Annotated in this window: 110 protein-coding genes, 1 tRNA gene and 1 other RNA gene (2 of these 112 cut by a window edge); 54 read left to right on the forward strand and 58 right to left on the reverse strand. The window is 43.0% G+C overall.

The genetic code is table 11. The features are described 5' to 3' along the window. Nucleotides 1-1,808 carry the 5' portion of a carbamoyltransferase HypF gene (gene hypF / locus LDO51_RS02790; RefSeq protein ID WP_225576261.1) on the reverse strand. Its footprint begins 475 nt before the window's first position, so only the first 1,808 of its 2,283 coding nucleotides appear in the window; the start codon lies at nt 1,806-1,808; its stop codon lies beyond the left edge, outside the window. Nucleotides 1,809-2,132: 324 nt separating this feature from the next. Here hypF and LDO51_RS02795 point away from each other — a divergent pair, with 324 nt between their 5' ends. Continuing rightward, a complete protein-coding gene (locus LDO51_RS02795) occupies nt 2,133-6,008 on the forward strand; it encodes an Ig-like domain-containing protein (RefSeq protein ID WP_225576262.1) in 3,876 nt (1,291 codons plus the stop codon). Between the two features lie 88 nt (nt 6,009-6,096). Here the strand turns inward: LDO51_RS02795 and LDO51_RS02800 are convergent, their stop codons facing one another. The 8 genes from LDO51_RS02800 to yiaA all read right to left on the reverse strand — a co-directional run bounded on the left by LDO51_RS02800 (nt 6,097) and on the right by yiaA (nt 13,756). Beyond that, nucleotides 6,097-6,951 carry a hypothetical protein gene (locus LDO51_RS02800; protein ID WP_225576263.1) on the reverse strand — a complete coding sequence of 285 codons (855 nt, stop codon included), beginning with the start codon at nt 6,949-6,951 and terminating at the stop codon, nt 6,097-6,099. 19 nt (nt 6,952-6,970) lie between these two features. Next, complete coding sequence (locus LDO51_RS02805) at nt 6,971-7,360, reverse strand: fimbrial protein (RefSeq protein ID WP_263869886.1); 390 nt, start codon at nt 7,358-7,360, stop codon at nt 6,971-6,973. 119 nt (nt 7,361-7,479) lie between these two features. Continuing rightward, nucleotides 7,480-7,983, reverse strand: coding sequence for a fimbrial protein (locus LDO51_RS02810; protein WP_225576265.1), 504 nt, complete (start codon nt 7,981-7,983; stop codon nt 7,480-7,482). Nucleotides 7,984-7,994: 11 nt separating this feature from the next. Next, a complete protein-coding gene (locus tag LDO51_RS02815; RefSeq protein WP_225576266.1) occupies nt 7,995-8,477 on the reverse strand; it encodes a fimbrial protein in 483 nt (160 codons plus the stop codon). 34 nt (nt 8,478-8,511) lie between these two features. After that, nucleotides 8,512-9,252, reverse strand: coding sequence for a fimbria/pilus periplasmic chaperone (locus tag LDO51_RS02820; RefSeq protein WP_225576267.1), 741 nt, complete (start codon nt 9,250-9,252; stop codon nt 8,512-8,514). Nucleotides 9,253-9,278: 26 nt separating this feature from the next. Beyond that, nucleotides 9,279-11,684 (reverse strand): fimbria/pilus outer membrane usher protein, encoded by a 2,406-nt coding sequence (locus LDO51_RS02825; protein WP_225576268.1) that lies wholly within the window; start codon nt 11,682-11,684, stop codon nt 9,279-9,281. A 221-nt stretch (nt 11,685-11,905) separates the two neighbouring features. Next, entirely contained in the window at nt 11,906-12,472 is a 567-nt protein-coding gene (locus LDO51_RS02830; protein ID WP_225576269.1) for a fimbrial protein, read from the reverse strand. A gap of 795 nt (nt 12,473-13,267) precedes the next feature. Beyond that, on the reverse strand, nt 13,268-13,756 hold the full coding sequence (gene yiaA / locus LDO51_RS02835) for an inner membrane protein YiaA (RefSeq protein ID WP_225576270.1): 489 nt from the start codon (nt 13,754-13,756) through the stop codon (nt 13,268-13,270). 412 nt (nt 13,757-14,168) lie between these two features. On the opposite strand from yiaA, the gene LDO51_RS02840 reads away from it, so the two are divergent. Continuing rightward, a complete protein-coding gene (locus tag LDO51_RS02840; RefSeq protein ID WP_225576271.1) occupies nt 14,169-14,399 on the forward strand; it encodes an alpha/beta hydrolase in 231 nt (76 codons plus the stop codon). Nucleotides 14,400-14,476: 77 nt separating this feature from the next. On the opposite strand, the gene LDO51_RS02845 is transcribed toward LDO51_RS02840, so the two are convergent. Continuing rightward, a tRNA-Ile gene (locus LDO51_RS02845) sits at nt 14,477-14,553 on the reverse strand. A gap of 355 nt (nt 14,554-14,908) precedes the next feature. On the opposite strand from LDO51_RS02845, the gene LDO51_RS02850 reads away from it, so the two are divergent. Further along, nucleotides 14,909-15,982 carry a dihydrodipicolinate reductase gene (locus LDO51_RS02850; RefSeq protein ID WP_225576272.1) on the forward strand — a complete coding sequence of 358 codons (1,074 nt, stop codon included), beginning with the start codon at nt 14,909-14,911 and terminating at the stop codon, nt 15,980-15,982. Nucleotides 15,983-16,041: 59 nt separating this feature from the next. Here LDO51_RS02850 and LDO51_RS02855 read toward each other — a convergent pair whose 3' ends face one another. After that, entirely contained in the window at nt 16,042-16,638 is a 597-nt protein-coding gene (locus LDO51_RS02855; RefSeq protein ID WP_225576273.1) for a GNAT family N-acetyltransferase, read from the reverse strand. Between the two features lie 257 nt (nt 16,639-16,895). On the opposite strand from LDO51_RS02855, the gene LDO51_RS02860 reads away from it, so the two are divergent. Beyond that, nucleotides 16,896-18,917, forward strand: coding sequence for an NADPH-dependent 2,4-dienoyl-CoA reductase (locus LDO51_RS02860; protein ID WP_225576274.1), 2,022 nt, complete (start codon nt 16,896-16,898; stop codon nt 18,915-18,917). 224 nt (nt 18,918-19,141) lie between these two features. Here the strand turns inward: LDO51_RS02860 and sstT are convergent, their stop codons facing one another. The 3 genes from sstT to LDO51_RS02875 all read right to left on the reverse strand — a co-directional run bounded on the left by sstT (nt 19,142) and on the right by LDO51_RS02875 (nt 22,617). Further along, nucleotides 19,142-20,398 (reverse strand): serine/threonine transporter SstT, encoded by a 1,257-nt coding sequence (sstT, locus tag LDO51_RS02865; protein ID WP_225576275.1) that lies wholly within the window; start codon nt 20,396-20,398, stop codon nt 19,142-19,144. A gap of 282 nt (nt 20,399-20,680) precedes the next feature. Then, entirely contained in the window at nt 20,681-21,550 is an 870-nt protein-coding gene (locus LDO51_RS02870) for a hypothetical protein (RefSeq protein ID WP_225576276.1), read from the reverse strand. 95 nt (nt 21,551-21,645) lie between these two features. After that, nucleotides 21,646-22,617, reverse strand: a complete 972-nt coding sequence (locus LDO51_RS02875) for a TerC family protein (RefSeq protein WP_225576277.1) — start codon at nt 22,615-22,617, stop codon at nt 21,646-21,648. Nucleotides 22,618-23,227: 610 nt separating this feature from the next. On the opposite strand from LDO51_RS02875, the gene LDO51_RS02880 reads away from it, so the two are divergent. The 5 genes from LDO51_RS02880 (at nt 23,228) to LDO51_RS02900 (ending at nt 25,737) form a co-directional block, all read left to right on the forward strand. Next, complete coding sequence (locus tag LDO51_RS02880; RefSeq protein ID WP_225576278.1) at nt 23,228-23,887, forward strand: DedA family protein; 660 nt, start codon at nt 23,228-23,230, stop codon at nt 23,885-23,887. 183 nt (nt 23,888-24,070) lie between these two features. Then, nucleotides 24,071-24,376, forward strand: a complete 306-nt coding sequence (locus LDO51_RS02885; protein WP_225576279.1) for a DUF883 family protein — start codon at nt 24,071-24,073, stop codon at nt 24,374-24,376. 9 nt (nt 24,377-24,385) lie between these two features. Then, a complete protein-coding gene (locus LDO51_RS02890; protein ID WP_225576280.1) occupies nt 24,386-24,790 on the forward strand; it encodes a phage holin family protein in 405 nt (134 codons plus the stop codon). Then, on the forward strand, nt 24,777-25,079 hold the full coding sequence (locus LDO51_RS02895) for a YqjK-like family protein (protein ID WP_225576281.1): 303 nt from the start codon (nt 24,777-24,779) through the stop codon (nt 25,077-25,079). The genes LDO51_RS02890 and LDO51_RS02895 overlap by 14 nt, the downstream gene beginning before the upstream one ends. Nucleotides 25,080-25,341: 262 nt before the next feature. Continuing rightward, nucleotides 25,342-25,737, forward strand: a complete 396-nt coding sequence (locus LDO51_RS02900) for a DoxX family protein (protein ID WP_132496578.1) — start codon at nt 25,342-25,344, stop codon at nt 25,735-25,737. Nucleotides 25,738-26,062: 325 nt separating this feature from the next. Here LDO51_RS02900 and LDO51_RS02905 read toward each other — a convergent pair whose 3' ends face one another. Beyond that, nucleotides 26,063-26,956, reverse strand: a complete 894-nt coding sequence (locus LDO51_RS02905) for a LysR family transcriptional regulator (RefSeq protein WP_225576282.1) — start codon at nt 26,954-26,956, stop codon at nt 26,063-26,065. 122 nt (nt 26,957-27,078) lie between these two features. Here LDO51_RS02905 and LDO51_RS02910 point away from each other — a divergent pair, with 122 nt between their 5' ends. From LDO51_RS02910 to dagF, 10 genes are all read left to right on the forward strand, one after another. After that, nucleotides 27,079-27,786, forward strand: a complete 708-nt coding sequence (locus LDO51_RS02910) for a pirin family protein (RefSeq protein ID WP_225576283.1) — start codon at nt 27,079-27,081, stop codon at nt 27,784-27,786. 188 nt (nt 27,787-27,974) lie between these two features. Beyond that, nucleotides 27,975-29,912, forward strand: coding sequence for a BglG family transcription antiterminator (locus tag LDO51_RS02915; RefSeq protein WP_225576284.1), 1,938 nt, complete (start codon nt 27,975-27,977; stop codon nt 29,910-29,912). 505 nt (nt 29,913-30,417) lie between these two features. Continuing rightward, the gene (locus LDO51_RS02920; protein WP_225576285.1) at nt 30,418-30,756 is read left to right on the forward strand and encodes a transcriptional antiterminator; all 339 of its coding nucleotides are present in this window, start codon (nt 30,418-30,420) and stop codon (nt 30,754-30,756) included. A gap of 44 nt (nt 30,757-30,800) precedes the next feature. Then, complete coding sequence (locus LDO51_RS02925; protein WP_225576286.1) at nt 30,801-31,166, forward strand: glycine-rich SFCGS family protein; 366 nt, start codon at nt 30,801-30,803, stop codon at nt 31,164-31,166. Next, nucleotides 31,166-31,462 carry a DUF4312 family protein gene (locus LDO51_RS02930; RefSeq protein WP_006659132.1) on the forward strand — a complete coding sequence of 99 codons (297 nt, stop codon included), beginning with the start codon at nt 31,166-31,168 and terminating at the stop codon, nt 31,460-31,462. Before LDO51_RS02925 ends, LDO51_RS02930 begins: the two co-directional genes overlap by 1 nt. 26 nt (nt 31,463-31,488) lie before the next feature. After that, nucleotides 31,489-32,280: a DUF4311 domain-containing protein gene (locus LDO51_RS02935; protein ID WP_006659131.1), complete on the forward strand. Its 792-nt coding sequence runs from the start codon at nt 31,489-31,491 to the stop codon at nt 32,278-32,280. Nucleotides 32,281-32,282: 2 nt separating this feature from the next. Further along, nucleotides 32,283-32,933, forward strand: a complete 651-nt coding sequence (locus tag LDO51_RS02940; RefSeq protein ID WP_036956154.1) for a DUF4310 family protein — start codon at nt 32,283-32,285, stop codon at nt 32,931-32,933. Nucleotides 32,934-32,985: 52 nt separating this feature from the next. Then, nucleotides 32,986-34,125, forward strand: a complete 1,140-nt coding sequence (locus LDO51_RS02945; protein WP_225576287.1) for an amidohydrolase/deacetylase family metallohydrolase — start codon at nt 32,986-32,988, stop codon at nt 34,123-34,125. Continuing rightward, complete coding sequence (locus LDO51_RS02950) at nt 34,109-35,221, forward strand: DgaE family pyridoxal phosphate-dependent ammonia lyase (protein ID WP_225576288.1); 1,113 nt, start codon at nt 34,109-34,111, stop codon at nt 35,219-35,221. The genes LDO51_RS02945 and LDO51_RS02950 overlap by 17 nt, the downstream gene beginning before the upstream one ends. 1 nt (nt 35,222) lies before the next feature. Further along, on the forward strand, nt 35,223-35,963 hold the full coding sequence (gene dagF / locus LDO51_RS02955) for a 2-dehydro-3-deoxy-phosphogluconate aldolase (RefSeq protein WP_225576289.1): 741 nt from the start codon (nt 35,223-35,225) through the stop codon (nt 35,961-35,963). Nucleotides 35,964-36,122: 159 nt separating this feature from the next. Here the strand turns inward: dagF and LDO51_RS02960 are convergent, their stop codons facing one another. The 3 genes from LDO51_RS02960 to rsmI all read right to left on the reverse strand — a co-directional run bounded on the left by LDO51_RS02960 (nt 36,123) and on the right by rsmI (nt 38,974). Beyond that, complete coding sequence (locus tag LDO51_RS02960; RefSeq protein WP_225576290.1) at nt 36,123-37,193, reverse strand: 4Fe-4S binding protein; 1,071 nt, start codon at nt 37,191-37,193, stop codon at nt 36,123-36,125. Between the two features lie 451 nt (nt 37,194-37,644). Further along, nucleotides 37,645-38,018, reverse strand: an RNA gene (gene rnpB, locus LDO51_RS02965) — RNase P RNA component class A. An 83-nt stretch (nt 38,019-38,101) separates the two neighbouring features. Continuing rightward, complete coding sequence (gene rsmI, locus LDO51_RS02970) at nt 38,102-38,974, reverse strand: 16S rRNA (cytidine(1402)-2'-O)-methyltransferase (protein ID WP_225576291.1); 873 nt, start codon at nt 38,972-38,974, stop codon at nt 38,102-38,104. Between the two features lie 61 nt (nt 38,975-39,035). Here rsmI and LDO51_RS02975 point away from each other — a divergent pair, with 61 nt between their 5' ends. Genes LDO51_RS02975 through dolP form a run of 4 tightly spaced genes read left to right on the forward strand, consistent with a single transcriptional unit; the run spans nt 39,036 to nt 42,320 of the window. Next, entirely contained in the window at nt 39,036-40,715 is a 1,680-nt protein-coding gene (locus LDO51_RS02975; RefSeq protein ID WP_225576292.1) for a penicillin-binding protein activator, read from the forward strand. Nucleotides 40,716-40,757: 42 nt separating this feature from the next. Continuing rightward, nucleotides 40,758-41,144, forward strand: coding sequence for a YraN family protein (locus LDO51_RS02980; RefSeq protein ID WP_154603437.1), 387 nt, complete (start codon nt 40,758-40,760; stop codon nt 41,142-41,144). Next, nucleotides 41,145-41,735 (forward strand): DnaA initiator-associating protein DiaA, encoded by a 591-nt coding sequence (gene diaA, locus LDO51_RS02985; protein WP_006659121.1) that lies wholly within the window; start codon nt 41,145-41,147, stop codon nt 41,733-41,735. A gap of 9 nt (nt 41,736-41,744) precedes the next feature. Next, a complete protein-coding gene (dolP, locus tag LDO51_RS02990; RefSeq protein ID WP_225576293.1) occupies nt 41,745-42,320 on the forward strand; it encodes a division/outer membrane stress-associated lipid-binding lipoprotein in 576 nt (191 codons plus the stop codon). A 63-nt stretch (nt 42,321-42,383) separates the two neighbouring features. Here dolP and mtgA read toward each other — a convergent pair whose 3' ends face one another. The 3 genes from mtgA to arcB all read right to left on the reverse strand — a co-directional run bounded on the left by mtgA (nt 42,384) and on the right by arcB (nt 46,341). After that, a complete protein-coding gene (gene mtgA, locus LDO51_RS02995; RefSeq protein WP_225576294.1) occupies nt 42,384-43,106 on the reverse strand; it encodes a monofunctional biosynthetic peptidoglycan transglycosylase in 723 nt (240 codons plus the stop codon). A gap of 8 nt (nt 43,107-43,114) precedes the next feature. Further along, complete coding sequence (gene elbB / locus LDO51_RS03000) at nt 43,115-43,765, reverse strand: isoprenoid biosynthesis glyoxalase ElbB (protein ID WP_225576295.1); 651 nt, start codon at nt 43,763-43,765, stop codon at nt 43,115-43,117. 230 nt (nt 43,766-43,995) lie between these two features. After that, nucleotides 43,996-46,341 carry an aerobic respiration two-component sensor histidine kinase ArcB gene (gene arcB, locus LDO51_RS03005; protein WP_225576296.1) on the reverse strand — a complete coding sequence of 782 codons (2,346 nt, stop codon included), beginning with the start codon at nt 46,339-46,341 and terminating at the stop codon, nt 43,996-43,998. A gap of 225 nt (nt 46,342-46,566) precedes the next feature. Here arcB and LDO51_RS03010 point away from each other — a divergent pair, with 225 nt between their 5' ends. Next, nucleotides 46,567-47,943 carry an FAD-dependent oxidoreductase gene (locus tag LDO51_RS03010; protein WP_225576297.1) on the forward strand — a complete coding sequence of 459 codons (1,377 nt, stop codon included), beginning with the start codon at nt 46,567-46,569 and terminating at the stop codon, nt 47,941-47,943. 65 nt (nt 47,944-48,008) lie between these two features. On the opposite strand, the gene sspB is transcribed toward LDO51_RS03010, so the two are convergent. The 5 genes from sspB to zapE all read right to left on the reverse strand — a co-directional run bounded on the left by sspB (nt 48,009) and on the right by zapE (nt 51,933). Continuing rightward, entirely contained in the window at nt 48,009-48,503 is a 495-nt protein-coding gene (gene sspB / locus LDO51_RS03015) for a ClpXP protease specificity-enhancing factor (protein WP_423810956.1), read from the reverse strand. 5 nt (nt 48,504-48,508) lie between these two features. After that, nucleotides 48,509-49,150, reverse strand: coding sequence for a stringent starvation protein SspA (gene sspA, locus LDO51_RS03020; RefSeq protein ID WP_036956125.1), 642 nt, complete (start codon nt 49,148-49,150; stop codon nt 48,509-48,511). Nucleotides 49,151-49,651: 501 nt separating this feature from the next. Beyond that, the gene (gene rpsI, locus LDO51_RS03025; RefSeq protein ID WP_004258235.1) at nt 49,652-50,044 is read right to left on the reverse strand and encodes a 30S ribosomal protein S9; all 393 of its coding nucleotides are present in this window, start codon (nt 50,042-50,044) and stop codon (nt 49,652-49,654) included. 14 nt (nt 50,045-50,058) lie between these two features. Then, nucleotides 50,059-50,487 carry a 50S ribosomal protein L13 gene (rplM, locus tag LDO51_RS03030; RefSeq protein ID WP_006659112.1) on the reverse strand — a complete coding sequence of 143 codons (429 nt, stop codon included), beginning with the start codon at nt 50,485-50,487 and terminating at the stop codon, nt 50,059-50,061. 315 nt (nt 50,488-50,802) lie between these two features. After that, nucleotides 50,803-51,933, reverse strand: a complete 1,131-nt coding sequence (gene zapE / locus LDO51_RS03035; RefSeq protein WP_225576298.1) for a cell division protein ZapE — start codon at nt 51,931-51,933, stop codon at nt 50,803-50,805. A 249-nt stretch (nt 51,934-52,182) separates the two neighbouring features. On the opposite strand from zapE, the gene zapG reads away from it, so the two are divergent. The 3 genes from zapG to degS all read left to right on the forward strand — a co-directional run bounded on the left by zapG (nt 52,183) and on the right by degS (nt 55,493). Beyond that, nucleotides 52,183-52,581, forward strand: coding sequence for a Z-ring associated protein ZapG (gene zapG / locus LDO51_RS03040; protein WP_006659109.1), 399 nt, complete (start codon nt 52,183-52,185; stop codon nt 52,579-52,581). A 321-nt stretch (nt 52,582-52,902) separates the two neighbouring features. Next, complete coding sequence (locus LDO51_RS03045) at nt 52,903-54,297, forward strand: Do family serine endopeptidase (RefSeq protein WP_225577205.1); 1,395 nt, start codon at nt 52,903-52,905, stop codon at nt 54,295-54,297. Nucleotides 54,298-54,428: 131 nt separating this feature from the next. Continuing rightward, entirely contained in the window at nt 54,429-55,493 is a 1,065-nt protein-coding gene (degS, locus tag LDO51_RS03050) for an outer membrane-stress sensor serine endopeptidase DegS (RefSeq protein WP_225576299.1), read from the forward strand. Between the two features lie 127 nt (nt 55,494-55,620). Here the strand turns inward: degS and murA are convergent, their stop codons facing one another. From murA to mlaF, 7 genes are all read right to left on the reverse strand, one after another. Beyond that, nucleotides 55,621-56,883, reverse strand: a complete 1,263-nt coding sequence (gene murA / locus LDO51_RS03055) for a UDP-N-acetylglucosamine 1-carboxyvinyltransferase (protein ID WP_225576300.1) — start codon at nt 56,881-56,883, stop codon at nt 55,621-55,623. 54 nt (nt 56,884-56,937) lie between these two features. Beyond that, nucleotides 56,938-57,192, reverse strand: coding sequence for a BolA family iron metabolism protein IbaG (gene ibaG, locus LDO51_RS03060; RefSeq protein WP_225576301.1), 255 nt, complete (start codon nt 57,190-57,192; stop codon nt 56,938-56,940). A 137-nt stretch (nt 57,193-57,329) separates the two neighbouring features. Next, entirely contained in the window at nt 57,330-57,620 is a 291-nt protein-coding gene (gene mlaB, locus LDO51_RS03065; protein WP_225576302.1) for a lipid asymmetry maintenance protein MlaB, read from the reverse strand. A 1-nt stretch (nt 57,621) separates the two neighbouring features. Further along, nucleotides 57,622-58,251 carry a phospholipid-binding protein MlaC gene (gene mlaC / locus LDO51_RS03070; RefSeq protein ID WP_225576303.1) on the reverse strand — a complete coding sequence of 210 codons (630 nt, stop codon included), beginning with the start codon at nt 58,249-58,251 and terminating at the stop codon, nt 57,622-57,624. Nucleotides 58,252-58,286: 35 nt separating this feature from the next. Next, complete coding sequence (mlaD, locus tag LDO51_RS03075; RefSeq protein ID WP_225576304.1) at nt 58,287-58,814, reverse strand: outer membrane lipid asymmetry maintenance protein MlaD; 528 nt, start codon at nt 58,812-58,814, stop codon at nt 58,287-58,289. A 3-nt stretch (nt 58,815-58,817) separates the two neighbouring features. Continuing rightward, nucleotides 58,818-59,600 (reverse strand): lipid asymmetry maintenance ABC transporter permease subunit MlaE, encoded by a 783-nt coding sequence (mlaE, locus tag LDO51_RS03080; protein WP_225576305.1) that lies wholly within the window; start codon nt 59,598-59,600, stop codon nt 58,818-58,820. A gap of 6 nt (nt 59,601-59,606) precedes the next feature. Further along, on the reverse strand, nt 59,607-60,410 hold the full coding sequence (gene mlaF, locus LDO51_RS03085) for a phospholipid ABC transporter ATP-binding protein MlaF (RefSeq protein WP_006659099.1): 804 nt from the start codon (nt 60,408-60,410) through the stop codon (nt 59,607-59,609). A 383-nt stretch (nt 60,411-60,793) separates the two neighbouring features. Between mlaF and kdsD the strand changes: the two genes are divergently transcribed. From kdsD to rnk, 11 genes are all read left to right on the forward strand, one after another. Continuing rightward, on the forward strand, nt 60,794-61,762 hold the full coding sequence (kdsD, locus tag LDO51_RS03090; protein ID WP_036956114.1) for an arabinose-5-phosphate isomerase KdsD: 969 nt from the start codon (nt 60,794-60,796) through the stop codon (nt 61,760-61,762). 28 nt (nt 61,763-61,790) lie between these two features. Next, complete coding sequence (gene kdsC / locus LDO51_RS03095) at nt 61,791-62,351, forward strand: 3-deoxy-manno-octulosonate-8-phosphatase KdsC (protein ID WP_225576306.1); 561 nt, start codon at nt 61,791-61,793, stop codon at nt 62,349-62,351. Between the two features lie 16 nt (nt 62,352-62,367). Continuing rightward, nucleotides 62,368-62,961, forward strand: a complete 594-nt coding sequence (gene lptC, locus LDO51_RS03100; RefSeq protein ID WP_225576307.1) for an LPS export ABC transporter periplasmic protein LptC — start codon at nt 62,368-62,370, stop codon at nt 62,959-62,961. Next, a complete protein-coding gene (lptA, locus tag LDO51_RS03105; RefSeq protein ID WP_036956111.1) occupies nt 62,945-63,502 on the forward strand; it encodes a lipopolysaccharide ABC transporter substrate-binding protein LptA in 558 nt (185 codons plus the stop codon). The genes lptC and lptA overlap by 17 nt, the downstream gene beginning before the upstream one ends. 5 nt (nt 63,503-63,507) lie before the next feature. Next, on the forward strand, nt 63,508-64,233 hold the full coding sequence (gene lptB / locus LDO51_RS03110) for an LPS export ABC transporter ATP-binding protein (protein ID WP_036956110.1): 726 nt from the start codon (nt 63,508-63,510) through the stop codon (nt 64,231-64,233). Between the two features lie 133 nt (nt 64,234-64,366). Then, the gene (gene rpoN / locus LDO51_RS03115; protein ID WP_225576308.1) at nt 64,367-65,812 is read left to right on the forward strand and encodes an RNA polymerase factor sigma-54; all 1,446 of its coding nucleotides are present in this window, start codon (nt 64,367-64,369) and stop codon (nt 65,810-65,812) included. Nucleotides 65,813-65,835: 23 nt separating this feature from the next. Next, nucleotides 65,836-66,123, forward strand: coding sequence for a ribosome hibernation promoting factor (gene hpf / locus LDO51_RS03120; RefSeq protein WP_006659090.1), 288 nt, complete (start codon nt 65,836-65,838; stop codon nt 66,121-66,123). 88 nt (nt 66,124-66,211) lie between these two features. Further along, entirely contained in the window at nt 66,212-66,679 is a 468-nt protein-coding gene (gene ptsN / locus LDO51_RS03125; protein WP_225576309.1) for a PTS IIA-like nitrogen regulatory protein PtsN, read from the forward strand. A gap of 162 nt (nt 66,680-66,841) precedes the next feature. Further along, a complete protein-coding gene (rapZ, locus tag LDO51_RS03130; protein WP_036956106.1) occupies nt 66,842-67,696 on the forward strand; it encodes an RNase adapter RapZ in 855 nt (284 codons plus the stop codon). Further along, nucleotides 67,693-67,965 carry a PTS phosphocarrier protein NPr gene (gene npr, locus LDO51_RS03135; protein ID WP_225576310.1) on the forward strand — a complete coding sequence of 91 codons (273 nt, stop codon included), beginning with the start codon at nt 67,693-67,695 and terminating at the stop codon, nt 67,963-67,965. The genes rapZ and npr overlap by 4 nt, the downstream gene beginning before the upstream one ends. Nucleotides 67,966-68,165: 200 nt before the next feature. Beyond that, entirely contained in the window at nt 68,166-68,576 is a 411-nt protein-coding gene (gene rnk, locus LDO51_RS03140) for a nucleoside diphosphate kinase regulator (RefSeq protein ID WP_006659086.1), read from the forward strand. A gap of 117 nt (nt 68,577-68,693) precedes the next feature. Here rnk and pmbA read toward each other — a convergent pair whose 3' ends face one another. Next, the gene (gene pmbA, locus LDO51_RS03145) at nt 68,694-70,034 is read right to left on the reverse strand and encodes a metalloprotease PmbA (protein WP_225576311.1); all 1,341 of its coding nucleotides are present in this window, start codon (nt 70,032-70,034) and stop codon (nt 68,694-68,696) included. 183 nt (nt 70,035-70,217) lie between these two features. Here pmbA and yjgA point away from each other — a divergent pair, with 183 nt between their 5' ends. Then, on the forward strand, nt 70,218-70,763 hold the full coding sequence (gene yjgA / locus LDO51_RS03150) for a ribosome biogenesis factor YjgA (protein WP_036956102.1): 546 nt from the start codon (nt 70,218-70,220) through the stop codon (nt 70,761-70,763). Between the two features lie 72 nt (nt 70,764-70,835). Here yjgA and LDO51_RS03155 read toward each other — a convergent pair whose 3' ends face one another. From LDO51_RS03155 to LDO51_RS03205, 11 genes are all read right to left on the reverse strand, one after another. Further along, on the reverse strand, nt 70,836-71,399 hold the full coding sequence (locus LDO51_RS03155) for an RBBP9/YdeN family alpha/beta hydrolase (RefSeq protein ID WP_225576312.1): 564 nt from the start codon (nt 71,397-71,399) through the stop codon (nt 70,836-70,838). A 62-nt stretch (nt 71,400-71,461) separates the two neighbouring features. Next, complete coding sequence (locus LDO51_RS03160; protein ID WP_225576313.1) at nt 71,462-71,770, reverse strand: barstar family protein; 309 nt, start codon at nt 71,768-71,770, stop codon at nt 71,462-71,464. A 12-nt stretch (nt 71,771-71,782) separates the two neighbouring features. Then, entirely contained in the window at nt 71,783-72,313 is a 531-nt protein-coding gene (locus tag LDO51_RS03165; protein ID WP_225576314.1) for a ribonuclease domain-containing protein, read from the reverse strand. 93 nt (nt 72,314-72,406) lie between these two features. Next, nucleotides 72,407-73,852, reverse strand: coding sequence for a metalloprotease TldD (gene tldD, locus LDO51_RS03170; protein WP_225576315.1), 1,446 nt, complete (start codon nt 73,850-73,852; stop codon nt 72,407-72,409). Between the two features lie 20 nt (nt 73,853-73,872). Further along, nucleotides 73,873-74,712, reverse strand: a complete 840-nt coding sequence (gene nit1, locus LDO51_RS03175; RefSeq protein ID WP_225576316.1) for a deaminated glutathione amidase — start codon at nt 74,710-74,712, stop codon at nt 73,873-73,875. Beyond that, nucleotides 74,712-78,509, reverse strand: a complete 3,798-nt coding sequence (yhdP, locus tag LDO51_RS03180; RefSeq protein WP_225576317.1) for an AsmA2 domain-containing protein YhdP — start codon at nt 78,507-78,509, stop codon at nt 74,712-74,714. Before yhdP ends, nit1 begins: the two co-directional genes overlap by 1 nt. A gap of 23 nt (nt 78,510-78,532) precedes the next feature. Continuing rightward, a complete protein-coding gene (gene rng / locus LDO51_RS03185; RefSeq protein ID WP_225576318.1) occupies nt 78,533-80,002 on the reverse strand; it encodes a ribonuclease G in 1,470 nt (489 codons plus the stop codon). Continuing rightward, nucleotides 79,999-80,586: a Maf family protein gene (locus LDO51_RS03190; RefSeq protein WP_225576319.1), complete on the reverse strand. Its 588-nt coding sequence runs from the start codon at nt 80,584-80,586 to the stop codon at nt 79,999-80,001. Before LDO51_RS03190 ends, rng begins: the two co-directional genes overlap by 4 nt. A gap of 36 nt (nt 80,587-80,622) precedes the next feature. After that, nucleotides 80,623-81,111, reverse strand: coding sequence for a rod shape-determining protein MreD (mreD, locus tag LDO51_RS03195; RefSeq protein WP_225576320.1), 489 nt, complete (start codon nt 81,109-81,111; stop codon nt 80,623-80,625). Nucleotides 81,112-81,159: 48 nt separating this feature from the next. Further along, nucleotides 81,160-82,137, reverse strand: coding sequence for a rod shape-determining protein MreC (mreC, locus tag LDO51_RS03200; protein WP_225576321.1), 978 nt, complete (start codon nt 82,135-82,137; stop codon nt 81,160-81,162). An 86-nt stretch (nt 82,138-82,223) separates the two neighbouring features. Next, the gene (locus LDO51_RS03205; RefSeq protein WP_004908213.1) at nt 82,224-83,267 is read right to left on the reverse strand and encodes a rod shape-determining protein; all 1,044 of its coding nucleotides are present in this window, start codon (nt 83,265-83,267) and stop codon (nt 82,224-82,226) included. A 614-nt stretch (nt 83,268-83,881) separates the two neighbouring features. Between LDO51_RS03205 and LDO51_RS03210 the strand changes: the two genes are divergently transcribed. From LDO51_RS03210 to LDO51_RS03265, 12 genes are all read left to right on the forward strand, one after another. After that, nucleotides 83,882-84,862, forward strand: coding sequence for an oxidoreductase (locus LDO51_RS03210; protein ID WP_225576322.1), 981 nt, complete (start codon nt 83,882-83,884; stop codon nt 84,860-84,862). Nucleotides 84,863-85,096: 234 nt separating this feature from the next. After that, nucleotides 85,097-85,561 (forward strand): type II 3-dehydroquinate dehydratase, encoded by a 465-nt coding sequence (aroQ, locus tag LDO51_RS03215; protein WP_225576323.1) that lies wholly within the window; start codon nt 85,097-85,099, stop codon nt 85,559-85,561. 18 nt (nt 85,562-85,579) lie between these two features. Then, the gene (gene accB / locus LDO51_RS03220) at nt 85,580-86,050 is read left to right on the forward strand and encodes an acetyl-CoA carboxylase biotin carboxyl carrier protein (protein WP_225576324.1); all 471 of its coding nucleotides are present in this window, start codon (nt 85,580-85,582) and stop codon (nt 86,048-86,050) included. A gap of 12 nt (nt 86,051-86,062) precedes the next feature. Further along, nucleotides 86,063-87,409: an acetyl-CoA carboxylase biotin carboxylase subunit gene (gene accC, locus LDO51_RS03225; RefSeq protein WP_225576325.1), complete on the forward strand. Its 1,347-nt coding sequence runs from the start codon at nt 86,063-86,065 to the stop codon at nt 87,407-87,409. 176 nt (nt 87,410-87,585) lie between these two features. Further along, nucleotides 87,586-87,828 (forward strand): DUF997 family protein, encoded by a 243-nt coding sequence (locus LDO51_RS03230; RefSeq protein ID WP_108478429.1) that lies wholly within the window; start codon nt 87,586-87,588, stop codon nt 87,826-87,828. Next, the gene (gene panF / locus LDO51_RS03235) at nt 87,818-89,278 is read left to right on the forward strand and encodes a sodium/pantothenate symporter (RefSeq protein ID WP_225576326.1); all 1,461 of its coding nucleotides are present in this window, start codon (nt 87,818-87,820) and stop codon (nt 89,276-89,278) included. The genes LDO51_RS03230 and panF overlap by 11 nt, the downstream gene beginning before the upstream one ends. 217 nt (nt 89,279-89,495) lie before the next feature. Then, the gene (gene prmA, locus LDO51_RS03240) at nt 89,496-90,380 is read left to right on the forward strand and encodes a 50S ribosomal protein L11 methyltransferase (RefSeq protein ID WP_225577206.1); all 885 of its coding nucleotides are present in this window, start codon (nt 89,496-89,498) and stop codon (nt 90,378-90,380) included. A gap of 329 nt (nt 90,381-90,709) precedes the next feature. After that, nucleotides 90,710-91,687 carry a tRNA dihydrouridine synthase DusB gene (gene dusB / locus LDO51_RS03245; RefSeq protein ID WP_036956067.1) on the forward strand — a complete coding sequence of 326 codons (978 nt, stop codon included), beginning with the start codon at nt 90,710-90,712 and terminating at the stop codon, nt 91,685-91,687. Nucleotides 91,688-91,701: 14 nt separating this feature from the next. After that, the gene (gene fis / locus LDO51_RS03250; protein WP_004258438.1) at nt 91,702-91,998 is read left to right on the forward strand and encodes a DNA-binding transcriptional regulator Fis; all 297 of its coding nucleotides are present in this window, start codon (nt 91,702-91,704) and stop codon (nt 91,996-91,998) included. 288 nt (nt 91,999-92,286) lie between these two features. After that, entirely contained in the window at nt 92,287-93,321 is a 1,035-nt protein-coding gene (locus LDO51_RS03255; protein ID WP_225576327.1) for a threonine aldolase family protein, read from the forward strand. After that, nucleotides 93,311-94,477, forward strand: coding sequence for an MFS transporter (locus tag LDO51_RS03260; RefSeq protein WP_225576328.1), 1,167 nt, complete (start codon nt 93,311-93,313; stop codon nt 94,475-94,477). Before LDO51_RS03255 ends, LDO51_RS03260 begins: the two co-directional genes overlap by 11 nt. Further along, nucleotides 94,449-95,657 carry an ATP-grasp domain-containing protein gene (locus tag LDO51_RS03265; RefSeq protein WP_225576329.1) on the forward strand — a complete coding sequence of 403 codons (1,209 nt, stop codon included), beginning with the start codon at nt 94,449-94,451 and terminating at the stop codon, nt 95,655-95,657. The genes LDO51_RS03260 and LDO51_RS03265 overlap by 29 nt, the downstream gene beginning before the upstream one ends. Before the next feature lie 68 nt (nt 95,658-95,725). On the opposite strand, the gene LDO51_RS03270 is transcribed toward LDO51_RS03265, so the two are convergent. Then, on the reverse strand, nt 95,726-97,306 hold the full coding sequence (locus tag LDO51_RS03270) for a methyl-accepting chemotaxis protein (protein ID WP_225576330.1): 1,581 nt from the start codon (nt 97,304-97,306) through the stop codon (nt 95,726-95,728). Nucleotides 97,307-97,755: 449 nt separating this feature from the next. Here LDO51_RS03270 and LDO51_RS03275 point away from each other — a divergent pair, with 449 nt between their 5' ends. Next, nucleotides 97,756-98,193 (forward strand): DUF411 domain-containing protein, encoded by a 438-nt coding sequence (locus tag LDO51_RS03275; RefSeq protein ID WP_225576331.1) that lies wholly within the window; start codon nt 97,756-97,758, stop codon nt 98,191-98,193. Nucleotides 98,194-98,287: 94 nt separating this feature from the next. On the opposite strand, the gene LDO51_RS03280 is transcribed toward LDO51_RS03275, so the two are convergent. From LDO51_RS03280 to LDO51_RS03290, 3 genes are all read right to left on the reverse strand, one after another. Continuing rightward, on the reverse strand, nt 98,288-99,535 hold the full coding sequence (locus tag LDO51_RS03280) for an aromatic amino acid transporter (RefSeq protein WP_225576332.1): 1,248 nt from the start codon (nt 99,533-99,535) through the stop codon (nt 98,288-98,290). A 63-nt stretch (nt 99,536-99,598) separates the two neighbouring features. After that, the gene (locus LDO51_RS03285; protein ID WP_036956054.1) at nt 99,599-101,002 is read right to left on the reverse strand and encodes a tryptophanase; all 1,404 of its coding nucleotides are present in this window, start codon (nt 101,000-101,002) and stop codon (nt 99,599-99,601) included. A gap of 537 nt (nt 101,003-101,539) precedes the next feature. Further along, nucleotides 101,540-101,896, reverse strand: a complete 357-nt coding sequence (locus LDO51_RS03290; RefSeq protein ID WP_225576333.1) for a YcgJ family protein — start codon at nt 101,894-101,896, stop codon at nt 101,540-101,542. Nucleotides 101,897-102,154: 258 nt separating this feature from the next. On the opposite strand from LDO51_RS03290, the gene LDO51_RS03295 reads away from it, so the two are divergent. Further along, on the forward strand, nt 102,155-103,447 hold the full coding sequence (locus LDO51_RS03295; protein WP_225576334.1) for an MFS transporter: 1,293 nt from the start codon (nt 102,155-102,157) through the stop codon (nt 103,445-103,447). 66 nt (nt 103,448-103,513) lie between these two features. On the opposite strand, the gene LDO51_RS03300 is transcribed toward LDO51_RS03295, so the two are convergent. Both LDO51_RS03300 and LDO51_RS03305 read right to left on the reverse strand, forming a co-directional pair. Then, nucleotides 103,514-104,644, reverse strand: a complete 1,131-nt coding sequence (locus LDO51_RS03300; RefSeq protein ID WP_225576335.1) for a hypothetical protein — start codon at nt 104,642-104,644, stop codon at nt 103,514-103,516. Further along, nucleotides 104,644-105,816, reverse strand: coding sequence for a hypothetical protein (locus tag LDO51_RS03305; RefSeq protein ID WP_225576336.1), 1,173 nt, complete (start codon nt 105,814-105,816; stop codon nt 104,644-104,646). The genes LDO51_RS03300 and LDO51_RS03305 overlap by 1 nt, the downstream gene beginning before the upstream one ends. A gap of 362 nt (nt 105,817-106,178) precedes the next feature. Here LDO51_RS03305 and LDO51_RS03310 point away from each other — a divergent pair, with 362 nt between their 5' ends. After that, on the forward strand, nt 106,179-106,892 hold the full coding sequence (locus LDO51_RS03310) for a UTRA domain-containing protein (RefSeq protein WP_225576337.1): 714 nt from the start codon (nt 106,179-106,181) through the stop codon (nt 106,890-106,892). A 164-nt stretch (nt 106,893-107,056) separates the two neighbouring features. On the opposite strand, the gene LDO51_RS03315 is transcribed toward LDO51_RS03310, so the two are convergent. The 7 genes from LDO51_RS03315 to hutU form a co-directional block, all read right to left on the reverse strand. After that, the gene (locus LDO51_RS03315; protein WP_225576338.1) at nt 107,057-108,739 is read right to left on the reverse strand and encodes an electron transfer flavoprotein-ubiquinone oxidoreductase; all 1,683 of its coding nucleotides are present in this window, start codon (nt 108,737-108,739) and stop codon (nt 107,057-107,059) included. A gap of 11 nt (nt 108,740-108,750) precedes the next feature. Next, on the reverse strand, nt 108,751-109,701 hold the full coding sequence (locus LDO51_RS03320; RefSeq protein ID WP_225576339.1) for an electron transfer flavoprotein subunit alpha/FixB family protein: 951 nt from the start codon (nt 109,699-109,701) through the stop codon (nt 108,751-108,753). Between the two features lie 14 nt (nt 109,702-109,715). After that, entirely contained in the window at nt 109,716-110,471 is a 756-nt protein-coding gene (locus LDO51_RS03325) for an electron transfer flavoprotein subunit beta/FixA family protein (protein WP_225576340.1), read from the reverse strand. A gap of 137 nt (nt 110,472-110,608) precedes the next feature. Further along, nucleotides 110,609-112,048 (reverse strand): purine-cytosine permease family protein, encoded by a 1,440-nt coding sequence (locus LDO51_RS03330; protein WP_225576341.1) that lies wholly within the window; start codon nt 112,046-112,048, stop codon nt 110,609-110,611. Nucleotides 112,049-112,331: 283 nt separating this feature from the next. Next, nucleotides 112,332-113,468 (reverse strand): acyl-CoA dehydrogenase family protein, encoded by a 1,137-nt coding sequence (locus LDO51_RS03335; RefSeq protein ID WP_225576342.1) that lies wholly within the window; start codon nt 113,466-113,468, stop codon nt 112,332-112,334. Then, nucleotides 113,465-114,667, reverse strand: a complete 1,203-nt coding sequence (locus LDO51_RS03340) for a CaiB/BaiF CoA transferase family protein (RefSeq protein WP_225576343.1) — start codon at nt 114,665-114,667, stop codon at nt 113,465-113,467. The genes LDO51_RS03335 and LDO51_RS03340 overlap by 4 nt, the downstream gene beginning before the upstream one ends. Nucleotides 114,668-114,724: 57 nt before the next feature. Next, nucleotides 114,725-115,343 carry the final stretch of a urocanate hydratase gene (hutU, locus tag LDO51_RS03345; protein ID WP_225576344.1) on the reverse strand. The gene runs 1,049 nt beyond the window's last position, so 619 of the gene's 1,668 nt are visible here — the last part of the coding sequence; the start codon falls outside the window, past its right edge; it ends in the stop codon at nt 114,725-114,727.

Below are 115,343 nucleotides of genomic sequence, written 5' to 3' on the forward strand. Positions count from 1 at the left end.
GGGCAGTTAAGCCCCCGGCTAATCGCTTTTTGTAATAGTGGATAAGCAAAAGGAGCGAGTACCGAAGCAATCGGATTTGTTTGCCAATCAGGAACAAATTTTTCTAGATGAGCCAATAAGTTACGCCACGGTTGGCGAGATGCCAAATCGCCCCCCGGCATAGCAACTGGTGGTAATCCACCAAGGTGTTGGCTAGAGGCGTAATCGACGAGTAAGCACTCACCGCCCCACAATCGGTTATCATCGCCAAAACCGAGACCATCCAGTGCCAAACCAATCACTTTTTCATCACCTAACGGGATGCCGTGTTCCGCCATCGCCGCCGCAATATGGGCATGATGATGCTGAACGTGGATCATCGGAATATTAAGCTGCTCACTGAATGTTTTGCCGTAACGGTGGCTAACATAATTGGGGTGCATATCCCCCACTAAATATTCCGGTTTGAATCGATAGATGGATTCAAATAGTGTAATAGCCTGCTGATATTGTTGATAAATATCGACATCGTCTAAATCACCTAAATGCTGGCTCATCACCGCACTTTTATCTCTAAGTAAACAAAAGGTATTTTTTAAATCCGCACCTAACGCCAAAATGGACGGTGAGCTTTCAAAGCCCGCCGGAAGGTCAATGGCATCCGGCACATAACCTCTAGCTCGGCGTAACATTTCTGCTTTTCCGGCATGGTAGCGCACTAAAGAGTCATCAGCCCGTTGAACAATATCGCGATTATGCATCAGCCAAATGTCTGCAATGTTCGCTAAATCGGTAAAAGCCGCTTGCTCCGTTAATACGGGTGGTTTGCCAGATGCATTTCCAGAGGTCATCACTAATGGCTTATTCACCTGCGCCATCAATAAGTGTTGCAGTGGGTTGGAAGGTAGCATCACCCCCACCTCCCGCAAATGTGGCGCAATATTTTCACTTAATACGCTATTTTTCCATCTGTGAATAAGGACAATCGGGGCGGCTGCACTTTCAAGTAATGCACTTAGACCTTCAGTGACATCGACTCCTTGGTTTTTTAGCCAGTCTAGGGATGGGATCATCACCGCCAGAGGTTTGCTGGGACGGTGTTTGCGTTGACGCAGTTGTTCGACTGCATGGAAATGAGTGGCATCACAGGCAAGATGAAAACCGCCGAGCCCTTTAATAGCAGCGATTTTGCCATTCAATAAATCAGTCGCCGTTTGTTCTAAGGCGTGATGGTGAATCGCTAGAATCTTGCCATTCTTGTCACACAGCTGGATTTCCGGACCACAGGTTGCACAAGCATTTGGCTGTGCATGGAAACGTCTGTCTGCCGGGTTTTCATATTCTTGCTGACATTTAGGGCATAAAGGAAATGCCGCCATTGAGGTATTTGGTCGGTCATAGGGCATTTGACGAATGATAGTAAAGCGGGGGCCGCAATGGGTGCAGTTTGCAAATGGGTAATGATAGCGACGATTCGTAGGGTCAAACAGTTCGTCACGGCAGGCTTTGCAGGTTGCAGCATCAGGGATAACTTGAGTATCCATGCGCCCAGCGCCACTATGGCGAATAGTGAATTTTTTTGGTAACTCATCCCATTGAAAAGGCTGGGGTTGTACAGATTCAATATGCGCAAGCGGCGGGCAGTGTTGATATAAAAGTTGGGTAAATAAAGGGATATCCGCTGTCTCTAATAGGCGCACTAGTACACCTTCGCCATCATTACAGACATCGCCGTTCAAGGCACATTGATGGGCGAGTTGCCAGACATATGGCCGAAATCCAACCCCTTGAACCTTTCCTTTGATACGTAACTGTATGCCGTTTTTCACTCGAATACCCTCTGGTGATTGAGACTCTATTCTCGCGCTTCTACGTATAAATAACCTGAGTTCAGATCAAAAAATAAAGCGTTTTTAAGTTTTCTCATGAAATATGAGCTCTAAGCTTTATTTTAAAAAAAACATATTATTCATTTTTAAATAATCAATTAAAAGATAAAAATAAATTAAACATTATTCCATCAATAAAAACAAATGTACCCTATAATTAAAAATCAAAAATAAAATTTTAAAAAACAAAATCATCCCAGACAAATAAATAACATCGCCATTTGATTATCATTAATATAAATATAGACAATGAAAATGAACGCAATGAATAAAAAAACCACATCATTAATTTTACTTCAAATCTATTTTTTTATTTTCTGGAGTTTTTTTCCTATTGGTAATGCAAATGAAAACAAACAAGAACATTGGCTTATATTAGAAAACACATCAGAGCAATCTATTAATGACCTTCCTGAACTGCCAATGGAATCAATAAATAAGCAAGATATCAATCAGAAATTTATTGCCGAAAAAGGAAGCCAGCTAGGTACAATTCTGAGCAGTGAAAATAGCACCAATATTGCCCGAAATATGTTAGGAAACGCCTTAATACAGAAGATTAACCGTGATATTAATAATTGGTTTAATCAGGTTGCTTATGCCCGCATTCAATTTAACACTGATAAAAACGGTAATGCCGCTATCCTCTATCCCTTATATGATAAAGATAGCCATATTGTCTTCACCCAATTGGGATTACAAATTAATGAAGATCGTACAACAACGAATATAGGATTCGGTTATCGTCAGCTTAATATTGATTGGATGTGGGGGGTTAACTCGTTTTATGATTCAACATCTTCAAATAGACGTTTAGGTTTAGGTGCTGAAGCATCCGCTGATTTTATTAAACTATCAAGCAACGGTTATTTTCGCTTGAGTGATTGGCATGGTTCTAAATTAGACAATTGGCGTGATTTTGATGAGCGCCCAGCTAATGGTTTTGATGTTCGATTCGAAGGATTTCTTCCAGATTATCCTCAATTTGGGGCAAATTTAAAATACGAGCATTATTATGGAAAGAACGTAAATATAAACAATGGTTTATATTTACGAGACTTAAAAAATAATCCAAGTCTTTATAGTGTTGGCGTTTCTTATACACCAATACCGCTTGTAACGATGAGATTAAATCAGTCCGTAGGCAGCTCCAGTGATACATCCGCCATGCTCCAAATTAATTATCGTTTTGATCTTCCACTGAATCGCCAATTATCTGCTGACTCAGTCAAAAGTATGCGTTCTCTTACAGGATTACGTTACGACTTTGTCGACCGAAACTACGACATCGTCATGCAATATAAGAAGCAAGAATTGCTTACTATTTCATTACCTAATGAATTAGAGGTGCAATCAAAACAACGGATCAATCTAACCGCAACAATTATAAAGTCTAAATATGGCGTCAAAGACATTCAATGGTCAGCCCCTGAGCTGATTGCTGATGGAGGAAGCTTTATTAAAACCTCCGTAAACAGTATCGAAATTGTTTTACCTCCCATTCAAAACAACCCTAAAATCTATACGCTAACGGCTATTGCAATCGATAATAATGGGAATAAATCGAATACCGCGACAACCCGTTTAAATGTAAAACCGATGTCAGGAATGATTTCTATTTTTACCGTCTTTCCTCAAGGCTCTGTCACAGCCAATGATTCAGATAACTATGAAGCAACTGTGACAGTCACAGATACAGCCGGAAAAGCGCTCACAAATACCAATGTCGAATTTACGTTATCAGGTTTCTCGCCATTATCCGCATTTACTTTATCTGGCAATAATATTTCCAGTGCTTCTCCGCTCACATTGCCAACGGACAGTAAAGGGCAAATTATTATCAATATTCGGGGACAAAAAGCCCAACAAGGATTATTGATTGCTAAATTAGAAGATGGCTATCAATCCAGCAAGCCTCTCCAATTTATCGCTGATAGTTCCACCGCCCAGATCATGCCATCTGATATTGTCGTTATTGAAGATAATGCCGTCGCCAATAACAAAGCGACTAACCGCATTTCTGTACACATCACAGATAAATTTGGAAATCCATTAGAAAATCAATTAATTAGTGTATCCGCAAATAATGGCGCAACAGTGGGTAACATTACCCCTACCGATGCAAATGGCGATATGATTTTCTCTTTAACCAGTTTTAACGCGGGTAATAGTGAAATCACAATAACATTTAATGGCAGTCGCCATACCGTCAACGTGATGTTTATGCCCGATAAGAGCACGGCGCAAATTGATAGTGCCAATATGATTTTGGTGAGGAATAACGCGACGGCTAATGGTATTGATACAAATAGAATTAAAGTTATCGTTACCGATGCCCATAATAACCCGCTTCCAGGTCAAGTGATTACAGTAACGGCAGAAAATGGCGCGACGGTAAGCGCAATCTCACCAACCAATAGTCAGGGAGAAACAGAGTTTACGCTCACAAGTCTCAAAGCGGCCCAATATCAAGTAACCGCTGAAATTAATGGCAGTACTCAATCCCTAAACGTGACATTTGTTGGGGATAACAACTCTGCGAAAATTGATAAAAATGACATGGTAATCACCAAAAATAACGCTAAAGCCGATGGTGTTGATACCGATCGCGTCAAGGTTATCGTAACGGATAAAAATGGCAATCCACTTGCAGGTCAAATCATCACAGTGAGTACCGATACGGGCGTGATTTTAGGGACTATTTCGCCAACTAATACTGCGGGGGAAACTGAATTCTCCATCACAAGCACCGAAGCTAAGCAATACAAAATAACGGCAGAGATCAACGGCAGCTCACAATCTGTTTCAGTTGATTTTATTGCAGATACCAGTACAGCCCAATTAGATAAAAGCGCGATTACTGTCGTCAAAAATGATGCTAAAGCCGATAAAATCGAAATTAATCAAATAAAAGTCAAAATCATCGATGCCAATAATAACCCTATAAAAGGTCAAAAAGTCACTGTGACTGCGGATCCCCATATTAGCATTGGTCCAATTCCAGAAACCGATATTAATGGTGAAGCCATTATTTCCTTAACCAGTAGGCTGCCGGGACCCAGTGTAATTACCCTGTCGATTAATAATAGTACCCAAAATGTCACCGTCACATTTACCAGTGCTATTGACCCGAGCAAATCAACTCTCACGTTAGATAAAACACGTATCGTCAATTCATCGGGTGCAACAGAGGATGGAAAAGCCACGATCACGCTCACTATGATCGATAAGAATAATCAGCCGATTACAGGGGTTAAAAATGATGTGGCGTTTACTGCCAATAATAATGAGCTGAAGATAGGTAATGTGACAGAAACAGCTCCCGGTCAATATACGGCGGTTGTCACCTCTTCTACCATTGGTGATTACCAGATCACCGCAACAGTGCTGTATTCAACCTATACGGCTCAGTCACCAACCATTAGCGTGTATACCTATATATTCAGGCTCAGCAATTTAGATCATAAAATAGGTGTGACCGCCCTATATGATTATCAATTATTTGTTAAATCCAGCGATGGTGTAGAAAGTGAAATTCAATTAAATGCTAACCAAGTCAATTGGATATCCAGTAATACCAGTGTGGCGACACCGATATCTCCAGGGAAAATTCAAGGTCGACAAAAAGGGGTCGTCAATATTAGTGTTAGCAGTACTGGTACGGGTTATAAAGGTGTTCCAGTCACCGTCATACCTGCAAAATTGACTGTCAGTGAATTGAAAATATCACCAATATATGGTGATTCCACCAGCAAACCTAATTCAGCCTCTGAATACTTGATTGAGCCTCCTGGATATACGTTAACGGGTCAAGGGGATTGGGTCGTGGACTCTATCGGGAATTCCGGGGGAACGGGAGGAACCACCACAACCATAACTAACACAGATTCGGTGACTAAAATTGATGTTATTGTGTGCCGCTTCCAAGGTGTGCTGGTCATCGGTCGATTAACTTTCTACAAGCCTACAACTAACCAAGTGATTGGAGAAGCGCATAATACCTGCACTAATCCACAAACTTATGTCTACCAAATCCCATCGGGAGAACAATTTATCGGGTTTACAGGATGGAATAGTCAAACCTCGTCTACCAATAGTGTTTTCTTGGGCGCAATTCGTTTTATTACCATTGATAGATAAAAATACACTACGCTTAGTACATAAAATGGCAGGATTTCAGTCTCGATATATTGACCAAAATCCTGCCATTACCTTTTATGTTTAGATACTAAGGGAGCTCAACCGATAACAGGAAAATACCTGAATACTCATCCGGAACGAGATCTTTAGTTTTTCTCAATGTACTGGTGACGTTAAAGGTTTGCTTTACAAACGAATCTACCGAAAGCACTGTCGATGGATCTCCATTTACCTTAATTTCCGACTCTAAGCCATCGGCCATAAAGATAAAGTTATCATTATCTAAACCCGCGACTGCCGAAATTTTAACATCTGTTGGACTTGTGCAACTGATAGTAAAGTTTTCGTTCACCGTATGCCCATTCATGGAGCTATTGGATAATGTTCCGTGGTCAATATAGTCTGGTCCTTCAATATCACAGTTTGTAATTGCAGGATCTAGCGGAGAGCAGAGAATAATTGGGTTATCCGCAGTTTGCTCCCTTTGCATATGGCCGGTGTAGTGAATACCTAAGTTAAAACAAAATCCAACACCAGGACGTCTAGGATAGAATTCCCAGTTCCCCGGGATTTGTTTGTTTAATATTCCACCTTTATCCAAAGCTCGTGCAACTTCACTAAAAGTTACTGGTTTTTCTTCCCATGTACTTCTTTCTGTTAATCCAACAGTTTGAGTATCGAAGTTAACGGTGTGGGATGACCCGGATCCGTATCCACCATCAGCATAACTTCCCCAAGAACCGAGAAAAATATTACAAGGGCACGAGCCTGATGTTTGAATTGCCATTGGTCTATTATCATGAACCAAGTCGCCACGTAAGATATATTGAGCAAGTATCCAAGCACCATAGTCAGCAACCATCTCACCCTGCGCCGCAAATTCAGCCCGTGCAAATTGAAAGGGCGATATAGCCAGTAAACAGATAAGAATAAATTTTTTCATAATATCCTTAACAACCGAGTTATTCATAATAGATATTAAAAGTGGTGGTGGCGCTAAAATCCCCGAGTTTAATACTTTTATTTTTGATAGCGTCTTGTTCCCCCAAGATTGAGGCTTTGAGCGGGATCACGCTAGGGAATTTATTGCCATTCATTCCAACAATAGGGTATTGGCTATTAATATCCACATTGCCATTATCGCTACTTAACACGATGGCATAACCCAGATCACCAGGGTCACCATCAATTTGTAACGAACCTTCAATTTTCGGGTTACTGATTCCCGTAAATGACATCGAAAATGAAAAATCAGGTAAATATTCGCACTCAGAGAGTGTAATTTCAAAGACTTCGGAAATATCTCTTTGACGATAAAGGTCTTTATCATTGACCTCATAAAATGGTACCACAAGCTCCTCGCCACCATTAACTATACAAGGAATGGCGTGCCTCAATACTCCAGAAAAATTAACCTCATCCGAGAACGCATTCCCAGAGAAATAAAGTAATAGAGTAAAGAAGATTATCCTCATGGATAAGCAACCGTTAATGTTGCGCTAGAGGTAAACTCGCCCGGATCGACACGAGCAGAACTGGAGCTACTTTTCACTAATGCAGCCTTCAGATCAGGTGTTCTAGAGTCAGATTCATAGGTGTATACAAACGTATCGTTCACTCTTAATGTGTTTGAATCATAATAAATTTGCAGTGCAATGTCTCTTTGCTCAGTAATTTCTAATAAATCATTATCAAAGTAAGAACGTTTACCTTCAAAACTAAAAACCACATCCGTTCCAGAGGAAATATTGTCACATACCCATTCAAAATCGATATCTTCTATGTATTTTGTACCACCTTTTGTGGGTACTAGAGAAACCACTAAATCATCACCAAAATCCACCTCAATTGGGCGATTATTATTGATGACGCAAGGCGTTCCCTCTACCAAGTTTCCTCTAAAGTTTACTTTGACAGCCTGTGCCGTACTTGTGTATGCCAGAAATAAAACGAATGATAACAAGAGCTTTTTCATAAGATAATACCTTAATGATATCCTACAGTTAGTGTTGCAGCAGTAGAAAACTCACCTCCAACAGGTCTTATCCCATTAGCCAGTGCCAGTTCTGCAGTTAAAGAAGGTAAATATTGGATATTATCAATCTCATATTGAGAACCGATATCCATAGGCTTGTTATCAATATACAGTTTGATATTCAAACCCGGTGTATCCGCAACTTTCAGGCTGTTTGAGGTTTCCCCTTTAACACCTTCAAAAGCAATATACAGCTCGTCAAATCGCGAATCACAACTTAAACTATAAGGAATTGCCTCTGTGTATTTACCTGACTCAATTTGTCCAATAACGATGTCATCACCAAAGTCCACATAGATATCTTCGTTATCATTCAACACACATCCGCCAGATAAAACATTCACTCTGACCGTCACAAATTTCCCATCTGCAAATGCAGTCACAGATAAAAAAAACAGTAAACTAAGACAAAATAGGTTCTTAAATTTAAACATTCGATTTATCCATTTCTCTCATTTGCTTATGGGATTAGTTAGCCGCTTGCGCGTGGCACTCTGTTGCAGAACAGACAAACGGAACATCGACCTGACCACCGTAGTCATTAATGTAGTTAATGACGGGTGATGAACCTAATTGATCAGCAGTCATTGACAGTTTTTGTTCCGCAAATGGAGCAACGTCTACAGCAACAAAGCTTTTTGCTTTCTCTGCGTTGGCACTTTTTCTAATGTTGTTTAATACCACGTAGTAAGCCGTTGGATTTTTGGCATAAATGGCGCCATCTTTTTTAACTAACACTAATTTATTCTGCCACGGTGCATTTTTCATTTGAGTGGAATCAACCGCTAAAGAAGCTGGGCGATAGAAAAATTTCACACGTGTTTGTAATGCAATTTGCAGTACGTTAGATTTTTTACTTGTTGGTGGAATTTCTCTTAAATTAAAGAAAAACAAGCTTTCTCTATCTTGAGGCAATTTCACTACGTCTGGTAAAGCTTCAATACGCAATTGACTTGTTTGCCCCGCATTAATTCTTTGGATTGGTGGCAAAATCGTAAAATAAGAGGTTAGTTTTTCGCCTTTCTCATCTTGAAACCAACCTTGCGCCAAATAAGGAAGTTGATTATTTTTATTACTTACCGTTAATGAGACAGAATTGCTATCGCCATTATAAATAATACGCGTTCTGTCCATTGAAATTGCAGAATACGCATTCGCAGTCACGAAACAGCTAAGTAATAATACTGATAATTTTTTCATCATAAACATTAGCCTTCTTTTAAGATTATTATTAATTAATTGCATGGTAAGAGTAGTTTGTCGTAAATATCATGCTCTTCAATATTTTGTGGGAATGTAATTGTACACTCAGAACCTTGCCATAATACTTTCATTGCCTCACCCGGTCTTATTCCACCGATGTAAGCTTCACCTTGGTCACCCACAATACCTGTTGTCTTTCCGGCATTATTTTTAATATCTGCTGCAAAAGGCGGGTAACTTCCATCTTGTAATCTCAACGTCACCATCATTTTGATCCCAGAAATAACATCAAAACTACGATAACCTATTGCACCTTCAGTGAGTGTGGTTTGTGTTACTGAATCCGAAATCTCAACGTTTTTAGGTAACTTATTAATATCAACAACGACGTCTGTCTTATAGTAGCTATTAATATCAGGTACAACGACTTTTCCAGAACCACTTGAGCGTAAATGTGTGCCGTTATATTTTACTGGAACATTTTTAACGCCATTCGTATCAACAAAAACTCGCGTTCCACCTATTGATGTAACTGGGTGCATTCCTACTCCGTACCCCGTCAATGTCATGCCGCCTTGAATATTCGTAGATAATGACATTGAGTTATTACTTATATAGTTATAGCTGGTATTAAAGTCATTCATATTGCCTTTGTGGCTATAATAACTACTAAATATTCCACTGTGTCGATTATTACCGATAGAAAGTGAGAGGTTATCTTTATTTTCAAGACGTTCATTTATAGTCACTTTATTCGTATTATCATTCTTACCGTTATACGTTGAATAATTGACATAAGTTCCTGATGCTAATGGAACTGAAAGGCTGACATAAACCCCGTTATCTTGATACCCCTGCATTTTGCTATTAAACATGTTGATAGACAGACCGATATTATGAAACTTACTGGTATCAAAATACTTCGAAAAGGTCATGTTATAGCGATAACTATTTGGCCGGTTCCAATAGGTTTGGTGTGTGTAATTTAAATTTATGGATGAACGCCAATCAGTAAAGTTTTTACTTAGTGATGCTGAATAAGAGCCTTTATTATGTCCTGCATACATAATATCTTTTTGGTCATTATAAGTGAGAAAATCACTCATCGTCATAAATTCACGATCCATAAAACGGTAAGTGGATAATTGAATTTGACTATTACTTCCTTCGAAACTTTTATAATAATCGACTTTAAAGGCTTTACCTTTTAAGGTTGGCCCATCTGTCAGTGCTGCGATTGAATGATTAAATGAGAATGAGATTGCACCAAATCGAAATAAATCACGTCCAACACCGGCAGCAAAAGAGTTAAATCGACTACTATTTAGCGCGCCACCAAAAACTGACCAACCATTGCTAACGCCCCATGAAACCTCGCTTTGCGTGAAAGCATCTCCCATGACATGGAGATCCATATCAGTTGGTCTACCTGCACTCACTTTATAGCGCACAGAACCTGGGCGAGATAAAAAAGGTATATTTCCAGCTTCAACTTCAAATTCAGAAACGCGCCCGTCGCTCTCTTCAACTCTGACTTGTAACGTTCCTGAAATACCGCTATTTAAATTTTGAATTCTAAATGGACCCGCAGGCACTAAGCTTTCGTAAATAACACGTCCATCTTGGCTAATTTTAACTACCGCGTTCGTTTCAGCAAAACCTGTTATCTCAGGCGCATATGAACGTAAGCTTGGTGGCAACATATTGTCGTCAGAACGTAATGAAATTCCAATAAACTTGAAACTATCAAACAAATCTGTTTGCAGGAAATCCTCACCAAGGGTTAATTTCGATTTTAGGCTACGAATAGCTCGATAAGCATAAATATTCGTCCATTTAATATCGTGAGTATCATCAATTCGACTATTTTGCGTATGGTTATATGAGCCTTGCCAAAAACCCCGTAAACGCCAGCTATCAAAGTTAGCGCCCACCGCCCCTAATCCTGAAAGGAAAAAAGTATTGTCCGATCTGTTATCACCTAAACTACGGTTATATTGTGAGGTCAGATTATAGTCAAAAATAATACCTTTAATACCATCTTCCCAACGAGATGCTGATTCCCAGTCGTTGGCTGAATATTCCTGATAGCTTTTAGGAATATTAATAATTAATGTTCCGGTAGATAAATTAGGTGTTACTGACATTCCTTCTAGGCTAGCAATATCTAAACACTCTAAGCCATCAATGGTATTCCATCGTAATACGCTTACAGCCTCTGAGTTTAAGTCAAATTTCTCAACAATTTCATCCGTTAAACACGCTTGTGATTTTTCTTCATAACTCACAACAGTTATTTTCTGCTCTGGTATATACGCGTTATTTATACTTAATTTAAAGGGATAAATGCCAGGGACAATATAAAGATCTTGTGAAAAAACCGCCAAATTAATATTTTCCCTATCTTCTGCGTTCAATATATTAATATTGAAATCCACCGCCTCTTCAGAGAGAGCAATTAATGGATTCAGCAGCAATAGGGATACCGTGATGAGTTTTTTCATGAATTTATTTTTTATTAACATTTAAAAACACAGAACACATAATTTTATTATTCACTTTTTTCATTACGATGTCCTTAAATTTTAATAAATTTTCTAAGCTGAAGTAATGATTGGTCTCATTACTTCAGCTTACCGTTAATAACTAAAGTATTAAATTAGTTATACGACAATACGAAATCAGTTACCGCTTGGAATTCACCCGCAACGATATCAACTGGTGCTTTTGATTCACCTTGGCTACCTAAACCTTTCACGTATGCAGCAAATTGCATGGTGTTAGTTGTGCCTTGCAGTTTGTGCTCAGATTTAGTGACTTCATTTAATACGATTGGGTCATTATTGCTATCTACGATCTGGATACCCGCACCTGCTGCAGTACCTGTAATCGCTAATAGTGATTTAGGGTCATTTGTAGCGGCTGCACCTGAAAATGTAATATTCACGGAATCACCTGTTTCTACAGTACAGTCAATTAATTTAATATCAAACATAACTGGTGAAGATTGACCGTCTGAAGTACCACCATTTTTTAATACCACATCAGCGATTTGGCCTAAATCTACAGTTTGGTCAATTGAAGATGGGTCAATTGAACAAGGTGCAGTGATGATGCTACCAGTGAACGTTACTTTACCATTACCGTGATTAATTGGCGCTGCGTTTGCACCAAAACCAATTAATGTCGTTGCTGCGATAGCTATAAGCGTTTTATTTAATTTCATTAGGTAAGTCCTCAATTAAGTCGTAATTTAAAGAAAAAAGATAATAAGATGCCCTGTAATTAAATATTAATCACAATAGAAGTTTAAATTTCAGATACGAGATATAGCTAAATATACTTAGGTAAAACCACAATATATTTATGAATACGGTAATTCAATCTTTTTGCCTTTTGGGCTTTGGTTCACACAAATACTATAATTACACTTAAAAGCTGTAAAGTCGCAATCACCTATCGAAAACAAGAGATTCAATAGGCAGTTATTTTTTGACACATTTACTCATATTACGATTATTTTGATTACATAAAAATCAATGGGTTACGAATAATGTATCATTGATTTATACTTAACAACATTTCTTTCACATATATCAGACATTACTTTTTTTCAATTCGTTACATTTTTGTACGTGTATTATTATCAACAATTACCCAATTACCACAAATTAGCGTAATAATTTTTCCATTTTGAATCCAAATTTATATGTATCAAAAAGAACATTCTTAATTCACCTTTATATCCAATCGCTATTTTTTATAATAAATAAGAACTCAGTCTCATTTATTATGCCTAATGAAAATTATTCAATGTGAATAAAATACATTCTGGTCTAATCAGTGTTTAATTAAAGTACCATTTTCATACTCAAATATGATTACTATAGTGATTATTTCGTACATGGATTGATGGGTATATAAGAATAGCTAGATAGGAAATTAGAATGGCAGATGCGCTTTAAGTAAAAAGAAACACAAAGGCTCAAATGCATTCATTGAGCCTTTGCTAAAACCGTGATTAACTTTTCAGGCTAGGTTCACTATCTTCATTAACGACTGGTTGTTTCACTTCAAACTTCTTAGGATGCTCAGCTGGCTTAGTGGTTTGTAAATCGCGAATATTTTTTTGTACTGCGATAGAACCGAACATACATAAAAAGAAAGCAATTCCGTAGAAACCTTTTTCACTTGGTAATAGTTCCGCGTTGTACAACCCCACAGCCATTAATGCGATGGAGGCAAAAAACGCCACCATACAAGCAATGTAATACGCTCGGGTAGTTGGAATATTATCCATTTTATCTCGCACTGTTTTCTGGACTGAAATTGAAGAAAACAGCCCCAATAATAAAATTGCAATGTAATATCCTTTTTCATTTAACTGCATCTCAGAGCGCCATAACCCAATAAGATACACCGCAATCCCACCAATCACCGCAATCCAAGAAATCAGATGAAATGCATTGAAACCCGAAAACTCATTATCTAGTGAAGCATTATCCTTCATATGAACAACCTTTCCATAAGTTAAATTGGCACTCATCCTACCTTAGATAATTTGACTTTAATAGTCATTAAAAGGTGACAATCATAATATGAAATAAAAATAGGATTAACTGTAATTTATTGATTTTATTTTTAATTATTCATTCTAAAATCATAACCAACGCATTAAATGCGTTAAAAACAAAATCATCAGACGCTATTTCGTATTATTCCGAATGGCTCATTTAAATAACATTTTGATTTAACGCTAACCGATAAATTGCTAGCTAACTTTAGTTAACACTGATTAAGATTAAATTTTCCCAGACAACCTGAGAAGCAAGATGACTACCACTTTTATTATTATTCCCAGCAATACCAATTCCGGCTCTCAACATTGGTAATCCTATATAGAAAGAAAATACCATAATACTGTGCGCGTCATTCTGGATGACTGGAATACCCCTAACCATAAATGGATAGAGCGCCTAAACGACATACATCTTGGCACTGAAAAAGCCCATCAGCTTGCAGACATATGGGGCAGCCAACTTATATTGGTTAAAGGCGGCGAGCATTTAAATACTGATGCAGGATATGGCGAATGGCGTGAAGGCGAGCGGTTGATTGAAGAGTTTACGGGGAGAAGGTTTGTTGGCAGGTAGTTCATTTCCAGTGCTCCAAATACAAAAAAGCCACTTCTTTCGAAGTGGCTTTTTGCGCTGATTTAACAGCTAGAATTTGGTGGCCCCTACTGGACTTGAACCAGTGACCAAGCGATTATGAGTCGCCTGCTCTAACCAACTGAGCTAAGGGGCCAAAGTGGTGCCGATTATACGTGCAGTTTTGTTGAAGGTCTAGTATTTCAATACTATATGGTGAATTTGTATCCAAGCCATAGCTAATCCCTATAACTCAATGGCATGGCATCATCGAAAACCATCATTCCTATCTTAACTATCGGATTTTATTCTAGGATTCCATTCTTTATTAGAACGCCATTTATGAACAAACCTGCGTTAACGACTACCCTATAGTAAATAATCGGGTGTAAAGATTGAGTTTTCCCGTTCTAATTTATTCAGCACTCTTTGTTCAATTGATTGATATAAAACAATAATTTTATACTCAATATTGAACATGATGATATTAGGCAAACAGTTATAGGACGATAATGATGAAAAAAGTACGTGCAGTTCAATATGGTTGTGGAAAGATGGGCAAATTTCTCATCCGTTACCTACAAGAACACGGTGCTGAAGTTGTGGCGGCTTTTGATATCAACCCTGCCGTGATCGGTAAAGACATTGGCGAAATCGCAGGCACCGCGCCAACGGGCGTAAAAATCCAGCCACTGAATGAAGCCGATAAAGCCCTAGAAACCTTAAAACCTGACGTGGGGATTATTGCGACCCTCAGCACCATGGCTGACTTAGAAGATGCATTCTCCCTCTTCGCCCGCCATGGCGTTAATGCTATTTCAACAGGTGAAGAAGCTCTCTATCCGTGGAACTCTTCCCCTGAAATTACTGAAAAACTCGATGCTTTAGCGAAAGCGAATAACTGCACTTTAGCGGGCAGCGGCTACCCAGATATGTTCTGGGGCGTGCTTATCGATACCTTGGCAGGTTCTATGCACAAACTGGTCAAAATCAAAGGCTCTAGCTGCTACAACGTGGAAGATTACGGTATCGCACTGGCGAAAGGCCACGGTGCAGGCTTAACCGTCGACGAATTCAATCAGCAAATTGGTCACTATAACGACCTACCATACGCAGTTATTGCTGAGAAAATTGAGAGTGGTGAATATGCGCCACCGTACATGTGGACGCAAAATGGATGGCTATGTAGCCGCTTGGGTCTGACCATTACCAATCAAACTCAGCGCTGCGTGCCACAAATTGCCAAAGAAGATATCTATTCAGACACCTTAAAAATGACGGTGAAAAAAGGCGATGTTTTAGGGTTATCTGCGGTGGTGATCACTGAAACAGCAGAAGGCGTCACCTTAGAAACGGAATGTATTGGTAAAATTTTAACGGCAGATGAGTGCGATAAAAACAGTTGGCAACTCATTGGTGAGCCAGATACAGCGATTGAAGTGAATAACCCTGCAACCGTGGAATTAACCTGCGCAAACTTGGTTAACCGTATCCCTGCGCTGATCAACAGCCCCGCGGGTTACACCACAACGGAAAAAATGCCAAATAACGTGTATATGACCAAACCGATGCACGAATATTTATAACAAACTGATTTAATTAAATATTAATCATATAGCCCACCTCTCGTGGGCTATTTTTTGACTTAACGAGGCTTTGTCATCTGCCATTCTAAGTGACGACGCACTGCCAGCCACTCATTATTTAAGATGCTATAAACGCAGGTATCTCGTAGCTCCCCCGTGCGGGTTAGCATATGATTACGTAAAATCCCATCCAGTTTTGCCCCTAAGCGCTCAATTGCTTTACGGCTTTGATGATTTAAAAAGTGCGTTCTTAGCTCCACCGCGACACACTCTAATTCTTCAAATGCATATTTGAATAACAGGTACTTAGCTTCCGTATTAATCGGTGTGCGCTGCGCTTCAGTCCCATACCATGTCGCCCCAATTTCAACACGACGAACCCCTTGATCGATGCGCATATACGAGGTCATGCCAACAGCTTTACCCGTACGTTTATCAATAATCGCGAATGGCACCATCTCTTTTTGGGCAAAGCGTTCAAGGCGCATATCGACATCTTTCGCGATATTTTCCGGTTCAGGTACCGAGGTATACCACAGGTGATGCAGCTTATCTCGTTCAATAATCTCTGCATAAACAGCATCATGATGATGTGTCAGTGGCTCTAATCGAACATGGTTGCCTTCTAAGGTGACGGCTTGACAAATCTCTTTCATCGGCGTGTTTCCTGAATAACTCGGTTGTGTAAAGTGAAACCCCATCAAATTATGCTGCGAATAACCATTCTTCTTTGTTGTAACCATTTTTTATGACAGAAAAATAAAGTAAAAGAAATAGTCTTGTAAGTTTAATTATTCCGCATAAAACATATGATAAAAATCACAATTTTTTAACATTATTCTCAATTCAATTGTCCATTAGGCTACAGTTAACTCATCCGACCTGTTATTAATAGTCCCAAATGGGAGTCAATATGAGCAATTTTCCACATCTTTTTACCCCGCTTGATTTGGGGCATACCGTTCTTAAAAACCGTATTTTAATGGGTTCAATGCATACCGGATTAGAAGAGCATCCACAAGGAAGTCAACGCCTTGCCCATTTTTACCGACTTCGTGCAGAAAATGGAGTCAGTCTGATTATCACTGGGGGAATAGCCCCGAACCCTGAAGGGGCTTTAGCACCTCATGGTGCTGTATTGAATCATCAGGACCAATTGCCATTTCATCAACAAATTACTGATGCGGTGCATCAAGCAGATGGCAAAATTGCATTACAGATCTTACATGCGGGTCGTTACGCCCTACATCCGGCTTTAGTGGCGCCGAGCCCAATTAAATCCGAGATTACCCCATTTCCACCGCGAGAATTAACCGTCGATGAAGTTCACAAAACCATCGATGACTTCGTGAACACGGCTAAACTTGCCCATCAGTCAGGCTACGATGGCGTCGAAGTGATGGGATCGGAAGGTTATTTAATCAACCAATTTATTACATCGCGCACCAATCATCGAACTGATGAATGGGGAGGCAGCTACCCAAACCGTATCCGTTTTCCGGTAGAAATCGTTAAACGCATTCGCCAAACGGTTGGAGAAAACTTCATTATTATCTATCGGTTATCCATGCTTGACCTTGTCGAAGGGGGCTCTACATGGGATGAAATCGAGCTATTGGCTAAAGAGATTGAAAGTGCGGGCGCCACCATGATCAATACGGGGATTGGTTGGCATGAAGCACGTGTACCAACCATTGCGGCGCTAGTTCCCCGCAAAGCTTTCAGTTGGGTGACTGAAAAATTAATGGGAAAGGTGAATATTCCACTGATTACCACCAATCGCATCAATGACCCATTTGTGGCTGAGCAAATCATTGCTAGCGGTCAAGCTGATATGGTTTCCATGGCGCGCCCTTTCCTTGCCGATGAAGCGTTTGTGTCGAAAGCTCAAGAAGGTCGAGCCGATGAGATAAATACCTGCATTGGCTGTAATCAAGCCTGCCTTGACCAAATTTTTAATGGCAAATTGGCGGGCTGTTTGGTAAACCCGCAAGCAGTACGCGAGATGGACTATCCCAATGAATTAGCGGATACCCCCAAAAAAGTGGCGATTGTTGGGGCGGGTCCAGCGGGGCTTTCTTGTGCAATCTATGCCGCCAAGCGAGGCCATCAAGTCACGCTATTTGAACGCAGTAACCAAATTGGTGGGCAATTTAATCTCGCCAAACGGATCCCCGGCAAGGAAGAGTTTTATGAAACCCTGCGTTATTTTTCCCGACAACTGCAACGGCTCAATGTGGATGTTCGACTAGAACAACTTGCACAAGCAAATGATTTAACGCAATTTGATGAGGTTATTATCGCCACGGGCGTTATTCCCCGCGCTATCAACCTAGCTGGAGCCGATCATCGCAAAGTCATGTCCTATATTGAGGCTTTAAAACAGCCCGATAATGTCGGTCGAAATGTGGCCATTATTGGCGCCGGAGGGATTGGATTCGATGTTGCCGAGCTCCTTACCCAGCAAGGGGTCAGTAGCAGTTTAGATGATGATAAGTTTAATCATGAATGGAATATTGATACCGCCATCACCGCTCGAGGCGGGCTTTTTCCGGCGAAAAAACAGTTAGAACCAACGCCTCGCCACCTCTATTTATTGCAGCGTAAAAACAGCAAAGTCGGCGCAGGACTTGGAAAAACCACAGGATGGGTACACCGTTTGTCGTTAATGAAACGTGGCGTTCAGATGTTTAATGGTGTGGAATATATGAATGTGAATGATGATGGACTGCATATTCGCTATCAAGATGAAAATATCTGCCTTGCCGTTGATAATGTCATCCTTTGTGCCGGGCAAGAACCTTATCGCCCATTGAAAGAGCAATTAGAAGAGATAGGTATTCACCCCCATGTGATTGGAGGGGCAGATGTGGCTGCTGAGTTAGATGCCCGCCGTGCCATCGAGCAAGGCATGCAAGTGGCTTATCAGCTATAACAATATTTCACATATAAAAAACCCGCTAATTCAGCGGGTTTAGGTTGATGACAAAGAGGGATAAAAGCGTGGTTTTTCCCTCTTTGTGTTATCAGGCGAAAATCAATAAATTGATTTTCCTTGTTAATTTTACAACCCAAAAGAACCATTTCCAAACCTGATGGTTTTGTCAATGGTCTGAACCCGCTAATTCAGCGGGTTTTCTTTTGTATTAGCTTGTCAGCTTAGTCTTGAGTTTGAGATAACTCAGCATCCGCTCGAGCCAGTTTATCATCTTCCGATAAACATACCGCCGCAGTAAATAGCACATCCGTTGAAGAGTTCAGTGCAGTTTCAGCCGAATCTTGCAGCACGCCGATCATCACACCCACTGCAACCACTTGCATCGCCACTTCGTTCGAAATACCGAACATATTACACGCCAGTGGGATCAGTAATAATGAACCGCCAGCAACCCCTGATGCACCACATGCGCACACCGCTGCCACTACGCTCAACAACAGCGCCGTTGGGATATCAACAGGAATACCCAGAGTATGTACCGCTGCCAGCGTTAACACGGTGATGGTGACGGCTGCGCCACCCATGTTAATGGTTGCGCCTAACGGGATAGAGACTGAATAAGTATCTTCGTGCAGGTTCATACGACGACACATTCCCATATTCACAGGAATGTTAGCTGCAGAGCTACGGGTAAAGAAGGCTGTTACCCCACTTTCGCGTAAGCAAGCGAAAACTAATGGATATGGATTACGTTTGATTTTCCAGTAAACAATCAGAGGGTTAACCACTAATGCCACAATAACCATACAGCCCAGCAATACCGCCAATACGTGGAAATAACCTTTTAAGGTTTCAAAACCAGTTGTCGCAATTGTTGAAGAAACTAAACCGAAAATACCTAATGGCGCTAAACGAATAACCACGCGAACCAACTGAGTCACGCTTAAAGAGAAGTCGTGGATCATTGTTTTGGTCGATTCATTGGCATGACGCAATGCAATACCTAAACCAATTGCCCACGCTAAAATGCCAATATAGTTCCCTTTGATCAGTGCATCGACTGGGTTAGCAAAAATATTAATCAACAAACCTTTGAGCACTTCGGCAATGTTACCCGGAGGCGTCAGTTGCGTATCGCCTACGGCTAAAATCAAGCTTGATGGGAACATAAATGAGCCAATCACCGCAACAACTGCCGCGAAGAAGGTTCCTAAAATATACAGTACTAAAATTGGGCGAATACTGGTTTTTTGCCCTTGGCGATGGTTGGCAATAGACGCCATAACCAACACCCAAACAAGAACTGGAGCAACCGCCTTTAACGCACTAACGAACAGGTCACCCAGTAAGCCGACATTTTTTGCTGCCGATGGCCATAACCATGCCAACAAGATACCTGCAATCAAGCCCACTAGTATTTGTTTGACCAAACTACCTTGACTAATTACTCGCCATAACCCTGTTTTATTTGTATCCATAATAGACCTTTTATGATTTATCTTTTTTAGGAATTAAATGTGTTTGCCGAGCCAGTATAAGGAATATTAATCTCCTGAAAAGGCTATTATTCAAAATATACACAATGATTGATTGCAATTAACATTAATTTTACATATCTGTGATCGTAATAGAATTTTGTTTCTTATAGGAAACAGATGACATCGAAAATGAATGAGCTTTTTCAGATAGTTAAAATAAAAAAACACCTCTAATGAATCCAAGGTGTTTTTTAAAATGACATCGATTACCGCGAGTAAGATTTAACGATTGGTCAAATAGCCACCAAAATAATCTGCTAGTTTTGCCTCATCTACTTTTAAATTGCCTTTCCAACCGGCCCAAGGCATTTCCATATCAGAACGCCCTTTTGTATTGTTAAGTTGGTTTTCTAAACGGGTAATATCACCAAAGTCATGCCAGCTATCGAGCGATAATGAAATAAACGCATTAGGTATAACCCCAATCAATGCGAGTGAGTGTAATATTCCCCGTAATGTATGTCTGTCCCCTTTAACCAATTTTGCCTGCGATAACCGCTTTTCAAATTGCCCAGGTGTCTCATCTTCAGGGGCATGGCGTAATAAATCTAACAGTTGATTAAAGACTTTTTTGTCTTCGTCTGTAGGCACTACAGCAGCAACCGTCAGTAAATGTCGGAGATTCAAATAAGCGTAACTTACATTCCCAGCGTAGGAATTTCCGTAATATAAGCAGTATTGAAAGTAACTATCATTAATATAAATATGCTTATTATGGTCGCTACAAACCCAACAACATGCATATTGCGACTTTTCAAGATATTGATGAGCTGGCAAGGAATGTAGTTTGTGATAAGCCCCCAAGACTGAGCGCCCCCGTAAGTAACTTCCTCCGACGCCTGCCACGAAAGCATCCAAACAACGCTGATGGGTAAGTGCGGTTTCCTGTTTTAAGCAGTGTAATTTATTAATGATATCTTCATGATCAGTAAAAAATGCAATCTCATTCGGCAACCAATGGAAATCGCTTAGTATTTTACGTTCTTTATCGGATAAAGAGTCCAATGAATAAGTCGATACCGCACGGCTTCCATCATATTGACTATTTTCATACTTATAGAGTTTTCGTAAGACCCGCATGACTTGTTGCACAGAACCTCCTCATCTTTATGCCAATAAATCATTAGATATAAAAAAACTCCCAAAGTCATGATGAACTTATGGGAGTTTTTTAATTCGGAAAAAGATTATTCGTTAATCAATTTGTTCGCTTCGTTGCGCTTATTCACGATGGTATTAATCACCAGTGTCAGGACTAAAATCGCAGCAACGGTACCTAACGAAACCGCAGTAGGAATATGGAAAATATCCATCAGCAACATCTTCACACCGATAAAGCTTAAAATGATAGCTAAACCGTACTTAAGCATTGAGAATTTCTCAGCAACACCCGCTAATAAGAAGTACATTGCACGTAAGCCTAAAATCGCAAACAGGTTAGACGTTAATACGATAAACGGGTCGGTGGTCACAGCAAAGATAGCGGGAATACTGTCTACCGCAAAGATAACATCGCTGATTTCCACTAAGATCAGAACCAAAATTAATGGGGTTGCAAACAGCAATCCATTCTTTTTAATAAAGAATTTTTCACCGTGTAACTCATCCGTCATCCGTAAGTGTGAACGCACCCATTTAACTAATGGCTTTTCATTTATCGGCGAATCGTCCTCTTTAGCGAACGCCATTTTGATCCCCGTAAACAGCAAGAAAGCGCCGAAGACATAGAGGATCCAGCTAAATTGTGTCACTAACCAACTACCTGCGAAAATCATAATCGTACGCAGGACAATCGCCCCAAGCACCCCGTAAACCAGTACGCGACGCTGTAAGTTTGCCGGAATAGCAAAGTAACCAAATAGCATTAACCAAACAAACACGTTATCTACGGCAAGGGCTTTTTCTAACAGATAACCCGTTAAAAACGCCATAGTTTGCGTGTTCGCAACTTCAGGTCCAACGGTATCATTAAAATACCACCACAGACCGCCCGCAAAAATCAGCGATAGCGTCACCCACAAGATGCTCCAACCTGCCGCTTGCTTCATCGACATCGCCTGACCTTTATGTTTTCCTTGCCAAAACATATCGATAAGTAACATCACAAGGATCATGACAGCAAAGCTGCCCCATAAAACGGGATTTCCAACAGAGTTCATTTTGATTCCTTTAAAAAACAAAAAACGGCTGATATCCAGAAGACATCAGCCGCTTAAACTGTTTTCACCCTAAGTTATCACTATACGGTTGTAAACGATGAGCAAACCTCGCCTTCTGGCAAGGTCTCACTTACAACACAGATAACCTAAGATAAGGAAATTGTGGTGCTCGGTTACCGGGTACAATGTGTGCACCGTAATGACGATAATCCGACAGAAGAAGTTACTCCCCTTTGCTATGCGCACACAATAAGGTAATTAGTCTTAAAAAGCAATGATTAGCTACCAATATGTTCATGCTATTTTTCGTTACCTAAACGTAAATAAACTGGTAAATAATTAAGTTAAACCCTCTTATTTGGCGCTACTCCCATTTTTTGTCGCTTCAGAAAGCCGATGGTTAAGAACCGAAAATGTAAAAATCAGGCGCAATTTAAATGAATTCTCAAAATAAGCTCAAAATTTACTGTTTAGTTATTTTCTGTTTTGTTAAAGTGGTCGGGTTTTACACTAACAGCCAGAAGAAACAGCAGTTTCCTTCCGGCATTTACTTAATCCATTTCTGCCCAACAACATGTTTGTTGCTGTGATTGCCGTTTAGGAAACATTAATGGAATTAGTTAGAGAACTTTTTTTCGCCCTTTGGCACCAAGATTACGAAACCTTATCTAACCCATCGTTGATATGGTCGATTTATTTCATGCTGTTCATGATCCTATTATTGGAGAACGGCGTGCTCCCAGCTGCATTCTTACCTGGTGATAGTTTACTGATCCTTGTTGGCGTACTCATCGCAAAAGGTGCGCTTAGCTACCCATTAACCTTAGTGATTTTAACTGCAGGCGCCAGTATTGGTTGCTGGGTGGGGTATATCCAAGGTCGCTGGCTAGGTAATACGAAAATTGTCAAAGGCTGGTTATCACACCTCCCCGAACACTATCATCAGCGTGCTCATGGGCTATTCCATCGTCACGGCTTAGCCGCGCTACTGATTGGGCGATTCCTTGCATTTGTCAGAACATTACTACCAACCATCGCAGGGCTTGCGGGCTTGCAAAATGGGCGTTTCCAACTGTTTAACTGGTTAAGTGGGTTCCTTTGGGTGCTAATTTTGACCGCTATCGGCTACGGATTTGGTAAAAGCCCTATATTCCAACAATATGAGCATCAAATTATGAATATCTTGATGCTTATTCCAGTTGGGTTATTAATTTTGGGTCTGTTTGGCAGCATTGGTGTTGTCATCAAGAAAAAATTCGCCCGCAAATAAATAGCCGCCACTGAATCAAATTGAACAGCGGGAATATTTAGCGATTCCCGCTTTCCTCTTTCTCAATTTGAAATCTATGCCAATTAGTGATTGCACTTAAGCTAAAAAAAGCTATTGTAATGTTATTAAGGTCATACGCTATTAAGGTAATACGTTATTTTTCTATTGATAGGAGGTTCTACTATGTCATCCAATCATTCTTCTGAAGATCTACGTGCTGAACTTAAATCACTCGCAGACTCTCTCGAATCCATTCTGAATAGTACTCAAGATAAATCAAAAGAAGAGATCGAAAACTTAAAGGCTAAAGCCCGTGAAGCTCTCTCCTCTTCAAAAGCTAAACTCGGTCAAGCCGGTGATAAAATTACCGAGCAAACCAAAGAAATTGCAGGCCAAGCAGATTGCTATGTCCGTGAAAACCCATGGAAAAGCGTGGGTATTGGCGCAGCAGTCGGTGTGGTCTTAGGCATGCTGCTCACCAAGCGCTAATCACCGCTTATGGAACAGTCGCCACGTCAAGGACCCGCTAAGCGGGTTCTAGATTCTCTGCAAAGAATTGCGGGTATCGCCGTTAATATGGTTGAAACCCGCATTCAACTTATTGCAGTAGAATTAGAAGAAGAGAAACTCAATCTTGTTCAGTTATTATTACTCGCTGGGCTGACTCTTCTATTTTCTGCATTTGGTCTGATGTGCCTTATTGGGCTTATTTTTTGGTCCGTGGATCCCGTCTATCGTTATCAAGCTTTCGCTATCACGACAGGAGCACTGATTTTACTCGCGATTATCTTTGCTATTTGGACGTTAAAGAAAGCGAAACAGTCCACGCTGCTAAGTGCAACCCGTGAACAACTTCGTAATGATACTAAAGCACTGACAGGAACCGATGATGAACAAAAGTAAACGTCAGTTACTTGCAGAAAGAAAATCACGCTTAATCTCTGATATCGAGCAGCAGCGCATCCTGTTATCGGCCAGTAAGAAAGAGTGGCTACAAGCCACTGCCCCTTATGACCGCGCTTGGCAAACGCTTATGACCTTTCGCCCAATTGTTATCGCTGCGACGGGTCTTATCTCCATTTTTACCTTAAAACACCCCAATCGATTTATTTCACTGAGCAAAAAAGCCATTGCGACTTGGGGGCTTATTCGTACCCTAAGAAGCAGCTTAGATAGTTCAAGTCAGAAATAAACCATCTCCTTAAGATAAAATAGTCATTTTTTGCCACTAAGATAGATAAAAGTGCCCTTTGGTACTTTTTTTCGCACTCAATCACACACGTTCAATTTTTTTGTCTATCTTTGTTAATAAGCTTAGCTTTTTATTGAAAGAGCTAAGTAATAAGATACGCACATCCAAGATTTCTAGCCTTTTCGTGCTGAAACTTAGCTTATAACACGATATATATCGAACTTTATTAATATTTAATGACCGTATTATCTGGAGAGACTCAATGAAAAATTTAGAAAGTGGCGCTATTTTATTAGCACGTATTATGATGCCAATCCTGTTCATCGTTGCAGGTTATGGCAAATTGGGCGGCGCATATGAAGGCACTCAGCAATATATGCAAGCAATGGGGGTCCCTGGCTTTTTACTGCCACTGACAATTTTACTTGAGTTAGGTGGTGGTCTGGCAGTGTTATTCGGTCTGTTAACACGTACAACCGCAATTTTTACTGCTGTGTTTACGTTCTTAACTGCAATGCTGTTCCACACGAATTTCAGCGTTGAGCCAAACAGCTTGATGTTTATGAAAAATATGACCATTGCGGGCGGCTATATTCTGTTAGCGGTCACAGGCCCTGGTAAATTCAGTATCGACCATTTATTAAATAAAAAATGGTAGTCAGACCCAGCTTCCTTGCCTATAGCTACCTATAGGCAGGGTGTCAAAAGTACCCTCAATTCAACATCCTTGCTATAATTTAAATGCCTTTGCACCTCCCATCCGAGGTGCTTTTTTTTGCTTTTATCTTTTCTTTCTTTTTATTTTCTTTTCTTTTCTATTTTCTATTTTCTTTTTTGCTTTTCCGAGTCGCCTCACGAGTGATCTCTAAATAATTCGAGTTGTAGCAAGGCGGCAAGTGAAGTTATCCCTAGGAGCATACACAAGTATGTGACTAGGGTGACTTTATGAAGCCAACACAGCTACAGCTTGAAGTATGACGAGATCAAGATCTAAACAGCTTAGGGATTTCTCGCAAGCACCACGACTTCGCCTCCCCCATGCTATCGCGTCGCCACGCCATAATCATATTCGACTCATGGCTAAATTCCGCCCCCACTACTTGCAGGCGCCCTTCCTTTATATCTTGCTCCACCAGTGGGTATGGCATTGTTGCCACCCCTAGCCCTGCAATCAGCGCCTTGCGCTTATCTTCGATGCTCGATACCGTCAATCTTTGTTGTTTATCCAGCAATTGCACGGTGATGACTGGGCGTTCACGGGCGGTATCCGCCACAGCAATACCTCTGTATTTCACACGAGTGGTTTCAGAAAGCGGTTCTGGCTCTTGGTGAATAGGGTGATTCGGGCTTGCCACATAAATATGGTTCAGGGTATACAGCACTTTGGAGTTAATTTCAGAAGATGAGCGGAAATGCATATCTGGTGCAATAACAATATCGGCACGCCCTGATTCAAGTCGCTCCCATGCCCCTGCTAGCACCTCGGTAATTAAAGAGAGTTGGGTGTCGGATTTCTCAGCCAATTTATCCACCAGCGGAAATAAAGACGCGGCAGGAATCAGCGCTTCACACACAATAGTCAGGTGAGTCTCCCAACCTTTAGCAAGTGCCTCCGCATCCGATGTGAGTTTATCTGCGGCTTCAAGCAACACACGCCCACGCTCTAATAGCATGCGCCCGACATTAGTAAACTTAGTTCGATGTCCTGAACGGTCAAACAAAATAACATCAAGTTCTTCTTCTAACTTCTGCATGGTATAGCTCAATGCCGAAGGAACGCGACCTAGCTCTTCCGCCGCCGCCGCAAAGCTGCCACGCCTATCGATTGCATCCATCACCCTTAACGACTCAAGTGTTAATGCTCTCTCTTTGCTCATGATGTATCTCTTTCAGGAAATTTGAATAATGGAAACAGATTAACTGGCTAACAATTCAACGTCCAGATATTTATTATAACAATATATTACTAGCTATATATTTTGAGTGAGGGTTAACCATTATGATGAAATTAAGATCAGTTAACCATTGTGGGAAAGCAGACTACGGTTGGTTACAAGCACGCTATACTTTTTCGTTTGGTCACTATTTTGATCCCGACTTAATGGGCTTCAAAACCCTAAAAGTGCTGAATCAGGAAGTGCTTGCGCCAGGTAATGCTTTTCAACCAAGAGTTTATCCTCATGTTGATATTGTGAACATCATCCTGCAAGGTCAAGCTGAATACCGTGACAATTTAGGTAACACCGTCAACGCAAAAGCGGGAGAATGCGTCAGCTTTTCGCCTCGTCCTGACCTAAGTTACAGCGAGCATAACATCAGCACGACGACGCCATTAACACGACTTCAACTGTGGTTAAATGCATGCCCACAACAGGAATCTATGCCATCCCAAAAGTTGGCATTAGCGGAGAAAGATAATAAGCTTATCGCGTCACCCGATGGGGACGATAACAGCCTACAACTTCGCCAAAAAATTTGGATAAGTCAGATTTATCTTGAACCTAATGAATCGAAAATCCTCACATTACGAGGTAAAAATGCCTATCTGCAATCCATTCATGGTGGTTTACAAGTGAGCGGGAAAGAATCGCTATCTTTATCAATGAGCTGTAACGACGGGTTATTTATCCAAGATGAAAATACCCTAACGCTCACCAGTGACCGAGTATTTAGAGGTTTATTAATTGATTTAGGGGAGTCGTTTTAATCCTATTCAGGGGGTGGAAAGGTGAATTTAATCTGTTAATCACGCAAAATTTGCGAATAGATTCTCAAATTTCATCATTTATATTTCCGCTATCCTGATACCACTGTGATAGAGTCCAGCCATAAGACAGTTAAAAAACCATCAGTTTTTAACTCCGAACTTTATTTTTTGATTTTAAAGGGGTTCTTGTGGCTTTATTCATTTTGCAGCGACACAATCAAATTTTCTCTCGGATACTCAATGAGGTTGTCCCTCAAGATGAATTAGCAAAACAATTCTCTATTTCCACCCGTACTATTCGTTCAGACATCAATGAAATCAACGAATTAATTAAAGATCATAGCGCCCATATTGTGTATGAACGCGGGCGGGGGTATCGATTAAAAATCGAAAATGATGAGGTTTTTTCTGCATTTACTAAGCTTAATGATAAAAACAACCAAATCCCACGCACCAGCAAAGAGCGTATTGATGCCCTGTTGCTCAAACTCTTGATGTTATCCCTACCCGTCAAGCTCGATGATATTGCCGAAGAGTGGTTTGTCAGCCGCAGTACCATTCAGCAAGATATGGGAGCCGTTCGGGAGCATCTACATCGCTATCAAGTGCAATTGGAAAGTATTCCCCATCAAGGGATCCGTTTAAATGGTAGCGAGTGGGCTATTCGTGCTTGTATGACCGAAGCACTCTGGCGGCAGTTTAGCGAGCAAATCACCCCCGACCTCGCCACATTCACTCCGGAAAGTCTGGATAATCTCGATTTAACTTACATCGATAAAGTGGTTCATAACAGTTTGAATCGCTTTGATATTCGTATCAGCAATGAAGGTCATCTTTATCTTGTATTTAACTGCGCCGTTACCATTTTACGTATTACCCGCGGCCATGAACTCAATGTCAGCGTCAACAACAAAGAGTTAGAAGAAATCATTACTCAAGCCTGCGATGAAATTTCTAAAGGGCTAATTTACTTTCTTGGTAATGATTTATCTCCAGCCGAATTGAGCTTTTTGCACGACCAAATCATCGCACAGCGTATCAGTAACCAGCATGCGTCAACACAAAAGCATAATCATCACAATGAGTTATCTGAATACATTTTAAATTATATCAACGAGTTGTATAACTATGATTTGCGCAATGATGAAAAGCTAAAGAAAGATCTGAATACCCATCTTTCTGCTTTAATGACTCGCCTTCAATACCATATTTCCACCCCAAACCCACTGCTTTCAGACATCAAGCAGTATTATCCGTTTGCTTACGATGTCACGCTAAGCGCCTTAACCAGCGCCAGTAAGCAGCTACTTCCACATCCTATTAATGAAGATGAACTGGGTTACTTAGCTGTGCACATTGGCGTTAGTCTTGAACGAAATTATGGGGCAGGCTCCGCACGCCAGACGGAAGTGTTAGTGGTCACTGATGCGGGGAACTCCACCTTTCGCGTAGTGGAATCCAAAATTATGCGCGAATTTCCGCAGCTCAAATTTAGCCGAGGGTTAACACTACAAGAGTATGAATCGTTGGATGAAGTCGCAGAAGACTTTGTGATCACCACCGTACGGATCTCTGAAAAGAATAAACCGGTGATTAAAATTGCGCCCTTTCCAACCCCCTACCAGCTCGAACAAGTGGGTCGCTTAGCGATGGTGGATCAGACCCGTCCTTATATTATTGAACGCTTCTTTGATGAACGTTTCTTTATGGTTATCAATGAAAAAATTAGCCAAGAGACGCTGTTCAAAACCGTATGCCAAAAGCTGCAACTAGAGGGCTATGTCACCACTGATTTTTATCCGTCACTGCAAGAGCGAGAATCCATTGTCTCGACATTACTGGGCGAAGGGATCGCCCTTCCTCACTCTTTGGGGTTACTTGCAAATAAAACCATCGTGACAACTATCCTTGCACCGCAAGGTATCGAGTGGAACAAAGAAACCAAAGAGAACGCCTATGTGATTTTCTTATTGGCAATCAGCAAAACTGACTATGAAGAAGCCATGGCAATTTATGATTTATTTGTCACCTTTGTGAAAGAGAAAACCACCCGCCGCCTGGTGAATGTCAAAAATTTCAATGAGTTCCAAGCAATCGCTAAAGATAGTCTCGCGCGAATTTTATAGTTTTCAATTATTCCCCTACTATCACTTCCCATCATTTCCACTTTCCAGTGGAAAAAGGGGGGTGACCATTATTTACGTGATCCTAACCACAACTCCGCCAAATGATTTTTAGTCTAAATTGTCCACTTTATGGGTAAACAGCGTAAGTGGAAGTGGAAATTTCCACTCTATGTAGATTTACACAGATTCATTTCCACTTTTATTTACTAGCCCGCACACCATTTCCATCATCCCCAAAATAACCATAATTATTTGAAATATAATAAATTTATTATATTGCTTATTATGAGGTTATCTACAATCACTCTCATAGTGCGTTAATTTTTCCAGTTAGCTTCCTCTTAGATCGAAAATTAACCTTTCCCCTTCCAGTTACACTTCCAAAATATTTCCACTTTGAACTGGAAATTCCCTGTCTGCAAAATTATTCAAGAAGCGATTAAGGTATTAGTCATGAAGAAAAAAGTGATTTGATTTGAAATATTACCTTGGATTTTAAATAGTTATGAATGAATCAGTTGTAGTTTTCAAAATGTTAGAAGACGACCTTGATATCCATCAGGTCACACAAGAACTGCTAGCAGTGATTACTGACTGGCTCAAACTGGAGGGTTGCTACACCACGGATGTACAGCAACAAATGCTGGAGTCTCATCTACGTGCCATGGTCGCTCGAGCCAAAACCGGTGAAGCCTTACCGGAAGTGGATATCAGCCTGTTCGATGAAATTTCGAGCCATTCCATTGCATTAGCGCAACGCGTTGTCGATACCTTGCCAGGGCTTGCGCCAGAAGAGGCTTACTTGCTCTCAGTTCACTTTGAAGTTGCCCGTTCTAATGATTAATTTTTAGTACCTTATTTTTAGCATTCGGTCTTGGAGAATATTTTATGAAACAGATAGTTATTGTTATCGGCGATCGTTTAGGTAAAGGGCAAAAAGTGGCTGCGGGTGTTGAATCTGCCGGCGGAAAAGCCATCGTTGTTCCCGGTGTCGCTGCTGACATGAAACTGGGGGATGTGATGAACCAAGAACAAGCTGATCTTGGCATTTCATTCTGTGGTAGCGGTGGTGCAGGCGCCATTACAGCTCAAACCAAATATGGCTACAAAGCGCGTTATGGGATGCGTTCGATTGAAGAGGGAGAAACCGCCATTGCTGAAGGTTGCAATGTTTTAGGTTTCGGTTTTATGGACAAGGAAGAGTTAGGCGAGCGCTTAGTTAAAGCTTTTAATAAAAAATACGGCAACGCTTAATGAAAAAATCTATCGAAACGACCGTACGGGTGACAGGGCAAGGCGACACAAAGCAAAAAGCGATTGCTGACGCCTTAAATTCGATTCAAAAAACCGTACTTAAGAACAGCACCGACATCATTCTGCGGATAGAACCCAAGGATGTTGAGGTTGTTAGTGCTCACTCTCATTCGCGGACAGAAAAGTTTCTCTTTCTCTTTTTGCCACGTAAACGTGAACATTTTCGAGTTGTTCTCGACGTTTCGCTGGATGTCACCTTACTTTCTGTCAACGAAATTCCATTTACAGAACAATAAAAGCAATCAGGTCTGGAGTAAATTCCATGAGTGAAACTGCATCTTTCTTAGAAATATTGGGCATGTCCCTTATTATCGGCGGTCTCTGCGGCTTTGGTTTAGGCGCAGGGGCGGCACGTATGTTCCACGCGCCAACCATTCAAGGTATGGGAGCATTCCGTACCCTTGGTGAGTTAAACGCGTGTGAGGGCGACCCTGCATCACACTTCTCATTTGGCTTAGGATTCTTCTTCAACGCATGGGCATCATCGGTCGCTGCGGGTGCGTTCACCCAAGACGTTGATCACCGTATCATTCCTAACTGGGGTGCCGCCGCTCTATTAACTAAAAACCGCAGTGTGGCAGATACCCTGCATAACCCGAAAAAAATGGCGATAGCCTGTGCCATTATAGGGGCATTGGTGGTCGCCTTCTTAAATACCACGGCGTCCGCAGTACCAGCCGCGCTACAAACCACCGCGATCAACGTGCTGGTTCCTGCGGCTAACTTACTGGTTAACACCGTGATGCCTGTCATTTTCTGGCTAGCTGCGATGGATGCAGGTCGTCGTTCCGGTTTCTGGGCAACCTTATTTGGTGGTTGCGCACAATTAATCATGGGTAACGCTATCCCAGGTTTAGTGTTAGGGATCTTGATTGGTAAAGGCGTGGATGACAATGGCTGGAACCGTATCACTCGTACCATGATGATCACCGTTGTTCTGCTATTCGTTCTCAGTGGCTTCTTCCGCGAATTTGACCTGAAGATGATCACCTCTTTCAACTTAGACAAACCACTGTGGCTTGAATATGTCCACGGACTGCTGAGCGGGAAATAATCATGACAACTGAAATCAATAAACAAGACTTTTGGTATGCAGAATGGTCTTTCCCTATCTTTGTTGGGCTGCTATCAGCGGGGATCTTCGCAGGTACCCATATGTACGTCGTGTACGGGTTCGGCGCATTTAACGAAGTGGCTTTCGTCGCCATGTTACGCGCTGGGTTAGATACGGGGGTTTACGGTGCTGTCGCCGCCTTCGGAGCAAGCTTCCTGTTTGCGCGGATTATCGAAGGGTCATTAGTGGGGATTTTGGATATCGGTGGTGCACTACAAACCGGTATTGGCTTAGGAGTTCCCGCACTATTTTTAGCCGCAGGCTGGGATATTTTAGTCACCAACTTCTGGATCTCCCTGATCACTGGTTTATTCCTTGGTGTGCTTATCGGCTTAATTATCGTGTTCGCCCGTAAATTTACTATTGCGCAAGCTAACTCCACATTCGGCGCAGACGTAATGATGGGTGCAGGTAACACATCCGGTCGTTTCTTGGGTCCATTGATTATCCTTGCTGCAATGGCCGCGTCTATTCCGATTGGTATCGGCGCACTGATTGGCTCACTGATTTTCTATGTATGGCAAAAACCCGTCGCCGGGGGCGCTATCTTAGGTGCGATGTTGTTTGGGTATTTCTTCCCACTCGCCGCTTAATTAGCATTCCTCCCCCCATACCAATTGGGGGGAGGTAACAAAGAGAGACGTTATGTACACCTTAATAATCAAACAGGGCAAGCGTATCGATGGTTCAATTATCGATATTCTAATCAAAGACGGAAAAATCGAAGCGGCGGGTCCTGAGCTTTCCCACAATCAGCAAGCTGAAAAAATCATTGATCTTGAAGGAAAGCTTTACGTCAGCGCTGGATGGATTGATTCTCACGCCCACTGTTTTGCTGAGTCGCCGATTTACTTCGATGAGCCTGATCTCGCCGGTGCCGCTGGCGGTGTCACCTCACTGGTTGATGCAGGCAGTGTGGGTGCTGATGATATTGACAGGTTTTATCGGCTAACCACTCAATCCAAAACGAATGTCTTCTCACTGCTGAATATTTCACGCATTGGCATTATTGCTCAGAATGAGCTGTCCAATATGGACAATATCGATGATGCGAGTTTCCAAGCCGCACTTGAGCGCCATCCCGGCTTTGTGGTTGGCATGAAAGCGCGAATGAGTAAAAGTGTAGTTGGCGAGAATGGTATTGCGCCTTTGGTTAAAGCCAAAGAAATGCAGAAAAAACACCATCTTCCATTAATGGTGCACATTGGGAATAACCCACCCAACATTGATGAAGTCGCCGACTTACTCACCCGTGGGGACATCATTACCCACTGTTTTAATGGCAAACCGAATAAAATTTTAGGGGATGATGGATACCTAAAACCGTCTATTGCCCGCGCCCTCGCCCGTGGCGTGATCCTCGATGTGGGTCACGGCGGTGAAAGCTTTAGCTTTAAAGTCGCAGAGCAAGCCATGCGAATTGGCACCTATCCAGACATTATCAGCTCAGACATCTATCACCGTAACCGTGTGAATGGTCCCGTTTATAGCCTCGCCTTTGTAATGACGAAATTCCTGTGTATGGGCTTTAGCGCCGAACAAATTTTGCGCTGTGTCACTGAGAAAGCCGCAGATTTACTGTCGCTTCCCGCTAAAGGTTATTTAAGACCGGGCTTTGATGCTGACATTACGTTATTTGACCTCAAAGAAGAGACCACCGAGCTGACGGATGCCGACGGCGAGCATCGCATCGGTACCCATCGTTTTGTTCCTGTTGCTGCCATCGTTGGTGGAAAGCACATTATTCCTGCACAAGGCGAATCTGAACATGCAATCAATCTATGAAAAATATCAGTTAAAACACGTGATTAATGCCTCCGGTCGTATGACCATTTTAGGCGTTTCAACCCCAACACCTGAAGTGGTCGAGCGCGTAACATATGGGCTGAACCATTATTTTGAAATTAAAGACTTGGTGAACAAAACCGGGGAGTACATCGCTCAACTGCTCAATGTTGACGCTGCGGTTGTGGTTTCCTGCGCCTCAGCAGGTATTGCTCAAGCGGTAGCAGCGGTGATTGTGCAAGATGATGAGGATTTGCTGCTTAACTTGCATTCCTCCAGCAAATCCGTTCCTCGTGAAATTATTTTACCCAAAGGGCATAACGTGAACTTTGGCGCTCCCGTGGACACCATGGTCACGTTAGGTGGCGGAAAAGTGGTTGAAGCGGGTTTTGCGAATGAATGTAGCGCCGCGCAGCTAGCGGCTAAAATCTCCCCACAAACCGCGGCCATTTTGTATATCAAATCCCACCATACCGTACAAAAGAGCATGTTAACTGTGGCGGAAGCCGCCCAAGTCGCTCATGCCCACCAGCTTCCCTTGATAGTGGATGCAGCAGCAGAAGAAGATTTAACTGCCTATTACCAAGCGGGTGGCGACCTTGTGATTTACAGTGGAGCCAAAGCGATTGAAGGGCCGACCAGCGGCTTGGTTGTCGGTAAAAAACAGTATGTTGAATGGGTAAAACGCCAATCTCAAGGCATTGGCCGTGCGATGAAAGTCGGTAAAGAAGGCATTTTAGGTTTAACACTGGCTATCGAACAGTACCTTACCGCCACCAAAGAAACCGGGGCACAGATGGTCAGCCGTATGGAGAAATTCCTTAAAGATTTAAATGCGATAGCCGGTATTTCAGCCCGTATTGTTTGGGATGCCGCTGGGCGTGATATCGCCAGAGCTGAGATCAGTTTCGATGAAAAAGCGATTGGCAAAACCACCTACCAAATAATGGATGAGCTGAAACAAGGCAATACCGCGATTTATTTTCGTGAGTACAAAGCCAATGAAGGAAAGGTTGAAGCTGATATTCGCAGCGTCAGCACCGAGCAACTTGACGTCATTTCGCAGCAAATTCGTACATTAGTAGAAGGAATTTAACATGAAGTTGTCACCAAATTTTTATCATGATCGTGTGTGTCTGAACGTCCTAGCTGGGAGCCATCAAAACGCAAAAGAGATTTATGCCGCGGCGGAGAGTTTTGTGGTGGTTGGGGTGTTATCCAAAAATTATCCTGATCTTGAAAGTGCCATTGCGGATATGAAGGTGTACGCCAAAGAAGTGGATAATGCGTTGTCTGTGGGTTTAGGTGCTGGCGACCCTAAGCAGTCCACCATGGTGTCTCTGATTTCGAAAGAAGTTCAACCACAGCATGTGAATCAAGTATTCACGGGTGCACCGATTAGCCGCGCGCTACTGGGTCAGAATGAAACGTTTGTGAATGCGTTAATTTCCCCAACAGGCACCGTGGGTATGGTGAAAATTTCAACGGGTCCATTAAGCGCTCAAGCACCCGATGGTATCGTGCCGATTGAAACCGCCATTATGATGCTCAAAGATATGGGCGCAGATTCTGTGAAGTTCTTTAATATGCAGGGTTTGAAGTACATTGAAGAATATAAAGCTATCGCAGAAGCTTGCGCGAAGTTTGATTTTTCTTTAGAGCCAACAGGCGGTATTGATTTAGAAAATTTCGCCGAGATTTTGCAAATCGCCCTCGACGCTGGCGTGAAGAAAATCATCCCACATATTTACAGTTCTATTATCGATAAAGCCACTGGAAATACCCGTCCAGAAGATGTCCGTCAGTTGCTAAACATGGTTAAAAAAGCGGTAAATTGATGTGGCAATAAGCTGCACATAAGAAAATAAATATTTGCGAGACGTAAAAGTACTTACCACCATAACCATGACAAAGCAGCCAATGCCCCACTCACTTTTCGTGCCGTGGGGCATTTTACTTTTTATTTTTATTCTCTATTTTTTACTCTTCATTTTGAATCAATGACCTATTTCTCTGGCATTCGGTATGATGTGAAACCAATAGTTATCAGGCACTGGGCTATCCCAAACGCCTAGGTAAGCCGCAACCGCGATAGTGGCGAATAAAATACCTAGGGTCAAAATGGCCATCACCATTCCCGATAAAGGGATTTGGCGTTTTTTAGTCGGCGCTTGTAATGAGAAAGCCAATGTCGACGCCACTGGACAAGATTCAACACACGTCATGCATCCCGTACATTCTACCGTTCTGACGTTGATTAATTGATCAACTGGAATGCGTGACGGGCAATTTTTAGCGCATTTTCCGCAATCTATGCAGCTTTCGACATTACGGCGAATTTTAACTGGCGAGAATAGAGAGAATATCCCAAGTAATGCGCCATAAGGGCAGAGATAACGACACCACGCGTTACGAATAAACAGGCTAGCGACGACAAGAACAGACACTGTGATGAGTGAGGCGCTACTAATATAACGAAAGAAATCCAACATTTTGACATCGATGATGATCCCATAAGGCGACATCATAAAGTATTGGATCATTTGCGCAGGCATGGAGAGCGAGATATAGAGGAAGAAGGCCAATAGTAGGTATTTTAATCCTCTTAAGGGGATATCGAGCCATTTAGGTACGTTGATTTGAAAACGAAACAGTTTCTGCCCTATTTTCCCGATGTATTCCGATATTGTGCCTATCGGGCACAGCCATGAGCAAAAGGATTTTTTCAGTAATAAACTGATGATAATAAAGGAAGCCAAGAGAAACATTGCTGCCGCATGGATGGGAGGCAGTCCCCCTGTTTCAATGGTGTATTTTAAGTTCATTAACCCCGCAATAGGCAGCCAGCCTTCGATACCTCCCGGACGCGGAAGATAGAGTGTCGCACCACCCGTTTCGTAATAGCGCACCCAGTAATAGAAGGTAATGCCAATATAAATGTTGATCGCCAAAAGCGTGATTTGCACGACTTTCCGCCATGTCGAGGCGTTGCGCCAATCATTCCAAGGGAGTTTTCCACCAACTGTGCCAGGACGACGAGGGCATCGTACTGAGGGTTTCTTTGCCATGTCCGCCTATCTCTTTAACATGCATTTTAAATACCACTATTGTATTCAAATATTCAAAATGCATATTGATTTGCATCACTGCCTTGCGATGTTGGCGGCATATTGATAGGAAGATAAGTAAATAGAAGATAGTAAATGGAAGTTAGCAAGCTCAGATTTTTTCTAAATAATTCGAGGTGTGCCAAGGCGGCAAAATGAGGAAATCCCTAGGAGCATACACAAGTATGTGACTAGGGTTGACGAGTGAAGCCAACGCAGTCACATGAAGTATGACGAAAAAAAACAGCTCTAAATAGTTCGGCTTGTAGGCAGGCGGCAAACGAGGATATCCCTAGGAGCATACATAAGTATGTGACTAGGGTAGCTGAGAGTAGCCAACACCCCTACAGGCCGAAATATGACGAGTAATAAAAAAGGCCTATAGCGAACGCTATAGACCTTTTCTATTTATCTGTGGAGTTGGTCGGTAAGCCGGGTTCTGTCGTGGACAACCATTCATCTAGGCCAGCACTTGCGCACTGGCTCCAGCAACCTACCCGAGTTCAATGCGGGCCGCACCATATGAACCCCTATTTGGTCTTGCTCCGGGTGGAGTTTACCATGCCACGAACTGTTGCCAGTCGCGCGGTGCGCTCTTACCGCACCCTTTCACCCTTACCTGATCCTGTAAACAGGCCATCGGCGGTTTGCTCTCTGTTGCACTTGTCGTAGGCTCGCGCCTCCCAGACGTTATCTGGCACCCTGCCCTATGGAGCCCGGACTTTCCTCCCCTCTACCCGTCTCCCGAAGGGACTACGATAAAGCAGCGGTTGTCTGACCAACTCCGCGGCGAATTATAGGCACTTTACGCAAGCTTGTACAGACTCAATGGCAGGCAAATTACGTCAAAACCTACACTTGGATAAAAATCACTCACCGTCTTGTTGATCTAGCATTAATTTATATAACTGGTTTTTCTTCAGACCATAAATTTCTGCGGTAATCGCTGCTGCTTTTTTCGGTGGCAACTCTTTTTGCAGTAGACCCAACGTACGAATAACATCTGGCGTAATCGCCGATTCATCGGTTTGTGGCTTATACCCTTCCACAATGAGTACCATTTCACCGCGATGACGGTTTTCATCTTCTTTTACCCATTCGAGTAATTCACCAACTGGGCGCCCTTCAATCGATTCCCAGGTTTTGGTCAATTCACGGGCTAAAACCACTCGGCGCTCAGGTCCCCACACTTCCACCATGTCTGCTAAACTGTCTAACAAGCGATGAGTGGATTCATAAAAAATCAGTGTTCGGGTCTCTTGTTCTAAGGATTGCAAAACATCTTTGCGTCCCTTGGTTTTCGCAGGTAAGAACCCTTCATAACAGAAACGGTCTGAAGGTAAACCCGCCGCTGACAAGGCGGTGATGGCCGCACAAGCCCCCGGTAATGGGATAACACGGATCCCTGCTTCACGGCAGCGATTGACTAAGTGATAGCCAGGATCATTAATTAAAGGTGTACCTGCATCCGAGACTAATGCGATACTATCCCCTTGTTGAAGCTTGCTAATTAATTGATCTGCTTTTTGCTGCTCGTTATGATCATGTAGCGCAAACATGCGCGCATTGATGGCAAAATTCTGTAGTAGAATGCCTGAATGCCTCGTGTCTTCCGCAGCAATTAGGTCAACATGTTTAAGCACATCTAACGCGCGCTGCGTGATATCTCCCATGTTACCAATTGGGGTTGGCACGATGTACAGCGTAGATGCCATAACCACTGCTTGATTAGGTTGATTCATTGTTTCATCCGAATAGCCGGTTTAAAATTAAGCAATTGAAAAATACACCATTGGATACAGTATGCGTCCTTCAATTTTTTTGCATTTGAAAAAAAGATTAATCTGCACTGCGATGTTGTCCACGTTGGCATTAACAGGGTGCCAAATCGAATCCTCGACAACCTCGACAACAACCCAGCAGCCTAGCGTTTCTGATGCCAGCCATTACCAGTCCGTTATCGATGCCGCTCAAGGCAAACCGTCTATGGATATCCTGCGTGCTTTTATCAGCCAAGAACCCCTGCTAACCGATCCTGTACAACATCAGGCGAATATTGATTCTCTGTGGCAGATGTTAACACAGATGAACCCAGAACAGATTCAAGGAATCGAAGCTGACGAAAATATTCTACTGGGCTGGGTCGACCTTCTGGATATCTACCAAAATAATAAAGATGACCCAGAGGCACTACGCACTGGCATCGAAGACTGGAAAACTCGCTACCCACATAATCCGGGCGCCAAAAACCTGCCAAGTGCATTAGTTCAAGGTACAGTCACCAAAGTCGGTACTAATCCACGTATTGCGCTATTTTTACCGATGAGCGGGCAAGGTCAAGTCTTTGGTCAAGCCATCATGCAAGGCTTCCTCGATGCACAAAAAGGTTTACCTTCAGACCCAGCATCCCAAGCTGCCGCAGCACCGACTGAACCACAAAGCTCCGGTAATGATGTGCTAGACCAGATTTACCAAGAAGTGGCTGCAACAGTTAATGAAAATGCCAATGTGGAAGTTGCTGCATCTAACGTGCGAATTGATGCAACGCCAACCAATACCCAGAGCGTTAAAGTCTTTGATACCCAAGGCAAAACGATGCCTCAATTAGTCGCTCAAGCCACTTCTGAAGGGTATAACTTAATTGTTGGACCGCTACTGAAATCAGAGGTGCAAGCTATTGCTCAAATGAATGCACCCGTCAATGTACTGGCACTGAATGAATTAGACGCTAACCAGCTACAGCCGCGTGCAAACTTATGTTATTTCTCTTTATCCCCTGAAGATGAAGCGAAAAATGCCGCTAACCAAATGAGATTAGACGGTAAACAGATGCCGTTAGTGTTAGTGCCAGCATCTCCATTTGGGGATCGCATCGCAAAAGCGTTTGCCGAAGAGTGGCAAGCAAAAGGCGGTGGCACTGCACTGATGCAAACATTTGGTTCTACCGCATCCTTAAAAGAATCGATCAACCGTGGTCAAGGGATCCGAATGACAGGTACCCCGATCAGTGTCGATACCCAAGGAATGGCACCAACAAGTAGCGGTATTGATGCGGTCTATATTGTTGCAACACGCGATGAATTAACCCTCGTCAAACCGATGATCGATATGGCGATCAGTTCCCGTCAGCGCCCTGCTTTATATGCAAGTTCGCGCAGTAACCAAGGGAACTCAAATGCGGATTATCGTTTCGAAATGGAGGACGTAAAATTCAGTGAAGTCCCATTACTTGCCGGCGCAAACAATAACCTACGCAAACAAGCTCAAGGCAAAGTGAATAACGATTATTCGCTGTTCCGCCTGTATGCGATGGGTATTGATGCATGGTCACTGGCAAATAACTACGATAACCTGCAACAACACAGTGACCAGTTCCGTGTTAACGGAGCATCCGGTACGTTAAGTGTGAATAATAACTGTGTTATTTATCGCGAATTGCCATGGCTGCAATTCAAGCAAGGGCAAGTAAAGCCTGCGCAATAAATTAGGTCACTTTATTGCTGCCTATTTTCAGACAAGGATGTCATGAAAACTGTTAAAAAATCATTAAAATGGCTGACTGGTCGATATTACGAAAACCAAGCGCTCTCCTATTTAAAGCAGCAAGGGCTCGCTTTCGTCGCACGCAATGTTCGAAATCGTGCGGGAGAAATCGATTTGATCATGCGAGATAAATCAGGCTGGGTATTCGTAGAGGTTCGTTTTCGCAAGAATAGTGATTACGGAGACGCACTTTTATCAGTAAACTGGCACAAACGCAGAAAAATATTGTCCACCGCACAATATTGGCTTGCTCAACGACAAGAAAGTTTTGAAACAACACCTTGCCGCTTTGATATCTGTGCAATCACCGGCAAGCAATTTCAGTGGATTCAAAACGCATTTAATCTTAGTGAACAGGAATATAAGTAAGTGCTAGATAGAATAAAAGTTTGCTTTACTGAAAGCATCCAAACTCAAATTGCCGCAGCTGAAGCCCTGCCCGATGCAATTTCTCGTGCTGCAATGATGATGGTGCAGTCACTGCTTAATGGTAATAAAATTTTGTGTTGTGGCAATGGCGCATCCGCAGCAACAGCACAGCGTTTTGCAGCGAGCATGATCCACCGTTTTGAAACCGAGCGCCCAAGTTTACCTGCTCTCGCGCTAAATACAGATAATACCGTGCTCACCGCGATTTCAGGAAGCAAGCAACCAACTGAAATTTATGCAAAACAAGTTCGAGCGTTGGGTCAGCATGGTGATGTATTAATGGCTATCTCAACCCATGGTAACAGTGCCGATATTATTAAAGCCGTAGAAGCTGCGGTAACGCGCGATATGACTATCGTCGCACTCACTGGCTATGATGGCGGCGAATTAGCGGGCCTTTTAGGACCACAGGATGTTGAAATTCGTATCCCATCCCAGCATAGTGTCAGAATTCAAGAGGTACACTTACTCACAGTGAATTGTCTGTGTGACCTTATCGATAACACGCTCTTTCCTCATCAGAACGACTAAGGAGACAAAATGCGATTACTTCCGATTTTTGCCATAGTATTTAGTGCTGTTCTTTTACAAGGCTGTATTGGTGCCGCCGTTGTGGGTACTGCCGCAGTAGCCACCAAAAGCGCTACAGACCCTCGTTCTGTTGGTCAGCAAGTTGATGATGGCACATTAGAAGCCCGAGTCAGTGGTCAACTTAACAAAGACAAAGATGTCACCAGCAAAGCCCGTATTATTGCAACGGCGTATAAAGGCAATGTCTTGTTAACTGGACAATCTCCCGATATGTCATGGGCAGATAAGGCCAAACAAATCGCCAGTAACGTCGATGGTACAGAAAAAGTGTATAACGAGGTTCGACAAGGTCAGCCCGTTGATTTAGGTACTGCGTCAAAAGACACTTGGTTAACCACCAAAATAAAATCTAAGATTTTAGCCAGTGACGAAGTGAAGTCAGGCAGCGTTAAAGTCATCACTGAGAATGGTGAAGTCTTCTTATTAGGTGTACTCACTCAGCAAGAAGGGGCTGCGGCTGCAAAAATTGCGAGTGAAACGGATGGTGTTCGTCGCGTAACGACGGCATTTACTTATCTCAATTGATTATAATTAATAACCTATTGTTACAAAGAGCCGAGCCATGAAGTCAAATTCATGGCTTTTTTCTTACTCCTCACCTATGCCGTTGTTTTTCAGATAATTCCTACCTCCTAATAAGCTCATCTGATTAAGTATCCATGCTTGCCTTTTCAATACATATGAAGATGGGTTTTTTACATGGAATTTATGAGGATTAGGTAAAACAGCAGCTAAAAGTGCAGCCTCCTGTCGAGAAAGCTTGCTAGCAGGCTTATTGAAGAATTTATTTGCAGCCTCTTCAACACCAAAAACTCCCTCACCAAACTCTGCAATATTAAGATAAACAGTAATGATTCTAGTTTTGGACCACATCAACTCCATAACTGGCGTCATTGCTGTCTCAAACCCTTTTCTTAACCAGCTTCGCCCATCCCATAACCATAAGTTTTTTACCGTTTGCTGAGAGATTGTTGAAGCCCCTCTAACTGTCTGTTTATTGCTCGAATTATGTTTATATGCTCGCTCAATTGCATCAAGATCAAATCCCCAATGATGCGGAAAATTTTGATCTTCAGAGGCAATGACAGCGAGATAAAGACAGGGAGAAATCTGTTTTTCACTTACCCAAGTTGAATGTGAAACATAAGAAAAATTAAAGTTTACCCATGCGGAAAGCTGTCTTTCGACCATCACCGCAGAAAAGGGGACAGGAATAAATTTGAAGATCACAACAGACACTAGCCAGAGGGCAAGTAATGAAAGTGTGATCTTCTTTAACCAATACCACAAGCGAGAAACAAACTTTTGCATTGAGTTAATTACGCCATTTCTAATACTTTCTCAACTAGCTTATTGATACCTATATTTGCCTCAGCAATGGATTGAGCCAGCATATAAGCAGGTGTTGTAACAACTTTGTTATATTCATCAACCACAATGTTATCAACCGTACACACAACATGCTCCCCACCCATTTTTTCAATTTGGGCAATCGTTTCTGTATCATTACCAATCGTCAATTTCACTGATGTATTTAACATCTTCGGTAACATGACAGGAGCAATACACATCAGTCCTAGCGGCTTTTTCTGTTGGTGCATTGCCTTTACTAAACTTAATAGTTGTTTATTAATTTCACATTCGCTTCCTTTCACCGCAAAATCGCATAAATTTTTTGCCACACCAAAACCACCAGGAATTATAAGGGCATCTAGCTTAGAGGCATCTGCTGATGACAAAGGCGCTATTTCCCCACGAGAAATACGTGCTGATTCTTCCATTTGATTACGCTTTTCTGTTTTTAATTCACCATTAACATGATTAATTACAGTAGCTTGATATTCATCTGGCGCATAAAAGTGAACTTCTGCGTTATTTTTGCTTAAAGCAAGCATAGTTAATACTGATTCATGGATCTCGCTTCCATCAAAAACACCACAGCCACTTAAAATTACCGCAATTGATTTCATATCTTCGTCCTTTTGTAGTAAATTACTCCTCAGAGCGAAAGCAGACAAACATCAATCTTCATCACAGATTTTAATGAATCTTGTAACAGGTTCGATAAATTTTGGTATCTTGATAACGTCTGAGTCGTGAAAAATGCATTTTAATGATTCGCCTAAAATAAAAATCATAAGCGAATCAATGATTTCCCTGGTGTTGGCGCAGTATTCGCGCACCCCAACTTAGGTTGGGGTTATTTTTTTGTGCGGTTATCCACCCAGTTTCTTAATGTTTCTATATCTGATTTCCAATCCTGTTTTAACTCATCAACCCACTCTTGCACATTGTCCCACCATGCTGGTAATTCAGGGGATTGAATCTGCTGAGCGAGTTTCTGTAAATTTTTCAGTCCAACTGAACCCGCAGCACCTTTAATTTTGTGAGCTTCCTCAACAATTCCTTTCTGATCTTTAGCCACCATATTGGAATCGAGAATCGCTAAATAGCCCGGTAGCATTTTTTCAAATACCTCTAAGCCGTCATAAATCAGTTTTGGTCCGACTAATTCAATGTATTGCTCTAACATTTCACAATCTAAAATTGATTCATCAACTTCTGCCATATCCACTTGCTCCTCATGCTTGTCATTTGAAGATGCATTCTCGCCCCAGAATTGCTCAATCACTTGAGTGAGCGCAGGAACCGATAATGGTTTGCTCAGAACACCGTCCATCCCCGCATCGAAGTACTCTTTCTTATCTTTGAGGACATTCGCGGTCAGAGCGATTAATGGTGGTAAATCATCCTTATCATACTGTTGCTTAAGCTGTTTAGAGATATCTAACCCTGTCATATCAGGAAGTTGAATATCCAATAGAACTAAGTCATATTCACCAGGTGCGAACATCTCTAACGCGTCTTTACCTGTCATTGCGACATCAACCGTGTTGCCAAGATTCTCTAGCACAGAACACGCCACAACCACATTTAGTTCAATATCTTCCACTAGTAAGATGTGAAGCGCTGGTAATGGATAATCATCTTCGTTTTGTTGCTGCTCTTCGATTTCAGCCTCAACTTCAGGGGCTATTATCGACAATGTAAATGTTGAGCCATGGCCAATATCGCTTTCCACTCGAATATCGCCACCCATACTTTGTGCTAACCTACGGGATACAGAAAGTCCAATCCCCGTTCCCGTTGCAGGTCGTCCACCTGCAGAGTCACGAACTTGATAATACATCGCAAAGATTTTATCTAATTCATCTTTCGGAATACCGATGCCGCTATCTTTGACTTGGAAAAATAACTTGTCATCCGCTTCACGCCAGATGCTCAATTTAACTTCACCTTTCTGAGTGAATTTCACCGCATTACCAATTAAGTTCCACAGAATTTGGCGTAAGCGCGTACCATCCGTCAGAATAGTTTTAGGTAAACCATGTGCGACATCCATGACAAACTTCAAGCCTTTTGGCTGAACCAATAGTCCGCTCAGGTTTTCTAAATCGTTTACAAATTCGGGCAATGCCACTGGTTGGTTATCCAATTGGACTTTACGACGCTCGATTTTGTCCATTTCAATCACATCATTAAAAATATTGCCTAAAGTGACCGCGCTGACGTGAATGGTTTTTAAATAGCTCGATTGTTCTTTGGTAAGCTTGGTATCCAGTAAAATACGGCTAAGCCCCACAATGCCATTAAGCGGCGTACGAAGCTCGTGGCTGATAGTAGAGATAAAGGTAGTCTTCTCTCTGCTGGCGTTCTCTAACGCCTCCTGATAGCGCTTACGCTCAGTAATATCACGCCCGAATCCCATTAGCCCGTGACGTTTCCCTACGCGGTCATAAAATGGCACTTTTCGCAGCTCAAAACAGGCTTTTCGCCCATCAGGGTAAACTAACCACTGTTCATAGGTTAATGCCACATTGTGTCTGAAAACTTTCTCATCCGTTTCCATCACTTTCGCTGCAATTTCTTCATCATAAATGTCCAGTGGCGTTAAACCGACTAGCTGTTTTTCACTCTTACCGGTGAGCAGCTCCATTGCACGGTTACAGCCAGAAAATTCATTGTTTTCATTACGATAATAAACAAGGTCGGGGGATGCATCGAGGAATGAACGCAGTAAAACAGATTGCTGTTCGAACTCAATCTGAGTTTGTTCGCGGTATTTCATTTCTTGTTTGAGTTGCTCTAATAACTCAAGATGAGCGCTTTCGGCTTTTTCACGCTCTAAAATTTCTAAGTTAAGTTGCTCAATATTGCCTTGAAGTTGAGTATTCAGTTCCGCATCACGCTTTCGCATTACTTCGAGCTTATCAACCATGCGCGTTAAACGCTGGCGAGACTCTTCTAATTGTTCTACCACCACCGAAAGAAAATAAACCGCTAATGGCGTAATAATTAAGCCAAAGAAAATAGAACCGACCATATCGAGGCTATCGACTTGTCCTCGAAGAAAAATCGCTACCGCCATTTGCATTATCATGGCGAGCACAACTAACGCTGACGCGAGAAGCAAAGAGAAACGCACTAAGCCTAGCTTCATCATTAGGTCAACATAGTATTGTGCAAGACCGCGAAGTACTTTCATAACCACCCCTTAGTTAAATTCTCACTAAATCATATATCAAACAGAGCTTTTTCGGATGGGGTTTCATAAGAAATATCGATCCTGCTCATTAAATCGTCGGTCACAATGGGATATTCACCCGTATATTAGTAACTTTATTACGATAATCACTATTTATATCAATGCTATCAAAGTAAACTTTAATTTATATCATTCCCGAAAAAGAATTTAGCTGGAAAGGTGCCTATGTCCTCTTCAAATATGGGTTCGCCCCGTCTTGAACCCCGTAAAAAAGCGCTGACGATCCGCAAAATTGAATTTGTGGAAATTTACCAGCCAATGAGCGGCATTGAAGCTCAGCATCAGGCCCAGCGTTGCTTATCTTGTGGTAGCCCCTATTGCGAGTGGAAATGCCCGCTCCATAACCCTATCCCCAATTGGTTAAAATTGGCAGGAGAAGGTCGAATTCTTGAGGCGGCAGAGCTTTGTCATCACACCAACAGCTTGCCTGAAATTTGCGGTCGAATTTGCCCACAGGAACGATTGTGTGAAGCCGCTTGTGTCCTGAATGAAACTTTTGGTTCCGTCACGATTGGGCATTTGGAGCGCTATATTACCGATAGTGCGTTTGAGCAAGGTTGGCGCCCTGATCTTTCCTATGTTAAAGAGACGGGTAAGCGGGCCGCGATTATCGGCGCAGGTCCCGCAGGCCTTTCCTGTGCCGATGTATTGGCTCGTCACGGCGTTCAAGCAACCGTGTTTGATAAACATCCTGAAATCGGCGGGTTACTCACTTTTGGTATACCTGCATTTAAGTTAGAAAAGCAGATAATGCAGCACCGACGACGTGTTTTTGAAGAAATGGGGATTATCTTTAAACTTAACACCGAGATTGGGCAACAGATCCTATTAGAAACATTACTCAATGAGTTTGATGCCGTTTTTATTGGAACCGGCACCCATCACCCAGTTTCAGGCAATCTCCCCAACGAAGATGCCATAGGCGTTTATCAAGCACTTCCTTATCTAGAGGGCAATGCACGCCACTTATTAGGCTACGCTGACGATCCCCGATCTCCTTACGTATCACTGGCAAATAAGAATGTGACTGTGTTAGGCGCAGGGGATACCGCGATGGATTGTGTCCGTAGCGCTGTCCGCCAAGGTGCAAGCAAAGTCAGTTGTATCTACCGCCGTGGCTCTTCAGAAATGTCAGCAACACCGCGAGAAGTCCTACACGCCCAAGAAGAAGGTGTACAATTCCATTTTCACTTACAACCTATTGGTATTAACACCAATGCCGTCAATCAGGTTGTTAGTATTAATTTTGTTAGCACATTAGGAACCCCCGCTGAATCGGAAGAAATTACGCATGCGACCGATGTGGTCATTATTGCGTTTGGTTTTGAATCTGATGATATGCCGTGGATTGGCGCACATTCCATACAGCGCGATACGAACGGTAGAATAGTGGCACCTCGTCATCATCATTATGCTTACCAGACTTCGCACCCTAAAATTTTTGCAGGGGGAGATGTGGTACACGGTTCTGATTTGGTGGTAACAGCGATTGCCGAAGGGCGTGGAGCCGCAGAAGGGATAATGCGTTTTCTTCAGGTATAAAAAAAGAGGAATTTCTTCCTCTTTTGAGCATTTACGATATCAATGTTAACCGCCACTATTTGTGCTTATTTCACAACCCGTAGCGTTGGGCGACCTTTCGGTGGTCTTGGTGGTTCATCATCTGGGAATGAAGGTTCTTCAGTTTGAGTCGCTTCATCATGAACCAATACGATATTGTCAGAGAGTGCTTCATCAGTCGTATTGTCTTCCCCATCAAAGTGCTCATCATAAGCCGCTTCAGGTTCAAACATCATACCAGCGCCATTTTCACGCGCATATACCGCCATGATAGCCGCCATTGGTACATATACTTGACGAGGCACACCGCCGAATCGCGCACTAAACCGCACTTCTTCGTTGGTAATTTCAAAGTTACCCACGGCACGCGGGGCAACATTTAAAACAATTTGCCCATCACGGGCAAATTCCATTGGAACATTCACCATAGGAAGAGTGACATCAACCACCAAATGCGGAGTCATATCGTTATCCAGCAACCACTCATAGTGGGCGCGCAGCAGATAAGGGCGACGTGGTGTCATTGGTGCCATTTCCATCATCCGACTTAGCCTCGTGCTGACAGGCGCATTTCACGCTCTAATTCAGTTAATGATGCTAAAAATGCATCGCGTTCAAATACACGCTGCATGTACATCTGTAAGTGTTTGCTGATTGCGGGCTTTAATTCAATCCCTAAGACAGGCAAGCGCCATAATAACGGTGCTAAATAGCAATCAACTAAGCTAAATTCATCACTCATAAAGAATGGCATTTCAGCCAACACAGGTGAAACTGCGATCAACTCTTCCGCTAATTGACGACGAGCTGCATCCGCCTCTTGTGCCGTACCCTTCTCGATTTTAGCCATCAATGAGTACCAGTCTCTGCGAATGCGATGCATCAGTTGGCGGCTAGTACCGCGAGCCACTGGGTAAACAGGCATTAACGGTGGATGTGGAAAGCGCTCATCGAGGTATTCCATGATAATATCTGGGTCATACAAAGTCAGGTCACGATCCACCAGCGTTGGAACGCTTTGATATGGGTTAAGATCAATAAGGTCTTGAGGCATATGACCAGGTTCGACATGTTCAATCTCAACGCTAACACCTTTTTCAGCAAGCACGATACGCACTTGATGGCTAAAAATATCAGTTGGGCCTGAAAACAATGTCATTACCGAACGTTTATTAGGAGCAACAGCCATTAAAACCTCCAAATGATAAAAATAATGATCCTTAAATAAGGATTAATTCATTATTTTCATTTTTAAAATCCCATGTACTTAACCTTCAAGTTCCATTTTGAAAGTCAGCACAACCCTCTCGCTTCATGAAAGCGAGAAATAATCAAATAAAAAACTGGGGCATAGTCTAACAGATTTTGTACAGCTTAGGGGGCTAACCTAGAGAAAATCATCGGTTAATTTTATTAGAGAGGAATAACTTTATCAAAATCAGTTGTTTTAACCTTAATTTTAAGATAATAAAAAATTAAAACCTTGAAGTTAACTCCATTGCTGGCGGGTTATATTTTTACTGCATTTGAGATATGGCGCAAAAAGAGAGTGGAATAATAAAATAATGCCTTCCGCCCGCCTTTATTTTAATTAAATTATGATTACTCAATATTTGATTTATTTTAGGCAATAAAAAACCCGTCATAAAGACGGGCTTTTTCATCAATTTTATGCCCAGAAGGCAATAAATTAACGTTTGGAGAACTGTGGACGACGACGTGCTTTACGCAGACCCACTTTCTTACGTTCAACAGAACGCGCATCACGGGTAACGAAACCAGCTTTACGCAGATCAGAACGAAGAGTCTCGTCATAAGCCATCAGTGCACGTGTAATACCGTGACGGATTGCGCCTGCCTGACCAGAGATACCACCACCTTTAACAGTGATGTACAGGTCCAGTTTTTCTAACATTTCAACCAGTTCTAACGGCTGACGAACTACCATGCGCGCAGTTTCGCGACCAAAGTATTGTTCCAGTGTACGTTGATTGATTGTGATGTTACCGCTACCCGGCTTAATAAAGACACGAGCAGATGAGCTTTTGCGGCGACCAGTGCCGTAGTATTGATTTTCAGCCATTGCTATAATCCCGATTAAATGTCAAGAACTTGCGGTTGTTGTGCCGCGTGGTTGTGCTCATTACCTGCGTAAACTTTCAGTTTACGGTACATTGCACGACCCAGAGGTCCTTTTGGCAACATGCCTTTAACCGCGATTTCAAGCACACGCTCAGGACTACGAGCAATCATCTCTTCGAAAGTTGCTTGCTTGATTCCACCAATATGGCCAGTGTGGCGATAGTAGATTTTGTCTTCGCGTTTTTTGCCGGTAACAGCAATTTTTTCTGCATTCAGAACGATGATGTAATCACCAGTATCCACGTGCGGAGTATATTCCGCTTTATGCTTACCGCGCAGACGGCTAGCAATTTCAGTTGCAAGACGGCCTAAAGTTTTGCCATCTGCATCAACAACATACCAGTCGCGTTTTACGGTCTCTGGTTTAGCTGTAAAAGTTTTCATTAAAACTTACCCAATATTGAAGTTACACGTTGTGTGAACACTCATGTTCGTAAAATATAGCGAGGTTCACGCGACTCATTGTCCAGCAAACCCACCCCTTCGAGCAGCTTAGCTGGCATTAATGCGTTATTTTTTGGGAAATAAAAAACAACGCCGTAACGTGGGGTCGCAAGATTATAGAGAAGTCAGCAACAAAAATCGACCCCAAATGCATTTTTTTTACGTTCAAATAAATAATTAGTGCCGCCTGTTCAAAAAGCACGCATAAATCCAGAGAGAAAACGACGCCTTTGAGACCCATTTCCTCTTTGGCTTCTATGATAAATGCGGGATTTTCAAATATTCTTCACTTTGCATTTCTTGCAAGCGAGAAAGACAGCGCTGATATTCAAACGCCAAAAGTTGCCCTTGATAAAGTGAATCCATCGGCACCTGCGCATTGATCATCAATTTTACCTTACGTTCATAGAATTCATCAATAAGCGCGAGAAAACGTCTGGCAGGATTTTCATCTTTCAGCCCCAAAACAGGAACATCATAGAGCAATACCGTATGATAACAATTTGAGAGGTAGATATAGTCGTTTTGGCTGCGAGGCTCTTCACACAATACTTTGAAGCTAATCGCTAAAACACCTTCAGCGGAGCGAATTGCCTGCATTTTCCGATGATTCACTTCCAATACTGGATTTTGCATCCCTTCCTTACCTGCCAGTTTTACAAACACTTCATCTAAATGATGGCGATTTTGTTCATTAATTGGCGATAAAAAAAGATGGGCTTGAGTCAGCGTACGCAAGCGATAGTCAATCCCCGCATCCACATTCATTACGTCACAATATTTTTTTATCTGTTCGATAGCAGGTAAAAAGCGAGCGCGTTGCAAACCGTTACGATAAAGGTTGTCAGGGATGATGTTAGATGTTGCAACTAACGTGATACCCCGTGCAAAGAGCCCTTCTAATAAGGTTCCTAGAATCATCGCGTCGGTAATATCTGAAACAAAAAATTCATCGAAACACAGAACATCCGTCTGTTTTTTAAATTCATCAGCGATAATATCAAGCGGGTTTTCCTGCCCTTGCAGCGCCATTAAGTCTTCCTGCACTTTCTTCATAAAGCGATGAAAGTGTAAACGCAATTTGCGTTCTCCCGGTAAACTGTCGTAGAACATGTCCATCAACCACGTTTTACCTCGACCTACGCCCCCCCACATATATAGCCCCTGAACTGGCTCGCAGGTTTTTGTGGATGACTTCCCTAACAAGCGCCCAAAGCGCTGTTTTAGACCGTTTGGTTTTTCATTTGGGAAGCAAGTCGTAGCGCTGCAAAGTTGCTGATAAATCTTATCTAATCGCTCTACGGCTTGTTTTTGTACGTCATCCGGCTGGTAATTGCCTTGCTCAAGAGCTTGTTGGTAACGCATGGTAGGGGTCATCGGTGACATCAACTCAGTGATCCTTAAAATTTTCGGTTTTTTTTACCGTTATATGATATACACTGCCTTTATTATAACCAGATTCTGTTAGCATTTAACTTTCGATTAACTATTCGGCATAGAGTAAGGAATTTCGCTTTATTATTCCACTCTTTAGCATTAACAGATTTGCTTTTAGCAGGTATAGTTAGGGTAATCGAGCTAAATTTTGGCGACCATTTTCTGTGAATTTTGATTGAAGTAAACGAAGGAGTTAGCATGACTTGGGAGTATGCACTAATAGGATTAGTTGTTGGCTTTATCATCGGCGCATTGGTTGTGCGTTATGGCAATCCAAAACTTCGTCAACAAAAAACAGCCCAGGCTGAATTAGACAAAAAAAGCACTGAGCTGGAAGAGTATCGTAAAGAACTTGTTAGCCATTTTGCTCGCAGCGCAGAGTTATTGGATAAAATGGCACGCGACTATCGCCAACTGTATCAGCACATGGCGCAAAGCTCTTCCGAGTTAATGCCGGATATGCAAGATAACCCATTCCATTATCGTTTGACTGAATCTGAAGCTGATAATGACCAAGCACCGGTTAAAATGCCACCGAGAGATTACTCCGAAGGTGCTTCAGGGCTGTTCCGCCCTCTCGAAGAAAAAGAGAAGTAATTGCTTGATTATGCCACCAGTAGCGCCCGTTACTGGTGGTGTTATTTCCCCATGGTACCATTCCAATTCCGAATAAAATCTTATAGTTAGTTTAGCTACTGTATAGAAGTTAGCGTTTCACCTAAACATCATGTAAATGGATGTAAAATTGTGGATAAGTACTATCCGTATAGGGAACTTTTCCGCATAATCCACGGTCATAGTCATCAGTAAAATATTATTTGAGTCCCCAAAATACCTCCGCTTATATGACCTTAATGTACCGTTTATAGGTGCCATGCATATGAGCTGATATTTTCTATTGAGAGAATCTACGGAATGATGAAAAGAAAAAATTTCTTTCTGACAGCAGTCGCAATGAGTTTAGGTTTAACCCTGTCCACAATCCCTGCAATCAGTAGTGCCGCATTACCGGCCTCATTACCTGCGACCGCACAAAGCCAAAATATGCCAAGCTTAGCGCCAATGCTGGAAAAAGTTCTGCCTGCCGTCGTGAACATCCATGTTTCAGGCACCCGTGTACAAAATCAACAAATTCCAGAAGAACTGAAATTCTTCTTTGGACCAAATGTACCTTCACAACAACAAAGCGTGCGCCCATTTGAAGGTTTAGGTTCTGGTGTCATCATCGATGCGACACAAGGTTATGTTTTAACCAACAATCACGTTATTGATGGTGCTGATAAAATCCAAATTCAGCTCAATGATGGTCGTGAAATTGACGTTAAACTGATTGGTAAAGATCCACAAACTGACATTGCCCTGTTAAAAATCAGCAACGCAAAAGATATCAAAAACCTCACCGCAGTTTCTATTGCGGACTCTGACAAACTGCGTGTTGGTGATTTTGCCGTCGCCGTTGGTAACCCATTTGGTTTAGGGCAAACCGCCACATCTGGGATTATCTCTGCGTTAGGTCGTAGTGGATTAAATCTGGAAGGCTTAGAAAACTTTATCCAGACCGATGCCTCAATCAACCGGGGTAACTCTGGCGGCGCACTGGTTAACTTAAACGGTGAGCTGATTGGGATTAACACAGCAATTTTAGCGCCGGGTGGCGGAAATATTGGTATCGGCTTTGCTATCCCAAGCAATATGGCCAAAAGCCTGAGCGAGCAACTGATTAAACACGGTGAAGTTAAACGTGGAATTTTAGGTATTAAAGGTACAGAGATGAACTCTGATATCGCTAAAGCCTTTAATATCGATGCACAACGTGGTGCCTTCGTCAGTGAAGTCATTCCAAAATCATCAGCGGCAAAAGCAGGCATCAAATCGGGTGACGTTTTAGTGTCTGTTGATGGTAAACGTATTAATAGCTTTGCTGAATTAAGAGCAAAAATTGGTACCAGCCAGTTAGGCAAAGAAATCACCCTTGGTCTGATCCGTTCAGGCAAACCAATGGAAGTGAAAGTGGTGCTAGAAAGCGATGAAGGTTCTGCAACCAACGCAGAAAAACTGAGCGAATCCTTATTAGGCGCTACCATTTCCAATGCAGTTGTCAGCAATACCAAAGGGGTACAAGTTGACAATGTGGCACCTAAATCTCCGGCAGCTGCGGTTGGTTTAGCGAAAGGCGACCTGATCTTTGGCGTGAATGACACTCGCGTAGAAAGTATCGACCAATTCCGCAAAATCATCGACAGCAAACCACCAGTATTAGCGATGAAAGTGCTGCGTGGCGGTGAAACGCTCTACTTATTAATGAAAAACTAATTCATTAAGTTACCACACATAAATCAATAAAACGGGTCCAGTATCACTCTGCTGTACCCGTTTTTTTATGTTATGCTCAAAGCATCTCTCTGTCTGTCATTTCCATCATAGCGAACTTGGTAACCTTTAATATGGTCAAAAAGCTGCTTGTGTCTGTCCTGCTTGGATTGGTCACAGCCTTAATCATTATTGTGGCTGTCCCCTCATTGCGCCCACAGGGACTGGCTGATTTACTGTATGGAAAAACCAATAGCGAGCCCGTGAGCTATAACAAAGCCGTACGCCGTGCTGCACCTGCGGTGGTGTATGTCTATAGCAGTTCTAAGGGGAGTTTTTCCCAATCTGGTCGGGAATTACAATCTCTTGGATCTGGGGTGATATTAAGCGAAAATGGCTACATAGTGACCAACAAACATGTCGTGGATAACCCTGACCAAATCCTTGTCGCTCTACAAGATGGTGCAATTTTCGATGCGCTTTTAGTCGGCTCAGACCCCCTCACCGACCTCGCCGTCTTAAAAATCGACGCTGAAAATCTCCCCGTTATTCCAATTAATACTAAGCGCATCACCCATGTTGGGGATGTGGTTTTAGCCATTGGGAACCCTTATAACCTTGGCCAAACAGTCACCCAAGGGATTATTAGCGCGACAGGACGCGTAGGGTTAAGCTCCACACGTCGCCAAAATTTCCTACAAACCGATGCCTCGATTAACTCTGGTAACTCCGGTGGCGCCCTCATCAACACTGAAGGCGAATTGGTTGGTATAAACACCCTTTCATTCAGTGCAGGGCAAGGAGTCAGTTCCGAAGGATTGAGTTTTGCTATCCCAACCGCTCTCGCAACCAAAATTATGGAAAAATTGATCCGTGATGGTCGTGTCGTTCGAGGTTATATCGGCATTACAGCGCGTGAATTACCGCAAATTCGCACAAATACAAATAATATCAATCAAATTCAAGGTCTAAGGATTTTCCAAGTCTCAGCCAACGGACCCGCTGCAAAATCAGGCATTGAGCAAGGGGATATTATTTTATCCTTAGATGGAAAACCTGCTGTTTCTGCCGCAGAAACGATGGATTATGTCGCCGAAATTCGCCCCGGTACAAAAATCCCCGTTCAAATTTTACGTGATGGTAATGTGCAAAACATCAATATCGTGATTGAAGAACTTCCTGAAGGGCAAGCGAACTAAATCCTCAATTCCGCCCAGTCAAATCTTCCACTCAAAATAAGCCCGAAAAAAAAGGTTGTTCCGATGAAGAACAACCTGTCTGTTTTTTGAAATCTTGCTTTTGCGATGATATCAACGCAATCTGGAATTAGTCTTCAGATTTAACGCGTTGAATATTAGCGCCTAACGCATTTAATTTCGCTTCAATATTTTCATATCCACGATCGATATGATAAATACGGTCAACTGTCGTTGTTCCACCCGCGATACAACCAGCGATTACTAAGCTTGCTGAAGCACGTAAATCTGTTGCCATCACTTGCGCACCAGTGAGTTTCTCAACACCATGACACACAACAGTATTACTTTCGATATCCGCGTGCGCACCCATACGAATTAACTCAGGAATATGCATAAAACGGTTTTCGAAAATAGTTTCAGTGATAACACCGGTACCTTCAGCTACCAAGTTTAATAGGCTAAATTGCGCTTGCATATCAGTAGGGAAACCTGGATGTGGAGCTGTACGCAACGTAACCGCCTTTGGACGCTTACCGTGCATATCTAGGCTAATCCAATCTTCGCCTGTTTGAACATCAGCCCCAGCTTCGCGTAATTTTGCCAGCACCGCATCCAGAGTGTCTGGACATGCATTACGGCAAACCACTTTACCGCGAGAAACCGCAGCAGCGATTAAGAATGTGCCTGTTTCAATACGGTCTGGCAGAACGCGATACACACCGCCACCTAAACGAGCTACACCTTCAATGACAATACGGTCAGTTCCTGCACCGGTGATTTTCGCACCTAATGCATTTAAGAAATTAGCGGTATCTTCAATTTCAGGTTCACGAGCGGCGTTCTCAATAGACGTTGTTCCTTCAGCAAGCGCTGCGGCTGTCATGATGCTGATAGTGGCACCCACGCTCACTTTATCCATCACGATGTCAGCACCTTTTAGACGACCATTCACCGTTGCCTTAACATAACCATCTTCAAGGACAATATTGGCACCTAACTTCTCTAAACCGCTGATATGTAAATCCACTGGGCGAGCACCAATGGCACAACCGCCTGGTAGAGAAACTTCACCGTGACCAAAGCGCGCCACCAGAGGCGCTAATGCCCAAATAGAGGCACGCATGGTTTTCACCAGATCATAAGGCGCACAATATTCAGTCACATTGCTAGCATCAACAAAAATCGAACCATTACGCTCGATTTTGACGCCAAGTTGGCTCAGTAACTTAATTGTGGTATCGATGTCTTTCAGCTTAGGGACATTCTGTAATTCAACTGGCTCTTCAGCCAGCAAAGCAGCGAACAGGATTGGCAGTGCAGCGTTTTTAGCGCCTGAAATAGAGACCTCACCCTCTAAGCGGGTTGGCCCTTTAACTAAAAATTTATCCATTCTGGTATTCTCGTGTGTCAGATTTTTACAAACTGTTCGCTTACATTTTCAAACTTATAGGCCACTCAGCTTACGATCTCTCTCCCACTGCGCTGGGGTATAGGTTTTGATTGAAAGCGCATGAATTCGGTTGTCCGCAATATATTCCATTAACGGCGCATAGACTGCTTGCTGCTGCTTAACACGGCTCATGCCGTCAAAAAGGCTGCCAACAGCGATAACTTGAAAATGACTGCCATCGCCATTCACTATCACTTCATCCAGTGACAGCTTTTCCATTAAGACTTGTTTGATTTCGTTGGTATCCATAATGACTCAATTTTGTAATTAATTATGATAATAAATATAGCCATCTATCCTAAAGGATTCAGCTTAACACTTAAACTAAAGAAAACGCTTCTGGCGTATAAAAACACGCAGAAGCGCTATTTTTTACATAACTTGACTTAATCCATCAGTAGGGGTTTTACCCCGTACAGTTCCATCAAGGTATTCAAATTATCGCTTACACCAACAATGCTAAAACCACGCTGCTGGGATTGATACTCACCTTTTAAGCGTACTAGCATTGCCAATCCGGTAGAATCCACATGGGTTAAAGCAGAAACATCAATTTGCTCAACTTGAGTCAATAGTGCTTGGCGCTTATCCCAAAATTCAACCAGAGAATCGCGATTTAAAATACCGGAAAAAGCCAATGTTTTGTTATTTTTCGTCCAAGATAACAGACTACTCATCTTAATGGCTCTCTTCTAACGTAATCGGCACCTGAGCACTACGTTGTAATTGAGCTGTCAATCCATCAATACCTTGTTTACGCAGAATATCACCCCACTCATTTTGCTTGGTGGTGATCATACTCACGCCTTCTGCAATCATGTCATACGCCTGCCAGTAACCTGTTTTACTGTTTTTACGCCATTGGAAATCCAAACGTACTGGAGGGCGACCATTAGTGTCATTGATGGTCACACGGATAGCGACAATGTTTTTGTCGCCAATCGGCTGTTCAGGGGCGATGGTGTACGTTTGACCGTGATACATTGCCAGCGCTTGACCGTAAACTTGCTCAAGATAAGACTCAAATGCTTTAAAATACGCATCACGCTGCGCTGGGGTAGCATTTTTATAATAAGTCCCTAATACCAACGCGCCCGCATATTTAATTTGCACATATGGCAGTAACTCTTCACGCACGATAGTACGTAAGTAATCTGGGTTTTGTTTGATTTGAGGCTGCTGTGCTTTTAAGCGATCGAAGGTTTTCGCTGCGGCTTCTTCCATAAGCTTATACGGGTTAGTTTGGTCAATCGCCATCGCAAATGGTGCAACCACTAACATAGCTATCATTATTAAACGTTTAAACATAATTCATTCCTTTTAAGTTCACAGGGAATTACAACTTAGTGAGCAACAGGCTCTAATGGAGCTGCAACATGTTGTGCAGGCGCAGCCCCTTGGCTATCACCACTCTTATACAAGAATTGACCAATTAAATCTTCCAGCACCATAGCGGGTTTGGTATCTTCTAAGCGACTGCCATCTTTTAACATCGCAATCCCCATATCTTCATCATAAGGACCGATATTCATCGCTATATACTGTTCACCAAGTAGGCCTGAGGTACGAATTGATAGTGAACTAGAATCAGGAATGTTGTCGTATTCACTGAGTAAATCGATTTGAACATCAGGAATATAGTTCTTTTTATCTAAAGAAATATTCGCGACCCGTCCCACAACAACGCCACCAACTTTGATTGGAGAGCCAACTTTTAAGCCACCCACGTTTTCAAAAGAGGCGGAAACTCGGTAAGTTGACTGACTACCAATTGATTGTAAATCCGCCACTTTTAAGCAGAGAAACACAATTGCGGCGATCGCCAGCAACATAAAACAACCCACCCATATTTCACTTTTTTTACTTTGCATGACTTAGTTCCCAAACATCAGTGCTGTCAGTACGAAATCTAACCCTAGAACCGATAATGATGCATGCACAACCGTTTTAGTCGTTGCACGGCTAATTCCTTCCGAGGTTGGAATCGCATCATAACCATTAAATAGTGCAATCCACGTTACCGTGATTGCAAAGACTAAACTCTTGATAAAACAGTTCACTAAATCCAGTCGCCACTCGACAGAAGACTGCATGGATGACCAGAAGAAACCCGGGTCAATCCCTTTCCAATCCACACCGACAATGGCCCCACCAATAATACCGACGGCGACAAAGATCAGTGATAACAGCGGCATGCTAATGAACCCAGCCCAAAATCTTGGGGCGATAACACGGCGCAGAGGATCCACCGCCATCATCTCTAAACTCGAAATTTGCTCAGTGGCTTTCATCAAACCAATTTCTGCGGTTAATGCCGAGCCCGCTCGTCCCGCAAACAACAGCGCCGTGACCACAGGCCCCAGTTCGCGTAATAATGAAAGCGCCACCATCATGCCAAGGCTGGCTTCTGCACTGAACGTCGTCAGTACCAAATAACCTTGTAAGCCGAGCACCATGCCGATAAACAGGCCAGACACTGCTACAATGAGTAGAGACTGAACCCCTACCGAATAAAGCTGTTTAACTAACAACGGCCACTGCTTGCCAAACTCAGGTTTGCCAAATAGTGCGCCAAATAATAGATAGCCTGCTCGACCAAAAGCCGCAAATGTTTCAATCCATCGACGTCCGAAGGCAGCAATCGCCTTAATTATCATGTTCATTTACCCTAATAAATCAGCCGAATAGTCATTGGCAGGAAAGCGGAATGGCACTGGGCCATCAGCAATACCATCCATAAACTGTCTGACGCGCGGATCTTGGTTTTCGCGCAACTCTTCCCCGGTTCCTTTCGCAATAACATGTTGCTGCGCCACAATATAAGCTTTATCGGCAATACTTAGTACTTCAGGAACGTCATGGGAAACCACCACGCAGGTTACCCCTAACGCTTGGTTGAGTTCATCAATCAGTTTGACCAAAACCCCCATCGTGATTGGGTCTTGCCCCACAAACGGCTCATCAAACATAATCAAGTCAGGATCCAGAGCAATCGCTCTTGCCAGCGCCGCACGGCGTGCCATTCCCCCTGACAGTTCTGATGGCATTAATTTTGCAGCTCCGCGTAACCCCACCGCCTCTAATTTCATCATCACCGTCGTATGAATTAATGATTCCGGTAAATTTGTGTGCTCACGCAAAGGAAAAGCGACATTATTGAAAACGTCCATATCGGTAAACAAGGCACCTGACTGGAATAACATGCTCATTTTTTTACGTGATTGGTATAACTTAGAACGAGACAGCGCAGGAATATTATCCCCATCAAACCAAATTTCCCCTTCTTCGGGGCGCAGTTGTCCGCCAATCAGTCTGAGTAATGTGGTTTTACCAATCCCTGAAGGCCCCATAATCGCAGTAATTTTACCACGAGGCACAGTTAGGTTAATATTTTCGAATATTTTCCTATTTCCCCGTGTAAATGACATGTTTTTGACTTCGATTAAGTTCTCTGTCTGTGCTTGCATCGTTTAATAGCTCGTTATAGGTCAAACTATGATTCTGCCTAAATAAATTCAGGATTTTACAGAAACATAAACCAAATAGTATTAACTAATATTTTACCTAATTAATAGAAGATAGCTCTTAGAAATTTATATATCCAACCATAAGAGTAAGAGAATTAAAAAAATTTTTTTTGGGCATCGGTGCGGTTAAACCATAAAAAGCTCTTTTGAGCTCAAATCGCTAATAGAGACTTATAATCATGACATTCATAAAAGCTGAGAGACAAAATACTTACCGATACTAAGTATTCGTTATACAATCCAATTTCTCTTTTTTGATCTAACCGAAACTTTGGATCCAACCGACACTTTTGATTCACCCGAAAACACCCATGGAATTAGACATGTCAAATATCGATTTTCAGAAAGTAGGTAAAGAAGTTCTCCATATCGAACGCGAAGGTCTGAAAAACCTAGAACAATATATTAATCATGACTTTGACCTTGCTTGCCAGCAAATCTTTGCTTGTCAGGGGAAAGTGGTCGTTATGGGGATGGGAAAATCAGGACATATTGGACGAAAAATTGCGGCGACGCTTGCCAGCACAGGAACGCCTTCATTTTTCGTGCACCCCGGAGAAGCCAGCCATGGCGATTTAGGGATGATCTCCAATAAAGACGTTGTATTAGCTATTTCGAACTCTGGTGAATCAGGGGAAATTTTAGCTCTACTGCCCGTGTTAAAGCGAATCAAAGTCCCACTGATCTGCATGACTAATAACCCAGACAGTAACATGGGCAAATATGCAGATATCCACTTATGCATAAAGGTACCGCAAGAAGCCTGCCCGCTAGGTTTGGCGCCAACGACAAGTACCACGGCAACATTAGTGATGGGCGATGCGTTAGCCATTGCACTATTAACCGCCCGCGGCTTCACCGCTGATGATTTTGCGCTATCGCATCCCGGGGGCGCACTTGGGCGCAAACTTTTACTCTTAGTTCGTGATTTAATGAGTACCGGTGACGATGTCCCTCACATTCCGAAAAGTGCCACGTTACGCGAAGCCCTTGTGGAAATTACCCGTAAAAAGCTGGGTATGACTGTCATTTGTGATGACGACATGAATATTCAAGGGATTTTCACAGATGGGGATTTACGCCGCATTTTTGATATGGGCATCGACCTCAACAATGCCAAAATTGCCGATTTAATGACGCCTGGCGGTATTCGAGTCGCGCCGGGCATGCTAGCTGTTGAAGCGCTGAACCTGATGCAATCTCGCCATGTTACTTCATTATTAGTGGCGGATGGCGACCAATTAGTGGGTGTTCTCCATATGCACGACCTACTGCAAGCGGGTGTGGTATAAGTCGAAAAGTATACGTAAAGGAAATAGAATGAGCCCTAATTATCAGAATACTTGCTATGGGTCTGTAGCAAATTCTGTGATAGAAAAAGCGACCAAAATTAAACTACTTATCTGTGATGTCGATGGCGTGATGTCCGACGGTTTAATTTACATGGGGAATAATGGCGAAGAATTAAAAGCCTTTAATGTCCGCGATGGATATGGCATTCGCTGCCTATTAACCTCAGGAATTGAAGTTGCTATTATCACCGGACGCAAAGCTAAATTACTGGAAGACAGAGCCCTAACGTTAGGTATTACATATCTTTACCAAGGACAAAGCGATAAGCTTTTGGCGTATCGCGAACTGTTAGATAAACTACAACTAACAGAAGAGCAAACGGCTTACATTGGTGATGACCTCATTGACTGGCCTGTAATGGCAAAAGTTGGGTTATCTGTTGCGGTTGCTGATGCACACCCATTGTTATTACCTAAAGCAGACTATGTAACGCATATTGGTGGCGGAAAAGGTGCAGTACGTGAACTCTGCGACCTGATTCTGTTATCCCAAAATAAACTGGAAGAAGCTAAAGGCTTGTCGATTTAAAGAACAGATATCATTCATGAGCAACGCAAAAAAGTGGTTAATCACTGTTTTATCCCTCATTGCACTGGGGCTAATTGGTTGGAACTTTTCGGTTTACGATGACTCCAAACCATCGGCGGCAGAAATCAATGACGGGAAACCCAATTATCAAACTGATGATTCGGTAACTTTCGTCTATAATCCCGCAGGGGATTTAGCCTATAAACTCGCCGCGAGCAAAGTTGATAATTATACCGATGGAAAAATCACGTGGTTTACCAATCCGGTATTAACCACTTATAACGATGCGGGTACACCGACTTGGACGGTGAAATCCATTAAAGCAAGATTAACCAAAGAACGCGTGCTCTATCTGTATAGCGATGTTCAAGTTAACAGTTTGACCCCTGAGCCTCAAATTCAGCGTATTACTACAGATAATGCGGTGGTCAATCTAGTCACACAAGATGTTTCATCTGACGATAAAGTTACCATTATCGGACACGGGCTAAATTCAACGGGCTTAAAAATGAAGGGGAACCTTCGTACAAGAACTGCTGAATTAATTGAAGATGTTAAAACTCACTATGAGTTACAACCAAAAGAGCAACACAATGAATCAAGTAACTAAGAAAAGTTTTATTCAAGGGGCTATTGCAAGTGCAATTTTGGCTCTTAGCCTGCCGGCAATGGCACTGAAAACAGATACCCAACAACCGATGACCATTAACTCGGTTAAGCAATCTCTTGATTTAGAAAAAAATATCACCACATTTACTGATGACGTTGTTATCAAGCAAGGTTCCATTGATATTCGTGCCAACAAAGTTGTTGTGACTCGTCCAAGCAGCGATTCCGATAAAATCGTTATTGAAGCATTTGGTACGCCAGTGACTTTCTTCCAGTTACAAGACGATGGCAAGCCAATTAAAGGTCACGCATCCAAAGCGCGTTATGAAGTTGATCAGCAGTTGGTCACATTAACGGGTGATGCCTACCTTGAGCAGCTCGATAGCAATATCAAAGGCGATAAAATCACTTATGTGGTTCCAACGCAAAAAATGGAAGCGTTCAGCGATAAAGGCAAGCGCGTGACGACTGTCTTATTACCTGCCCAGTTACAAGAGAAAGGCCCAGCAGCGCAGGGTTCATCAACAAGTAAGAGTAAATAATTGTTATGGCAACACTAACCGCAGAGAATCTGGCGAAATCCTATAAAAAACGCAGCGTAGTCACTGATGTCAGCCTTGAGGTGAAATCAGGGGAAATCGTCGGTCTCTTAGGCCCTAACGGTGCGGGTAAAACGACCACTTTTTATATGGTAGTCGGCATTGTTCAGCGGGATGCTGGTAAAATTTTAATTGATGGGGAAGATATTAGCTTACTGCCTCTGCACGAGCGCGCTCGTCGTGGTATTGGCTATCTTCCTCAAGAAGCATCTATTTTCCGCCGCCTCAGTGTGTATGACAACCTGATGGCCGTGTTAGAAATTCGTCCAGACTTAACTTCAGAACAGCGCAAAGAGCGCGCTGAAGAGCTGATGGAAGAGTTCAGTATTACCCACCTGCGTGATAGCGTTGGTCAATCACTGTCTGGTGGTGAGCGTCGTCGTGTGGAAATTGCACGCGCCCTCGCTGCTAATCCCAAATTTATCCTGTTAGATGAACCGTTTGCTGGGGTTGACCCGATTTCCGTTTTGGATATCAAAAAAATCATCCAACACTTGCGCGACTACGGGCTCGGCGTATTAATCACCGACCATAACGTCCGTGAAACTCTCGATGTTTGTGAACGTGCTTACATTGTCAGCCAAGGGCACTTGATTGCTCACGGTTCGCCAGAGATGATCCTTGAAAATGAGCAAGTGAAACGCGTTTATTTGGGTGAAGGCTTTAGACTGTAGTTTGTAGACTGTAGTTTGTAGACTGTAGTTTGTAGACTGTAGTTTGTAGACTGTAGTTTGTAGACCATAGTTTTGCCTTGTTGGTTGTCATGATATTGGTTGTGTAAGTGGTAATGGAGAATAAAGCACATTCATGAAGCAAAGTTTGCAGCTCAGAATCAGTCAACAACTTGCAATGACACCTCAATTGCAACAGGCCATCCGTCTGTTGCAATTGTCCACACTTGAGCTTCAACAAGAAATTCAACTCGCCCTTGAAACCAACCCTCTGCTCGAACAAGAAGAGTCATCCTCTGAGCAAGAAAGTTCAGATAGCCTAAGCAACGATACTGACAGCAGCGAAATCGATACCAAAGATGCCCTCGAAAAAACGGATATGCCCGATGAGCTTCCGCTAGATGCTGATTGGGATGAAATCTATACGGCAGGCACCCCGTCAGGAACGAGCAACGACTACAGCTACGATGAACTTCCTGTTTACCAAGGGGAAACCACCCAAACACTGCAAGACTATCTCGTCTGGCAAGCGGATCTCACCCCGTTTACCGATACCGATCGCGCGATTGCGACCTCGATTATCGATTCAATTGATGATTCAGGCTATCTCACCAGTTCAATCAGCGAGATCCACGAAGGGATTGATAACCCCGATATCACCTTAGAAGAAGTGATTGCCGTTTTAAAACGTATTCAGCATTTCGACCCATTAGGGGTGGCGGCTCAGGATCTCAAAGAGTGTTTACTGATCCAGCTCTCCTTATACCCGAAAGAGACAATTGGCTTGCAAGAGGCTAGACTGATTATTAGTAATCATATTGATTTACTTGCAAATCGTGATTTTCGTCAATTGAGCAAACTTACCCGCTTAAAAGAAGATGCGCTGAAAACGGCCATTGACCTGATCCTTACGCTGAATCCCAAGCCAGGGCAGTCAATCAACACCGGTGAATCGGAATATGTTATTCCCGATGTGCTGGTGAAAAAAGTCGGTGGGCACTGGCAAGTTGAGTTAAATACAGATAGCATCCCTAAGTTAAGTATCAATAATCATTATGCTTCAATGGCAAATGATTCAGCCAGCGAAAGTGACACACAATATATTCGCAGTCACTTGCAAGATGCGAAATGGCTGATTAAAAGTTTAGAGAGCCGCCATGAAACATTACTTAAAGTGGCGACCTGTATTGTTGAGCAGCAACAAGAATTTTTTGAGTTAGGCGAAGAGTATATGAAACCGATGATTTTGGCAGACATTGCCTATCAGGTGGATATGCATGAATCGACTATCTCCCGTGTGACAACCCAGAAATTCCTGCATAGTCCACGAGGTATTTTTGAGTTGAAGTATTTTTTCTCCAGTCATGTGAGTACGGACACCGGAGGAGAGGCCTCCTCCACTGCGATTCGTGCACTGGTGAAGAAGCTGGTTGCTGCGGAAAACCCAGCAAAACCATTGAGTGACAGTAAATTGACGAGTATGCTGGCAGAGCAAGGTATACAAGTTGCTCGTCGAACTGTTGCTAAGTATCGTGAGTCATTATCTATTCCGCCATCAAATCAACGTAAACAGTTGGTTTAACCCAATAATATAAGGAAGATTGTATGGAATTTCAGATTACTGGACACAATATTGAAGTTACACCGGCATTGCGCGAAACGGTTGAGAAAAAACTCAAGAAATTAGAGCAATTGTTTGATCGTATTAACAGTATCCAAGTTGTTCTGAAAGTGGAAAAAGTTCAGCAAATTGCTGAAGCCACCCTGCAACTCAACGGTGCAGAACTTCACGCATCAGCGGAAGACGACGATATGTACGCGGCACTTGATTTACTCCTTGATAAGCTGTCACGCCAATTAACCAAACATAAAGAAAAACTGAGACAACACTAATACATTTAGCCAGTCGTTGACTGATTAATGTTCTGAACCAGATGGTGGAATACATCATCTGGTTTTGTAGTCCTAAGTGAATAATAAAATGAATAGTGATATAGAAATCCAATTAAGCGATGTTTTATCTGCCAGTTGCACACGTAATAATTTAGTTTGCACCAGTAAGAAGAGAGCATTAGAAATTATTAGTGAGTTAGCGGCCGCCGAGTTGGGATTACCGGAAAATACGGTATTTGAAGCGTTACTAACCAGAGAAAAAGTTGGCACCACAGGTATTGGTGGTGGGATTGCAATCCCTCATGGCAAACTCAGTGAAGGCGAAAGTGCACGCGCCGCTGGCGTGTTTTTACATTTAGAAGAGCCCATTGCGTTTGATGCGATTGATAACCAACCTGTTGATCTGCTTTTTGCATTACTTGTTCCATCGGATCAGTGTAAAACTCATTTACATACGTTGTCTCTTATCGCTAAAAAATTAGCGGATAAAACGTTCTGTAAGCGTCTGCGCAGCGCGCAAAGTGACGAAGAGCTATACCAGATTATCATTGGGTAAGTAATAACTGATATGTGTTGATGCCAGCCTAATGATATTGTTATGATTTCTTTCATTCGGCATCGTAAAACACCGCAAAATGCAAAATAATCAGACATGTGTGATCAGTGAGAAATCGATCATTAAGATATAAATCCTTAAGAGACAGAAGGGAGTTAGCTCATGGTGCTGATGATTGTCAGCGGCCGTTCCGGTTCGGGAAAATCCGTTGCCCTACGCGCGCTGGAAGATATGGGTTTCTATTGTGTGGATAACCTTCCGGTAGTCTTACTGCCGGAATTAGCTAATTCACTTGCCGATCGCAATATTTCTGCGGCCGTGAGCATTGATGTGCGTAATATGCCCGACAATCCAGAAGTGTTCGAAGAAGCGATTGATAAACTGCCATCAACCTTCTCGCCACAACTGCTGTTTCTGGATGCGGATCGCAACACATTAATTCGTCGTTACAGTGATACCCGTCGATTACACCCGCTTTCAAGTAAAAACTTATCCTTAGAAAGTGCTATCGATGAAGAAAACGAGCTATTAGAGCCACTACGCTCCCGCGCTGACTTGGTCATTGATACCTCCGAAATGTCAGTGCATGAATTAGCGGAAATGCTCAGAACTCGCTTAATGGGCAAACGCGAGCGTGAGCTGACCATGGTGTTTGAGTCCTTCGGTTTCAAACACGGCATCCCAATTGATGCCGACTACGTTTTCGACGTACGCTTCTTACCGAACCCGCACTGGGATCCCAAACTGCGACCAATGACCGGTTTAGATCGTCCTGTTGCGGCCTTCTTGGACAGACACACCGAGGTACATAACTTTATTTATCAAACTCGCAGCTATTTAGAGTTATGGCTACCGATGTTAGAAACCAATAATCGCAGCTATCTCACCGTCGCCATCGGCTGTACGGGGGGAAAACACCGTTCGGTGTATGTGGCAGAGCAGTTGGCTGATTATTTCCGCTCCCGTGGGAAAAACGTCCAGTCACGCCACAGAACGTTGGAAAAACGCAAGCAATGACCGTCAAAGCGACGATTACGCTGAAAAACCGTCTTGGTATGCATGCCAGACCAGCAATGCTTCTCTATGATTTAGTTAAACAATTTAACTCTAGAGTTATTTTAAAAAATGACAGTCAAATTGAGGCCGAGGCGGATAGCGTTATTGCGATGTTGATGTTAGACTCGGAACAAGGCAGTAAAATTGATATCGAGGTTAGCGGGCCCGATGAACATTTGGCGTTATCCGCAATCATTAAACTGTTTGAAAGTGGATTTGACGAAGAGTAGCCCAACTCATTGTGTCTTTACATCTTAGTGAACAGAACGATATACACGGTTTTACACGCATAGGCACCGAGTTCGTGATCCCGATCTCTTCCTTTTAACGCCTATAGCGCCTAATATTTTACATAATCTATTTTCTAGCAAACACCCCCTGCCTTCTGGGTGGGGGGTGTTTGCTTTGTACGTCCCTATTGGAGTGTGGTATGACAAAGCCAACAATTATTATCAATGATTTAGATGCAGAACGCTTAGATGCACTGATGGAGCAAGCCGCTTACGCGGGTACGCCTGTTGCTGAAGCACTAAACGACGAATTAGACCGCGCAGATATCGTCTCTCCACAAGAGATCCCTGCGGATGTGGTCACCATGAACAGTACTGTTCGTTTCTTAGATTTAATCAGTAACGAAGAGCGCACACGCACATTGGTTTATCCTGCCTCTCTCAAAGATAGTGCAGAACAACTGTCCGTGATGGCGCCAATCGGTGCAGCGTTATTAGGATTACATGTTAACGACGAAATTAGCTGGGCACTGCCAAACGGTGTAGAAACCCGTGTTCGTGTGTTAGAGATTGTTTATCAACCTGAAGCGGCTGGCGAGTTCCATCGCTAGTTGCGATGCTAAACAAGAGAAAGAAGACTAGCCGAAAAAAGTTTCCATCAAGAAACTGCCGTTAGTCTTCAGGCGGTATTCAGGCACTCAATTGAGTGCCTTTTTGCTATTTAGCGCTTATTGCCCTGCAATACTCATTTCAGGGATCAACACTGAACCGCACTGAATATTGCTGCGCGTTTCGATATCATCGGCGATAGTCACCATGTTCATCCACATATCCTTTAAATTACCCGCAATAGTAATTTCACTTACCGGATACTGAATCTCACCGTTTTCTACCCAAAAACCGGATGCCCCACGGGAATAGTCCCCCGTAATTCCACTCACACCCTGTCCCATCAGCTCAGTGACCACTAAACCTGTACCCATTTGCTTTAACAAAGCATCAAACGATAAGCCTTGACCCTCAATGCGCCAGTTATGGATCCCACCCGCATGACCCGTGCTTTGCAGACCCAGTTTACGCGCAGAATAACTGGTCATTAGCCATGTTTGCAAAATGCCATTTTCCACAATATTGCGCTCAGTGGTACGCACACCTTCACTGTCAAATGGGGATGAGGCTAAACCGCCCATTAAATGTGGCTGCTCATTGATGGTTAACCAGCTTGGTAAAATTTGTTTGCCAAGGCTATCCATTAAGAATGATGATTTACGATAAATGCTGCTGCCGCTGATAGCACCAACTAAATGACCAAATAACCCCGTCGCCACTTCTGAGGCAAAAATCACAGGGGCTTTCATGGTTGGTAATTTACGTGGTGATAAACGCGATAATGTACGACGGGCACACTCTTGGCCAACCCACTCAGGGGATTTCAATGCCTGCATACTGCGTGCGATAGTGTACGCATAATCGCGCTCCATCTCGCCATTTTGCTCGGCGATCACGCAGCTCGACATCGAATAACGGCTAGAGCTGTAGCTCTTTAATAGGCCTAAGGAGTTACCAAAGACACGGATACCATAGTGCCCATTGAAACTACCGCCTTCCGTATTCACAATGCGTGAATCTGCATTTAAAGCGGTCATTTCCGCAATCGATGCCAGCTTAATGGCTTCCTCGGGGGAAAGCTCCGTAGCTTGGAACAGGTTTAAATCCGGCGCATCAAATGCCAGTAATGATTTTTCAGCGGGGCCTGCACACGGGTCTTCGGAGGTGTAATTCGCAATATCAATCGCGGCTTGAACTGTACGCTCAATCGCTTCGTCGCTTAAATCCGTTGAAGATGCACTGCCTTTGCGCTGTTTATGGTAAACCGTGATACCGAGCGCCCCATCACTGTTAAATTCCACATTCTCCACGTCACCTTGGCGAGTGCTTACGCTAATGCCGGTGCTTTTATTGACTGCAACTTCAGCGCCATCACAACGGCTTTTGGCGAATTCCAATGCGTGGGCGACGGCTTGTTCTAATTGTTTACGTTGTTCGGCAACTTGTTCAGTAACACTCATGCATTTTATCCAATAAAGAGGGGAAAAGTGATTTTCTACCTCGACATATCAATGTCAGGTAGTCATAAGGGGGTTTTCCCAGTTACAATAGAGTTAATCTATAAATGTTAACACTCACAACGCCGTAAATCATGCTAATTACTCGTAATTACACGGCGGCGTTTAGTAAAAAGGAAAATCCCTATGGCCAAACAGCCTGAAGATTGGCTGGATGATATCCCAGCGCCCCAAGATGATGAGGACGATGAGATTATTTGGGTCAGCAAAAGCGAAATTAAACGCGATGCAGAGATCCTCAAAAAACTGGGGGCTGAACTTGTTGATTTAAGTAAAAGCGAGCTTGAACGCATCCCATTAGACACGCAATTACTTGAGGCTATCGAATTAGCGCAAAAAATTAAGCGTGAAGGCCGTCGTCGTCAATTACAGCTTATTGGTAAACTGCTACGTTCCCGTGAAGTTGAACCGATCACTGAAGCCCTCGATAAGCTGAAAAACCGCCATAACCAGCAAGTTGTCATTTTGCACAAGCTGGAAGATCTACGTAACCGTTTATTAGCCGATGGCGATGAAGTCATTGAAGAAGTCGTTGCGCTGTTCCCACAAACTGATCGCCAGCAACTGCGTGCATTAGTCCGTAATGCGAAGAAAGAGCGAGATGGGAATAAACCACCAAAAGCATTCCGCCAGATTTTCCAATATCTGAAAGAGCTTTCTGATAGCAACTGATTTCCAGGTTTTATTCAATAAAAATCCCCCTATGCGGCAAAACTCGAGTCAGTTCTAACATAGGGGGATTTTTTAATACCAAAATCGTAGAAGATTGAGTAACGCAGGAAGTCGAGTATAGCCTTCTCTACCAAGGAAATGCCCCGCACTTTCTACCATGGTGACAGAGGTTTTTAATGCCTCGGCTAACTCAATTGAAGCGTCTGGATCCACGACCCAATCATTGGAAGAAATAATCGAAGCTCGCTTATCGGTTATGCCAATCAACTTATTATAATCCAATGAAAACTGAGTATGTTCAGCCAAATCAGACAATGTATCCAGTGAACGATCAAACCCTGAAACTAGCACATAGCCGCCAATTTTAGCCCCTTCCGGCGCATTATTTTCTAGAAAACGTAATGCTGTAATGCAGCCTAAACTGTGCCCCACTAAAATAGTATTTTCATCAAACTGAATATTGGCATCGAGTAAACATTGCTGCCATTTTTGCGGATCAGGAGAGTTTGGTTCTGGTAATGCAGGCACATCAACCGTCGCTCCTAAAGCGTCTAATTCATTTTTTAACCAATTAAACCAATTATCATTCGGTGATGCGGTATAACCATGAACAATGACAATTCTTTTACCATTCACTTAATCGCCCTCAATATTAATCGCCACCAAAACATGGCTAAACGCAGAGTCATTGCGCAAATTTAGCATGAGGTTTGAGAAGCTTCATTCTCATTATTCGTGATATCTATAAGAAAAATAAACGTTTCATCCAGCTCCTCTTCGGCTTCATTCATCAATTCAATCACCGATGAAAATTGCGTACGTTGAGCAGCCTTTAAATGGCTAAAAATCAGCGTAACGGGTAACTCTATTTCCCCTGTAATCACATCCCATAACCCATCGAGATTATGACCAAACCATTTAGGAAGCGAGAACTGTTGCTGAAATTGCTGATAAAATGCCTCTAGGCTATTTATTTCACGAAAATCAAAAACGACGGTCTTGCTCATCGCTGCCCCCAATTATTTAACTTGTTGGAACGTTTTATAATGGTCTGTGCTGACAAAAATCATCCCATCAGAAGAATAGAGTAGACGATCTGCACCACGATGCCCGCAACGATAATTGATATCGGCTTCAAACCACTGGCGCCCATCAGCAATAGGCAGGCCTTTTTCACGGTTAGAAAAACGGTCGCCACCGATGGCTCTACCCGGTAAAACTTCACATAAATTCCCTTTTTTAGCATCCCAACCGGCTTCTCTTGCCTGTTTTTTCGTCATGTAAAATGCAGGAAGTTTTTGGTATTTTTCCATAAAACTGACCACATTGTTCTGAGCGGTCAGTTGATCAATGGTTTTTGGTGTTTCACTCGAGGTTATCGCTTCACGGGAAGGTGCTGCACTTGGTGTAGTTGGTGTACTTGGTATAGTTTGCGTCGTTGATGGTGTACCAGAAGACGGTTCAGGTGCAACCTGCTCGCCACCTTTAAAATACAGGCTAATCGCAATCAAAATTGCCATTAACACTAAGGAAATAATACGTTTATTCATAACGCCTCAATTATTTTTGCTGTGCGGATAAACAATCGCCCCAGTCACATTCGTAACTAGGGCGAATAAACAAAAGACTATCTTAACGTGTGATTACGCGGTGCCACCCACGGTCATTTTATCAAGTTTCAGTGTCGGCTGCCCCACACCTACTGGCACGCTTTGCCCTTCTTTACCGCAAACACCTACGCCTTTATCCAGCGCAAGGTCATTACCTACCATGGAAATTTGCTGCATAGCTTCAACACCAGAGCCAATCAAGGTCGCCCCCTTCACTGGCGAGGTAATTTTACCATTTTCAATTAAGTAAGCTTCAGAGGTTGAAAACACAAATTTACCCGATGTGATATCTACCTGCCCACCCCCGAAATTCGGCGCATACAACCCTTTTTCAACACTGGCAATGATCTCTTCCGGTGTTGATTCACCCGCTAGCATATAGGTATTTGTCATACGAGGCATTGGCAAATGAGCGTAAGATTCACGACGTGCATTTCCTGTTGGTGCCACGCCCATTAAACGCGCGTTATGCTTATCTTGAATATAGTTACGTAGAATTCCATTCTCAATCAACACATTGTATTGACCCGGAACCCCTTCATCATCAATCGCTAATGAACCGCGACGCCCAGCAATGGTGCCATCATCCACCACAGTACATAGGGAAGATGCGACTTGCTCACCCATTTTTCCTGAGAAAACAGAGGTACCACGACGGTTAAAGTCACCTTCCAAACCATGTCCCACGGCTTCATGAAGCAGAACGCCCGGCCAACCTGCACCTAATACTACAGGCATCATGCCAGCAGGCGCGGCAACTGCCGATAAGTTCACTAACGCCATGCGTACAGCTTCACGCGCATACTGCTCCGCAAGTACTTGTCCTTGATGGATTTCGAGAAAATATTCATAACCATAACGACCACCGCCACCGCTTGCTCCGCGTTCACGTTTGCCATCATGTTCCACCAGCACACTCACCGATAAACGCACCAGAGGGCGAATATCCGTCGCTAATGTGCCATCAGTTGCAGCGACTAACACTTGCTCATACACGCCAGTTAAGCTGGCATTTACTTCAATCACGCGAGGGTCTTCAGCCCGCGCCACTTGGTCAACACGATGCAGCAATTCAATTTTCTGCTCGCGCGGTAAGCTACGCAGAGGATCCGCTTCTGAATAGAGTTTTTTGTAGTCTACATTGGTTAAAATCTGTGACTTTCCAGCGCCTTGTTCAGTGACGATACTACGGGCTGCCGTTGCGCTTTGAGTTAGCGCTAGCAGTGAAATTTGGTCAGCATAGGCAAAACCCGTTTTTTCCCCCGTAATCGCTCGAACCCCAACACCTTGGTCAATATTGTAGGAGCCATCTTTAATGATTCGGTCTTCTAAAACCCATGATTCATGGTAGCTAGACTGAAAAAAGAGATCCCCATAATCAACACGGCGCTCAGATAGCAACCCTAAAATATCATACAGATTATCTTGACCAAGACCGTTGGCAGCCAGCAAATGTTCGCTGACAGAAGCTAAACTCATATTCGTCACTCTTATTTGGTTTATTTTTTAATCAATGATGTTAATTGTGGTCTAAAGCGGTTATGTTTCACCACTCGGATCTGTTCACGCATCACATTCAAGCTGTCTGGCTGGACATTCACGACCAACGCAGAAACAGCATCCACATTTTTTTTCATCACCTTACCCCAGCCATCTACGGCGAGAGTATGTCCCCATGTACGACGTGTACCGTGCACCCCAACTTGTGCTGGCGCTAAAACATAACACTGGTTTTCTATCGCACGGGCTCTTAACAGTGGCTCCCAATGAGCTTGTCCAGTATAACGAGTAAACGCCGCAGGGACGGAAATAATCTCTGCACCTTGTTCACGTAATGCTTGGAATAAGCCTGGGAAACGTAAATCATAACAAATGGTCAAACCTAAGCGACCTACTGGCGTATCAACCACAGTAAGGTGCTCACCACGTTGATAAATAACCGATTCGTTATACTCACCTTGTTCATCTTCGATGTTCACATCGAACATATGAATTTTATCGTAACGTGCAGTGATATTCCCTTGTGCATCAAACAGTAAGCTACTGCTGGTAATACGTTCAGGATCTTCACGGCTAATCAATGGCATTGACCCAATCAGGATCCACACATTGTAACGGATAGCCATCGCACGGATAGCATCTTGTAATGGGCCATTACCTTCTGTTTCAGCCTGTTTACGATAGGTTGCAGCATCAGCAAATAGCAATGCATTTTCAGGAGTAAGAACTAACTGCACGGTATCAGGCAACTGTTTAATTTGCTGCTCTATCTGTGCCAAGTTGTATTTTGTATTCTTACCACTACATAACTGCAAAAGTGCAACATTACCCGTTTTCATTACTCTTGAGTCTCCTTAAGCTGACGTAGTACTTCATCAATTTTAGGTTCATCCAGACTACCGCTTACGCGATAGCGAATAACCGAAATTTTACTCCACAACGGACCAAGGACTTTCGATGCCGCAAATACTGCCGCGCCCGCAAACGGATTAATCACGAATGCGGTGGCTACACCTACTGTAGCAGAAATTTCAGGGGTAATGACCGCTTCTGCATTAATTTGACGCTTAACAAGGTCAATATCACCATTCAAGGCAATATCCGCGACTAATCCATCAATATAAAGATCCTTCGAGGTTAGAATACCTTGATTGATGACCGCATTGCCTTTAATCGAATCAAAGTTAAAGTCATTGCTGAACGTATCCCGGAAATCTAACTGAAGTTTGCGCAATAATGCATCAAAACTAACTAAACGTAGTAACTGCCCAGCCCGGCCGCCTCCCATATGGGCAATCGCGCCTTTCCCTAATTTCGCTGACATTTTCCCATTCAGCGTGGCGACATCAGGTTCCCAAGGAACATTCGCCCAGTTCAGGTCAAATTCAATGGAATATGGGGAGTCAATAATCGGCACCAAAACACCAAAATAAGCAGCAGTTTCATCGAAAGCCTCGCCGGTAAGCGAGCCTGCAATCTCAGTTTTATTACCATCATTACTGCGCCATAGCGCATCCAGTTTTAACTCACTCGCGCTGTTCTTCAACATACCCGCCGTTAATTTTAAGGTATGCTGCCCCACTGGCGTGACTTTCGCCGTGATTTCTCCCAGTTTTTGCCCACTCACCCAACACTCTGCGCAATGGATATTCACTTTAGGCCACTGGCTAAAGTCGAATACTTCCGATGGGGAGGTTTTTTCGCTTGAAGCCATTGCCCCTTCAGGATTGTAATACAGGTACTCAATATTCAATGCCCATGGCTGCTGCTTCCAAATCTGTAGCTGCCCTTTTAGATTTGCACTTTCTACATTGATTTGCTGTTCATCACGGTATAAATCATAAGAGAAGCGCAAATCTTTCCAACGCTGTCCCGCCAAATAAACGGATGGCGCTTTGACCTCAAGCGTATCTGGATAACTAATGAGGCTCACTTGGTCACTGGCAGAAGAAGATAAAAAGCCACTCGCAAATTTTTCCCAATTTACGTCATCGATAGCGGGTAAATCCACCAAGATGGTAGAGCCGTTTGGTAACGCAGGAACTTGACTATTCCATGGGGCAATATGGGCTTTTTGTAGTTTCAATGGCGAACTGGTGAGCAACCACTGAGAATTAAAACCAAGGCGTTGACCAATATCACCACCAACCGTTAATTGCTCCGTCGTGCCTTTCGCTTGAACATTCATCTTACCAAGCTGTTGCAGCAGTTCGGTATTCAGCGCAGGTAACTGACTTTTTAGCTTATTTAATCCTGCAGTGAGCTCAATCTGTAATCCTGTCGCTTGTTTGGATGATTCTGGTAACGTGATGTGAATTTGGCTTTTCCAATCACTCACACCAGCGACTTTCTCTTTGATATCACTTGGCAACATAGGAACTTTATTCAGCTCCCAATTTCCACCAAGATTAATATCCACTAAATAATCTTTTGGGCGCGTTAACGTTTTGAAATCCAAAGAAACTGGCTGTTCTAACCATTGTCCCTTGATATTATCGCTGACTAAATCCCCATTGGTAAACTTGAAGCTGCCAGTCAATCCGTGCAATGTGCTATCGATAGGGCGTACAAACACATCATTTTTATTAAGATTGACTTGCCCTTTCGCGATAACGTCTTTTCCAGCCGATAATGGAATAGCAAGATTAAGCTTACCGGTTACGATACCATCGATTTGTAGCTCATCCAGCGTGTCCCCAAGGGAACGCTTGAGTGGTGTATGGGTAAAATATTGTTGGATCTGTTTGCCCGTTCCACTCACTCCCGCATCGATATATAACATTTCATCGAAGTAATCATGGATCACGGCGTCGAGATTTTCTGCCGTTGCATCCCCTAATTTCACAGAGTCCGTATGCATCGCTAAACTTGCGCGGCTAAAGTCTAAATCGAGATTTAAATCCAGTAATGCAGGCCATTGGTCATCGTATTCGAATGTGCCATCACGCAGCGGCACATACACTTGGAACTGCCCGTCATTTTTATAGTAAGGATAATGCGCCGGGTCGCCTTTATACACCAGCGTCGCATTGTCTACATGTCCGGCAATAATCGCTTTAGTCAGATAATCAGCGAGCGCCTGCCCCATCAATTTTTGCGGGAAATAGCGCCAAGCTTCCCCTGCATCATCGGTGCTGATCCCCGCTAGAATGGCCAAATCGGCAATATCATACTGTTTCGCTTTCGCATAGCTAAAGTCACCGTTGGCTTTGACGGCCTTCGCTTGCAAATTCACACCGGAACTCCACAATTTGAATTCGCTGCTGTTATTGATCCAGTTTAATTTGCCACTGGCGCTACTAATTTCAAAAGGTGCTTTAAATTCATCGCGGTAATCCACAATACTATCTTTAAGCGAGAATGAGAGAATGCCTTGTTGAGCACCGCCAATAAGCACACCTGAGAAGTGGTTTACAGAAGGAAGTTCTTTCCATTTTTTCCAGCTAACATCCTGCCAATCCATACTGATTTGCGTATGGTCTTCAGTGTCTTGCGTTAGGTCGAGGGCAAATTCCGAGACTAATCCCGTCGGCTGACGATGCTGCCAATCTTGTACTAATTCTGGCGTAATAAACGAGAATGTCGGCAAGACTTCACTTAAACGTTCTAGCTCAATATTTTTTGCGCGAATGCGCCAGTGATCTTTATTTTGATATTTTGCCGATGAGGGTAAATACAGAACGGAGACACTCCCTTGCGGCCAAATGTATTCATTGGTTTTCAGGGTATCTAGCTCAGGAATATTAAACAGCCAGCCGTTGCCTTGGCGCTTCATGCGCACCAGTAAATCATTCACTTGAAGATTTTGCGTGAGTGGCTCTTCCCCCCAGTTCGCTTCACCTTGGCGTAGCTGGATCAGACCATTATCTATACGATTATTCTTGAGGGTGATCCACGATGATAAACTGAAGTTGGCATCCCGTAGCCCCGTGTTATCTCGTAACCACTTGCTGAGCCAAGGCTGCATATCAATGTTATCGGCCTGTAAATAGAACATGCCGTCACTGAGTACGCCGTTTTTATCCGACACATCCAGCTTCACTTGCAGATAGCTATTTTGCTTATTTAGCGTTTCAAGGCTAACGAAACCTTGGGCGCGATGACGGGCATCTTGGTTAAGCCATGAAAGTTCTGGCAACAGTAACGTCATCTTTTGGTCTGATGGCGTCAAAAATGTCACTTGGCTATCTTTTAAAATAAAATGGTCAAACTGCCGTAAAAACAGGTCATCCACACCATCATAGTTAGTGGCTTCATCTTCCGGTCCATCAAAACTGAGCGGAACTTTATAATCCACATTCAGTTGATAAAACGTCAAATCACGAAAACGCCAACGCAAAGATAATAGCGAGTTCCAAATATCTAATTCGATAGTAATTTTGTTGACTTGTATATCGGTGATTGGGTTTTTGATAGCAACATCGGAAATGATAAGCTCAGGGCCATAATAGCGCCAAGCGCCTTCAATCTGACCAATATCCAGTGAGATATCACTGTGATTTTCAACATAAGTGATAATTTCTTGACGATAATTATCGATATTGGGTAATAGAAAACGCAAACTGGTGAGTACCAACGCACACAGCAACAATACAGCAGCGGTTGTCACGAGTACGATACGTGGCAGTCGTTTCACCAGTTTCTCCTTCAAGCAGAATGCTACATCATGACAACATCAAAGCGTTCTTGGCTATATAACGGCTCAATCTGCACTTTAACTTGTTTCCCTACAAAGATTTCAACCTCCGCTAATGCGTGAGATTCATCCCCTGTCAGTACATCCACCACCGCTTTTGATGCATAAACTAAGAATCTATCAGCATCGATTGTGCGGTGAACTCTCACGATTTCACGCAAAATTTCATAACATACAGTTTCAACCGATTTCACCGTACCACGACCTTGGCAAGTTGGGCAGCTATCGCACAATACATGCTCCAAACTTTCACGGGTTCTTTTACGAGTCATCTCAACTAATCCTAGCTGAGAGAATCCATTGATAGTGGTTTTTACCTTATCTTTACTTAAAGCTTGTTCAAGTGAGGCTAACACACGGCGACGATGCTCTACATCAGACATATCGATAAAGTCGATAATAATAATACCACCGAGATTTCTTAATCGTAATTGCCGCGCAATGGCTTGGGTAGCTTCAACGTTGGTATTAAAGATAGTTTCTTCTAAATTACGGTGACCAACAAAAGCGCCTGTGTTGATATCGATGGTGGTCATCGCTTCAGTTTGGTCGATGATCAGATACCCGCCCGATTTCAATTCAACCTTTCTGTCCATCGCGCGTTGAATTTCATTTTCCACATCGAACAAGTCAAAAATAGGTTGATTGCCTTGGTAAAGCTCAAGCTTCGCCGTCATTTCCGGCACATATTCCGCAATAAACTCTTCCAACTGCGTGTAGGTTAAACGAGAATCCACACGAATACGGTCGAGGGATGCACCAGCAAAGTCGCGAATAATACGGTATGCCAGTGAAAGCTCACCGTAAATTTTAGTGCGTGTGACATTACGTTTTTTACGTTCAATCACTTTCGCCCATAAGCGTTTTAAAAATGCGGCATCTTGTTTGACGTCATCTTCAGCCACACCTTCTGCGGCAGTACGAATGATAAACCCACCATTTTCATCGCAATATTGTGCAACGCACTCTTTTAAACGCTCTCTTTCTTCTTCACTATCAATACGCTGAGACACACCAACATGGGAAGCCCCCGGCATGAAAACCAAGTAACGAGAAGGCAACGTAATGTCTGTGGTGAGCCTTGCGCCTTTGGTGCCGAGTGGGTCTTTCACCACTTGGACAATTAAATCTTGCCCTTGCTTCACCAGCTCCGCAATATCTCTGACATGAAAGTTTTTCTGCTCGTCACCCGCAATGCATTCGGTGTGAGGCATAATATCCGAGGCATGTAAAAAGGCGGCTTTATCCAGGCCAATATCAACAAAGGCCGCCTGCATACCAGGTAAAACGCGGCTCACACGACCTTTGTAGATATTCCCTACTAGCCCTCTTTTCGCCTCTCTTTCAACATGTATTTCTTGTAAGATCCCACCATCAATATAAGCTACACGCGTTTCGGATGGTGTTACGTTTACTAATAGTTCCGTAGTCATGACTTCCCCTTCCCATCACCTAACGCTAAAAATCGTTGTATTAATTCTTCTGTTTCGACCAATGGTAAGCCCACCACTGCATGATAGCTGCCATTAATGCGTCGAATAAAACGTCCACCGAGGCCTTGGATACCGTAAGCACCAGCTTTATCCATTGGCTCGCCAGATTGTATATAATCCTGTATTTCCAGCAAAGATAACTCGCGGAATGTCACATCTGTCGTAATCAATGAGGTTAATGTCTCATGGGAGTTTGATACGGCAATGGCGGTCATTACCTGATGTGTTTTACCGGAAAGGTCACTGAGGATTTGCTGAGCATGGGCTGCATCTCGCGGTTTTTCTAATATTTTACCGTCAAGAACCACAATAGTGTCTGCACCCAAAACAGGATGATCAGCGGGGGCAATTGCCACACCCGCACGGGATTTATCTCGCGCCAAGCGCTGGACATACACCTGAGGCGATTCCCCTTCTTGCCATTTTTCTTCCACTTCGGGACGCAAGATTTCAAAGGAATAACCTAGGAGTTGGACTAATTCACGTCGTCTCGGTGAACCTGATGCAAGATAAATTAAGCTCATAAATTGTCATTCCAGTTATCATCAACGGCCACAATCTTAACATACTGAAAATTGACGGCGAATTTTTCGTAACAGTAAAAATAACCATGGCCACAGAATACCATTTACCAAACTATTCCAGAATACTTGTGGGTGGAATAAGACTTGTGAGGAAAGGAATTCTGCCCAGAAAACAGTAAGATCTTGCACCACCGTTAATACAACAATAATCAAAGCTTGCTGCCACAGTGCCATGTTACGTAAAAGCTGATGTTTGTATGCCACGAGATAACAAATGATGCTGAAGGAGATCGCATGCACACCCAGTGCTGATCCTTGAATAGAATCGACAATAATCCCTAAGATAAAGCTGGTGCCCACACTGACGCGATGCGGTAATGCCATTACCCAGTATATTAAAATCAGCAGTAACCATGATGGTCGGTAAAACACCAATTGTTCAGGCCAAGGCATTACCTGCAAAATCAGTGCAATAAAAAAAGATAACCAGATAATGATGCGCCCATTACCACGATACTCATCCATTATGATTTCCTCTCCATCCTTTCATCATACCATTTCCCTCACTCTATCTTATGACTGAGGTTGAGGCTGTGCAGGTTGCATGGACGGTGGTAATGGTGGTCCTTGAATTTCACTCGGCGTTGGTAACACCTGCGGCAACACTTTCATTAAACGCTCATTTGCAGCACGGTAAACATCGGATGGCTGTAATGGGGTTTTAGGGTCACTTTCATTGCCCCATAGTAGGAGTAAATAACGTAGACGTTGTAACTCAGCGCTTGGTCTTGCAGAGATGATGGTATAGGCGCGTTGAGTATCATGCTTCACCGCTGAAACAACAGCAACAGGATACCCCTCAGGGAAACGCCCACCTAGCCCCGAAGTCACTAACACATCACCAACACGAATGTCCGTATTTCCAGGAAGTGGTTCTAATTGCAGGTCATCCGCACAACCTGAACCCGCAGCAATAACACGGATATCATTACGCAACACTTGCACAGGTAATGCATGGGCGGTATCGCAAATTAATAAAACGCGGCTATTAAAATTACTGGTACCAACGACCTGACCTACCACGCCTTTGTCACTGATAACTGGCTGACCTTCATAAACACCATCATTACTGCCTTTATCTATCACGACTTGGTCGCGATAAGGTGTGTTCGCCCCTGAAATGACTTGCGTCACCATCATGTGTTCATCTTGGCGTAATGGGGAGCCTAACAGTTCGCGTAAGCGGGCATTTTCCTGTTTGAGTTGCTCAAGCAGCAAGTTATCCGCTTTTTTTAATAATAGCTCTTGGCGCAGGGCTTTATTCTCAAACTGGAGTTGATCCCGCGTTGAAAGGGTGTCAGAGATATTATCGAGGAATTGGCGCGGTCCGTTAGCCAAAAAATAGAATGGGCTAACCGCCGTGTCTAAATAATTACGGATCTTATTGAAAGGTTCAAATCGATGGTCAATCACCACCAGCACCAATGCAATTATCACTGCAATAAAAATGCGTAACTGTAGGGAAGGACCTCGCCTAAAAATTGGCTTCATGTATGGCTAAGTTTCGCTAATGGTCGGAGAATAAAAAAATAGTCAAAGCAACTGGAGTCTAAAACCCCAGTTGCTTATGGCGTGATTTAGTCTTCGCTAAACAGGTCACCGCCGTGCATGTCAATCATCTCTAACGCTTTACCGCCGCCACGAGCAACGCAGGTTAAAGGATCTTCAGCAACGATGACCGGAATGCCAGTCTCTTCCATTAATAAACGATCTAAATTACGTAGAAGAGCTCCACCACCCGTTAATACCATACCGCGCTCTGAGATATCAGAAGCTAATTCTGGCGGGCACTGTTCTAACGCTAACATTACTGCACTCACAATACCGGTCAGTGGCTCTTGTAATGCTTCTAAAATTTCGTTGGAGTTCATTTTGAATCCGCGTGGCACACCTTCAGCCAAGTTACGACCGCGAACTTCAATTTCATAAACTTCATCAGTTGGGAAAGCAGAACCGATACCGTGTTTGATACGCTCAGCCGTTGCTTCACCAATTAAGGAACCATAATTACGACGCACATAGTTGATAATTGACTCGTCAAAACGGTCACCACCAATGCGAACAGAAGAAGAGTAAACCACCCCGTTCAGGGAGATAACAGCCACTTCAGTGGTACCACCACCGATATCGACAACCATAGAACCTGTCGCTTCAGAAACGGGTAAACCAGCACCGATTGCCGCTGCCATTGGCTCTTCAATTAAGAAAACTTCGCGGGCGCCTGCACTTAATGCAGATTCACGGATAGCTTTACGTTCAACTTGAGTTGCACCAACAGGTACACAAACTAAAACACGAGGGCTTGGACGCAGGAAACTGTTGCTATGAACTTGCTTGATAAAGTGTTGTAACATTTTTTCAGTTAAGAAAAAGTCTGCAATCACACCATCTTTCATTGGTCGAATTGCGGAAATGTTACCCGGTGTACGCCCCAGCATCTGTTTCGCTTCACCACCAACCGCAGCAACGCTTTTTGGCGAGCCTGAGCGATCCTGACGAATTGCAACTACAGAGGGTTCATTTAGTTTGACGCCTTGTCCTTTGACATAAATGAGGGTATTGGCCGTACCCAAGTCAATTGACAGGTCATTAGAAAACATGCCACGAAATTTTTTAAACATAACGAAAGGATTATCCTGCAAGCTGGGGACGAATAAAAACCCGTCTACTCTACCAACCACTTGAAGCTGCCTCAAGGCGTAAATCAATCGCTTCATAAATATGGTTAATTCATCTATTTTCACATACTAAGATCGTACATGCTTCTATAACAAAACGAAGCAGATAAAAACCTCGAAAATTGCCCTTAATTCATATGCATCAAAAATAGCTCATCATGCGCGCACAATAAACAGACAACCTCTGGTTGTTATATACTCCATCTTTGTGTTCTTCCCAGTGTGACAAGCGATTATATCTACAAGTTCAAATAAAATTTTTATATTTTAATTATTGCTATACATCTAGCTTTTTAACAACAAAATAAGTGAACTTAAATTTCGCTGATTCTATTATCAACTTAAAATTAAGCCGTAACCATGTCGACACGCTGATGTACAAGTCAGAGTAGGACATTTTGCATGATAAAAGCCTAGTTATGCCAGAAAAAAATGCATTTTTACAAATTAATTACATAAGTAATAGTGTGAATACCATTCTGGCGTCAATGAAAACGATTTTACCTATGTGTAAATTAAAAAAAACACTTATTTAATCATGAAATTAGGGGTGGATCATGAAAGCGCTCGTTTTACAACAACAAGATGATAAAATCGTCCCAGAAATCCTCAATATACCTACTGAGTCATTACCCGCTGGCGATGTCATCATCGATATTCACTGGTCGACAATTAACTATAAAGATGCGCTAGCTATTAATGGAAAAGCAGGCGTTGTCCGTCAATATCCAATGGTACCCGGAATTGACTTCTCAGGCATCGTGCATCATAGCGAAGATCCCCGTTTTCATATTGGCCAACACGTACTATTAACAGGATGGGGAGTTGGAGAAACGCATTGGGGTGGACTCGCTACACAAGCGAAAGTCCCCGCAGATTATTTAACCCCTCTTCCTGAAGCATTATCACTGAAGCACGCCATGATCATTGGCACCGCTGGATTTACCGCTATGTTGTGCGTAAACGCCCTTGAAGATGCAGGGATCACCCCTGAAAGTGGCGAGATTATTGTGAGTGGTGCCAGTGGCGGTGTCGGTAGTGTCGCAACCCAATTGCTCTCTTTATTAGGCTATCAAGTTGTGGCGATTTCAGGTCGCGCAGCAAATCACGACTATTTACTGAAAATTGGGGCGAAAAGCGTGCTACCTCGCAGCGAGTTTACTCATCCGGCCAAACCGCTTGATAAACAGCGCTGGGCTGGTGCTATCGACACTGTTGGTGGTGATGTACTGGCCAATATATTGGCGCAAGTGAATTATAATGGTGCCGTTGCAGCCTGTGGACTGGCTGGCGGGTTCTCACTACCGACAACCGTCATGCCATTTATTTTGCGTAATATCCGTCTGCAAGGGATCGATTCCGTATACTACCCTGCGGCAAAACGCCAAAAAGTGTGGGAACGCTTAGCGCAACTCCTACCTGATGCGTTTTATGAGCAAGTTAGCTGCGAAATTTCATTAGAAGAGTGTGTCGAGCACGCAAAAAAACTCTTAAAAAACGAAGTCACTGGGCGTACCCTAGTAAATCTTCAAAATTAAATAATCAATACGCGGGATTGTGTTGCCAGAATGTGGATTACGGCACAATTTATAAAATAAATTCGGGTAATTTCTCTGATAAGACCAGTATTTTGCTGCTATATGCGACGAAATAATTATAATGCTCTTCCTTGTCAGTGGAAAATCTATTTATTTTTATGATAAAAGATGACAAATCGTCGACATCGCGTTATGTTGTCAGATTATTGACATATCGTCGGAGTTAGCAACACAATGACAGAAGATACTCATATTTTACTCCTTAACGGACCGAACTTAAATATGCTGGGTTCCAGAGAACCTGAGAAATATGGGGCTCGACCACTTTCTGAAATTGTATCGAACCTGATGCAAGAAGCAGAAAAACTGGGGGTGAAACTGAGCCATTTTCAGTCAAATGCAGAGCATGAACTTATCGATAGAATTCATGCAGCACAAGGTAATGTTGATTATATCCTAATCAACCCGGCCGCATTCACGCATACAAGTGTTGCTCTGCGTGATGCGCTATTAGCAGTTTGTATCCCATTTATCGAGATCCATCTGTCTAATATTTATGCAAGAGAACCCTTTCGTCATCATTCATATTTCTCCGATATGTCTAATGGCGTTATTTGTGGTCTTGGCCCAGAGGGTTACAGTTTTGCATTACAAGCCGCGGTTAACCGTGTGCGACTAATTAATTCAATCCAAATATAAGAGTACGGAATCATATCCATGGATATTCGTAAAATTAAAAAGCTGATCGAACTTGTTGAAGAATCTGGCATTTCTGAACTGGAAATTTCTGAAGGTGAAGAGTCAGTACGTATCAGTCGTGTATCACCAGCATCTCAAATGATGGCTGCACCTCAACAGTTCTACTCGGCACCAGTTGCTCAACAACCTGCATTAGCTAACGCAGTTGCTCCAGCACAAGAAGCAGCGGCTCCAGCAGCACCTGCGGTAGTTTCTGGTCACCAAGTTCGTTCACCAATGGTTGGTACTTTCTATCGCTCACCAAGCCCAGAAGCAAAACCATTCGTTGAAGTTGGTCAAACTGTTAACGTTGGCGATCCTCTTTGCATCGTTGAAGCGATGAAAATGATGAACCAAATCGAAGCAGATAAAGCTGGTGTTGTTAAAGCTATTTTGTTGCAAAACGGTGATGCAATAGAATTTGACGAGCCATTAGTTGTCATTGAATAACGAGGCGTTTCCATGTTGGAAAAAATTGTTATCGCTAACCGTGGGGAAATTGCACTGCGTATTCTGCGTGCATGTAAAGAACTCGGCATCAAAACTGTTGCGGTTCACTCCACGGCAGATAGAGACTTAAAACATGTGTTGCTGGCAGATGAAACTATTTGTATTGGTCCAGCAGCATCAGCAAAAAGCTACTTGAACGTCCCTGCAATCATTGCGGCAGCTGAAATTTCAGGCGCACAAGCGATTCACCCAGGATATGGTTTCCTGTCTGAAAACGCTGACTTTGCAGAGCAAGTAGAACAATCAGGCTTCATTTTTATCGGCCCAAAAGCTGAAACCATCCGCCTAATGGGTGACAAGGTTTCTGCAATTAGCGCGATGAAAAAAGCAGGCGTTCCTTGTGTACCGGGTTCTGATGGCCCATTAGGCAACGACACTGAAAAGAACAAAGCAATTGCTAAGCGTATCGGCTTCCCTGTTATCATCAAAGCATCTGGTGGTGGTGGTGGTCGTGGTATGCGTGTCGTGCGTAATGAGAAAGATTTAGAATCTTCCATTAACCTGACCCGCGCAGAAGCAAAAGCCGCATTCAACAACGACATGGTTTACATGGAAAAATTCCTTGAAAATCCACGTCATGTTGAAATCCAAGTGATGGCAGATGGTCAAGGTCATGCTGTTTATTTAGCTGAACGTGACTGTTCAATGCAGCGCCGCCACCAAAAAGTGGTTGAAGAAGCTCCAGCGCCGGGGATCACCCCAGAAATTCGCCGTAATATCGGTGAACGCTGTGCGAAAGCCTGTATCGAAATCGGCTATCGTGGCGCTGGTACTTTTGAGTTCTTATTTGAAAACGGCGAATTCTATTTCATCGAAATGAATACCCGTATTCAGGTTGAGCACCCAGTGACTGAAATGATCACTGGCATTGACTTAATCAAAGAACAGCTGCGTGTAGCATCCGGTTTGCCATTATCGGTGACTCAGGATCAGATTAGTGTTCACGGTCATGCGATTGAGTGTCGTATCAACGCAGAAGACCCGCACACATTCCTGCCTAGCCCAGGTAAAATCACCCGTTTCCACTCTCCGGGTGGCTTCGGTGTTCGTTGGGAATCTCATATTTACGCAGGTTACTCTGTTCCTCCGTACTATGACTCAATGATCGGTAAATTAATCACTTACGGTGAAACTCGTGAAATCGCGATCGCTCGTATGAAGAACGCGCTGAATGAACTTATCATCGATGGGATCAAAACCAACATCGAATTACAGCAGATGATCATGAATGATGAAAACTTTGCCAAAGGTGGAAGCAACATCCATTATTTGGAGAAAAAACTCGGTATTCAAGAATAATTCACTGAATATTCGACATTTTCGTCATTAAAAACAAATACCGGAAAGTCAATTTCCGGTATTTTTTTGCCGATAAATGGCTGCATTATCGGTTTTATTACGCTATTTTTCACACTCCCCCTTCAGATTGTCGTACAATCGCCGATTATTTTTGTCAACATGAGGAGGAAAAACGGATGGACAAACGTTTTCTTCAATCAAACAGGGAAGCTCGCTGGGCGCTATATCTGACTATTGCCTACATGATAGGTTGGGTACTTTGTGCTTATCTACCCAGTAACACACTCGGTGTTACCGGATTACCGTTATGGTTTGAATGGTCATGTCTGATTCTCCCTATCATCTTTATTTTGCTATGCATCATGATGGTTAAACTCGTATTCAAAGATATCTCGTTGGAGGAGAAAGATGCAGACTGAAGTTCTCCTGCCCTTAATCGGCTATCTACTCCTCGTTTTTCTCCTTTCGCTTTACGCTTATAAAAAACGCACGAAAGGCGAATTTCTCAACGAGTATTTCCTAGGTAATCGTTCGATGGGCGGCTTTGTCTTAGCCATGACCATTACCGCAACCTACATCAGCGCCAGCTCTTTTATTGGAGGCCCCGGTGCTGCCTACAAATACGGGTTAGGCTGGGTACTCCTCGCCATGATCCAACTGCCTGCTATCTGGCTCTCTCTCGGCGTACTGGGCAAAAAATTTGCCATCTTAGCTCGCCGCTATAATGCCGTAACCCTCAACGATATGCTGTATGCTCGCTACCAAAGCCGTTTTCTCGTTTGGTTTGCCAGTGTCAGCTTGTTGGTGGCTTTCTTTGGCGCCATGACCGTACAGTTTATTGGTGGTGCTCGATTACTCGAAACCGCAGCAGGTATTCCTTACACTTATGGGCTCATTATTTTTGGCGTCTCTATTGCGCTGTATACCGCGATTGGAGGCTTCCGAGCCAGTGTACTTAATGATGCCTTACAAGGGTTGGTTATGTTGCTGGGCACGGTTATTTTACTGGTTGCGATTATCTATCATGCAGGAGGCTTACCTGCGGCAGTAGAAAAAATGCACGCCATCGACCCGAAACTCGTCTCCCCTGAAGGTGTTGACGATATTCTCAGTGGTCCATTCCTTGCATCATTCTGGGTGTTGGTCTGTTTTGGGGTGATTGGCTTACCGCATACCGCAGTCCGTTGTATCTCCTATAAAGACAGTAAAGCTGTCCATAAAGGCATTATTCTCGGCACCATTGTGATGGCTATTTTGATGTTTGGTATGCACTTCGCAGGGGCTTTAGGACGTGCAGTATTACCGGATTTAACCATCCCAGACCAAGTGATCCCGACCTTGATGGTTCAGGTTCTTCCGCCATTTGCTGCTGGGATTTTCCTAGCAGCACCAATGGCGGCAATTATGTCCACCATTAACGCCCAATTACTGCAATCTTCGGCGACAATCGTGAAAGATATCTACCTTAACGCAGCACCTGAGCAAATTAAGAATGAGAAAAAGCTGGCACGAATTTCCAGCTTCTCAACCTTAATTTTAGGGGCTTTATTGCTGATTGCCGCATGGAACCCACCACAAATGATTATCTGGTTGAATTTACTAGCATTTGGTGGGTTAGAAGCCGTATTCCTATGGCCGCTGGTTCTCGGATTATATTGGGAAAAAGCCAACGGTACCGGCGCCCTGAGCGGTATGATCGTGGGTGGCGTTTGCTACGCCATTTTTGCCTCATTCAAGATTGAAATTATGGGTTTCCACGCTATTGTGCCATCACTGATACTGAGCCTAATTGCCTTTTTGGTCGGTAATCTTTTTGGCAAAAATCCAGTACAATCGGCACCAAACGAACAGGTAACTAGCACTCACTGATTTTGGCTTTACCTAATGTAAATGAACAAATGCAATGCTCTCAATATTGACGTGAAACATAGCAAACCATTTTAGTGCTCTAAATAATTCGCGTCATAGCAAGGCGGCAAACGAGCTAATCCCTAGGAGCATACACAAGTATGTGACTAGGGTTAGCGAGCGCAGCCAACAACGCTATGGCGTGAAGAATGAAGAGCATCTTAGAAGAGAAACGAAAATGCCTTGGATACAAATCAGACTAAACTCAAACGCAAAAGACGCAGAAGCCCTTGGCGATGAACTCATGGAAACAGGCTCCGTGTCCGTCACCTTCCAAGACAGCCATGACACTCCTGTCTTCGAGCCGCTTCCGGGAGAAACTCGCTTGTGGGGCGATACCGACGTTATTGGTCTGTATGACGCTGAAACCGACATGAAATGGGTGGTCGCTCAATTAGAAAATAGCCCATTACTCGGCGCTGGCTTCGTTCATAAAATCGAACAAATCGAAGATAAAGACTGGGAGCGCGAATGGATGGATAACTTCCACCCAATGCGTTTCGGTCAACGCTTATGGATCTGCCCTAGCTGGCGTGATGTGCCAGATCCAACCGCTGTTAACGTGATGTTAGATCCCGGCTTAGCATTCGGTACGGGAACCCACCCGACGACTTCATTATGCCTTGAGTGGCTGGATGGATTGGATCTTGAAGGTAAAACCGTTATCGATTTCGGTTGCGGATCAGGGATCTTAGCGATTGCGGCATTAAAGCTCGGCGCAGCGCATGCGATCGGGATCGATATCGATCCACAAGCTATCCTCGCGAGCCGCGATAATGCTCAGCGTAACGGCGTCTCTGAGCGCCTGTCGCTCTATTTACCCAAAGACCAACCTCAAGACCTTCAAGCAGATGTCGTGGTCGCTAACATCCTTGCAGGCCCCTTACGTGAGCTTGCACCGATGATCAGTGTACTGCCGCGTGCCGGTGGTCATTTAGGTCTGTCTGGCGTGTTAGCCAGCCAAGCTGAAGGCGTTGCTGATGCTTATCGTGCAGACTTCAATATTGACCCTGTTGCAGAGAAAGATGAGTGGTGCCGTATCACTGGTGTCAAGCATTTTTAATGGGTTTACGGTAAAAATCAAAGAATAATTTCTTTGAAATTAATTGCAGAATAGATTATCTTACAGCTCAAATATTGCTCAATAGCTGATGATAATCTGTTCTGCTCGAGAAGTGAGTCTTGGATATTCAAAGTGATCGTTATTTTTAGCGCCTGTTGTTAAAAAACACCTAACAACTTGTTAAATAACACTAATTTTATTATTTTATAAAAAGCAAGATAAAAAAGTTAGTGATAAATAACCGTTTGCTCAAAGTTTGTCCTTTCATATCTCGTAAAAAATGCGTAATATACGCGCCCTTGCAGTCACAGTATGGCCCCCATTTAGTTATGCGAATCGGACAATATCAGTTGAGAAACTGTCTTATTGCTGCCCCCATGGCAGGCATCACAGATAAACCGTTTAGGTCCCTGTGTTATGCGATGGGTGCTGGAATGACGGTATCGGAGATGCTTTCTTCTAACCCACAAGTTTGGAAGACAGATAAATCGAGGCTCAGGATGGTTCACCGCGACGAACTCGGGGTACGTTCCGTTCAAATAGCTGGCAATGATCCCGATGAAATGGCCGCAGCAGCTCAAATTAACGTTGAGAGCGGCGCTCAAATCATTGATATCAATATGGGCTGCCCAGCTAAGAAGGTGAATCGTAAGCTTGCAGGCTCAGCCTTACTGCGTTATCCGGAGATTGTAAAATCAATCCTAGAAACCGTTGTAAACGCTGTGGATGTGCCAGTCACACTGAAAATCCGCACAGGCTGGTCACCTGAAGAGCGTAACTGCATAGAGATTGCCCAATTGGCCGAAGATTGTGGTATTCAAGCCCTGACCATTCATGGCAGAACCAGAGCCTGTCTGTTCAACGGCGAAGCTGAATATGACAACATTCGGGCAGTTAAGCAGACTGTTTCCATTCCGGTTATTGCCAATGGCGACATTACTGACCCGCTAAAAGCCAGGGCTGTTTTAGACTACACAGGGGCGGATGCCTTGATGGTAGGACGAGCAGCTCAGGGAAGACCTTGGATCTTTCGGGAAATCCAACATTATCTGGACACAGGTGAAATATTGCCACCAATGCCTATGGCAGACGTGAAAAGCATTATGTTAGGGCATGTACGGGAACTGCACGACTTTTATGGTCAAGGCAAGGGAGCCCGTATAGCGCGCAAACATGTTTCTTGGTACTTACAAGAACATGCACCTGATGACCAGTTTCGGCGCTCCTTCAACGCCATTGAGGATGCCAGCGAACAGCTGGAGGTGTTGGAAGCATTTTTTGAAAATTTTTGCGTAAATAAAAGATAAGAGCTGACAGAACTATGTTCGAACAACGCGTAAATTCTGACGTACTAACCGTTGCAACTGTAAATTCACAAGATCAAGTAACTCAAAAACCGTTACGTGACTCAGTTAAGCAAGCACTGAAGAACTATTTTGCTCAATTAAATAATCAAGATGTTAACGATTTATATGAGCTGGTATTGGCTGAGGTAGAACAGCCTTTGTTGGACATGGTTATGCAATATACCCGTGGAAACCAGACCCGTGCAGCCCTGATGATGGGTATCAACCGCGGAACTCTGCGTAAGAAACTGAAAAAATACGGCATGAACTAATCCTAGTCGGTTAATGCAGTGTTTTTAGAAGCCCTTTCTGATTTTAGAAAGGGCTTTTTTTGTCCCTCACAATCTGAACATGTCTCCTCACCTTTCAATAATCACCCCCCTTTCTAATACGCAAATCATATATTTTATAAATAAATTCATCTTGTTTTAATCCTAGCCTTTATTCATGAGCATTATCACAATTAATAAAATTCTCATTTTTATACCTTGCCATTTTCTATCTAGATTTATAAATTCAACAGCCTTCTGCTCTCATCAATGAAAAATAAAAGGACTTAAATGGTAACGATTGATTTAAGAAGCGATACGCTAACACGGATAAAAAAAGAGGATTTGAATAATATCAATTTTAATTATATTAGCGATGATTGTTATAATGAAGATATTTACGTCAAAAAATTAGAATCCTATATCTCAGAATTATTTAATAAAGAAGATGCTCTGTTTATGCCATCAGGCACAATGAGCAATCAGATTGGTTTAAAAGTTTTATCTACTCTAGGTGATGAAGTCATTACTGAAGTCGGATACCATATTTGCTTTTTTGAATCATCCCAAACCTCAGCATTAAACGGTTTAATTATTAATAATGTTAAAACACAAAGCGGTATTTTAACTGAACAAGATGTTATTCAAGCCATTAATCATAAAGCTCGTTGGTCAAATTTATACTCTACCCCCAAAATCATTGCGATAGAAAGTAGTATCAGTACCTATGGTGGAATCGTATTCCCATTAGCAGAAATCAAGAGACTCAAGCGGCTATGTATTGAAAAAAACATGTCTCTATTTTTAGATGGTGCCCGAGTATTAAATAGCTGCATCTCCCTTAATATTCCTCCTCAGGAATATGTCAAAGATATCGATCTTCTCAACATCTGCCTGTCAAAAGGCATTGGAGCGCCGTTTGGTTCGGTGTTAGTAGGAAGTCAGCATCATATAGAAAACGCTAAACGATACCGAAAATGGTATGGCGGAGCGCTACATCAATCAGGATTGCTGGCAGCGATTGCCTTAAATAAGCTAGAACATTATGGATCTCAATTACGCACTGATCACCAAAATGCAGTTTATCTCGCGTCTATTCTTTCACGCTATTTTCAACTCGCTTATCCAGTCGAAACTAATATCGTTATGATAAAAGTGCCAGATGCCGAGCGCGTTGTTCAAAAATTAAAAAGCCATGGGGTATTAGCCACCGCTTGGACAGCTGATATTGTACGTTTTGTTACTAGCAGCAATATTTCAGAAAAAATGCTCAACCAACTTGAGTCCTTATTAAAAAAAATAGAAAACATTCAATATGATAAATAAAATCATGACCACCCGATTTTTATCGGGTATCTCTTTTTACAGTTTCCTACCTTTTTTTTCTCTTTATCTTATTCATTATAAAAATATCAATGAAAGTGAAACTGCAATTATTATTTTTATTTTCCTTTTTATTAGCCGTGCTTTCTCCCTCTTCACTCACTTTATTATTAATTTTCTTAATTATAAAAAAACACTACTTTTGAGTTATCTAATTTCCTCAGCATCTATTATTTCACTCTACGTCATTTCAAATTTTTACGCGATTCTATTATTTGCTGCATTGATTGGTGCAGGATTTTCCATTGCAAATGTCAGTACCAGTTTATTTATTGCTGAAAATAATAATCACTCAGAAAGAGTGAGACATTTTTCAGTCTTAAATGTCATTGTGAATATTTCGTCGGCAGTCGGTGGCGCCGCAGGCGAATGGTTTTATCATGATTTTTATTCCGGAGTGATCTTTCTTCCTGCCGCTATTATGTGCATTGCTGCCCTATACTCATTAACTTTAACGAATACAAAACATACTCAACCAATACAAAGCCAACAAACAAAAGCCTCTGCCAGTTTTTTAGAATGGGGTATTTTTCTCTGTTATAGTGCCATCCCCTTTTTTATGCTAGGGCTTGTATTTCGCAATTTGGCTTACTTATTTGAGCTCAATTATCAAGATGCTAGAGATTATGTTACGGTTTCTTATCTATTCGCTTTGAATGCCTTTATGATCATCTTTTTGCAAATCAAAGTAACCCAATTCATTGATAAACAGAAAAAATCCTATCAATCTATTATCTACAAATTCAGCCTTCTTCTGATTGCGAGCCTGCTTTTGTTTTTAAACTTCAGCGCATTAATCCCACTCTATTTGCTGATCATCCTATTTACCTTTAGCGAATTAATTTGGAGTCCCTATAACAACAGTTTAGCGATTGAAAAATGTCCATTTATCCATAAAAAACTCTCGTTATCTATTTGTATATTCTTTTGGGGATTAGCTGAGTCCCTTGGCGCTTATATTGGCATTATTGCTAACCACACTCAAATGCACACCTATATCCCTATTAGCCTGCTTTTATTCCTCATTGCCCTATTCACCGCTGAATACTTTATCCATTTAAGGAGCACCGATGAAAACTATCCTATTTCTCGAATGTAATATCTCAGGTACTGGCGTCAGCGCCATCAAATTGGCAAAAGAGAGAGGTTATCACACGGTTTTATTCACCAAAGAACGCCATTACTATGCTCAACTGGCTGATAACCCAATGCTCTATGTTAATGAGGTTGTGGAACTTAATACTGACTCCATGGCAGCAATTTTAAGCCATGCCCTGGACTATAACCTGTACGGTATCGTCGCTTTCGATGACTATCGGTTAATTAATGCTGCCGCAGCATCCCACGCCTTCGGTTTACCTTCTCCAAGTTTAATTGCCCTAACGGCTTGTCGCTACAAGCATCTGACTCGGCAGTATTTACACCAACATAATGCCAATTGTCGCTACAAAGTTGGCAATATCCATGAGAAATTTGACCTGAACAATATGCAGTTCCCTATCGTGATAAAGCCCTGTGATGATAGTGGCAGCAGCCAAGTCACCATCTGCTATTCTGAGGAAGAAGCGCAGGCTGCCGTTCATGCACTATCTGAATTTCGGGTTAACCGCCGAGGATATCAGCTCTCTCCTCATTATCTTGTTGAAGAGTTCATTGAAGGGAATGAATACAGCGCAGAAGCTTACTGGGACTCTAAAGGTAACGAATGGAACATACTCGGTATCACCAAAAAATACACCACATCAGGACAATATGCCGTGGAGGTCGGCCATGATTTTCCCGATGAATCTCTTGATATCGAAAACATCACGAAAACGATCATTGAGTGGCTCACTCAAATTGGCTTATCCCACACCGTTGCCCACGTTGAATTTAAGCTTCGTCACAATGACATAAAACTCATTGAAATTAACCCGCGCGTTGCTGGCGGAATGATTGATACCCTTTGTTATCAATCAACAGGATTTGATTTAGTTGAATGTTACCTGTCTTTGCATGTCAAAGACATGGTGTACACCCCGATACTCCGCGCCAATAAACAGTATGCGTCGATTCGCTTTTTAACCTCAGAGCAACCGGGAACAATTACCGGGATTCACGTTAATGCCCAGTTAAGTGCCCCTCTGCTATTTAATTTTGTTCCCACTCCGATAGATGTTACAACCTTGAAAGATAGCTATAGCCGACTGGGTTACGTGATAACAACTGCCTTTGAGCAGCAATTAGCGGGGAAGAAAGCCGAGAATTGGCTTAACCATGTAAAACTTCTCTATAAATAAAAAACCCAGTACAAACGCAAGTTCATACTGAGTTTTGGTTTCTCAAACCTATTCAATGGTTGCCGATATTAGACAGCCGTCGCTTCGGTAAAATTACGCCCATCATTTGTTAACTGAAATTTACTGACTGATTCCTGCAATTCTTCAGTTTGATGTTCTAATGAGCTTGCTGCTGTTGCCACTTGTTCAACTAAAGACGCATTTTGCTGTGTCACACTGTCCATTTGAGTGATGGCAACACCCACCTGTGCGATACCTTTACTTTGCTCCTCCGAAGCTGTCGTGATCTGTTTCATAATCGCCGTCACCTCATTGATCCCTTGCAAAATATTACTCATTGTCGAGCCCATTTCATGAACCAAATGCGTGCCTTTTTCCACACACGAACTCGATTCCGCAATCAGCTTTTCAATTTCCATTGCCGCATCGGCACTGTGACTAGCAAGCTTACGAACTTCGGCGGCAACCACCATAAATCCACGTCCATGAACCCCCGCTCGCGCCGCTTCAATGGAGGCATTCAATGCCAAAATATTGGTCTGGAAACTGATGTCATTCATCATGCTGATGATGTCAGAGATTTTTTTAGCACTCTGGGAGATCTCATCCATCGTGCTCACCACGGACTCAACAATCACATCCCCTTGATTAGCCACCACAAAGGCCTCAGCGGCTAATTGGTTGGCTTGATGGGTATTTTCCACATTCAACTGCACTGCGGCTGTGATTTGTTCCATGCTCGCTGCGGTTTCTTCCAAAGCTGCGGCTTGCTCTTCCGTTCGTGAGGAAAGGTCACTATTACCGTTAGATATTTCTGTCGCACCGCGATAAATACTTTCGCTACCATTACGGATAGTCAGCACCGCATCACGTAAACTGTTCTGCATCTCATCTAGTAGAGGAAAAAGTTTACCTACACAGTTACGACCAAATAGTTCGATTGGCTGGCTTAAATCCCCTTTCGCAATCTTATCGAAGTATTGGCGGATCAGCTCCAGTGGTCGTTGCATCATCTTAGCAAGGTAGCGGTCAGTGAAGATCAAAATCAGCAAACCAAAAATGCTCGCGATGATAATCACGACTCGCGTCATATTCATATGCTCATCAACCGCTTCCCGCGTGTGTTCAATCATCGCATCCGCAGTTTGGTTAAACTGAGTGATAGCCGCACCGAATGTACGGCTCAAGGCTGGGGTCACATTATGGGCATGTGCCAAGTAAGCCGCTTTATCATCCCCCATGGAAATGGCTAATTGTGGTTTCACACCGTCATCTAGCAACGCTTGCCAACTATTAATCACTTGATCGGAAATGGCTTTATCCATCGGACCTGGGGAAATTGACTTCATCTCCTCAAGATAACGCTCCATATTCACAAGCGCGTCTTTGACCAAGGTGTAATCCCCTTCTTTACCCTCATTTTTGGTTTCCATCACGCGGGTTAAGCGAGTGACAAAACGAAAATATTGGTCATTACCCTGACTCAGTACCGTCATCTGTTTCACCAGTTGTCGGTCAACATGGATACCGTCAGAAATACGCGATAAGGACCAGCCGCTATACAGGCTTATGCCCCCAAGGTTTAGACATAAAATGCCAAGTAGTACGAGCATCACAGCACGTATTGAATAATTTCGAAGTTTCTGCATGGAATTTCTCTTTTGATAAAATAAAATGATCTTTGTTTAATTTATCGGCGGTAAAAGAGAAAAATTTAATTATTTTCAATTGCTTTGTGACTTTTAGACATCAAAAAAAGATCAAAATAATCCGATTGAAAATTGGCTTAATGATTGATTTTAGAGAGATAATGCCTGTTTTTCACCCAAGAGCGTTCTATTTTCATACAATCATCCTATCTTTCAGTTTGTGACTAACCTCCCAAAGTATTGCTCTATTTCTATCAGCAAGCTCCATCATCAGGTTCTGTAAATATAAGCAAAAATCTGTTTTATCTCTTGAGCTTCCCCCTACGGGAAGCTTTATGGTTCAGAGGTTCCATAAGAACCCGAATAAGATAAATACAAACCTGCTCAAATTTCGCACCCTTATTTTTTTTATTTACATAACAATGCTTTATTTTTGGAGTAATACTGATATGAAAAAATTGTTATTCACTGCGCTATTGGCAGCGTCATTTTCTTCTGTTGCAGCAAGCCAAGTTGTTGACCTGTATAAAGAAGAAAGTTGCGGTTGCTGCCATCTTTGGGGCGAAGCAGTAAAAGCAGCAGGTTATGACGTAAAAATTCACGATGTCACCTATCAAGAGATTGATAAAATCAATCAAGAAGCCAATTTACCTAACTCATTACGCAGCTGCCACACCGCCAAAATTAATGGCAAACTGGTTGTTGGGCACGTTCCTCTCGATAGCTTAGCGAAAATCAATACACTACCTGATGACGTTGCGGGCATTGCTGTTGGAGGCATGCCTTCAGGCAGTTTAGGAATGGAACAGCCTAGTGGATTTAGTCAGCCTTATTCTGTGATCAGTTTTAAAAAAGATGGCAGTCAATCCATACTTAAGCGTTATTAATCCCATTTATTCATAAAGTCCATAAGCCATAAAAAAGGTACAGCAAACCCTCGCTGTACCTTTGGCAGTGATTACTACATCTTAATTTGAAAAATTAACGGTATATCGGTAATACATTAAACTGCGCTAACAACTGACAAATAATACCAACAACACCAAAGGCTATAACTGCATAGATTAGCCCTTTGCCTCCCCATACTTTAAACGTCGAGTTAGGGAAACGCTCTCTCACTTTTAATGCCATGACTGCCGGACAAATAATTGCCCAGATACACGCCGCCATCCCCGCATAAGCAATTGCAATTAAGAAACCATTAGGGAATAACATGCATAAAACTAGAGGAGGTATAAAACATAAAAGTGCCGCTTTCATTCTGCCTGAAGAATTATCATTAAAGTTTAGTGATGCCAGAATGTAGTCGAATAAACCAATCGCAACCCCTAAGAATGAACAAAATACAGCACTAATCGAGAACCATAATAAGAATGTCGCAATATGTGGACTACTTAATACCGCATACAGTGACTCAATAAACGCATCGAGATTTCCGCCTTTATTAATTATGGTAAGGAATTCTGTTCGAGGTAAATTTCCCATGGTGCCTAATATCCAAAGGAAATAAAGTATTAAAGCCAGTACACACCCAATAATACAACTTTTAACCACTTTACGTTCATTTTCATGATATAGCTTATACAAACTACAGACGTTACCATGATAACCAAATGAAGTGATGGCATAAGGAATAATAATAAAGACAAATGGCAGTAAAGATAACTGACTACCCCCCACTGGAGATGTTAATAATAAGTCAGTTTTTACAATTAAGAATAACCCTGAAAAAGCAAGAATAAATAAAACAATTTTAATAAATAAAAATAATGACGTTAATCGACTTGCAGCAATACCACTCCACCAAATACTTGCACCTAACAGTAAAGTGAAGATAACAAATATCACTCTTAAATTAACATCAAATCCATATATTGCGGACGCTTCTTTGATAACGGATCCGGCCGCAGAAATATAGGCATATATCAATATATATAAAACAAATATTAATGCAGCATTGGCAATATAGCAGGCCCATTTTGGTAATAATTCTTTAGAAATATAAAAGTAGTTAGTGCCAGCTCCATATTTAGATATACATTCTAAAATATAGATCCCTGAGTGAAACATAAAGAAACAAACAATCAGTAATATTACAATCGAGTTAATAAACCAAGCTCCAGCCATAATTGTCGGCAAGCTAAACATACCCGCCCCGATCATGGCTCCGCCTAGCACAAAACCCCCTACCATTATGGAGGGTTCTTTCTTGGCTGCCGAATTGTTCATGTTGGTCACCTTAAAATAAGGGATAAGGTTCCCGCATTGCACGGGAACCCGCAGAACTACCTATTATTTGATGGGTTTCAATCTTGCAGTGAAGTGTCTTAATACTGGTGGCTCATATTCGAAATCTAAACCTTTCAGAGTTGCGAATTTATCTTTCAAGCCAATCAGAGCATCTGCAATGTAATCCATATGGTCGTTGGTATAAACACGTCGAGCGATAGTCAAACGCATGAATTCCATATCAGCATGTTTTTGTTTACCCGTTTCAGGATCACGACCTAATAGGAATGAACCAATTTCAACAGCACGAACACCCGACTCTAAATACAGCGCGTTAATCACAGCTTGCGCAGGGAATTGGTCACCTGGGATCTGTGGAACCAGTTTTTTACAGTCCACGAATACAGCGTGTCCGCCAGTAGGATACTGAATTGGAATACCGCCTTCACGTAAACGGTCACCCAGATATTTCACCTGACCGATACGATAATGCAGGTAATCTTCCCCAGCCCCTTCTTCTAAGCCTTGTACCATTGCTGCCATATCACGACCCGCTAAACCACCGTAGGTCACGAAGCCTTCCATTGGTACGCAGCGCTGTCTTGCCAATGTAAAGATTTTCTCGTCATTCTTAATACAGACCAGACCACCAATGTTTAACAGTGGGTCTTTTTTCGCTGACATAGTGAGCGCATCAGCGTATTTGTACATATCCAGAATAATTTCTTTAATTGTGGAATTTTTATATTTTGGATCACGCTCTTTGATGAAATACGCGTTTTCACAGAAACGTGCAGAGTCCATTACCACAAAGATATTATGCTGTTTTGCGATTTCATAAACTTCTTTCAAGTTATCCATCGCAACTGGCTGACCACCCGCACTGTTACAAGTGATGGTAGAAACAATCGCTACCACGTTTTCAGCACCATGTTTTGCAATATTATCTTTTAATTTTTGAATATCGAAATTGCCTTTCCAATCATCATAAGTTTCTGAGTCATAGGCTTTTTCTGTAACAATGTTAATCGCTTTACAGCCATTTAATTCAACGTGGGCAGCGGTAGTATCAAAGTGGAAGTTAGAAATAAATACTGGCTTTTTCGCGCCGCCTTGTTCTTGTTTCACTTTCAGTAAAACAGGGAATAACATGTTCTCAGCACCACGACCTTGGTGAGCCGGGATCACATAGTCGTAGTCAAACATCTCTTTAACTTTATCTTTTAAATCATAATAGTTACGAGAACCCGCGTACGCTTCATCACCTGTGATCATCGCTGCCCATTGGTGGTCGCTCATTGCGTTAGTACCGGAGTCAGTTAACAGGTCAATATAAACAGCACTACTCGGTAGTAAGAATGGGTTATAACCCGCCTCTTTTAATGCCGCTTCGCGTTCTTCTCTTGATGGAATACGGATATTTTCTACCATTTTAATACGGAATGGTTCTACGATTCTTTTAGCCATGATAATACCTTTAATTTTTCATTAAATAATAAAAACAGAAATTCGAACTTATAAAAATAAGCGAATAGATCTTGAGAGAGAGAAAAAAGAAAGGTTATTTTTGCGGAAAGAAAAAGGCTAAAGAAATATCAATATTGAACCATTTCTTCAAATAGAAGAAGCGCCTCGACATTAACAACTTACTTAAAAGAAACATACTATGACTCCCATTAGCAAGGAATTAGTACAACCTTGAGTATGGTATATAACAATTTTTAGATAAATATAATAGCAATTGTCTATTATTTGTACCTGCATCACAAAAAGCATTAAATCCTAGCCTACACTATGATTAGAGTCACAATATTATTTATCTAAATAGCCATTAAATAAACGTTAATAAATTGAGAGCACTTTAAAATTAAATAACAAATAGTAATTTTAAACTTAATTTTTTAACGTTAAAAAGTCATTTAAATTTGACTTTATTTTAATTAAGTAAAGCCTTATACAACGGCTTTACTTTTAGGGAGAATTTTAACAATCTAAATATAACTATTATTTTCCAAACAGTTTTTGAGTGTACTCTTTGGATACTGCGCTTCGTTTACCATCCGCCTCAAAGTAGCGGTCCATATGGCATTTTTGCTCGTTAATATCGCAAAAAATTCCATTGGTAAACGTCATTGCCGTTTTATCAAAATCGCCATCTTGCTCAATCGCTTTCGCGCGTTTATCACCTAAATATTTTTTCGTTAATGCAACGGAAACGCCCTCTTTGGCACTAACGCACACATATTTATCACATAACACATTTTTTTCTGGAGATTTTAACGGTGAAGTCGATTTTGCTGATGACAACATCGGTAATGCCGCAATAGTAATCCCAACAAGACACAGTGCTTTTAAGTTCATACAATACCTTTTTATTACGTAACAATTTAATGGCAATTTCACATTAGAGTTTTATTTTGTGGATAAATTCCCAGCCGTCATCACTATTTTATGTTTACTGCCAATGTTATCCAATTAATGCATAATTTTAACTTTTTGCTAACAATTTCAATTGTTATTTATTGCAGAAAAGATGAGTGTATAAGCGGCAATTTAAATAATAAAAATACCTGCAACTCTGCATTCAACCTAACTAAGCACCCCATAAGAGAGTGATGTATGACAACAGAGACTGTCGCGATTAAATCTTTTGGCGCCACAAAAACCACCTCGAAAGTGTTATTTATCTGCTGGATGAGCATTCTATTTGAAGGCTATGATGTTGGCGTGATGGGCGCTGTTCTTCCCACCCTCGCAGAATATAAACAATGGAACCTTACCCCGTTAGAACTTGGCGCCCTCAGCAGCTATGCTTTAGTCGGCATGTTCTTTGGGGCATTTATTATCGGTACGCTGAGTGAACTCTACGGTCGCCGTCGTATGCTTTTAGCCTGCGTCACGCTCTTTTCATTAACGATGCTTGCCGCCGCCCTTGCCCCAACACCTTGGATGTTTGGGTTGATGCGTTTTATTGGTGGAATTGGACTCGGGGGGGTTATTCCCGTAGCAGCAGCGTTAACCATCGAGTATTCCCCTGCTGAAAAACGTTCTTTTAACTACGGCATTATGTATTCCGGTTACTCACTGGGGATCCTCAGCGCCGCACTGGTCGCCATGTGGTTGCTAGAACAATTTGGATGGCGCAGTGTGATTGGCTTTGGCGCATTACCACTTTTGTTAATTTGGCCAATGGCACGCATCTTACCTGAATCTCTTGAATTTCTGACTCACAAAGGGCGCCACACCGAAGCGCAATCTCTAGCACAGAAATTAGACCTTGAATATCAAGCACCTCCAGCACAGCAAAAACAGCAACCTCAACGTTTAAAAGAGATAGTCTCCGTGGTTTTTGCGTGGACACATTTACGCGCAACCGCATGTTTCTGGATAGCCCTATTCTGCGGCATGTTGCTGGTGTATGGCTTAAATACGTGGCTACCGTCGATTATGCGCAAAGAAGGCTATAACTTAGGTTCCAGCCTAACCTTCCTTGTGGTATTTAGCTTAGCATCCGCATTAGGGGGCTTATTCTTAGGAAAAATCGCGGATAAACGCGGCGTCCGTGGCTCGGTTGCCTTTTTCTTCTTGCTCGGCGCGGTTGGCATTGGCTGTATGGTTTTCAAGCAAAATATCTATATTAACTATTTACTTGTGGCATTTGCTGGGGTTGGCAGTATTTCCGCAGCGCTGATTTTGACAGGCTATATCGCTAATTACTACCCATCAAAAGCCCGCGCTTCAGCGACCGGCTGGGCATTAAGTTTCTCACGAATTGGTGCGATGACAGGCCCTATGTTTGGCGCGTATATCGCCAGTTTGGGGATAGCGACCAGTTGGAACTTTATCGCCTTTTCGGTGGTGGCGGTGATAGCGGCAATAGCGGTGATTTTACTACCACGAAAACGCCCATAACTAGCTGGAGAGTTAGCAAATAGGGGCATATCGCCCCTATTCAATGTTGAAACTAATACGTTGAAATTAATACGCGAGACGGTAATGCACCTTCTCACCTGCGGTTAACGCTGGTGAATCACTGTAATGACTTGATAACTCAATGAATCCACGTAATTCAGGAATGTATAATTTTTGATACCACTCTAACTCTGAACGGCGGTGCAATTGATTGCTAGTAAAATCGAGGATCAAACATTTCTGTCCGCTTCTTGCTGATTCCATCACCAGCAAGCCATCATCCCAGATAACCATATCTTGCAGATGGTTATAGCCCGCTTCCTTAATCAGCTTAAATTTTCCACCTTGATACTGATAAAGGGAAAATAATCGGCGAGAAGGCTCCTGAGCTGCCAGATAAATATCCCCTTTCTGATTCTGAACCGCCTCATTAATACGAATAGGCAACCATCGGTGGCTCACCACGTTTTTCTCGGCGATATTCACCACCACTTCAAGAGACCCCATTTCGTTACCGTAGCTGTACCACACAATCACATTGCCATCATGAACTGCATAAGAAAATGTTGAATTATCCGCGATTTCTTCAGGATAAAAACGCTTTACAAGTTCACGCGGATCCATCAAATATTGCCACGTAAGCCCTTTATCCACACTCGTGAAGATCTTTTGGTTGTCGATCAGGACATAAGGCTCCCCCTGACCACTTTGGTATATTTTCCCGGTAATTGCCGCATAAATGTATTCACCATCCCCCTCTTTCCAAGGTGTCAGCGGTGTAATCGAATTATCGGCTAAATTCACAGTGCGGTACCCATCACGCACCATTAAAAGGCACTGAGACTCTTCACACACCGCATTATAAAAACTGTCGCTAAATTGCGTGATAAAACGCACGCCATCTTTATTGGCAAATAACACCTGATAACTATCTTCCTGTGCAAGCGAAAACAAATCTGACCGATTGTAATAGTAGGATGAGCGGCCATTTTTCTGCGTAATAATCAGCGTGCCGTCTTTCGCAGGGTACGTTTTGGCATAATCATAATCCGCAATATAAGCATTGCTCTCTTGGCTGCTCTCTTTCCACTGCCATGACGTATCATTTCCACCAAATACCAGCATCAGTGTTGATCCTAAACACACCAAGAAAACCGCACCTGTCACCAGAAAACGCCAACTTAGAAACGGATTCATTAGCGTATCTCCATGACATAAGCATCTTTACCTTGTTGGCGTCGTAATGCGCTCAAGACAGCTTGGGTTTGGTAATAGCCATTACCTCGTTTCGAAAACCGATAATACGCCGCCATACCAAAGGCAATTAAGAAACAGATACCCAGAGTTATCGAGCTGGCAAAACCAATAAATATCAGGTCGTTATCGAGCAAATACAACCAATCCCAATAATCCCAGTGATTTCCCCTGTCGACAATATCGCTAATTGCTGTCGCGCCAAAAATCGCCAAGAATAACGCCAAAATAATGCCTGTGATCCCCCATAATGCCAGATACAGCCCACGTTCTTGCGCCATGCCTCGAGCAGACAGTGTGTAAGCTAAATTATCTTGGTGGTTATACAGGCCAAATACGACGCTCTCGGGAAACCCATGTTCAACTTTGGAGTGATAGACTTCGACCTCATCCCCTTGAGCGAGAAAAAAGCTGTGGTTATTAAAGAAAGGTTTTGAGCCATCTAATTTGAGGTTCAAATGGCTTTTATTCACTTGAAGCTCTACTTCATTGCGGGTATATGTTCCCCCGCGATAATAATATTCAATCGTCTTGATACTCTTAATATTCACTTTGCCTTTTGTCACCTGTAATGAGGTTTCAGGGATAGGCTTTTGCTTTCGAGAATCTATTTTGAGCAGTTTGGGTTTCGGGTTTTTAATTCCCTCAATCTGAATCAGATTTTCGCCAGAAATTATCTGAAACTTGCCCGCTATGACTAAATCTAATGCGCGTAAGATGGTTTTTCGTTTTCGGCTAAAAATAGTGAAGGTTTGTGAAATACACATAGACAGCAGAACGGCACCCACAAAAGCCGCCATGCCTAATAATGCCCCTAAAACAATTAACCATGTGTTCTCTTCATCATTAAACACGCAAAAAAATGCGGGGATAAAGAGTGCAGCAAGTCCAAGTGATAGCAGATACTGTTTTACTAACCCTTTGTCAAATTTAAGGTTTCTATCAGGTTCCAAACGACCATATTCTGGGTGATACACCCAATTGAGCCAATAGCTCCCATCATTCAGCTGTTCAGCAGAAATAATCAACGTGTCGTCTTTATTCAACCGTTTCAAAAATATTTGGCTGTTTTCAAAATCTTCAGCGTTGAAAAAAAACACCTTATCCGAGGTCATTAGCCTCACCATGCCCTCAGGTGAAACCTGTTTATAATCGCACTGAATTAGCTTAACGTGAAAATATTGAACACCCATCAATGATGCCTATTTGTTATAGTTAATTTAACATTATGATAATAAATAAAGGTATATTGCCCTAGTTAAACTTACCCTATAATAGAACAATTCAGATAATTACAGGCTCAAGGGCATAATCAGTTAAACGCTGATAAATGCCTGTTTTACTCTTAAAATGCAACCAGGCTATAGTAAAGGAAATAATTACTGCTAGACTGGCGCAGATGAGTTATTTTGAATAAATTACATCCCAAGAAACAGTTATTTTATTCCTACCATTAACAACAATTTGAATAAACGCGATGACATCAAAACCGGCCTACAAGCAAATTCAATCTTACATTCTACGGAGTATTGATTTAGGGATTTTCAAACCCGAAACTCAGATCCCCACTGAACTTGAGTTATGTGCCCAGTTTAATGTTAGCCGTATGACGGTAAATAAAGCGATTTCTGAACTCAGTCAGAAAGGCATCTTAAATCGAATTGCAGGGAAAGGGACTTTTGTTGCCACTCAGAAGCATGAGCTTCCAGTCACCAAAGCCTTTGATATTTTTGATGAAATTTCAGTTAATGGGAATAAATATGCTGGCCACCAGTTACAGCTAAAAATTATCCCTGCCACCGCAGAAATTGCCCTACAACTTGGCGTGACGGAAGGCAGCAATATTGGCTACTGCAAAATGCTACATTTTGAAAATGACATTCCACTGATGCTAGAAGAACGCTATGTAAATCACGGGATTGCCCCTGAATTTGTTCGGCAACATTTTGGCAATAATGAAACGCCAAGTGGCTATTTACAACGCCATTTCCCTGTCAGTGAAATGGAGCACACCATTGAAGCAATTTTAGCCAGTAAACCTATTGCTCAAGCCTTATCCATCAAAGAACATGCGCCTTGCTTACAGCTAAGCCGCCGCACATGGACGGGCAGTACGTTGATCAGCTACGTCAATATGATCAGCGCAGGCTCACGCTATAAATTGAAATTACATTCCCGCATTGAAAGTTAATCTTCAGCGATAAGAAGTCATAAAATAACCATAAAAAATGGGGCTCTCTGGCCCCAAAACGACTGATAAACAACTAAAAATACCGTTCGATAATCTCCACATCACAGAAATCACGTCAGGTATCAACACATCAACATCACAACAAACTGTATCGTCACAATAAACTACATGCCTTGATAAATAGGTCCTTCTCCCCCTTGCGGTGCTGTCCACGTAATATTTTGCAGAGGGTCTTTAATATCACACGCTTTGCAATGCAGGCAGTTCTGCGCATTTATTTGCAGTTTTTCCTGCATCTGATCACCCACTATTTCGTACACACCCGCTGGGCAATATCGTGTTTCCGGTGACGCATAAGTGGATAAATTCACGCGAATAGGAATTTCATTATCTTTTAAACGCAAGTGACAAGGCTGCTCTTCCGCATGGTTTGTATTAGATAAAAACACCGACGAGGGTTTATCAAATGACAGCTTGCCATCCGGTTTTGGATAGTGGATCGGCTGAAATTCACTAGCAGGTCTAAGCCCTTGATGATCATCCAGTTTGAGCTTCAGCGTCCAAGGGCTACGCCCCTTTAATAGCCATTGCTCTGCCCCGAACATCAATGACCCCATAACTAACCCTTTTTTCATATACGGCTTGAAATTACGGGTCTGGTAAAGCTCGTTATACAACCAGCTTTGTTCGAACTTTTGCTGAAATTGGCGGGTAAATTCCGCGTAATCGACACCATCCTCGGCGAACGAATCAAATAAAGCCTCGGCTGCTAACATGCCGCTTTTCACCGCGCAGTGGCTGCCTTTAATGCGTGCTGCATTCAAAAAGCCCGCATCATCTCCAATTAATGCACCGCCGGGGAAACTTAATTCTGGCAATGCGGGTAGCCCTCCAGCCACCATGGTACGCGCCCCATAACTCACTCGTTCCCCCCCTTGCAAAAAAGCACTGAAGGTAGGATGAGTTTTCAAACGCTGAAATTCATCGAACGGGGATAAATAGGGGTTTTCATAATTTAGCCCTACCACCAGCCCTACTGCCACCAAGTTTTCCCCATAGTGGTAAGCGAATCCGCCCCCATAGGTTTGGTTATCCAACGGCCAGCCGATTGAATGCACCACCAGCCCTGGTTGATGCTGCTCTTTGGGAATTTGCCAAATTTCTTTGAGACCCAACCCATAAGTCTGTTTACCACGATTTTCCGCTAAATCGAAATGGGCAATTAACTGTTTACCTAACTGCCCTCGGCATCCTTCCGCGAAAAAAGTCATTTTGGCTAATAGGTTCATACCCGCTTGATACATGGCAGTCGGGTTGCCTTGTTTGTCTAGCCCCATATCGCCAGTAGTGACGCCAATAACTTGCCCTGCCCCATCAAAAAGGATTTCGGTAGCCGCAAACCCTGGGAAAATATCTACGCCGAGTTGTTCCGCTTCCGCTGCAAGTGCTGTGCTGACTTGTCCAAGGCTACCAATCACATTACCGTGATTTTTCAGGCAAGCGGGTAACAAAGATAATGGCAATTTGCTGGCTTTGTTCTCTTTGAGCCATAAAAAACGATCTTCACTGACGGCGGTGAGTGAGGCAGAAACAGTTTGCTGCCAGTCAGGTAGTAACTCATTCAGTCCACGGGGATCGATGACTGCACCCGATAAAATATGCGCCCCGACTTCGGCGCCCTTATCAATTAAGCAGACACTGAGCTCCCGACCAGTTTGCAGCGAAAGCTGTTTAATGCGAATTGCCGCCGATAATCCTGCAGGCCCACCACCGACAATCAGGACATCAAACTCCATAGATTCTCGCGCTGGAGACTCCGTAATATTCACGCTATTGTCGATAGTCATTTTGCTCTCTCCTACGCCAGCGCTTTATCGAATTCAGGTAAGATCTCAAACAGATCCCCCACAATGCCGTAGTCTGCCACTTGGAAAATTGGCGCTTCCGGATCGCTGTTAATCGCCACGATCACTTTGCTCTCTTTCATGCCAGCGATATGTTGAATGGCGCCAGAGATCCCAACTGCAATATACAGATCTGGCGCGACGATCTTGCCCGTTTGTCCTACTTGATAATCATTTGGCACATACCCCGCATCCACTGCCGCACGGGATGCCCCCACCGCAGCCCCTAATTTGTCGGCGATGGTTTCCAGTAAAGCAAAATTCTCACCAGAACTTAAACCACGTCCCCCTGAAATCACCACTTTGGCAGAGCTTAATTCCGCACGGCTCATCTGGGTTAATGACTGGCTAGTCAGTTCCGAAAGTTGAGTTAACTGCGCAACTGATACAGGTTCGATTCCTGCAGGGGACTGGGTAACAACGGCCCCTGAAAATGCAGAGCTGCGTACAGTGATCACCACTTGATTTCCATTGTTTTGTACCGTTGCCAGCGCATTTCCGGCATAAATTGGGCGGACAAACGTTTGTGCATCCACCACTTGGGTAATATCGGAAATCTGAGAAACACCCAGTGTGGCAGCAACGCGAGGGGCAATATTTTTACCAAATGTGGTCGCGGGAAAAATAATGTGGCTATAGCCTTGCGCCACGGCAACCACAGCGCTTGTCATGGATTCCGCCAGCGCATTTTTGAGCGGCTCGGCATCGACTGTGATCACCTTTTCGACGCCGAGAATGGATGCCGCGGATTGTGCCACCGCAGCCACTTGGCTTCCCGCCACCAGCACATGCAGGCTTCCGCCCTGTGCAATGATTTCGCGTGCAGCCGTTATGCTGTTATAGGTTGAAGATTTAATGGTTTGGTTATCGTGCTCAACAACAACTAAAACGGATAATTGGCTCATGTTCAGGCTCCCTGTTAAATCACTTCTTTGGCTTGCAGTTCAGTCACTAACGTGGCGGCATCATTCAACATGGTGCACTGTCCAGAACGCTTTTTCGGTTCAGTCACGCTTACAGTTTTTACTTGCCCTAACGGACTAAAATTCAGTGTAGTAATATCAATGATGTCTAATGGTTTCTTCTTTGCCTTCATAATGTTAGGCAATGTGGCATAGCGAGGTTCATTTAAACGCAAGTCCGTGGTCACAATCGCAGGTAGCCCCATGGATAAGGTTTCTAAGCCGCCATCGATTTCGCGAGTAACTTGCAGCTTTTCGCCCTCAACCTTAATTTGCGAGGCAAATGTGGCTTGCGCACAACCCAGTAGCGCCGAAAGCATTTGCCCTGTTTGGTTGCAATCATCATCAATGGCTTGCTTGCCGAGTAAAATTAAATCCGGTTGCTCCTGACTCACCACTTGCTGCAAAAGACGGGCAATATCGAGTGGCTCTAGCGCCATCTCGGCGGGTTTTTGAATCAAAACAGCTCGGTCAGCCCCAATCGCCATCGCACTGCGCAATGTATCTTGTGCCGTGGCTTCGCCGATGGAGACCGCCACCACTTCGGTGGCTTTTCCTGCTTCTTTTAAACGTACCGCCTCTTCTACCGCAATCTCATCAAACGGGTTCATCGCCATTTTGACATTGGCAAGCTCCACCCCTGAGCCATCGGCTTTAACCCGCACTTTGACGTTATGGTCAATGACCCGTTTTACTGCGACTAAAATTTTCATAACCACTCCTATCGCGCACTTTATTACCGCTATTTTGAGTTGAGAGAGCCCATAGCAGTGAATGAGTTCACTGCTAGGACGCCATCACTGACTATTTTTATCGTTAGAAAATTAAGATGTTATCTAAGAAATAAACCTTATTTGGTTTCTGGCAATATCAGGCTTGGCGCCACTGACATTGGCCAAATTTTTACGGCGACATAATAGATAATACTGGTGGCAACTAAACCGACGATCCACGAAATATCCACGCCGCCTAGACTATCAACCAACGGACCTGTATAGAAACCAGTGGCAATAAATGGCATTTGGATCAATACGCCGACCACATAGGTGATGATCCCTACTTTGTTCCAGCGACCATAACGACCATTCGGGTTAGATAATTGCGGGACATCGTAGCGGCCTTTCGTCACCCAGTAGTAATCCACTAAGTTAATCGCACTCCATGGCGTAAAGAACGCTAATAAGAACAGCAAGAAAGCCGAGAACAGTTTTAAGAATGAGTGCTGCCCAGCAAGGCCTAAAATCGTCGAAAAGCTCACCATGAGGATAATAAATAACAGACGCTGACTACGGGAAATCTGGTGCTTACCACGGAAACCACACCAGATTGCCGCCATCGACATAAAGCTGCCGTAAGCATTCAGAGCCGTAATCGTCACTTTGCCAAAGAAAATACTGATATACAGCAGTGCTGCAATTAAGCCCGTGCTGCCTAAGCCAACAATGTAGGAAACTTCATGCCCCGCAAATTGATTACCTGCAAGCGCTGCTGCAAATACCCCCAGAATCATCGAGGCTTGAGTCCCGATCACCGTGCCTGAACCCACCGCTAAAAACGCTTTAATGGTTGGGGTTTTGGTCGGCAAATAGCGGGAGTAATCCGCGACATAAGGGCCAAAAGCAATCTGCCAAGAAGCCGATAGCGACATAGCTAATAGGAAATTTGTCCAATCAAAATGACGATTTGCCAATAACACAGATACATCATTCATATAGAACAGGCGGAAGAATAGATAGAAGAATGCGATAACGCCGACGACACTCGCTACTTTACCGAGAATGTGGATGATGCGGTAACCGCAGATAGTGATACCAATGATAACAATCCCAAAAATCACGATCCCCATCCAATCACTGACGTTCAGTAATTGCCCCACTGCCTGCCCCGCCAATACGGTTCCACTGGCAGAAAACCCGACGTACATCATACAGACCAATAAAATCGGAATGACGGCACCATAAACCCCAAACTGAACACGGCTGGAGATCATTTGAGGTAGACCCAGCTTCGGGCCTTGCACAGCATGAAGTGCCATCACTGCGCCCCCCAGTAATTGACCGATAAACAAGCCAATCAACGACCAAAATACATCGCCCCCCAGTACAACAGCTAGTGCGCCCGTAACGATCGCGGTGATTTGTAAGTTAGCCCCAAACCACAGTGTGAATTGGCTCGACAAAGTACCGTGTCGTTCAGATTCAGGAATATAGTCAATGGAACGTGCTTCGATAAGCGGAACATTATCTTGGCGAGACTGCTTTTGCCCTATGATATCGTTAGAAACTGTCATGGTAATTCCTCTTTAAGCAAGGCTGGCTTAAAGAATGGACCAATTAGTCGTCAGCAATGAATTCTCTATGTTATGAGCACAGATATTTGACGTGATACAGGTATATTATTGTTTTATCTACCCATCATTAATAATTGAAATACATTCTTAAACCTGATTGTTGTTGTGTTTTTAAGTCCATGATCCTGTTGTCAGGGTAGTGCTCCTGTTATTGCTTAGAAACTAACTATCTGGAAAAACCCCGATAAGTCCTGTCTTACCTATCGGGTCGAACACATCAAAATTAAGCGTCGAGAACGGCGCGCGAAATAATGATTTTTTGAATTTCTGACGTCCCTTCAAAGATACGCAAAATACGGGCATCTCGTACATAGCGTTCTAGGGGTAGATCGCGAATATAACCATACCCCCCATGTAGTTGCAGCGCTGCATCCGTCACAAAACCGGCGCACTCCGCTGCAAACAATTTTGCAGTTGCTGATTGCAAACTAAAACGCTGTCCAGAGTCGCGCAGCTCAGCTGCATTCCATGTCAGCATACGCGCCGCCTCCAGTTGCGTGTGCATATCGGCAAGTTTCCATTGCGTCCCTTGATAGGCCGCCAGCGGCTTCTTACCAATTTGACGCTCTTTCACCCAGCCTAATGTGCTTTCCATGGCTGCACGGGCGATCCCCAATGAGGTTGCGGCCACTTCCACACGACCTTTATCCAACACTTCCATCGCCGTATGGAAACCTTTGCCCTCTTCTCCCAGTAATGCCGATTCAGGTAACCAGCAGTTGAGTGCTAATTCATAGATGGTACTACCACGCAGCCCCATGGTTTTTTCTGGTTGAGAAAACGCGACGCCTTCCGTTCCTTTAGGGATCATAAACGCGCTAATGCCACGAGATCCGGCTTCAACATCCGTTTTGGCATACAGCACAATAAAATCCGCTTCTTTGGCATTAGTAATATAGTGTTTGTTACCACGAATACGCCAACCACCATTTTCACGGGTTGCTGTCGTGCGCATATCCGCGGGGTTTGAACCTGCGGCTGGCTCTGTTAATCCAAACGCACCCAGTAATTCACCGCTTGCTGCTTTAGGTAACCAATAATTTTTTTGCTCTTCCGTCCCGCCAATCAGGATAGAATCTGTCGCTAAGAAATGAGCAGTCAATGCGGATGATGTTGAGGCGCAAGCCGCTGCCACCGCTTCAACAATCATGCTCATGGCAATACTGCCAATGCCAAAACCACCGTATTGCTCCGGTAAGTTAATTCCCCAACAGCCCATTTCACCCAGCGCGGTTAAGCTCTCCGCACAGAAAATTTCTTCTTCGTCATAGCGTTGAGCGTTCGTTTGCAGAATATCGCGACACACTTTTTCAACGGCATCTACAATAGCGTATTCGGTTTCATTAATATCAAAACTCATTGCATCGTCTCCGCGCTTTTTATTGTTGTGGTTGTAGTCGTAGCTGTGGCTATCGATTTATACCGTTCATTGCCTTCCCCAAGAGCGGGGGCTCTTTGGGTCACTTTCGGTTTCACGCCATTGAAGAAAACAGGCTGAGAAATCAAAGGGGTACCACCATCATTTAAGTGGGTTAATACCTGACGAACTTCGGCATGCTCGCTTTGCGTCGCTTGCTGTAAATTGTGGATAGGCGAGGCTGGAACCCCCGCATTAAGCAGTAAGTCACACACTTCCTCGACACGCTTGGTTCCTGTCCAGCTTTCAATCTCTTGGCGTAGCGCGGCTTGGTTGATAGTTCGAACTGGGTCGCTCAAGTAACGTGCATCTTGGGATAGCTCGGGTTTCCCCATACATTCACAGAAACGTTGAAACAGTTTTTCACTGGCAATCGCAATCACCACCAAACCATCTTTTGCTTGGTAGGTATCAAATGGTGTTGAAACAGGGTGACGATTCCCCACTAAACTTGGCGCCTTACCATTGGCAAATAAGTTGGATAATCCCGTAAGCTGCATACTGAGCAGCACATCCACCATGGCAACATCAATATATTGCGCACCTTCACCGTGACGTTCGCGAGCAAACAGCGCGCTGCTAATCGCCCATGAGGCAAAAACCCCCGCACAGACATCACCGATGGATTCACCACTGCGCGTAGGGCCTGACTCAGGGGAACCTGTCACGCTCATCAACCCAGACATGGCTTGCGCCACAATGTCATAGGCTGGGTAGCTCGCAAGGGGGCTATTTTGTCCAAACCCTGAAATGCTGGCGTAGATAATATTGGGATTAAGCTGTTTAACACTGTCGAAATCGATCCCAAGACGCTTCGTGACGCCAGGGCGGAAGTTTTCCACCACCACATCACTCTCTTTGATCAATTGAAATAAAATCTGACGATCGCCATCGTCTTTAAGATCTAACTCAATGCTGCGTTTTCCGCGATTGATCAGTCCGTAATAAACACTTTCACCGTCAATAAAAGGACCAAGATGACGGCTATCATCACCATGATCAGGCACTTCGATTTTGATCACTTCTGCGCCCAAGTCTGCCATCATGCCAGTGCAGTAAGGCCCTGCTAGCACACGGCTTAAATCAATCACTTTGATCCCAGCCAGCGGTCCGTGTGGTCTTTGAGTCATTGCCGCATTCATCGTGAATTCCTTATGTGAGGCTAAAAGGTGCCGACTCCATAGAGCCGGCATTCGACATTACTTGACCATTGGCAAGTTAAGGCCTTGTTGCTTAGCACAGTTAATGGCGATGTCATAACCGGCGTCCGCATGGCGCATTACCCCAGTTGCAGGGTCGTTGTGCAGCACACGAGCAAGACGTTTGTCTGCCGCGTCGGTGCCATCACACACAATCACCACGCCAGCGTGTTGCGAAAAGCCCATTCCGACACCACCACCGTGATGCAAGCTCACCCACGTTGCCCCACCTGCGGTGTTCAGCAACGCATTGAGTAATGGCCAATCAGAGACGGCATCAGAACCATCTTTCATAGATTCGGTTTCACGGTGCGGGCTAGCAACGGAACCAGAATCAAGATGATCACGCCCAATCACGATAGGGCCTTTTAGCTCGCCGCTTTTCACCATTTCGTTAAAGGCGCGTCCCAATCTTTCACGGTCTTTCAGCCCCACCCAACAAATACGCGCGGGCAAACCTTGGAATGCAATACGCTCACGCGCCATATCCAGCCAATTGTGTAAATGTTTATCATCTGGGAGCAGTTCTTTAACTTTTTGGTCGGTTTTGTAGATATCTTCAGGGTCACCCGACAGCGCTACCCAACGGAATGGACCAATCCCCTCACAGAACAGTGGG

This window comes from Providencia alcalifaciens, assembly GCF_020271745.1.
In the GTDB taxonomy this organism is placed as follows: domain Bacteria; phylum Pseudomonadota; class Gammaproteobacteria; order Enterobacterales; family Enterobacteriaceae; genus Providencia; species Providencia alcalifaciens_B.

What these genes read in the sequence shown, in the direction of transcription:
- LDO51_RS02795 (WP_225576262.1), top strand. Translation starts at nt 2,133, where the DNA reads ATGAATAAAAAAACCACATCATTAATTTTACTTCAAATCTATTTTTTT.
- LDO51_RS02800 (WP_225576263.1), bottom strand. Translation starts at nt 6,951, where the DNA reads ATGAAAAAATTTATTCTTATCTGTTTACTGGCTATATCGCCCTTTCAA.
- LDO51_RS02810 (WP_225576265.1), bottom strand. Translation starts at nt 7,983, where the DNA reads ATGAAAAAGCTCTTGTTATCATTCGTTTTATTTCTGGCATACACAAGT.
- LDO51_RS02815 (WP_225576266.1), bottom strand. Translation starts at nt 8,477, where the DNA reads ATGTTTAAATTTAAGAACCTATTTTGTCTTAGTTTACTGTTTTTTTTA.
- LDO51_RS02820 (WP_225576267.1), bottom strand. Translation starts at nt 9,252, where the DNA reads ATGTTTATGATGAAAAAATTATCAGTATTATTACTTAGCTGTTTCGTG.
- LDO51_RS02830 (WP_225576269.1), bottom strand. Translation starts at nt 12,472, where the DNA reads ATGAAATTAAATAAAACGCTTATAGCTATCGCAGCAACGACATTAATT.
- yiaA (WP_225576270.1), bottom strand. Translation starts at nt 13,756, where the DNA reads ATGAAGGATAATGCTTCACTAGATAATGAGTTTTCGGGTTTCAATGCA.
- LDO51_RS02850 (WP_225576272.1), top strand. Translation starts at nt 14,909, where the DNA reads ATGATGAAAAAAGTACGTGCAGTTCAATATGGTTGTGGAAAGATGGGC.
- LDO51_RS02855 (WP_225576273.1), bottom strand. Translation starts at nt 16,638, where the DNA reads ATGAAAGAGATTTGTCAAGCCGTCACCTTAGAAGGCAACCATGTTCGA.
- LDO51_RS02860 (WP_225576274.1), top strand. Translation starts at nt 16,896, where the DNA reads ATGAGCAATTTTCCACATCTTTTTACCCCGCTTGATTTGGGGCATACC.
- sstT (WP_225576275.1), bottom strand. Translation starts at nt 20,398, where the DNA reads ATGGATACAAATAAAACAGGGTTATGGCGAGTAATTAGTCAAGGTAGT.
- LDO51_RS02875 (WP_225576277.1), bottom strand. Translation starts at nt 22,617, where the DNA reads ATGAACTCTGTTGGAAATCCCGTTTTATGGGGCAGCTTTGCTGTCATG.
- LDO51_RS02880 (WP_225576278.1), top strand. Translation starts at nt 23,228, where the DNA reads ATGGAATTAGTTAGAGAACTTTTTTTCGCCCTTTGGCACCAAGATTAC.
- LDO51_RS02885 (WP_225576279.1), top strand. Translation starts at nt 24,071, where the DNA reads ATGTCATCCAATCATTCTTCTGAAGATCTACGTGCTGAACTTAAATCA.
- LDO51_RS02890 (WP_225576280.1), top strand. Translation starts at nt 24,386, where the DNA reads ATGGAACAGTCGCCACGTCAAGGACCCGCTAAGCGGGTTCTAGATTCT.
- LDO51_RS02895 (WP_225576281.1), top strand. Translation starts at nt 24,777, where the DNA reads ATGAACAAAAGTAAACGTCAGTTACTTGCAGAAAGAAAATCACGCTTA.
- LDO51_RS02900 (WP_132496578.1), top strand. Translation starts at nt 25,342, where the DNA reads ATGAAAAATTTAGAAAGTGGCGCTATTTTATTAGCACGTATTATGATG.
- LDO51_RS02905 (WP_225576282.1), bottom strand. Translation starts at nt 26,956, where the DNA reads ATGAGCAAAGAGAGAGCATTAACACTTGAGTCGTTAAGGGTGATGGAT.
- LDO51_RS02910 (WP_225576283.1), top strand. Translation starts at nt 27,079, where the DNA reads ATGATGAAATTAAGATCAGTTAACCATTGTGGGAAAGCAGACTACGGT.
- LDO51_RS02920 (WP_225576285.1), top strand. Translation starts at nt 30,418, where the DNA reads ATGAATGAATCAGTTGTAGTTTTCAAAATGTTAGAAGACGACCTTGAT.
- LDO51_RS02925 (WP_225576286.1), top strand. Translation starts at nt 30,801, where the DNA reads ATGAAACAGATAGTTATTGTTATCGGCGATCGTTTAGGTAAAGGGCAA.
- LDO51_RS02930 (WP_006659132.1), top strand. Translation starts at nt 31,166, where the DNA reads ATGAAAAAATCTATCGAAACGACCGTACGGGTGACAGGGCAAGGCGAC.
- LDO51_RS02935 (WP_006659131.1), top strand. Translation starts at nt 31,489, where the DNA reads ATGAGTGAAACTGCATCTTTCTTAGAAATATTGGGCATGTCCCTTATT.
- LDO51_RS02940 (WP_036956154.1), top strand. Translation starts at nt 32,283, where the DNA reads ATGACAACTGAAATCAATAAACAAGACTTTTGGTATGCAGAATGGTCT.
- LDO51_RS02945 (WP_225576287.1), top strand. Translation starts at nt 32,986, where the DNA reads ATGTACACCTTAATAATCAAACAGGGCAAGCGTATCGATGGTTCAATT.
- LDO51_RS02950 (WP_225576288.1), top strand. Translation starts at nt 34,109, where the DNA reads ATGCAATCAATCTATGAAAAATATCAGTTAAAACACGTGATTAATGCC.
- dagF (WP_225576289.1), top strand. Translation starts at nt 35,223, where the DNA reads ATGAAGTTGTCACCAAATTTTTATCATGATCGTGTGTGTCTGAACGTC.
- LDO51_RS02960 (WP_225576290.1), bottom strand. Translation starts at nt 37,193, where the DNA reads ATGGCAAAGAAACCCTCAGTACGATGCCCTCGTCGTCCTGGCACAGTT.
- rsmI (WP_225576291.1), bottom strand. Translation starts at nt 38,974, where the DNA reads ATGAATCAACCTAATCAAGCAGTGGTTATGGCATCTACGCTGTACATC.
- LDO51_RS02975 (WP_225576292.1), top strand. Translation starts at nt 39,036, where the DNA reads ATGCGTCCTTCAATTTTTTTGCATTTGAAAAAAAGATTAATCTGCACT.
- LDO51_RS02980 (WP_154603437.1), top strand. Translation starts at nt 40,758, where the DNA reads ATGAAAACTGTTAAAAAATCATTAAAATGGCTGACTGGTCGATATTAC.
- dolP (WP_225576293.1), top strand. Translation starts at nt 41,745, where the DNA reads ATGCGATTACTTCCGATTTTTGCCATAGTATTTAGTGCTGTTCTTTTA.
- mtgA (WP_225576294.1), bottom strand. Translation starts at nt 43,106, where the DNA reads ATGCAAAAGTTTGTTTCTCGCTTGTGGTATTGGTTAAAGAAGATCACA.
- elbB (WP_225576295.1), bottom strand. Translation starts at nt 43,765, where the DNA reads ATGAAATCAATTGCGGTAATTTTAAGTGGCTGTGGTGTTTTTGATGGA.
- arcB (WP_225576296.1), bottom strand. Translation starts at nt 46,341, where the DNA reads ATGAAAGTACTTCGCGGTCTTGCACAATACTATGTTGACCTAATGATG.
- LDO51_RS03010 (WP_225576297.1), top strand. Translation starts at nt 46,567, where the DNA reads ATGTCCTCTTCAAATATGGGTTCGCCCCGTCTTGAACCCCGTAAAAAA.
- sspB (WP_423810956.1), bottom strand. Translation starts at nt 48,503, where the DNA reads ATGATGGAAATGGCACCAATGACACCACGTCGCCCTTATCTGCTGCGC.
- sspA (WP_036956125.1), bottom strand. Translation starts at nt 49,150, where the DNA reads ATGGCTGTTGCTCCTAATAAACGTTCGGTAATGACATTGTTTTCAGGC.
- rpsI (WP_004258235.1), bottom strand. Translation starts at nt 50,044, where the DNA reads ATGGCTGAAAATCAATACTACGGCACTGGTCGCCGCAAAAGCTCATCT.
- rplM (WP_006659112.1), bottom strand. Translation starts at nt 50,487, where the DNA reads ATGAAAACTTTTACAGCTAAACCAGAGACCGTAAAACGCGACTGGTAT.
- zapE (WP_225576298.1), bottom strand. Translation starts at nt 51,933, where the DNA reads ATGTCACCGATGACCCCTACCATGCGTTACCAACAAGCTCTTGAGCAA.
- zapG (WP_006659109.1), top strand. Translation starts at nt 52,183, where the DNA reads ATGACTTGGGAGTATGCACTAATAGGATTAGTTGTTGGCTTTATCATC.
- LDO51_RS03045 (WP_225577205.1), top strand. Translation starts at nt 52,903, where the DNA reads ATGAAAAGAAAAAATTTCTTTCTGACAGCAGTCGCAATGAGTTTAGGT.
- degS (WP_225576299.1), top strand. Translation starts at nt 54,429, where the DNA reads ATGGTCAAAAAGCTGCTTGTGTCTGTCCTGCTTGGATTGGTCACAGCC.
- murA (WP_225576300.1), bottom strand. Translation starts at nt 56,883, where the DNA reads ATGGATAAATTTTTAGTTAAAGGGCCAACCCGCTTAGAGGGTGAGGTC.
- ibaG (WP_225576301.1), bottom strand. Translation starts at nt 57,192, where the DNA reads ATGGATACCAACGAAATCAAACAAGTCTTAATGGAAAAGCTGTCACTG.
- mlaB (WP_225576302.1), bottom strand. Translation starts at nt 57,620, where the DNA reads ATGAGTAGTCTGTTATCTTGGACGAAAAATAACAAAACATTGGCTTTT.
- mlaC (WP_225576303.1), bottom strand. Translation starts at nt 58,251, where the DNA reads ATGTTTAAACGTTTAATAATGATAGCTATGTTAGTGGTTGCACCATTT.
- mlaD (WP_225576304.1), bottom strand. Translation starts at nt 58,814, where the DNA reads ATGCAAAGTAAAAAAAGTGAAATATGGGTGGGTTGTTTTATGTTGCTG.
- mlaE (WP_225576305.1), bottom strand. Translation starts at nt 59,600, where the DNA reads ATGATAATTAAGGCGATTGCTGCCTTCGGACGTCGATGGATTGAAACA.
- mlaF (WP_006659099.1), bottom strand. Translation starts at nt 60,410, where the DNA reads ATGCAAGCACAGACAGAGAACTTAATCGAAGTCAAAAACATGTCATTT.
- kdsD (WP_036956114.1), top strand. Translation starts at nt 60,794, where the DNA reads ATGTCAAATATCGATTTTCAGAAAGTAGGTAAAGAAGTTCTCCATATC.
- kdsC (WP_225576306.1), top strand. Translation starts at nt 61,791, where the DNA reads ATGAGCCCTAATTATCAGAATACTTGCTATGGGTCTGTAGCAAATTCT.
- lptC (WP_225576307.1), top strand. Translation starts at nt 62,368, where the DNA reads ATGAGCAACGCAAAAAAGTGGTTAATCACTGTTTTATCCCTCATTGCA.
- lptA (WP_036956111.1), top strand. Translation starts at nt 62,945, where the DNA reads ATGAATCAAGTAACTAAGAAAAGTTTTATTCAAGGGGCTATTGCAAGT.
- lptB (WP_036956110.1), top strand. Translation starts at nt 63,508, where the DNA reads ATGGCAACACTAACCGCAGAGAATCTGGCGAAATCCTATAAAAAACGC.
- rpoN (WP_225576308.1), top strand. Translation starts at nt 64,367, where the DNA reads ATGAAGCAAAGTTTGCAGCTCAGAATCAGTCAACAACTTGCAATGACA.
- hpf (WP_006659090.1), top strand. Translation starts at nt 65,836, where the DNA reads ATGGAATTTCAGATTACTGGACACAATATTGAAGTTACACCGGCATTG.
- ptsN (WP_225576309.1), top strand. Translation starts at nt 66,212, where the DNA reads ATGAATAGTGATATAGAAATCCAATTAAGCGATGTTTTATCTGCCAGT.
- rapZ (WP_036956106.1), top strand. Translation starts at nt 66,842, where the DNA reads ATGGTGCTGATGATTGTCAGCGGCCGTTCCGGTTCGGGAAAATCCGTT.
- npr (WP_225576310.1), top strand. Translation starts at nt 67,693, where the DNA reads ATGACCGTCAAAGCGACGATTACGCTGAAAAACCGTCTTGGTATGCAT.
- rnk (WP_006659086.1), top strand. Translation starts at nt 68,166, where the DNA reads ATGACAAAGCCAACAATTATTATCAATGATTTAGATGCAGAACGCTTA.
- pmbA (WP_225576311.1), bottom strand. Translation starts at nt 70,034, where the DNA reads ATGAGTGTTACTGAACAAGTTGCCGAACAACGTAAACAATTAGAACAA.
- yjgA (WP_036956102.1), top strand. Translation starts at nt 70,218, where the DNA reads ATGGCCAAACAGCCTGAAGATTGGCTGGATGATATCCCAGCGCCCCAA.
- LDO51_RS03160 (WP_225576313.1), bottom strand. Translation starts at nt 71,770, where the DNA reads ATGAGCAAGACCGTCGTTTTTGATTTTCGTGAAATAAATAGCCTAGAG.
- LDO51_RS03165 (WP_225576314.1), bottom strand. Translation starts at nt 72,313, where the DNA reads ATGAATAAACGTATTATTTCCTTAGTGTTAATGGCAATTTTGATTGCG.
- tldD (WP_225576315.1), bottom strand. Translation starts at nt 73,852, where the DNA reads ATGAGTTTAGCTTCTGTCAGCGAACATTTGCTGGCTGCCAACGGTCTT.
- nit1 (WP_225576316.1), bottom strand. Translation starts at nt 74,712, where the DNA reads ATGAAAACGGGTAATGTTGCACTTTTGCAGTTATGTAGTGGTAAGAAT.
- rng (WP_225576318.1), bottom strand. Translation starts at nt 80,002, where the DNA reads ATGACTACGGAACTATTAGTAAACGTAACACCATCCGAAACGCGTGTA.
- LDO51_RS03190 (WP_225576319.1), bottom strand. Translation starts at nt 80,586, where the DNA reads ATGAGCTTAATTTATCTTGCATCAGGTTCACCGAGACGACGTGAATTA.
- mreD (WP_225576320.1), bottom strand. Translation starts at nt 81,111, where the DNA reads ATGGATGAGTATCGTGGTAATGGGCGCATCATTATCTGGTTATCTTTT.
- mreC (WP_225576321.1), bottom strand. Translation starts at nt 82,137, where the DNA reads ATGAAGCCAATTTTTAGGCGAGGTCCTTCCCTACAGTTACGCATTTTT.
- LDO51_RS03205 (WP_004908213.1), bottom strand. Translation starts at nt 83,267, where the DNA reads ATGTTTAAAAAATTTCGTGGCATGTTTTCTAATGACCTGTCAATTGAC.
- LDO51_RS03210 (WP_225576322.1), top strand. Translation starts at nt 83,882, where the DNA reads ATGAAAGCGCTCGTTTTACAACAACAAGATGATAAAATCGTCCCAGAA.
- aroQ (WP_225576323.1), top strand. Translation starts at nt 85,097, where the DNA reads ATGACAGAAGATACTCATATTTTACTCCTTAACGGACCGAACTTAAAT.
- accB (WP_225576324.1), top strand. Translation starts at nt 85,580, where the DNA reads ATGGATATTCGTAAAATTAAAAAGCTGATCGAACTTGTTGAAGAATCT.
- accC (WP_225576325.1), top strand. Translation starts at nt 86,063, where the DNA reads ATGTTGGAAAAAATTGTTATCGCTAACCGTGGGGAAATTGCACTGCGT.
- LDO51_RS03230 (WP_108478429.1), top strand. Translation starts at nt 87,586, where the DNA reads ATGGACAAACGTTTTCTTCAATCAAACAGGGAAGCTCGCTGGGCGCTA.
- panF (WP_225576326.1), top strand. Translation starts at nt 87,818, where the DNA reads ATGCAGACTGAAGTTCTCCTGCCCTTAATCGGCTATCTACTCCTCGTT.
- prmA (WP_225577206.1), top strand. Translation starts at nt 89,496, where the DNA reads ATGCCTTGGATACAAATCAGACTAAACTCAAACGCAAAAGACGCAGAA.
- dusB (WP_036956067.1), top strand. Translation starts at nt 90,710, where the DNA reads ATGCGAATCGGACAATATCAGTTGAGAAACTGTCTTATTGCTGCCCCC.
- fis (WP_004258438.1), top strand. Translation starts at nt 91,702, where the DNA reads ATGTTCGAACAACGCGTAAATTCTGACGTACTAACCGTTGCAACTGTA.
- LDO51_RS03255 (WP_225576327.1), top strand. Translation starts at nt 92,287, where the DNA reads ATGGTAACGATTGATTTAAGAAGCGATACGCTAACACGGATAAAAAAA.
- LDO51_RS03260 (WP_225576328.1), top strand. Translation starts at nt 93,311, where the DNA reads ATGATAAATAAAATCATGACCACCCGATTTTTATCGGGTATCTCTTTT.
- LDO51_RS03265 (WP_225576329.1), top strand. Translation starts at nt 94,449, where the DNA reads ATGAAAACTATCCTATTTCTCGAATGTAATATCTCAGGTACTGGCGTC.
- LDO51_RS03270 (WP_225576330.1), bottom strand. Translation starts at nt 97,306, where the DNA reads ATGCAGAAACTTCGAAATTATTCAATACGTGCTGTGATGCTCGTACTA.
- LDO51_RS03275 (WP_225576331.1), top strand. Translation starts at nt 97,756, where the DNA reads ATGAAAAAATTGTTATTCACTGCGCTATTGGCAGCGTCATTTTCTTCT.
- LDO51_RS03280 (WP_225576332.1), bottom strand. Translation starts at nt 99,535, where the DNA reads ATGAACAATTCGGCAGCCAAGAAAGAACCCTCCATAATGGTAGGGGGT.
- LDO51_RS03285 (WP_036956054.1), bottom strand. Translation starts at nt 101,002, where the DNA reads ATGGCTAAAAGAATCGTAGAACCATTCCGTATTAAAATGGTAGAAAAT.
- LDO51_RS03290 (WP_225576333.1), bottom strand. Translation starts at nt 101,896, where the DNA reads ATGAACTTAAAAGCACTGTGTCTTGTTGGGATTACTATTGCGGCATTA.
- LDO51_RS03295 (WP_225576334.1), top strand. Translation starts at nt 102,155, where the DNA reads ATGACAACAGAGACTGTCGCGATTAAATCTTTTGGCGCCACAAAAACC.
- LDO51_RS03300 (WP_225576335.1), bottom strand. Translation starts at nt 104,644, where the DNA reads ATGAATCCGTTTCTAAGTTGGCGTTTTCTGGTGACAGGTGCGGTTTTC.
- LDO51_RS03305 (WP_225576336.1), bottom strand. Translation starts at nt 105,816, where the DNA reads ATGACCTCGGATAAGGTGTTTTTTTTCAACGCTGAAGATTTTGAAAAC.
- LDO51_RS03310 (WP_225576337.1), top strand. Translation starts at nt 106,179, where the DNA reads ATGACATCAAAACCGGCCTACAAGCAAATTCAATCTTACATTCTACGG.
- LDO51_RS03315 (WP_225576338.1), bottom strand. Translation starts at nt 108,739, where the DNA reads ATGACTATCGACAATAGCGTGAATATTACGGAGTCTCCAGCGCGAGAA.
- LDO51_RS03320 (WP_225576339.1), bottom strand. Translation starts at nt 109,701, where the DNA reads ATGAGCCAATTATCCGTTTTAGTTGTTGTTGAGCACGATAACCAAACC.
- LDO51_RS03325 (WP_225576340.1), bottom strand. Translation starts at nt 110,471, where the DNA reads ATGAAAATTTTAGTCGCAGTAAAACGGGTCATTGACCATAACGTCAAA.
- LDO51_RS03330 (WP_225576341.1), bottom strand. Translation starts at nt 112,048, where the DNA reads ATGACAGTTTCTAACGATATCATAGGGCAAAAGCAGTCTCGCCAAGAT.
- LDO51_RS03335 (WP_225576342.1), bottom strand. Translation starts at nt 113,468, where the DNA reads ATGAGTTTTGATATTAATGAAACCGAATACGCTATTGTAGATGCCGTT.
- LDO51_RS03340 (WP_225576343.1), bottom strand. Translation starts at nt 114,667, where the DNA reads ATGAATGCGGCAATGACTCAAAGACCACACGGACCGCTGGCTGGGATC.